This window comes from uncultured Aliivibrio sp., assembly GCF_946479765.1.
In the GTDB taxonomy this organism is placed as follows: domain Bacteria; phylum Pseudomonadota; class Gammaproteobacteria; order Enterobacterales; family Vibrionaceae; genus Aliivibrio.
Genome location: NZ_CAMLHO010000011.1, coordinates 1 through 81,976 on the forward strand (window position 1 = coordinate 1; position 81,976 = coordinate 81,976).

The following is an 81,976-nucleotide window of genomic DNA, read 5'->3' on the forward strand; positions in this document are numbered from 1 at the left end:
ACATAATAGCGCCGATGGTAGTGTGGGGTCTCCCCATGTGAGAGTAGGACATCGCTAGACTCAAATTTTAAAAGGCTTCCCATTGGGAAGCCTTTTTTCGTTTCTAGTCTTTAAATAAATATGTTTTCTGCTACTTGCCATAAAGCTTGTATTACAGAGTCATTAAGTTTTGATTTTTTACAGCATAAGCCTAGTTTAAATGGAGTAATAGGTGCAGTGTTCAAGCGTTGAACTTTATCTTTTACTGGGCTGTTATTAATAACCACATCTGGCGCGATGCCTATTCCGCAACCTAATGCAACCATACTTACAATGGCTTCATGGCCTGATACTTGAGCGTAAATTGTTGGTTTTATCTTTTGTTCTTTAAACCATTGATTTGCTCTATTCCTTGCTGTGCCTGATTCTGGAAGAATAAAAGGTAATGAACCCCAATTTGTATTTTGTTTATTTATTTCGCCAATGAATTGATTATTACCTACGGGAGCGATAACAGATAAGGGTATTTCACTGATAATTTCAAAAGCTAACTTGCTTGATATTTTCTCAGGGATAGCAGATATAGCAATATCAACCTCAGAGCTTTCGATCTTATCGATTGCTTGTGCGGGATCGCCTGTCGATAGCTTAATGTCAATATGAGGGTAATTCACTTTAAAATCATTTAATAATTTAGGTAAGTGGCTATAGCTAGCAGTCACAGAGCAAAATAATTTCAATTGCCCCTTTAATGCATTATTCACAACATTTGAATTTGCCTTATAGCTTGTCCATTCTGCGCATATATTCATTGCTACAGGGATTAATTGCTTTGCGGCACTGGTTAATTCTACACTTCTGTTATCTCTTATAAATAAAGGGTGACCTACATCATCTTCAAGTTTTTGAATTTGTCGACTTAAAGCGGAAGGGCTTAGATGCATTGCCTTAGACGTATAGGTGAAGCTATGGCTCTCACATAGATGTAAAAAATTTTGTAATAATTTTATATTCATGGTGTTGTCATTTTTGCAATCATGTGTTGCTAATATATCACTTTTGACAATGTTAATCTTTCGTTATTATCTTGGTGTACACAGAATTATCCTAATGGATTAAATGATATTTATGGAGTTTTATCATGTCTAACTACTTTAATACACTGAACTTACGTGAGCAATTGGATCAACTTGGTCGTTGTCGCTTTATGGACCGCACAGAGTTTGCAACTGAAGCTGATTACTTAAAAGGTAAGAAGATAGTAATTGTTGGTTGTGGTGCTCAAGGGCTTAACCAAGGCCTTAATATGCGAGATTCAGGCTTAGATGTTGCTTATGCATTACGTCAAGTTGCTATTGATGAACAACGTCAATCATATAAAAATGCGAAAGAAAATGGTTTTGAAGTTGCTAGCTATGAAAAATTAATCCCTAAGGCAGATCTTGTTGTTAACTTAACTCCAGATAAGCAACATACAAATGTTGTTGAAACTGTAATGCCATTAATGAAAGAAGGTGCAGCATTAGGTTATTCTCACGGGTTTAATGTTGTTGAAGAAGGCATGCAGATCCGCAAAGATATCACTGTTGTTATGGTTGCACCTAAGTGTCCTGGTACAGAGGTTCGTGAAGAATATAAGCGTGGTTTTGGTGTGCCTACACTGATTGCTGTTCACCCTGAAAATGATCCAAAAGGTGAAGGTTGGGATATTGCAAAAGCATGGGCTGCTGGCACTGGTGGCCATAGAGCTGGCTGTCTTGAATCTTCTTTTGTTGCAGAAGTTAAATCTGATTTAATGGGCGAGCAAACAATTTTGTGTGGCATGCTACAAGCGGGTTCAATTGTATCTTATGAGAAAATGATTGCTGATGGCATTGAACCTGGTTACGCAGGTAAATTGCTACAGTTTGGTTGGGAAACGATCACCGAAGCACTTAAGTTCGGTGGTGTTACTCACATGATGGACCGTCTATCTAATCCTGCAAAAGTGAAGGCATTCGAACTATCTGAAGAACTAAAAGAGTTAATGCGTCCTCTATATAACAAACATATGGATGACATTATACAAGGTGAGTTTTCTCGCACAATGATGGCTGATTGGGCCAATGATGATGTGAATCTATTAGGCTGGCGTGAAGAGACTGGCCAAACTGCATTTGAAAATTACCCTGAGTCAGACGTAGAGATTTCAGAGCAAGAATATTTTGATAACGGTATTCTACTTGTAGCAATGGTTCGTGCTGGTGTTGAACTAGCGTTTGAAGCAATGACAGCATCAGGTATTGTTGATGAGTCCGCCTACTATGAATCACTACATGAACTACCATTAATTGCAAATACAGTTGCTCGTAAGCGTCTATATGAAATGAATGTAGTAATTTCAGACACCGCTGAGTACGGTAATTACTTATTTGCCAATGTAGCAACACCATTACTTCGTGAAAAGTTTATGCCATCAGTTGAGACTAATGTTATCGGTCGTGGATTGGGTGAGACATCAAATCAAGTAGATAATGCAACGCTAATAGCTGTTAATGAGGCAATTCGTAATCATCCAGTAGAATACGTTGGTGAAGAGTTACGTAGCTACATGAGTGATATGAAGCGTATCGCTGTTGGTGGTTAATTTATACTAGATATAAAAAATGGCTTAATCAGTGATGATTAAGCCATTTTTGTATGTGAGATTTAAACTTTCAATTATTTAGTTGAAAGCTTTTCTTCTAGTTCTGCTAGTTTTTGTTCCATTGCTGTTAGTTTCTGACGAGTACGAAGTAATACTTGAGTTTGAACATCGAACTCTTCTCTTCCTACAACATCAAGCTTATTCAATTGACCTTGAATTACTTGACGAACTTTCTGTTCAACATCGCTTCCTAGCTCTTTTACTGGTTGTGGCATTGAGTCATGAATTTGTTTTGCTATTTGCTCTAATTTTTTTGGATCAAACATCATTTACCCTTAATTGAATATTTTCTTTATTTTAAGTAAAGCCTTGTCAATTGTCGTTATTCAAATAGAAAAAAGGCCACCGAAGTAGCCTTAATTTTATTTTACCATTAAGATTCTTTAATCTCTCTACCTTCTTCAAAAACAGGTAGTGGCTTATGTTCACTTGCTAAGTAGCTGTAAATTACCGGCAGTACAAATAAAGTAAACAAGGTACCAATCGCAAGGCCAGCAACGATTACGATACCAATACTGAAACGTTGGGCTGCACCTGCACCACTTGCATACAGTAATGGAATTAGACCAGCGATCATGGCTGCGGTTGTCATTAGGATTGGACGAAGACGAACTTTAGCTGCCTCTGTCACTGCTTCCATACGATTCTTAAGGTGATGAAGCTGTTCTTCTTTTGCCACTTCACAAATAAGAATACCATGTTTAGTAATCAAGCCGACAAGTGTGATCAAACCAACTTGAGAGTAGATATTCATAGTTGCTGCACCCCAAGCAAGCGCGATTAAAGCACCACAAATTGCTAGTGGAACAGAAACCATGATTACTAATGGATCTCGAACTGACTCAAATTGAATCGCAAGAACCAAAAAGATGATTGCCAGTGCTAAACCAAACGTAGCATATAGAGCGCTACCTTCAGTTACGTATTGGCGAGCTTCACCCATATAGTCATGTCTATAGCCACTTGGTAAGGTGCTAGTTGCTAAATCTTCAAACCATATGATTGCATCACCCATAGCAACACCTGGTGATGGTACTGCACCAATAGTCGCTGAGTTCAATTGGTTGAAGTGAGGCAGTGATCTAGGTTCAGCAACAACATCAATCGATATTAGGCTTCCTAGAGGAACCGCTTCACCACTGGTAGAACGAACGTAATAGTGATTCATTGATTCAGGATTTAAACGGAACTTACGTTCTACTTGAGGGATAACCTCATATGAACGACCACTTAAATCGATACGGTTAACATAGCCATCAGCCATCATTGTACTTAATGTGATACCAATATCTTGCATGGTAATACCGTAAGCACCCGCTTTATCTTTATCTATATTGATTTTCATTGTTGCTGAATCAAAATTCAAATCAAGATCAGAATAGACAAACAGTGGGCTACCGCTAACACTAGTCAGTACTTCAGTTGCTATTTGGAACAAGCTTTCAAAACTATTTGGTGTAGTAATAACAAATTGAATTGGAAGACCAGAGCCTGCACCTGGAAGTTCAGGCATTTGGAAAGCCGTCACTGCCATACCTGGAATATCTTTAACTAGTTCACCAACACGTTTAGCTACTTCAGCTTGGCTTGTATCACGCTGACTCCAAGGAACCATTGAAGCAATACCAAATGCTTGGTTTGCATTTGGAATCCCAGTGAATACTTGGGCAAAAGCAACTTCTGGCTGACTTGAGAGGATCTTATTCACGTCATTCATCGTATTTTGCATGTAATCAAGGTTGGCGGTAGATGGGGCTGTACCCATCAACATGATTACGCCTTTATCTTCCGATGGTGCAAGTTCGCTTGGAATGAATTTAAATAACAATGGAAGAATAGCAAAAACAATTACAGAGAAACCAATAACAACAGGGCGACGCGTCATGATGACATTCAATATGCGCTCATAACTATTACTCATATTATCTAAAATATGATGTACTTTTTTCTCAAAGCGATTTGGTTCTTCATTTGCAATAAGCATTTTAGAACACATCATCGGTGATAACGTTAATGCTACGATACCAGAAACAAATACCGCTCCTGCGAGAGTTAATGCGAACTCTTTAAATAGAGAGCCAGTAATACCACCCATCATTGCAATCGGAGCATATACAGCACCAAGTGTTAGAGTCATAGCAATAACTGGGACTGCAATTTCTCGTGTACCAATAATGGCGGCTCGGAATGGAGTTTCTCCTAACTTGATGTGACGGTCCACGTTTTCAAGAACAACAATGGCGTCATCAACAACTAAGCCAATAGCAAGAACCATTGCCAATAGTGTCATCAAGTTCCATGAAAAACCCATCGCTTGCATAACCATTGCCACACCAACAAGTGATAATGGAATAGTAACTATTGGAATGATTACCGCTCTGAATGAACCCAAGAATAAGGTAATTACTACAAGTACGATTAATGCTGCTTCGATAATGGTTTTAATTACTTCATGTATAGATTCATTGATAGCAATCGTAGAGTCATACATGATGTTCATCTTGATATTAGTTGGTAAGTTTTTCTCTAATTGAGGAAGTATTTTTAGAACATCAGCGGCAATATTAATTGGGTTAGCACTTGGTGCAGCATTGATGGCTGCAACAACGGCTTCTTGTCCATTAGCACTTGCTCGATAGACATCATGGCTTTTTTCAAGAGAAACTTTCGCAATGTCACTTAAGCGAATAATTTCCCCATTCGTGGTTCTGATAACAAGGTTTTCTAGTTCTTCAACATTAGAAACTTGAGTATTAGCACTGCCGTTATAAAGAACAAACTCACCGGTAGCTTGACCTGCTGCTGATTGGAAGTTATTCGCACTAAGAACCCCCATAACATCAGTTGCTGTCATATCAATAGCAGCCATACGTGCTGGATCTAACCAGATACGTAACGCGTACTTCATACCACCGAAAAGATCTACTTTTGAAACACCATTAACAGTGAATAGCTGAGGATTAACCACTCGCTCTAAGTAATCGGTAATTTGGCTTGATACTAATTCATCACTGGTAAAACCAATATAAAGTACCGCGGTTGTTGAGCCTGTAGACATGGTTACTGTTGGATCTTCAGATTCTTTTGGTAACTGAGAGCGAACAGAGTTTGTCTTAGCCAAGATATCAGACAAGGCTGCATTTGGATCGGTATTTAACTTCATCGTCACAGTAATGGTTGATTTACCCATTACAGATTGTGAGGTCATAAAGTCAATATTATCGGCTTGAGCCACCGCTTGCTCTAAAGGTTGAGTAATGAAACCTTGGATCAGGTCTGCACTCGCTCCATAGTAGCTAGTTGTTACCGTTACAACGGTATTCGTCATTTCAGGGTATTCACGAACCTGCATTTTGAAAATAGCTTGGATACCAAGCAAAGCAATCAAAAAGCTGATCGATACCGCTAAAACTGGACGTTTAATAAAAACATCAGTAAAGCGCATAGTTCCTCCGATTACAGCATTGGTGTTTCAGCAGGTGGTGTTGTTGCATCGCTTTCCACAATGCGAACTTTCGCATCATTACTTAGACGAACCTGACCTGTGGTTACAACCACATCGCCAGCTTTAACACCTTCAAGGATATGAGCAATAGCTTCTGAACGCTCACCTACTTTTACAACATGTTGTTGAACACGTTTTACACCATCTTTTTCTGTTACAAGATAAACATTATCACCATAAAGAGTATAGGTGATTGATGTTTGAGGAATAACAACTTGGTTTTCTAATGTGGGTAGAATGATTTCAGCACGAGCGAACATGCCGCTACGTAATTTGCCACCATTATTAGGGATATCAGCTTGAACCTCGATTAAGCCACTTTGGATGTTTACAGCAGGTTCAATAGCGCTAATCGATCCTTTGAAGACATCAGCAGGGTAAGAATCAATTGAGATATCGATCTCTTGTCCAATATTGATGCGCGAGATGTCAGTTTGAGGAACAGTAAAGCGTAAGCGCATAACACTTGTGTCTTCTAGACGAACGATATCAGTGCTTGGTTGTAGGTATTGACCTAGATAAACATTACGAATACCGATAACACCAGAGAATGGCGCCTTGATTTCACGACGATCGATTGATGCTTTCATGCCTTCAATATCAGCAGAAAGAGAGAAAAAATTTGCTTCTGCCTCGTCATATGCTTCTTTTGAAATAGATCCTTTTTTATATAGGCCTTTATAGCGTTTATACTTTGCTTCAGCAGCAGGTAGGCGAGCTTGAGTACTCTTTAAGTTTGCCTTTTCGACTTTAGAATCAAGTGAAAGTAATAGTTGGCCTTTCTTAACTTGGCTACCAGAATCAAATGAAATGTTATCAATGATGCCGTTCACTTCAGTTGTTAACGTGACACCTTGGTTAGGTTCAATAAAACCAATGGCTTGGATTGTTGGAGTCCAATGAGATGAAGAAATAGTTTCAACCGTAACAGGGAACTCAGGTTCTGGTCGGTTAGCCATATATTCAGCGATTTTTTGTTGTTTAAACATGTTAAAACCAATCACACTACCGAAAAGAAGTAGTGCAAGAAGCAACATAAAGAAAGTCCACTTTTTCATTCTGATTAGAACTCCAAATTAGTGTTTAATAATAGCGTCCCAACTGGCTTCAATTGCCGCATTGAGATCATCGTTAGTTAAAGTAAAAAAACCTTGAGCATGTTTTCGAGCTAAGCAAACGCTCGCTTCCAAACTAAGGCCGGTTAGAATTTCTACACTGAGAGGTTTAAATACATCTTGCTCAAGTCCATCAATAAAGAGTTGATTTACTTGGGCAAACATTTCTTTTTCTAGTTCCCTAAATTTTGCTAAATCACCAGAAGGTAAAGATTCGTATTGATTACGATTCAAAAAAGTATTCTTTTCTGAAATAGCAAAGTGCCAAATATTTAACCACATAGTACGAAATCGAACTTTGATTGGATCTGAATCTTGTATATTTTCTTGAATGGCAAATGCAACACGTTGCATGACATTCAGTTTTATTTCTTGGATTAAGGCTTCTTTATCATCAAAGTAGCGATATATTGTGCCGGCAGCAACACCCGCTTGATTTGCTACTTTTTGCATAGATAAGCCACGAAATCCATCGGTAGCTAATAATTGCTCAGCAGATTCAAGAATGAGCTGACGCTTTTCTTTCATAAATTGGTCCTTATGAAATGAATGAACGTTCATTCATTATTTTAGGCTACGATGAATAAAATGTAATCTATTTTTGTGTCAAGAAACGTAAAGATCATATTTTTTGATTGATTGTTTACGTGGTATTCCCAAGTCGACCGCTTTATTATAGACACAAATAATTCATTATCGATTTTATAGGTGATTCATGAGACTTAATCCACAGCAAGATGAGGCAGTAAAATTTGTCTCTGGGCCATGTTTAGTATTGGCTGGCGCAGGGTCAGGTAAAACCCGTGTAATCACAAGTAAGATAGCTTACCTGGTTCAGCAGTGTGGTTATAAAGCGAGAAATATCGCAGCAGTTACATTTACCAATAAAGCCGCGCGTGAAATGAAAGAGCGTGTGGGGCAGACGTTAGGTAAGCAAGAATCTCGTGGGTTAATGGTCTCTACTTTTCATTCATTAGGTTTAGATATTATTCGTCGAGAATATAAAATTTTAGGCTTAAAAGCAGGTTTCTCTTTATTTGATGACCAAGACCAACTGGCTCTATTAAAAGAGCTAACAGAAAAACAAATTGATGGTGATAAAGATTTATTGCGTCAATTGTTAAGCTGTATTTCGAATTGGAAAAATGACATGCTGACGCCAGCACAAGTCAAAGGCATCGTTCGTTCAGAACAAGAGCAGTTATTTGCATTTTGTTATGAGATGTACCTCAATCAAATGAAAGCCTATAACGCATTAGATTTTGATGACTTAATTTCATTACCTGTTTTACTGCTTCGAACTAATCAAGAAGTGCGCGAACGCTGGCAAATGAAGCTTCGTTATTTATTAGTGGATGAGTATCAAGATACTAATACCAGTCAATACGAGTTGGTTAAATTGTTGGTTGGTGAAAGAGGTCGATTAACCGTTGTGGGTGATGATGATCAATCCATCTATTCATGGCGTGGTGCAAAACCTCAAAACTTGGTGTTGTTAAATGAAGACTATCCAAATTTGCGAGTGATTAAACTAGAACAAAACTATCGATCAACCAGTCGAATTTTACGCGCAGCAAATATTTTAATTGCTAACAACCCTCACGTCTTTGAAAAACGCCTTTTTTCAGAGATCCCTGATGGCGAGCAGATTAAGATCCTGACTGCAAAAGATGATGAGCACGAAGCAGAAAGAGTGGTGGGCGAAATTATTGGTCATCGTTTCTTAAATAGAACCGATTATAAAGACTATGCCGTGCTATACCGTGGTAATCATCAATCACGTTTGATCGAAAAATCTTTAATGCAAAACCGAGTGCCCTATAAAATATCAGGGGGAACCTCTTTTTTCTCTCGAGCTGAGATCAAAGATATCATGGCTTATTTACGCCTGCTGACGAACCCTGATGATGATAATGCATTTTTACGTGTTGTTAATACGCCTCGTCGTGAAATTGGTCCTGTAACATTAGAAAAGCTCGGTACCTATGCGAATATGCGTGGTAAAAGTCTGTTTGAAGCCAGTTTTGAAATGGGGTTAGAGCAAACACTATCAGGACGAGGGTTAGAATCATTACGTCGTTTTAGTCACTGGGTTGTTTCTATCTCTGAAAATGCAGAGCGTGGTAATACTGTGGATGCCGTTCGTTCTTTAGTGAAAGATATTCATTACGAAGATTGGTTGTATGAAACATCTACCAGTGCAAAAGCCGCTGAGATGAGGATGAAGAATGTCTCTGATCTATATTCATGGATTGTTGCTGATTTAGAAGGGGATAATTATGATAAGGAAGAAAAGACCTTAAAAGAAGTCGTTCAACGTCTAACCTTACGTGACATGATGGAACGTGGTGAAGATGAGGAAGGTGCAGATCAAGTTCAATTAATGACTTTACATGCCTCAAAGGGGCTGGAATTTCCTTATGTATTCTTAATTGGTGCAGAAGAAGGTATTTTACCTCACCAAGTGAGTATTGATGAAGATAATGTCGATGAAGAACGTCGTTTAGCTTATGTAGGGATAACAAGAGCCCAGAAAGAGCTAACATTTACTTTATGTAAAGAACGTCGTCAGTATGGTGAATTGATCCGCCCAGAGCCTAGCCGCTTTCTTGAAGAATTACCTCATGATGATTTAGATTGGGAAATGAAAAAACCAAAACCCACTCAAGAAGAAAGAATGGAGAAAGGGAAGAATAACATTGCCCATCTCAGAGCAATGCTTAAAAAATAAATAAAAATGCCCACTGTATAAATCAGTGGGCATTTTTTATGATTGCGTTAAATTAGAGAGTGATGCTATTACAACCCTTTAATTAAGTGCTCAACGGCTGCAATGACTTCATCATCAGAACAGTTCATACAAGTACCACGAGCAGGCATTGCATTAAATCCATTGATAGCATGATCTTTAAGTACATCCATGCCTTTCGCTATACGAGGGGCCCAGTCAGCTGCATTTTGTGTTTTTGGTGCACCAGCTGCGCCAGTTGAATGGCATGCAATACAGAAAGTATTATAAACTTGCTCTCCAGAGAGAGGTCCTGTTGGTTCTGCAACAACAGGGACATCACTTGCTAGATAAACTTGACCAACTGGCTTAATTCGTTCAGCAATTGCATCGTCAGAGTCACTTGCTGCAAAAGAAGTAGTTGAAAAAGTTAATGCAGCGACTGTTGCGATAATGATGTTACGAATCGATTTTTCCATAAAGCCCACTTTATACTCCCAGTTATTATTATCGGCCTAAGGCCATTTTATAGTATTTATCGATTTTAAAACGTGCTTTGAAATACAGCTGAGTTAATTTCGTGTAAATATTGAGTGAGTATATCTGCTTAAATTGTTGCAATAAACCACTAGGCCCAAAGAAAATGAGGATAAATAGCAAGGAATTGTCGAAAAAGAGACCAAACGATAAAAAAAGTAAAAAAAACACTAGACGGAGGTGGCTCATATCCGTATTATTCTTCTCCGCCGATAGGGTATACGCCCGTAGCTCAGTTGGATAGAGCGTTGGCCTCCGGAGCCAAAGGTCGAAGGTTCGAATCCTTTCGGGCGTGCCATCCGGAATAGAAATTAAAGGCACAGAAAAACGTAATAAAGTAGTGGTGGCTATAGCTCAGTTGGTAGAGCCCTGGATTGTGATTCCGGTGGTCGCGAGTTCGAATCTCGTTAGCCACCCCATTAATTTTAAGGTAACTTAGTAAATAAGGTTCCCTTTTTTGATTCAAGTAACATCCCAAGAATCAAATAAAAAACTCGGTGAATAGCGCAGCTTGGTAGCGCATCTGGTTTGGGACCAGAGGGTCGGGGGTTCGAATCCCTCTTCACCGACCACTATTTCAATAATCGCAATAGCGGTTATATAAAAAGTTAGTGGTGGCTATAGCTCAGTTGGTAGAGCCCTGGATTGTGATTCCGGTGGTCGCGAGTTCGAATCTCGTTAGCCACCCCATTAATTTTAAGGTAACTTAGTAAATAAGGTTCCCTTTTTTGATTCAAGTAACATCCCAAGAATCAAATAAAAAACTCGGTGAATAGCGCAGCTTGGTAGCGCATCTGGTTTGGGACCAGAGGGTCGGGGGTTCGAATCCCTCTTCACCGACCACCTTTAAAAGCCTCGTCAGAAATGACGAGGCTTTTTTCATTTCTGCGTTATATTATTCTAACCTTCATCACAGAATCGCTATTTTACGTTGTGATTTATTCCAGAATTCAACGCCACTTCTACAAGTCCCTATGACTTAGTTTTACGCTTCTTTTGATAGCTTATACTGGTTATTAATTAATTTGCTGTTATAAAACTCTGAGGTTAATCACATACTCCAATTAATGCATTACTTCAAATGTTAAAATAAGTTATGTCTATTTATCTAAAGTACCTGATATTTTAGATTGATATGTTATTTATTAAATTATTAGTAACTCTATGTTTTATTTTAATTTTATATTCTTATCTAATAGTAGAATATATTAATTGATGTTGCTCTAAGTGACTTTTTATTCAATTTAATTACATATATTAGTTTTATACTCTTTGATTGTTGCTTTTTTGTGAATAATTGACTACATTGGTGTCCTAATCAGGTTACAGTATTTATCGCTGTTTCGAATGGAATCAATATACAGACAGGGCAGGATGCTGCCGAGTAGTCGGAGTCTGATAATGTCACTTTTAGAAGTTAAAAATTTACGTATCGAGTATCCATCTCGTCATGGGGTACATGCCGCAGTTAAATCATTGTCGTTTTCGATAGAGCGCGGTGAGATTGTCGGTGTTGTTGGTGAATCTGGTGCTGGCAAGTCAACCGTCGGTAATGCGGTGATTGATTTATTAAGCCCCCCTGGTGTTATTGCTGGTGGTGAGGTTTTTCTTGATGGAGAGAAAGTATCAGGTCTAACCGCAGAGGAGATGCGTAAAGTTAGAGGTTCTAAAATTGGTTTTATTTTTCAAGATCCAATGACCTCGTTAAACCCTTTATTTACAGTTGAACAACAGTTAACAGAAACCATTCATGCTAACTTAAAAATGTCATCTCAAGAGGCCTACGATCGAGCATTGTCTTTGATGGAGCAAGTAGGTATTCCGCAACCAGAAAACCGCTTAAAACAATACCCACACCAATTTTCAGGCGGTATGAGGCAGCGTGTTGTTATTGCTATTGCATTAGCAGGTGAACCTGACCTTATTATTGCCGATGAGCCAACAACAGCGCTTGATGTTTCAATTCAAGATCAAATCTTAAGTCTTATTCGAGATCTTTGCGTTAAGAAAAACGTAGGGTGCATGCTTGTTACTCATGATATGGGTGTGGTATCGAACGTAACGGACAAAGTTGCCGTGATGTATCGTGGTGATTTGGTTGAGTTTGGTAAAACAGAGAAAGTGTTAGGCGACCCAGACCATTCATACACACGTAGCTTAATCTCAGCCGTTCCACGCTCAGACATTAAATTAGATCGCTTCCCATTAGTGAGTTATATCGAAGAAGCGGTTCAGCATGAGCCGATTGATGTAAAAAATCACTGGTTAGGCCAAAGCCAAGATCAACGAGAATATTCAGGTCCTTTATTAAAAGTAGATAATGTAAGCCTCCGCTTTGTGACCAAAGATTCAATGTTTGAAAGTCGTAGAGAGTATGTTCAGGCTTCAGATAATGTGAACTTTGAAATACATGAAGGGGAAACATTTGGTCTGGTAGGTGAGTCAGGCTCTGGTAAATCAACCATTGCTCGAATTATCACAGGGCTATACCCGCCGGATTCAGGCTCAATCACTTTTGAAGGTATTGATCTTACAGCACTTAAATCTGAAAAAGAACGTCGTCCGATGCGTCGTCAAATGCAAATGGTTTTCCAGAATCCATATACATCAATGAATCCACGCATGAAAATCTTCGATATTATTGCAGAGCCGATCCGTTTTCATAAATTAACGCGCTCAGAATCAGAAACGCAACAGATCGTTAATGATCTTTTGGATCATGTCGGTTTAGGCAGAATGGCCGCATTGAAATACCCTCATGAGTTTTCTGGTGGTCAGCGTCAGCGTATTTCAATTGCTCGTGCATTGGCAACACGTCCACGTCTATTAATTTGTGATGAGCCAACCTCTGCATTGGATGTGTCAGTTCAAGCACAAATCCTGAATCTATTGAAAGATTTACAAGATGAGTTAAATCTAACCATGTTGTTTATTAGTCACGATTTACCGGTTATTCGTCAAATGTGTGATCGTGTTGGTGTAATGAAGATGGGTCAATTATTAGAAGTCGCCCCTACAGAAAATCTGTATACCAACCCACAGCATGAATACAGCCAGAAATTAATTTCGCTTATGCCTGAATTTAAAGGCTTGAGAGATCACCTAACAGCGGTATAAACCGTCTAATAATAAATAAAATCCAACAAACTAGGGATTGATTCCCGCATAAGGAGTTATGCAATGAAAACCATAAAGACCAAATTGGCTATCGCGCTTATGGCTGCCGGCCTAAGTTTTAGTGCAGCAGCAGCTGACATTACCGTTGCTTATGATGCCGATCCAGTATCGCTTGATCCACATGAGCAATTGTCTGGCGGTACACTACAACTTTCTCATATGGTGTTTGATCCCCTAGTGCGTTATACGCAAGAGTTCGATTTTGAACCACGTCTTGCGGAAAAGTGGGAACGTATTGATGAAAAAACATTCCGTTTTAATTTACGTAAAGGCGTTAAATTTCATTCAGGTAATGAAATGACGGCTGACGATGTGGTTTGGACATTTGATCGCCTAAAAGACTCACCTGATTTTAAAGCGATTTTCGAACCGTATGAAAAACTAGTAAAAATTGATGATTACACAGTAGAACTTATCTCTAAAGGCGCTTATCCGCTTGTACTACAAACAGCAACATACCTTTTCCCAATGGACAGTAAGTTCTATTCTGGCAAAACGGAAGATGGCAAAAATAAATCTGAAATCGTAAAACACGGTAATTCATTCGCTTCAACGCACATCTCAGGTACTGGTCCATTTGTTGTTAAATCTCGTGAACAAGGCGTAAAAGTTGTTTTTGATCGCTTTGATGGTTACTGGGATAAAAATTCTCCAGGTAACGTCGATGAACTAACTCTTGTTCCAATTAAAGAAAATGCGACACGTGTTGCTGCACTTCTTTCTGGTGATGTAGATGTTATCGCTCCAGTGGCACCAAATGACCATAAGCGAGTGAAAAACACCAAAGGTATCGATTTAGTAACGCTACCAGGTACTCGTTTAATTTCGTTCCAAATGAATCAAACAAGTAACGAAGCATTGAAAGATGTTCGTGTTCGCCAAGCGATTGTTCATGCAATTAATAACGAAGGTATCGTTAAAAAAATCATGAAGGGTTTTGCTACAGCAGCTGGTCAACAAGGGCCGTCTGGCTATGCTGGTTATGATGCTGACTTAGTACCGCGTTACGATCTTAAGAAAGCAAAAGAGCTGATGAAAGAAGCGGGTTACGAGAATGGTTTCAAACTTAGCATGATGGCGCCAAACAACCGTTATGTAAATGATGCGAAGATTGCTCAAGCCGCCGCCGCAATGCTATCTAAAATCGGCATTAAAGTGGACCTGAAAACATTACCAAAAGCGCAATACTGGCCTGAGTTTGATCTGTGTTCAGCAGACATGATGATGATTGGTTGGCACTCAGATACAGAAGATTCAGCAAACTTCTCTGAGTTCCTAACAATGACTCGTAATGAAGAGACAGGTAAAGGTCAGTACAACTGTGGTCACTACTCAAACCCAGAAGTTGACCGTTTAGTAGAAGCGGCAAATGTAGAAACAGATCCTGCTAAACGTAGTCAAATGCTAAAAACAGTAGAAGACACGCTGTATAACGACGCGGCGTTTGTTCCACTGCATTGGCAAAACCTCGCATGGGGCGCGAAATCTAACATTGATATCAAACCAATCGTAAATGCAATGGAATACCCATACTTTGGCGATCTAGTTGTTAAGTAACTGTCTGTAAAAAGGTTGTCCTGACATTCAGGGCAACCTTGTATTTGTCATAAGAGCTCCATTGATAAAAAAGTAATACCAACAATTTGTTAGATATGGATATATTTTCTATATCATTTTTAGGATTAAGAGGGGACAAGGAATGTTTACGTTTCTGGTCAAGCGCCTGTTTCAGGCTCTGATAGTGATGTTTGTGATCAGTCTGGTTGCGTTTTCCATTCAAGATAACTTGGGTGACCCGTTACGTGAATTGGTTGGACAATCAGTGTCAGAAGCAGAGCGTCAAGCTCTGAGAGATGATTTAGGGTTAAATGACCCATTTGTCACAAAGTATACTCGTTTTATTACTAATGCGGTTCAAGGTGACTTGGGTACGTCTTATTTCTTTAAAAAACCAGCGGTTGAGGTCATTCTTGATAAGCTCGTTGCCACACTTGAATTGGTGTTGGGCTCAGCAATTATCATTATATTTCTCTCGATCCCTCTTGGCGTATATTCAGCGATTCATCCAAAAAGTTTTTTTACTAAAGCAATTATGGCGTTCAGCAGTATTGGTATTTCAATACCTGTCTTTTTAACAGCAATAATGCTGATGTATGTGTTTTCTATTGAGTTAAATTGGTTACCGTCTTATGGGCGAGGAGAGACCTATAATTTACTTGGTTGGGAATCTGGATTCTTTACTCTTGATGGCTTGGCGCATTTAGTATTGCCATGTGTTTCTCTTGCCTCAATTATGCTGCCTTTATTTATTCGTTTGGTTCGCTCAGAAATGATTGAAGTTTTGAGCTCTGAATACATTAAGTTTGCAAAAGCGAAAGGAATATCAAGCAATAAAATTTATTATCAACACGCGTTAAAAAATACAATGTTACCTGTTCTAACGGTAGGTGGGGTGCAGATTGGTACTATGGTCGCTTATACGATTTTGACTGAAACGGTATTCCAATGGCCGGGTACTGGTTTCTTATTTTTAGAAGCGATTAACCGTGTGGATACACCATTGATTACGGCTTACGTTATTTTTGTGGGATTGATTTTCGTTGTGACTAACACCATTGTCGATTTGTTATATGGATTAATTAACCCAACAGTAGATATAACAGGGAAAGGAGCGTAATCATGAATACTACAACTAACCACGTTCCAACACGTTGGGAGCGATTTAAGTCATCGGATTTTCTGTACTATTTTTTACGTGATAAAGTCGCAATGTTTAGCTTTGCTGTCTTTATGGTGTTTGTCTTAGGTGCGTTTTTATCACCAGTATTGGCACCAAGCAATCCATACGATTTAAGTGCTATTGATATTATGGATTCAGAGCTACCTCCATCTTGGATGGAAGAGGGCGATGAACGTTTTCTATTAGGTACAGATGACCAAGGACGTGATGTATTGTCGACCATTCTTTATGGTTCTCGTTTATCACTGACGATTGGTTTCTTAGCGGTGGCTGTACAGCTTACATTAGGTATCGTTATTGGTTTATCAGCGGGCTACTTTGGTGGTCGAATTGATAGTTTCTTAATGCGATTTGCCGATGTTCAATTATCTTTCTCTACCATGATGGTGGCGATTATTGTCTCTGCGATTTTTAAAGCCAGTTTTGGTACTGAGTTTTTTAGTCAGTACGCCGTTATCATGCTTGTGGTTATTATCGGGGTTGCAGAATGGCCACAGTATGCTCGTACTATTCGAGCTTCCGTATTAGCTGAGAAGCAGAAGGAGTATGTAGAAGCTGCAAAAGTGATGGGTTTCCGTTCACCACGTATTATGTTTCGTCATATTCTTCCTAATTGCTTATCGCCGATTTTGGTTATCTCAACGGTACAGATTGCGAATGCGATCATGTCAGAAGCTGCATTGTCTTTCTTAGGTTTAGGCCTACCGGTAGACCAACCTTCATTAGGGTCGTTAATCAGTATCGGGTTTAATTATATTTTCTCTGGTTCGTGGTGGATTACCGCATTCCCTGGGCTAGTTTTGGTTACTTTAGTCTTGGTAATTAATTTACTTGGTGATTGGTTAAGAGATGTATTTAATCCTAAAATCTATAAAGGTTAACCATAGCTAATTAATAAAAAGCGATGATTTAGTCATCGCTTTTTTTTCACCTGTGAAACATGAACAATGTCTTACAAAGGCGAGTATTTAGCTTGTTTTGTTGTTTTATGGGCTAATTTACTGCTTTTACTGCTTTTACTGCTTTTACTGCTTTTACTGCTTTTACTGCTTTTACTGCTTTTACTGGTAATAATTTGCTCAGTTGTTAGGATCATAGGGTGTGTTTAAATATTTTAAAGTGAGTATTTGAATTAAACCAAAACAGAGAGCTAAGGCTCGAAGTGAGGAATAATGAGTAGAAATAAGGACAAGTACAGTATAGATAACACCGATTATACTGTTGGACAGGATAACGTTCAAAAATGGGGATTGGATATTCATAATACCGTATTTGGTATTAGTGCTGGTTTAATTGCACTCTTCTTAATAGCGGTAGCAGTGACAGATCCAGAAACTGCGAAAACAGTGTTAAATGGTTTAAAATCACAAATTATCAATGCATTTGATGGTTTGTTTATGTGGTCTGCGAATATCTTTGTGATTTTCTGCTTAGCATTGATAGTGTCTCCATTTGGTAAGATCCGCCTTGGTGGTGATAAGGCAAAACCAGATTATTCTATGATCTCTTGGATTGCGATGCTATTTGCCGCAGGCATGGGTATCGGTCTTATGTTCTGGGGTGTAGCTGAACCGGTTGCTTACTTTACTGGTTGGTTTGGAACGCCATTAGGGGTTGAAGCTTATACTCCAGAAGCAAGACAACTGGCACTTGGTGCGACCATGTTCCACTGGGGTATTCATCCGTGGGCTATTTATGGTGTCGTCGCTTTATCTCTGGCCTTCTTTTCTTACAATAAAGGCTTACCGCTTTCTATGCGTTCAATCTTCTATCCAATTTTAGGGGATCGTACATGGGGGTGGCCTGGTCACATTGTTGATATTCTTGCCGTTCTTGCTACCTTATTTGGTCTTGCGACTTCTTTAGGTCTTGGTGCTCAACAAGCAGCAAGTGGTTTCCAGCATGTGTTTGGTATTGAAGGTGGCTTAGGTTTACAAGTCGCGATTATTTTCATTGTTACGTTACTTGCTGTTGTTTCGGTAATGCGTGGTATTGATGGTGGTGTAAAAATCATCAGTAATATTAATATGATCATTGCGATAGTGTTGGTTGCTTTTGTTGCTTTAGTTACCTTTGCGGTTTCTATGGGTACGATTCCAACAACGATCATCGGTTATATTGAAAATATTATTCCACTGAGTAATCCAAGTGGTCGTGATGATGAAGCGTGGATGCACGGTTGGACAGTGACTTACTGGGCGTGGTGGATTTCATGGTCTCCATTTGTCGGTATGTTCATTGCTCGTGTATCCCGTGGACGTACAGTTCGTGAATTCTTGATTGCGGTATTAGTCGTACCAACCGTCTTTACTGTGCTGTGGATGTCTACTTTTGGTGGCGTTGCGATTGATCAAATTATCAATAATGTTGGCACATTAGGGACTGATGGATTAACCGACGTCTCTCTTGCGATGTTCCAAATGTTTGATGCGCTTCCTATGGGCAACATTTTATCTATGATTGCTGTTGTTCTGGTGTTGGTGTTTTTTATTACCTCATCGGATTCAGGCTCGCTGGTTATCGATAGTATTACCGCTGGTGGTAAAGTTGATGCGCCAATTCCACAACGTGTTTTTTGGGCGTTTATGGAAGGGGCGATTGCCGTTGCTTTATTATGGGTTGGTGGAACACAAGCGGTTGAAGCGCTTCAGGCGGGTGCAATTTCTACCGCCCTGCCGTTTACTATTATTCTATTAGTGATGTGCGTCAGCTTGTTGATGGGCATGAGAACAGAGAAACATAATCGTTCTTAATGTTTGAGTCACTGATAAATAAAAAGCCGATGAGGATTATTATCTTCATCGGCTTTTTTATTGATTGCGGTTTGTATGCTTAATTATTGCCAGATTTTTCTGATCGGGTCATTTTCAGAGAAATGGTAGCTGATCTGAGCTTGAAACAGTTCAGCAGTTGCTATGGCATCGGTTAACGCATGGTGAGGAGCGTATGCCGGTAAACCATAGCGTAATCGACAGTTAGCTAATCGAATTGACTCTGGACGCTTTCCTTTAAGCCAGTTAATTATTCCTTTGGATTGCTCTTGTTGATAATCGCCTTCGATTTGCATGGTATCGACAACAGGAAAAACAATCCCCTCACCAATTAAGTTACGTAAGTTAGTATCAAAAAAATCGCGTTCTATTTTACGATAATGTACCACCACCACTTTTCCAGCTAAGGCATCGAGTACTCTTTCTAAGATACGACGTAGATCTGGTGCGCCTTGTAAATCAGAGTGAGTAATGCCGTGAATAACCACTGAATTTTCTTCTAAGTTGTCTTGCGCCTTCACAAACCAATGTTGTGATTCACGACAGCGAATACGTTGTAAAGTAAACGGCACTAAACCGATACTAATAATGCTGTTTTGATTGGCATCTAACCCTGTTGTTTCAAAATCCAGAGCAACAAATTCGATATCTTTGAGAGGCGTTTCTTCTTCGTAAGTCCCTGTTTGGTAAAATTTTCTAAGTCGCTTATCTTTACTATTTTCAAATTTATGAGTAAAGAAAGCAGGCCAATTTAAAATCTCTTGATGAGTGTTCGAAATCATCATTCACTCCTAAAATTTGTTGGCACTATAACGGAACTTAAGAAAGTTCTGTGCATTACTTAATACTTGAAACGCATCTTTTAGATTTCGACGTTCAAAATCAGACATATTCTCTGGTTCGATATTGTTATCCGGTTCAACGCCTGCTTCTACATCTAACGCTTGGTGGCGAAGACGTACTAATGAAATGAGCTCCATAGCATGATGTAAATCACGGCCTTTCGATTTAGGTAAAATACCCGCTTCAATAATGTCATCTAAACGTTCAAATGAATTCTGTGCTTGAGAGCCAATCGCCAAAGCGTGAACACGGATAAGATCGGCAAGTGGTGCTGTGCCGCGACGTTTTAGGTTAATCGAATTATTGTGTCGACCATCTTTTTCCATCACGAAATCTTTAAAGAAACCAAGTGGTGGGGTTCGGCGTAAGCCATTTCGAGCAAGACAAGCAAGAAAGCGATTATTTTTCTTTGCACGACGAACAATGAAACCATTTAATTGTTCAGCCCATTTAGTTCGGCCATACACCCCATTCAAATCAAAGAAAATAGAGCTATTTAGTAACGCTTGAGGCTCAGGATTATCTATCCAATCAGCAAAACATTCTTCCCATTCTGATTGAGTTTTACGCCACTCAGGATTGGTTGCCATGATGTCACCGGTACAATAAGTGTAACCACATGCCGCTAAGCCATCACAAACAAAAGCAGATAAGGCCTTAAAGTATTCACCATGATCTTGTTCGTTGTAGTCATTATCTAAAATAATTGCGTTGTCTTGGTCGGTAACAATTAATTGCTCATCACGAGCCATAGATCCCAGAGCTAAGAAGCAGTAAGGCACAGGTGGAGCCCCGAGTTCTTCTTCTGCTAATTCTAATAAGCGCTGCTTAAAGCTTCGGCCAATCTCAGACATTGCGCTGCCGACCATGTGTGAATTTGCATCTTCATTCACCATTCGGATAAAGCAATCTTTCAATTGAGTCGATAGAACAACTAAGTCTTCAATCGTTTGTTGTTGGAAAATACTGCTTACAAATAACAGGCTATTTTGAGACTCATAACGAACAATATCGGAGACTTCAAGGACACCAATTGGCTGCTTATTTCGCAATACTGGAAGGTGGTGGACGTTGTAGCGTAGCATCATCAGCATCGCTTCAAAGACATAAGCGTTGTGGTCTAATGAAATGAGTTCTGTTGACATGACTTCAGACACGGGAGTCTCAAAATCTAATCCGCAAGCAAGAACCTTAGTACATAAATCACGGTCAGTAATAATACCAACAAAGTTATTATCTTCTTCATCGGTGTCTATTTCAGGATCAGTAATTAAAACGGCGGAGACATTTTCTTCTGCCATCGTTTTTGCCGCAGATTGAATGGTTTCATATTTACTTATCATCACCGCTTCGCGCGTCAGTAATGTTTTTACTTTTGATGTGGTTAAATCATTCGCATCATCATGCTTACTTTCGACGGCTTGTTTTAATCGAGTGGTGTCTTCCACTTCAACAAAATCTGAAAATTCATCATAACGTTCACAGAAATCATCAAATACCGACTCAGGGATACAATACAATAGCGAATCGTTAAGAGCTTTTGCTGGGAAACGAACTTTATTGTTCATTAGTAGGCCCATTTGACCAAAGATACAGCCTTCATCAACTCGGTTGTACAGCTCACCATTACGACGGTAGATTTCAATAATCCCACTACGAACCATATAGAGATCTTTAATTTCATCGCCAAACCCAATCACCATGCTTTCTGCTCGGTAATAAGAAATTTCAACGCTTTGGGCCGCTTTTTTTATTTCCTCTTCAGGTAATAAATTAAACGGAGGATATTGCGATAAAAAGTGTTGGATCTCTAACAGTTCAACTTCCATGTGCCACTCGACATAAATATAAGGAGGATAAGTAATAATTTTAGTTTATCGCCTTAGGGATAGCCATTTTATTCTCTGAATTAGACTAATATAGAAACATTGAAAATAAGACGTCGGATAGGAAACCGCTCTTTTGCTATGCTAATAATAGAGATGAATTTGATTACTAAAGAGCAATGGCAAATGTTGGTTGATTCAACGATAATGACAAAAAGATAAATGGCTAATGCAACAGCCTTATTGGGGGGCTGATAATGTAGGGCTCTTTAAAGACGGTGCAATAAGACAATTAAAAAATGCATCCATACTAAATGTGATGTGTACGAAAAAAGCAGAGGATAAAATCGTTGGAAATCCAATTTAAAGGTCGTTGGGACAGTAAGTCTCTGGCAGAGAATTTACAAGAAGCATTAGAAACCCTAGAAGAAGAGTTTGGTGTAAAAGCGCTTTCAAACATCACGCTGAATATCTGTTTAGAAGATGAACATAAAGAAGAGTTAGCGTTATTAAGCCCAACGGGAAGATCGTTGGATTTTTTGGTTATTAATAATCCAAAAGATGTGAATGACGGTGAGAAGGCTCCGGTACTGGAGTTTAAGCCTCGTGGGTAGTTTTTAAATGTTCTAATGATATAAATCCTAACATTTAGTGTTGGGATTTTTTTAATGAAAACTTCATTATTACACTCACGTAATAGTCATTTTCTTTTTACTAGGATAGTTATTTTTCTGATACCGATTACACTTATCTCATCAAATTGAGCTAAAAATCACAAAGGTAATCATTATGGCTGAACACAACACTCCGCAATTTCAAGTTGGACAAACGTTTACAGATCACCCATTTCAAGAGGGTGATGGTGCAATGCTTGAGTTGTTCCGTAATGATTTACCAAATATGCTTTATATCGGCCTTGGTAATATCACTGCTGATGAACAAGCTATTTTAGGTCAAACTGGCGCGCAACTTGGTGTGATTACCTCTGACAATGGTGGCTGTTTAGTGGTGGTAAGTTTTGGTGATTTAGCGTTTGAAATGCAGTTGAACTCTGCGGCTATTCCTGAGGATTATTTCACACTAACAGAAGAGGAAATGCTGTCTGTTTCTATGATTGCAGTAGATACCACGACCAATTTATTATGCGCGATTTGTGAATTTACGTTACCAGAAGCGTTAAGCCGTCAGTTTATTGAAGTGGTTAATGTGCAGCGTGAGTTGAGTAATGTGGATGCGGTGAATATGGAAAATATGCAGTTAATAAACTCGTTAACGCCAGAAGCCCTGCAAGAAAAAATGGAGTTTCACCCTCTACAAAGTGTGATCGCTGCACCAATATGTGGTTGCGGTCATAACCATCACCATGATCACTCGCATTAAGTTTTAAGACGAAATAGAGAGCAAACAAAAACGCCGCCAATATTAACTATTGGCGGCGTTTTTTATAGTCAAAATAGTCTAAAAATAGACTATCTCATGGTGACAAATTCTTCAGAACCTGTTGGGTGGATAGCAACAACTGCATCGAAATCAGCCTTAGTTGCGCCCATCTTCATTGCTACTGCAAAACCTTGGATCATTTCATCAACCGTAAAACCGATACCGTGTAGGCCAACGACTTTTTCGTTTTCACCAGCGCAAACCAGTTTCATCTTACAAGGTTGACGGTGCTTAGTAACGGCTGTGTACATAGCGGTGAAGCCTGATGTGTACACTTTTACGTTGTCTTTGCCGTATTGCTCGTCTGCTTCTTGTTCAGTTAGACCAATCGTACCAATCGGTGGGTGGCTAAACACAACAGTAGGAACTAATGTGTAGTCCATTTTTGCGTTTGTTTGACCGTTGAATAAACGCTCAGACAGTAAACGACCCGCTTTAACTGCGATAGGAGTTAACTCAATGCCGCCTTCCATGATATCGCCAACACAGTAAATGCCTTTTACGTTTGTTGATTGGTATTCATCAACTTTGATGTAACCACGATCGTTAATCGCAACGCCCGTTTTCTCTAAGTTGATTGCGTCAGTCGCAGGGTGACGACCAATTGCCCAAATTAGCGTATCAACGTTTTGGCTTTCCCCGTTTTCTAGGTGAAGCGTTAGGCTACCATCGGCTTCTTTTACTACTTCTGTTGGTACAGAATGAGTATGAAGGGTTGGGCCTTCTGTGTTCATCACTTCAACTAGCGTATCGATGATCATTGGATCAAAGCTACGAAGTGGAGATTCTTTACGAACGAATAAATGAGTCTCTGTGCCTAGAGAGTGAAGTACACCTGCAATTTCTACTGCAATGTAACCTGCACCAATAATTGCAACGCGTTTTGGCTGTTCAGTGATCTCAAAGAAACCATTTGAATCAATACCGTGCTCTGCGCCTGGGATATTAGGGATCGTTGGACGACCACCAACAGCAATAAGGATATGATCCGCAGTGTAGTGTTCGCCATTGACTTCAACGGTGTTTGCATCGATAAACTTAGCGAAGCCTTTGATCACGTTTATTTTGTTGTTACCAAGAACGCGGTCGTAAGATTCGTGAATACGACCAATGTAAGCTTGGCGATTTTCAACCATTTTGCTCCAGTTGAATTTTTTCAGTTCAACATCAAAGCCATAATCTTCTGCGTATAAATTAATGGCTTCGGCAACTTGTGCACCATGCCACATCACTTTTTTAGGTACGCAGCCTACGTTTACACAGGTGCCACCAAGTTCTTGAGCTTCGATAAGAGCGACTTTTGCGCCATGCATAGCAGCACGATTTGCTGATGCAATACCACCAGAACCACCGCCGATACAGATATAATCAAAATGCGTAGCCATTGTTACTTCTCCATTTCATTGAGCAGAGTGAGCACACTCTGCTACTTAGTATTTATGCTTCTTTATTAGACGAGGCTAAATAGAAAAAGACGAATTTATTCAGGAACAATCCATTCCACTTTACAGTGACCTGTTGCAGGTGCAATCGCTTCTTTCAAGAAAGGCAAAATAGTGTTCATTTGGCTTTCTAGTTTCCAAGGTGGGTTGATAACTATCATGCCAGATGCCGTCATTCCACGCTCGTTAGTATCAGGGGATACACCTAATTCAATTTGAAGAATGTTACGGATATCTAATTTTTTAAGGCCTTTGATCATATCGTCGATGTCACAACGATTAACCACTGGGTACCAAATAGCATAAATACCGGTTGCCCAACGTTTGTGGCTTTGGCCAATTGCGTTTACGACATCATAATATTCTTTTGCAAGCTCATAAGGTGGGTCGATTAAGACTAATCCTCTGCGCTCTGGTGGCGGCAAGCTTGCTTTTAATCGAGCAAAACCGTCTTCTTTATAGATAGAGACTTGGCGATCGCTGTGGAATTCTTGCTCAAGCAATGGGTAATCTGATGGGTGAAGTTCAGTTAATACCATGCGGTCATAACAGCGTATATGCGCACGACCAACACAAGGAGACCCTGGGTAATAACGTAATTCACCGTCTTCATTTAATGCTTTTACGGCATCAAGGTAACTTGTGATTTCTTCTGGGATGTCTGTTTTATCCCAAATACGTTCGATACCTTGTTTGTATTCACCTGTTTTTTCAGACCATTCATGCGTTAAATCGTAACGACCAACCCCTGAGTGGGTGTCGTGATAAACAAATGGCTTATCTTTTTGAGTTAATGAATTAAGGATAAGGCTTTGTACAATGTGTTTAACTACGTCGGCATGGTTGCCTGCATGAAAACTGTGACGATAACTTAGCATGAATGAACTCTCACTATTTGAATGGGAATATTATACCCAAGTTTATAACGCAATGTGCACACTCTTGCATCACCCATTGAAATTTAATCCATTAAGCACCATCTTAAGTAGATAGCGACATCAAATCGAATAAGAAATAAAAAAGGAATGAATATGTCTAATCCGTTACTTACCTTTACTGACTTGCCTCTTTTTTCTCAAATTAAGCCAGAACACATTCAACCGGCAGTAGAACAAGCGATTGCAGATTGCCGAGCTAAAATAGAAGACGTATTGGCGTCTGATGCCGTACCAAGCTGGAACAGCATTATTGTTCCTCTTGCTGAAACGGATGATCGTCTAAGCCGTATTTGGTCACCAGTGAGCCATTTGAATTCAGTGCAAAACAGTGAGGCCCTGCGTGAAGCGTATGAAGCGTGTTTACCTGTGTTATCTGAATACGGAACTTGGGTTGGGCAGAACAAAGCGCTCTATCACGCCTATAAAGAGATTAAAGCGAGTGTAGATTTTGCTACGCTTTCTCAAGCTCAACAAAAAACCATTATTGATGAATTGCGTGATTTTGAATTATCAGGTATTGGTTTATCGGCAGATCAACAAAAGCGTTACGGTGATATCAGTAAGCGCACGTCAGAATTAAGCTCAAATTTCAGCAACAATGTGCTTGATGCAACGATGGGTTGGTCAAAACATATTACTGATGAAACTGAATTGTCAGGGTTACCTGAATCGGCGATGTCAGCGGCGAAAGCGGCGGCAGAAGCAAAAGAGTTAGACGGTTGGTTGCTGACATTAGAAATGCCATCGTACATTCCAATCATGACTTATTGTGACAACAAACCACTGCGTCGTGAAATTTATGAAGCGTTTGTCACTCGTGCATCGGATCGTGGTCCAAACGCAGGTAAGTGGGATAACAGCGATTTAATCTCTGAAACTCTACAGCTTCGTCATGAAGTATCTCGTTTGTTAGGCTTTGCTTCTTACAGTGAAAAATCACTAGCTACGAAAATGGCAGAAAGTCCAACTCAAGTATTGGGTTTTTTAAATGACTTAGCGGCTAAAGCGAAGCCACAAGGTGAACGTGAAGTTGAAGAGCTAAAAGCATTTGTAAAAGAAGAGTTTGATATTGATGAGTTGGATCTATGGGATGTAACTTATTACTCTGAAAAGCTAAAACAAAAACTGTACCAAATATCTGATGAAGAGCTACGTCCTTATTTCCCTGAATCAAAAGCCGTATCTGGCCTATTTGAAGTATTAAACCGTTTGTTTGGTATGACAGTGGTTGAGCGAGAAGGCGTTGATGTATGGCATGAATCAGTGCGTTTCTTCGATATCTTTGATTCTACTAATACATTGCGTGGTAGTTTCTACCTAGATTTATACGCGCGTGAGCACAAGCGTGGTGGCGCATGGATGGACGAGTGTCGTGTTCGTCGTGTTACTGAAAATGGTGAACTGCAAACGCCGGTGGCGTACCTAACATGTAACTTTAGTAAGCCTGTTGGTGGTAAGCCTGCGTTATTTACTCATGATGAAGTGGTGACGTTATTTCACGAATTTGGTCATGGTATCCACCACATGCTAACGCAAATTGATGTCGCGTCAGTGTCGGGTATAAATGGTGTTCCTTGGGATGCGGTTGAGCTACCAAGTCAGTTTCTAGAAAACTGGTGTTATGAAGAAGAGGCGTTGGCGTTTATTTCTGGTCACTATGAAACGGGTGAGCCTTTACCAAAAGAAATGCTAGATAAAATGTTAGCGGCGAAAAACTTCCAATCAGGGATGTTTATTTTGCGTCAGTTAGAATTTGGTATGTTCGATTTTACACTGCACACAAATTACGATCCTGATCTAGGTGCAAAAGTATTAGAAACCCTAGCAGAAGTAAAAGCGAAAGTAGCCGTATTACCAAGTGTTGAGTGGAACCGTTTCTCTCACAGTTTTAGTCATATTTTCGCGGGTGGTTACGGTGCTGGTTATTACAGTTACCTATGGGCTGAAGTATTATCGGCAGATGCGTTCTCGCGTTTTGAAGACGAAGGCATTTTCAATACGGAGACAGGCCAAAGTTTCTTGAATAATATTTTGGAAATGGGTGGCAGTGAAGAGCCAATGGAGTTATTCAAACGCTTCCGTGGTCGTGAGCCACAAGTGGATGCAATGTTACGTCATGCGGGAATTGGTAAATAAAGCTATACGCTGGCGCTAGCTAGAAACTAGACGCTTCGCTTCTATAAGAGCAGAAATTGCGGGTATGGATAAATAATTTATCAAGTTACCGTATTTTTGCTCTTATAGTTTCTAGACGCGAAGCGTTATAGTTAGCGATAGCGTATCGTAGATTTAAACCCACTCAATCTCTTCATCTGCGTGCTTTTGGCACTCTTCTTTTACCATTTCGATAAATTCCATGCCTGTTTTAGAACATGTCCATTTCTCATCAGTATAAGCAAAGTGGAAACCACCTGATTTTGACGCTAGCCAGATTTCGTGCATTGGTTCTTGTTTATTAATCACGATTTGGCTGCGGTTTTCAAATTCTAATGTCAGTACGTTACCCGTGATTATTGGCTCAATATCTGCACCAGAATCGTCAATCATATCTTCGAGTAATTGCAGTTTTGCATCAACTAATTCGTGAAATTCAGTGTTATTCATCTTATTTATCCTATTGCTTTTCTTGGCTGTGGTGCGATTATAGAGAGCATAACCAGATATTAACACTAATGGTAAAATCTTATGCAAAAAAGAGTGATGGCACTACTGTTATTAAGTGTCTTGGCACTGGCAGGTTGTGGTCAAACAGGATCGCTGTACATGCCTGGTGATGAGCAACCAAAAACAGAAACTGCTGAATAGTTTATTTGTAGCTAACTATTCATGTACTGAAATCTATAAAATAGAATAACTGAAAACTAGACAAGGAAGACGACATTGGATTATTTCAATTATAAGGATGATGGGCAGCTTTGGGCTGAAGACCTACCTGTAGCACAATTGGCGGAACAATATGGTACCCCATTGTATGTGTATTCTCGTGCGACATTAGAACGTCATTGGAATGCATTTGATAGCTCGGTAGGTGAGCACCCTCATCTTGTGTGTTACGCCGTTAAAGCAAATTCAAACATCGGAGTATTGAACGCACTTGCTCGTCTAGGTTCAGGTTTTGATATTGTTTCTCAAGGTGAACTGGAACGTGTTGTTGCAGCCGGTGGAGATCCAACAAAAGTGGTATTTTCTGGTGTTGGTAAAACAGCCGTTGAAATGCGTCGAGCATTAGAGCTAAAAATTAAATGTTTTAATGTTGAATCGGAGCCAGAGCTTGAGCGCTTAAATACCGTCGCTGCTGAAATGGGGGTGATTGCGCCAATTTCATTGCGAATTAACCCAGATGTTGATGCTAAAACACACCCATATATCTCGACAGGATTACGTGATAATAAATTTGGTATTGCGTTTGATCGCGCTCCTGAAGTGTATAAGTTTGCACAAACACTATCGAATTTAGACATCCAAGGTATCGATTGTCATATTGGTTCTCAGTTAACCGATCTTACACCATTTATTGATGCTACTGATCGTCTTCTTGCTTTGATAGATGATTTAAAAGCACAAGGTGTAAATATTCGACATCTTGATGTTGGTGGTGGTTTAGGGGTGGTTTATCGTGATGAATTACCGCCACAACCATCAGAATATGCGACTGCTTTATTAAGTCGTTTAGCGGGTTATGAAGAGCTTGAATTGATTTTCGAACCGGGCCGTGCGATTGCAGCGAATGCCGGTATTTTAGTAACGAAAGTAGAGTTTTTAAAACACACAGAACACAAAAACTTTGCCATTATTGATGCGGCGATGAACGATTTAATGCGTCCTGCGTTATATCAAGCATGGCAAGATATCGTGCCTGTAGCACCCCGTGAAGGCGAAGCTCAAAGCTATGATTTAGTTGGTCCTATTTGCGAAACGGGTGATTTCTTGGGTAAAGATCGTGATTTAGTTCTCGAAGCTGATGACTTGCTTGCAGTTCGTTCGTCTGGAGCCTATGGTTTTGTGATGTCATCAAACTATAATACGCGTACTCGCGCCGCAGAAATAATGGTTGATGGGGACCAAGTTCATCTCGTTCGTAAGCGAGAAGAGTTAAGTTCTTTATGGGAACTAGAATCCATCCTACCAAACTAACTTAAATTAAAGAGCAAGGATCTTAAGGTTACTTGCTCTTTTGGTCTTCAACCTAAAAATATAAAAAAGAAGAACAACTATGCACTTTCATTTTTCTAAAATGCACGGGCTTGGCAATGACTTTATGGTGGTTGACTGCTTAACTCAAAATATTTTCTTTTCACCGGATTTAATCCGTCGTTTAGCCGATCGTAACCGTGGGATTGGTTTTGATCAGCTATTGGTGGTTGAAGCCCCCTATGATCCTGAAACTGATTTTCACTACCGTATTTTTAATTCTGATGGCACAGAAGTAGAGCAATGTGGTAATGGCGCTCGTTGTTTTGCTCGTTTCGTACGAATGAAAGGTCTGACCAATAAAATCAGTATTTCGGTTAGTACCAAAAAAGGCAAAATGACATTAAAAGTGGAAGATGATGATCAAATTACGGTAAACATGGGTGAGCCAGTATTTGAACCAAATAAAATTCCATTTAAAGCAACCCAAGCTGAGAAAACCTATTTACTGCGTGCAGAAGATAGAACGCTTTTCTGTGGTGCGGTAAGTATGGGTAATCCACACTGTGTCACCGTGGTTGATGATATTGATAATTATGACGTTGATAAATACGGACCGTTAGTTGAGGGCCATGAACGTTTCCCTGAGCGTGTGAATGCAGGCTTTATGGAAATCGTATCGCCAAATGAAGTGAAATTACGTGTTTATGAACGTGGTGCTGGCGAAACTCAAGCGTGTGGCAGTGGTGCGTGTGGTGCGGTTGCTATTGGTATCATGCAAGAATTATTAGGTGAAGACGTAAAAGTCTATCTACCTGGTGGTGATTTACAGATTTCATGGAAAGGCCCTGGCTATCCGTTGTTTATGACTGGCCCTGCTACCCATGTTTATGATGGTCAATTATCAATATGAATGACGTAACACCAATCGAGCCGCTACCCACTCAGCTTACTGAAGACGTAGTTGCTCAATTTTTAATGGATCATCCTGATTTTTTTCAGCAGTATCCAGAACTACTTGGACGAATTAAAGTCGACACGCCTGAGCGAGGCGTGATTTCTTTAGTTGAAGTGCAGGTCAGTAAATTACGTGATCGTATCGGTGACTTAGAAGAGGAAATCACTCAACTCATGTCACTTGCAGCAAAGAATGATCGCCTATTTCATGATTTTGCTAATGTACAAAAACAATTGCTCGCGTGTGAGGGCTTTTCTCAAGCGGCAAAAATCATTGAGCAGAAAGCGCTTTCTCTAGATTTAACCGCACATATTAAAATCATTGATCATTCTCACCCTAAGTATCATGTAGATAAAACCGTACTCGATAATTTTATTAAAAAGTTTTTGAATGGACATTCTGCTTATTTAGGACGCTTGCGTAAAGCTGAGCGTGATAGCTTATTGGCCTATGGTGGGCTCGACCATTCAAGTGCAGAATTAGGCTCGTTTGCTATTCTTCCATTAGGTCAATCTCAACCTATCGGGGTTATGGCTTTTGCTAGCCGTGATGGTCGGCATTTTGAACCGAATATGGATACCTTATTTTTAGAACAGCTGGTTAGTGTGTTCCATTATTTATTAATGCAATGGTCGAAATTTTCTCATGAGTGATGTGCTTCCTCTTCAATATTCAAAACACCTTGATGCCTTTTATGAATTCTTACGTAATGAAAAAGGCTTAAGTATTTATACTCAACGCAGTTATAAACGCCAATTAACAACGATTGCAGAGCAATTGGTTGAGCTAGGTGTTGAGTCTTGGCAAGACGTAGATGCAGGCTGGGTGCGACAAATTACCAGTAAAGGTATGCGTTCAGGGTTGAAAGCGAGTAGCTTATCGACTCGATTATCCTCACTGCGCAGTTTTTTTGATTTTCTTGTATTACGTAATATATTAGCAGCAAATCCTGCTAAAGGCGTTTCTGCCCCTCGTAAATCTCGCCCATTACCAAAAAATATCGATGTGGATGAGATGGGGCAGTTATTAGAAATAAATGGAGATGATCCATTATCGATTCGAGACCGAGCGATGATGGAGTTGATGTACGGTGCGGGTTTGCGTTTGGCTGAATTAGTGGGCATTGATGTTCGTGATATTCAATTACGTCAGGGTGAACTACGAGTCATTGGTAAGGGCGATAAAGAACGTAAAGTCCCTTTTTCTGGCCAAGCCAAAGAATGGCTAGGGCATTGGCTACAAGTACGAAATCAATTAGCAAAACCAGAAGAGAAAGGATTGTTTGTTTCTAAACTTGGTGTTCGTATTTCTCACCGTAATGTGCAAAAACGAATGACAGAGTGGGGAATGAAACAGGGGGTAAATAGTCATATTAGCCCGCATAAATTACGTCACTCATTTGCAACGCATATGCTTGAATCAAGTGGTAATCTACGAGCAGTACAAGAGTTGTTAGGACATCAAAATATTTCAACGACGCAAATCTACACTCACTTAGATTTTCAACATCTTGCTCAAGCGTATGATAAAGCCCATCCAAGAGCGAAGAAAAAATAACAAAGTGATCGGATGGAAATAGAAAAAGCCAGATGAGTAAAATTACGCATCTGGCTTTTTTATGCCTGCTTACTTTTAATTTGATTTTTATGTTAACTACTTGTTTTTAAATAGTGGTTAACCAGTTGGCCTATGATAGGCCAACTAGTCGGTAAGCTTATTTTAACAATAGATCTTCTAAGTAATGAGCAACCGCTTCATCTGCAGATGAGCCGATAACTTCATTATTTGGCAGTGCTTTTTTTACTTTCTCATGCGATGTCCCCATCACAATCCCTTTGCCTGCCATGCTCAACATTTCATAGTCATTCATGCCATCACCAAAAGCGATGCAGTTCTCTAAGGTCTTACCTAATAATTTAGCAACGGCTTCTAATGCTGCGCCTTTTGATACTTCAGATGCCATTACTTCTAAACACCAAGGTGTAGAAAATGCCACCATGAGTTGGTCACCAAATTGCGCTTTTAATTGTGTTTCATATTGAACTAAATAGTCATGCTCTGGCATAGTCACAAAGATTTTTGCCATGTTTTCAACAGGTGGGTTTTCAACATCAAATAAAGTATAAGTAAAACCACTGTCATGGAATTTTTTTAATTCTTCGTCTTCTTTATGGATAAACCATTTATCATCTGAGTACATATGAATAGATAACAATTCATCATGTTTTAGTAGGTCCAATACTTGTGGAACTAAATTTTCAGGTAGGTTTTTGCTGTAAATAAGGGTGTCATCTGCATCATGAACACGCGCGCCATTAGAAGTGATCATGTAAGCAGGAATACCCACGTCATTACGAATATTGCCAACATCAATATGATGACGGCCAGTTGCAAAAATAAACGTGAATCCTTGTTGATGAAGTTTATTGAGTGTCTTTTTTGTGAAGTCAGCAATTTTGTGTTCTGGAGTAAGCAGGGTGCCGTCAAGATCAGATGCAACGATAGTAATCATAAAGCCTCAGGAATAAAGAATAGATTTAAAAATAACTGAGTTCAGTTTACGTCACTTTATAAAGAAAAAAGAGGGTAAAGATAACAATATTGCTTTTCCTCTTTTTACTTTAGTAAGGCATCACATTTCTGATGGTGAACTATGATGTTGGAAAAAATTGATGATTTCAGAGAGAGCTTGATTACGACAACTATCGGATTCAAACAGAATTTCATGCTTCGCATTTTTAATCGTGATGAGCTGGCAATTGGGCGCTTTTTTTTGAAAAGCGACATGAGCATTATTATCGACGATACGGTCATTATCTCCCTGTAATAATAGGGTTGGAATAACACAAGATGCCGCTTGCTCAATACAGCGCTTTGATCCTTTTAGCGCTTGAGCCACCCAATGATTACTCGGGCCACCAATTTGCAGTTCTGGTCTTGAAGCGTATAGATCTCTAAACCATTGATAACGGGTCTCACTAGTGGTAAGCGTATTATTTAGGAAAGGCTTCGCATGGTAAGGTTCTTGCCCTAATGCGTAAGTAGGCTGTGAAGCCCAACGACTTAAGTAGTGGCTTACAGTCCCTGCTATCGGCTTTAACCAAGGTTCAATATAAATGCCATGCATTGGAGCACTTAACGCTAATGCTGAATATGGATGCGAGTGAGTTTCTACGTATTGAGTGGCAATGGCTCCGCCCATGGAGTGGCCGAGTAAATAGCAATCTTGATAATTTTCAGGCGTAATGAGGTGTTGAGTCATGTTATTTAGATCCAACACATAATCATTAAAATCGTCGATATGACCAATATCGCGGTTTTCTGTTAATCGGTCAGATAAGCCTTGTCCACGATGATCAAATGAATAAATATCATAACCTTGGCAAAAAAGATCATAAAACAGTTCTTGGTATTTATAAACACTCTCTATACGCCCGTTAACAACCATAATGGCTTTATGATTAGTAGGACGAGTAAAAGAAACCCAATGAAGCTGAGTCTCTTTTTTACCTTGATAAAACCCATGTTGGCGTCTTTCCCAAAAAGGAGTAACGTGATTTTTCATTGTTTCAAAATAATGAGATTCTTGAGTAAAAATATTCTCTTTCATTGGGCTCACAACATGGCAATAAATAGTTGGTTAATATCAATTATATACTCAACCAACCATAAGATGCAGGTTTCAATCTTTATCGACTTACAGACAGACAGAATACATTGATTGTCCTTTTTCGGTTATTTGTCTGGAGTAATGGTATATCCTGAGGTTTTCTTGCGTGATAATTAACCAAATGTATATTTTTTTTTAGGTGATTCGATTATCATGCGTATAAATAAACTTACCATTTGCCGTTCTTTTCTTTAGGTGTAGGCGTTCATGCCGATATGGTTATAATGACACTTGTTCCTTTAACAGGATATCGCTTTTAAGTTATGTATGCATACGTTGCCCGACAACCGATACTTAATCGGAAAAAACAGACGATAGGGTATGAGTTACTTTTTCGTGATGGTGAGACTAATGCGTTTCCTAATATGGAAGCGAATCAGGCCACGTGCCGATTATTAGTTGAAAACTTTATGTCGGCGGGCAGTAATCCTGCATTAGAATCTCCTCGTAGTTTTATAAACTTCCCCCAAGAGTCTTTGATTTCTCTTATCCCTACGGCTTTTCCTAAGGGTAAAATTGTCGTTGAAGTATTAGAAAGCTGTATTCCTAATGATGAGCTTTTTAGTGCTATTAAGCACCTTCATCGAATGGGCTATATTATTGCTCTGGATGATTTTAGTTTGGATTCGGAGTGGGATCGTTTTTTACCTTATTCGCATATTATTAAATTAGATATTATGCAATTGGGAATAGACACTGCGTGTGAGTACGTTAAAACGCATAAGCAGCAAGGTTGTAAACGCCATTATTTAGCCGAGCGTGTTGAGACCAACGAAGAATTTCAGCAAGTATTTGAGGCGGGTTTTTATTTTTTCCAAGGTTACTTTTTTAGTAAGCCTGAGATAATTAAAAATCGCGTGGTAAAATCTGAAGAATTGCTAACGATGCAACTGTACCAGGAAGTGTGTCGCGAAGAGGTCAATTTTACTCGCATAGAGCAACTGATCTCTCAAGATGTTTCTTTGTCATATCAACTTCTTAAGTTTGTAAATACCGCTTCAGTTCGACTTGAACAGCCGATTTCGTCATTTAAACAAGCATTGGTGTATCTTGGTGAAGAACAGATAACAATATTTGTTACTTTAGTCGCGACAGCGCACGCTGCGATTAATAAACCTAAAGAGCTTTATAAGCAGTCTTTAATTAAAGGCCGCTTCTGTGAGTTAATGATCTGCCGTTGCCAAAATGGAACCCCAGGGCAACAAGCTTTTATTGTCGGATTATTTTCACTACTTGATGCGTTATTGGACCAAAAGCTTGATGACGTGTTAGAACACTTATCATTAACAAAAGAAATCGAACAAGCCATTTTACTTAGGCTCGGCTTGTTAGGCTCGATGTTGGAATTGTATGAAAGCATTGATACCGGTAATTGGGATAAGATAGATCAAATTAGCAGATTACTTGGTTTTTCACCTAAAACAGTAGAGAAAACGTATCAAGATGCAGAGCGGTGGTATCAAACTATTTTTAGCTAAGTCGCGATATTAATTTTAGTCGTTATCTGAAAAAGCCCCATCAATATTATGTTGTCAGAGACAGAATTGATGGGGCTTTTTTATTTTATCAAGGCCGTTTTTTACTACTGACAATAATTAATGATGGTCACTTCTTCTGAAAATAGTTTTTGCACTAATTGGTGGCACTCTTGAGTTATCGAGGTGATCGTTTTTGCGTCTCCAGGATTTACTAAGTCGTAATCACCTTCAACGTTGTAGTTAAAACCTTTCCCTGTCATCGTTATTGGCTGAATGGAAATACGTCCACGATTCGCGGTAATAGTAATAGGGTCGATATGTATTGGATATTGGGCCGCAGGGATTTTTTCTTGATCCTCATCTGGGATTAATCCCAGTTTATATTGCCATAACTCTTGAGCTGTCTTTGTGGTTATCATGTCTCTAGTATTGATGTTCAATTCGCCATTAAAGCTGTAATTAAAACTGTCTCTATTAGCGGCAAGGCCATTTGCATTAAGGGTGAATTCAGCTACACCATCGAGAGGTATGGTATTTGGGAAGAAGGTTGTCAGATAACTGATAGGCAATCCGTCTCCATAGGCTTCTAATTGCCAAGGCTGGCTGTCTTGAGTTAAATGAATGTTACCATTTAATCCGACAAGTCCTTCAGCCAAGGGAAATAGTGCGCGATCTATTGTCCATAATCCGTTTTCAGCGTTCATTTCTATCAATAGTTGCTGACTTAATAGGTAATTAAAACTGGCACTAGAGGCACTAAGAGATAACTTCCCATCCCACAGACCCCATTGATAATAACGCAATAAGTCGAGGTCATGACCTTCTGAATTTATTCCTGAAACTTGATAAGGGTGTTCATTATCCAGCTGAATCAGTTGGATGTTATTAACGTCAAGTTCCGCTATTTTAACTTGCTGAAGTTGCTTGATGTATTTTTGGATTGCAGCAACTTCTGTCTCATTAAGTAACCATTTTATTTGGCTTAACGTTAGTGATGTTAGATTAATCGCTGTCGGTGAAATTTTACCTGCAAGTTGAATATTGCCATCAAAAATATCAAAAGAAAGCGTTGAAATATTGGCCTCTTTACCATTCAATATTAGGTTAAATATAGGCATTTCAATAACGTGTTCATTCCAGACTAAGCTATCGGCATTGAAAGAAATATTAGCGTTACTTTGTTGCCATAAATGATAAGGCAGCAGTACGTTTTCAGCAGATAGACTTAAATTGTTTACTGAGAATTGAGGAAGTTCAACATTGATATCTAATAGATCAATTCGTTCAAATTGATAAGTAAAATGTTGTTGAGATAACCACGCTAATGGTTTGCCAATGATGTCGGCATTATCAGATTCTAAATTAAATTTACGCAAGGTAAATTGAGGGATAACCCATAACTTATTTTCTTTTAGTTCAGCTTGAGCGGTGATGGTGCTATCTCTCCATGTGAGAGAAATACCATGTAGTGCAGTGTAATCTTCACTGTAATAACCATCAATTAATACATCATCAAGCGCTTCGCCTTGCCAATATAATTGTTGAGTTGAGAACTGGAAATCACCTTCAAATGGTAATGTTTTTTCTTTCTCAATTGACCAATTAGTTAGCTGAGCCTGTGCGTCACGAATCACCAAATCGTCATTGGCAAAATCTAAATTAGAAATACTCAGTTGAGCGATTGAAATCCAATCGGCACGTTGTGTGTTTGGTAATCCATTTTGTAGGCTTAGGCCATCAATTTTGATGCTATCAAACGCCAACTTACCTTGTTGTATAGGGTGCTGAGAAAGCCAAAAATCAACGCGCTGTATTATTAATTCATTGTCAGTGTGAATGGTGATCTCTGAAATTGTGAGGTGCAGAGGATCTTGAATGGAGTAGTTTAGCTCCCCAAAAGATATTTTTTGGTCTGATAATTTTTCAACAAGTGGATTTAATAGTGGTTGAGCATAAGGTGTATGCAAAAGGGATAAAAATGTGACCACAGAGAGTAGACAGAAAGTGATAAGCCAGCCTAGGCTTTTCAGCGTGGTGTACATTGTTAACTCCAAAAAATAAATAGGAATAGAAAGAGTGGAGTAAAAGTGAGATGCAATCAAGCTATTGTGGTGGTTTACTCAGTAATAATCACTGTTTCTTTCTGACTTTCATTGAAAATATGGAGGGGTAATGAAAAAGCCCTACTGAAAAGTAAGGCTTAAATCTATCGATGGATTAACTTGGGCTAGTTAAGTTGAGGGCCTGCTTTTACTAAGGCCTTACCTTCATCGTTATCTGTGTATTGAGCAAAGTTTTTGATAAAACGCTGTGCAAGATCTTCGGCTTTGCTGTCCCATTGTAGGGGGTCAGTGTAAGTATCACGCGGATCTAAGATTGAGGTATCAACACCCGGTAGTGATGTTGGAACTTCAAGGTTAAATACTGGGATGTTTTTGGTTTCAGCATGGTCAATTGACCCATCTAAAATTGCATCAATGATTGCGCGAGTATCTTGGATTGAGATACGTTTACCTGTGCCATTCCAGCCAGTATTGATGATGTAAGCTTCTGCGCCTGCTGCTTCCATACGTTTAACTAATACTTCAGCGTATTGTGTTGGGTGCAGAGTTAGGAATGCTGCACCAAAAGCCGCAGAGAAGGTTGGTGTTGGTTCAGTAATCCCTCGTTCAGTACCAGCAAGTTTTGCAGTAAATCCTGAGAGGAAGTGATATTTCGTTTGTTCTGGCGTTAGTTTTGCTACAGGAGGTAGAACACCAAATGCATCTGCTGTTAAGAAAATAACTTTATTCGCATGGCCTGCTTTTGATACTGGCTTAACGATATTATCAATGTGATAAATAGGGTAAGAAACACGAGTGTTTTCTGTTTTTGAACTGTCATCAAAATCAATCGTGCCATCGTTACGAACGGTTACGTTCTCTAACAGCGCATCACGACGAATTGCGTTATAAATATCAGGTTCAGCTTCTTTTGATAGGCGAATTGTTTTAGCGTAACAGCCTCCTTCAAAGTTAAAGATGCCATCATCATCCCAGCCATGCTCATCATCACCAATTAGTTGGCGTTTTGGATCGGTTGATAGTGTGGTTTTACCTGTACCAGATAAACCAAAGAATACCGCTACATCCCCTTCTTTACCCACGTTTGCAGAGCAGTGCATTGAAGCAATGCCTTTGAGTGGAAGAAGGTAGTTCATCATTGCGAACATGCCTTTTTTCATTTCACCGCCGTACCAAGTACCACCGATGATTTGTACGCGCTCTGTTAAGTTGAACGCAACAAAGTTTTCTGAATTTAATCCATGCTCTACGTAATTCGGATTAGTGACTTTAGCACCGTTCATCACGACAAAATCAGGTTCAAAAGTAGCAAGTTCTTCTTCTGTTGGTCGAATGAACATGTTTTTTACAAAGTGAGCTTGCCATGCAACTTCAGTAATCACTCGAACACTCAAGCGAGTATCAGGGTTTGCACCACAATAACCATCAATGACAAACAGACGTTTACCTGATAGTTGTTCTGTTACTAAGGCTTTTAGATCATCCCAAACGGCTGGAGTGATGGCTTTATTGTCGTTTTTACCTTGATCAGACCACCAAAGTGTATTTTTAGTCGTGTCATCTTTAACAATGTATTTATCTTTTGGGGAGCGACCAGTAAAGATCCCTGTATCTACCGAAACCGAGCCAAGCTCTGTCATTACACCACGCTCATAGCCTTCTAGGTCTGGACGTGTTTCTTCTTCAAACAGTTGTTCATAACTTGGATTACGCAGTACGTCAGTAACACCAGTTAGACCATGTTTAGTCAGATCAAGCTGCGTCGCTTTTTTGTGTTCCATAACAGTCATAGGAGCTCCTTAAAGGAATTTTGTAGGGATTTTAATATTTTTAATATTTTTTAATTATTTATGTTCTGCTAAACATGCTAACAATGGGGTAAATTGAAAACAGCGAGATGAATCATAAAATAACCATAAAGTAGTAATGGTTGTTTAATCATCATCACAAAATAGCAATAGCCCTATTCTACTCTTAAAGAAATCGTTTGCGCTAGATGTAATTGATTATTATTTAAACAAAATTAAGTGTGGATAAGTGGAATAAAAAACGTGGTTTATATCAAATTTAGTTATAAAAAAAACCAACCTAATGGCTGGCTTTTGCAGTAAATAATTAACTTATTCTATGCGGCAAATTAATGAACGGTGTCATTACCTGTTGTTGCTTCTTCAAAAATATGAGCAACATCGATACTGTCAAAGTCGTAGCTGGTACCACAGTAGTCACAATGAAGAGAGACCTTACCTTCGGTTTTGACGATGTCATCAACCTCAGCTCTTTCAATGGTCACAATTGCACCGGCACTGCGTTCACGAGAACAGCCACAGAAGAACTCAACATGTTGAGGTTCAAACAACTGTACTTTATCTTGGTTGTATAAACGGTACAGTACGTCTTCGCCTTCTAGGCCAAACAGTTCTTCGTTTTTAATGGTATCTGTCAGTTGTTCTAAGTGCTCGAAGTCATCAGCAGAACCAGTACCGTCTGGCATAACTTGTAGCAACATACCTGCTGCATGAGGTTTGCCTTCAAATTCACCTAGGCGTAACCATAAGCGAGTTTTCAATTGTTCTGAACGCTCGAAATAACCTTCAAAACATGCCGCTAAATCTTTACCGTCAAGTGCAACAACACCTTGGTAACGCTCACCATCTTTTGGTGCGATAGTAATAACTAGGTAACCTTTACCCATTAACTGGTGCAGTGTGGCATCATCAGAAATTTCGCCATCAAAGCGAGCGACACCACGAACTTTTTGATCGTTATCGCCATTAATTACCACAAGAGAAACAGGACCGTCACCTTGAAGTTGAAGGGTAATCGAGCCTTCAAATTTTAATGTTGCAGTTAATAGTGTGGTTGCAACTAATAGCTCACCCAAAAGATTTTGTACTGCTTTTGGGTATTCCTTGCTAGAAATAATTTGTTGGTAAGCATCATCTAATTGAACCAATTCACCACGAACAGATAAATCTTCAAATAGGTAGCGATGCAATGTGTTATTTGCCATGAATACTCCAGCAATTGTATTAGAGGGGTTGTCGTTGTTTATAGTATAGCGAAGACAACCAATATAAATAAGGGATGAAACAGAAAGAGCGAGCTTACTGCTGCTTAAATCTCATAATATCACGTCGTTGTTTCTTATCTGGACGTTTATCTGGATGTGGGCTGCCTAGTGAATTGAGTTTGCGTAATTTTGCATTTTCTTCACGCTGTTTAATGCTGCTTTGTGTTTCTTTGTAAAGTGTTTGTGCAACTGGGGCACCACGGCGTTGATCAGACATAATCTCGATGATCACAATGATTTCTTCATTGTTGCCTTGACGAAGTTTTATTTCGGCTCCGACTTCAATCAATTTACTCGGTTTAGAACGTTGACCATTGTATTGAACTTTACCGCCATCAACCATATTGCGAGCAATGGAGCGGGTCTTATAAAAACGAGCTGCCCAGAGCCATTTATCGAGTCTTATTCCGTCGCTAGTATTGGATTTGGTACTCATTGTGTACACCTATTGTCCTATCTCTGTTTATTTAATGGTGTCTGGAATTTTTTTTTCAATCTTTTGGGGGGAATTAATCAAAATTCATATTCAACGAGAGTCATTAATGATAAATAGTGCTCTAATATAAATTTTTTTCAAATTACGTGATATGGCTACGAGTAATTTAATAAAGTTGCGCTATTTGCAGTAATAATACTGCGCTAACTTATAATAAATAGAGACATCAATTATCCTGTAAGTATTAAATACTTTAAGGAAAAAGAGGAAGATTAGGACTTAATGATAGCTAATATGAAAATCGATAAAATCCCTCAATATTGGTCAGTATATCAATCTACTATATCGAAAGGCCTAACCGTCGCTTTAGTGGCTTGCTTTGCATGGCTCTGTGGTTCTCTTTTTTGGTCGATATTAGCGCCACAGACCTCGGTATCCCAATGGTCACCAAAGGTTGTTGTTGTTAATTCATCAGCAAAGAAAAACAGTGATAATTCTTTATCTCCGTTATTAAACGGCCAAGTGTTCGGTCGTTTTAATGCTAAAAAAACAGTAGAACAACCAAAAGTTGTTGAAGTAAAAGAGGCACCTAAAACAAGATTGAATTTAACGTTGTCTGGTGTGGTGGCGAGTTCTAATCCTGCTTTAAGTTTGGCAGTTATTGGCAATCGAGGTAAGCAAAACACATACGGTATTGATGAAACCATTGATGATACAAGAGCAATGGTAAAGGCGATAAGTGCTGATCGTATTATTATTTCAAATAATGGTCGTGATGAAACCTTGATGCTTGAAGGGCTTGAGTACACCAAAGTATCGACTGAGAAAAATGCAACAGGCGGTTCAGGAACGGTCTTAGGGAATAATCGCCAAAATTCAAATCAAGATGAGTTAGATAAAATTCGAAAAGAAATGGCTGAAAACCCACAATCAGTATTGAAGTATATTCGCCTTTCTCAGGTGAGTAATGATGGGAAGGTTGAAGGCTACCGAGTTAATCCTGGTAAAGACAGGAAATTATTTGACTCAGTAGGTTTAAAACCTGGTGATATTGCAACAAGTTTAAATGGGATCGATTTAACCGATCCAGCAGCAATGAGTGCATTGTGGAAGAATATGTCAGAAATGACAGAGCTTAATTTAACCGTTCAACGTGACGGACAACTACATGACATCTTTATCGGTTTATAACGGGTAGATGAGAAAATGAATAAGGGTATATTGTGAAAAAGTGGACAGGCAAAGGAGCCTTATTACTTGCGGGTAGCATGATGTGGACATCGGCTATCGCAAATGACTTTAGTGCCAGCTTTAAAGGAACGGATATTCAAGAGTTCATCAATATTGTTGGTCGAAATCTAGAAAAGACCATCATTGTTGATCCATCAGTTCGAGGTAAAGTTGATGTTCGTAGTTATGATCTTTTAAATGAAGAGCAATATTACCAATTTTTTCTTAGCGTTTTAGAAGTCTATGGGTATGCCGTTGTAGAAATGGACAATGGCATTCTTAAAGTGATTAAAGATAAAGATGCAAAAACATCTGCGATTCCTGTGCTTGGCGCGAAAGACAATGTAACGGGTGACGCTGTGATCACGCGTGTTATTGCGGTTCGTAACGTCTCTGTTCGTGAACTTTCTCCTTTATTACGTCAACTTAATGATAATGCGGGTGCGGGTAACGTGGTTCATTATGATCCTGCCAATATCATCATGATCACAGGTCGCGCAGCGGTTGTTAATCGCTTGGCTGAAATTATTGAACGTGTTGACCAAGCGGGAGATAAAGGCGTTGAGGTGGTGGAACTGAAAAATGCTTCTGCCGCAGAAATGGTGCGTATTGTTGATGCGTTAAATAAAACTACCGACGCTAAAAATACCCCTGCTTTTTTACAACCTAAATTAGTGGCTGATGAGCGTACTAACTCTATTTTGATTTCGGGTGATCCAAAAGTTCGTAATCATCTTAAAAAATTAATTAAACAGCTTGATGTTGAAATGGCAACGAAAGGTAATAACCAAGTTGTCTATTTACGTTACGCCAAAGCCGAAGAGTTAGTCGATGTATTAAAAGGGGTTTCTGATAACCTAACCGCAGGCAAGGGGGGATCTCAAGGCGGAAGTTCAAGTAACCGTAGTGATGTGATGATCTCAGCTCACGTCGATACCAATGCGTTAGTAATCACTGCGCCGCCAGATGTTATGCGTGCAGTAAAAGACGTGATTGCTCAGCTAGACATTCGTCGTGCTCAAGTGCTGATAGAGGCGTTGATCGTTGAATTAGCAGAAGGCGATGGCGTAAACCTTGGTGTGCAATGGGGTAACCTAGAAACGGGTGCGATGGTCCAATACAGCAATACGGGCGCATCCATTGGTGCCACCATGGTAGGTTTGGAAGAAGCGAAGGATCAACAGAAAGTAGAGTATAAATTAGATAGTAATAATAATCCGGTGCCAGTCCAAACAACAACCGAAGGTGATTATACTGCACTTGCTTCGGCGTTAGGCGGCGTTCAAGGTGCTGCTGTTAGTATTATGATGGGCGATTGGGCGGCGTTGGTTACAGCGGTGTCTACTGATTCAAATTCAAACATTCTGTCGTCTCCAAGCATTACTGTAATGGATAACGGCGAAGCGTCATTTATTGTGGGTGAAGAAGTGCCAGTACTAACTGGCTCAACTTCTGGCGCAAATAATGACAACCCATTTCAAACCGTTGATCGTAAAGAAGTGGGTATCAAACTTAAAGTAGTACCACAAATTAACGAAGGTAACTCGGTTCGTTTAGATATCGAACAAGAAGTTTCTAACGTATTGGGTGCCAATGGTGCAGTTGATGTACGCTTTGCTAAGCGTCAGTTAAATACATCAGTCATGGTTGAAGACGGAAAAATGCTGGTACTTGGTGGTCTAATTGATGAACGTGCAATGGAAAGTGAATCGAAAGTCCCTTTCCTAGGTGATATTCCAATTTTAGGTTACTTATTCAAATCAACCAGTACTCAAGTTGAGAAGAAAAACCTAATGATATTCATCAAGCCAACCATTATTCGTGATGGCATGACGGCAGATGGTATTACTCAACGTAAATATAACTATATTCGTGCAGAGCAATTGTATAATGCAGAGAAAGGCTTGAAGTTAATGGATGATGCACATATTCCTGTACTTCCTAAGCTTGGAAAGGACATTCAACACCCTGCTGAGATCCAAGCTTTTTTTGAACAGTTTGATGATGAAGGTAAGGATAAGTAATGGCGAATCTGCTATTTCCTGACTCTACCGCTATCTTGCGTTTGCCTTTTACGTTTGCAAAAAGGCATTCCGTTGTTATTGAAGCCTGCGCTACGGGATGGGTGTTGTATTATGCAATTACCCCATCACCAATGGTGTTGTGTGAAATTCGTCGAGTATGTAAGGCGAGTTTTTCATTAATTCAGCTAACTAAAGATGAGTTTGATACTAAGGTGACCCAGGTGTATCAGCGTAATTCATCTGAAGCTCAGCAGTTGATGGAAGATATTGGTGCCGATAACGATGACTTCTTTTCTTTAGCGGAAGAGTTACCAGATAATGATGATTTATTAGAATCAGAAGACGATGCGCCTATTATTAAATTGATCAATGCCATGCTGGGTGAAGCGATCAAAGAAGGGGCGTCGGATATTCATATTGAGACGTTTGAAAAAGTATTGTCGATCCGCTTCCGAGTTGATGGTGTATTACGTGAGGTTATCAGCCCAAGTCGTAAATTAGCGCCACTATTGGTGTCACGTGTAAAAGTGATGTCAAAATTAGACATCGCGGAAAAACGTGTCCCACAAGATGGTCGTATTTCATTACGCATTGGTGGTCGAGCGGTCGATGTTCGTGTTTCCACCATGCCTTCTTCTCATGGTGAGCGTGTGGTAATGCGTTTATTGGATAAGAACGCGACACGCCTAGACTTAAACAGTTTAGGGATGGAAGCTAAGAACCATCAAAACTTTCAACATATTATTAAACGACCTCACGGTATTATTTTGGTTACTGGACCTACAGGTTCGGGTAAATCAACGACCTTATATGCGGGATTAGGGGAATTAGACAGTACTCAATCCAATATTTTAACGGTTGAGGACCCAATCGAATTTGATATTGATGGCATTGGGCAAACGCAAGTAAACCCAAAAGTAGACATGACATTTGCTCGTGGGTTACGTGCCATTCTTCGTCAAGATCCCGATGTGGTAATGATTGGTGAGATCCGTGATTTAGAAACCGCAGCAATTGCAGTTCAAGCCTCCTTAACGGGTCACTTAGTAATGTCGACACTTCACACCAATACTGCGGTTGGTGCGATAACTCGTCTTCGTGATATGGGAATTGAGCCTTTCTTAATTTCCTCTTCTTTATTGGGTGTTCTTGCTCAACGTCTGGTTCGTACCTTATGTAAGGAGTGTAAAACCCCTTCTCAAGCCGATGACGAGCAGAAAAAACTCTTTTCTTTATCACCATCCGATGATCTCGTGCTCTATAAACCAGTGGGTTGTGAACACTGTAATGGCAAAGGTTATCGTGGGCGTACCGGCATTCATGAATTACTGGTTGTCACTGAAAAAGTACAAGAACTAATTCATAAAGAAGCAGGCGAACAAGAGATCGAAAAAGAAGTGCGTAAGAATACGCGTGGTATTCAGCAAGATGGTTTATTAAAAGTACAACAAGGTATCACTACGTTAGAAGAGGTGATGCGAGTCACTCGGGAGGGATAAATGGCAGCATTTGAATACAAAGCCCTCGAAAAAAACGGCAAACAAAAAAAAGGCGTGATGGAAGGTGATAATGCTCGCCAAGTTCGTCAGCGTCTAAAAGAGCAAGGCCTTATTCCTGTTGAGGTGATTGAAACTAAATCTAAACAAAAGAAAAATGCATCTCAAGGGCTGAGCTTTAATCGTGGCATTAGCGTGAATGATTTATCGTTAATTACACGCCAATTAGCAACCTTAGTTCAAGCTGGTATGCCATTAGAAGAGTGTTTAAAAGCGGTCGCAGAGCAAGGCGAAAAAGCACACATTCGTAATATGATGATGGGCGTTCGTTCAAAAGTGATAGAAGGTTATCCATTAGCTGAAAGCTTTGGTGAATACCCTCATGTGTTTGATGATTTGTTTTGTTCCATGGTTGCTGCGGGTGAAAAATCGGGTCATTTGGATACGGTATTAAACCGCTTAGCTGATTACGCAGAGAACCGTCAAAAGATGCGCAGTAAATTACAACAAGCGATGATTTATCCAATCATGCTGACATTAATTGCGATAGCGGTTATCTCCTTTTTGCTTGCTACTGTGGTTCCTAAAATTGTCGATCAGTTTGTGAAAATGGGACAAGGGCTACCAACGGTGACTGAAATATTACTGGCTGCCAGTAATTTTGTTGTTCATTGGGGGCTTTTGGTTGTCGTTGCTGTTGTGCTGGTGATTGTTGGGGTGAAGTGGTTACTGACTAAGCCGCACTTACGTTTAGCGTGGGATAAAAAAGTATTACGACTTCCTGTTATTGGTAAAGTGGTTCGTGGTTTAAATACGTCTCGTTTTGCACGTACGCTATCGATCTGTACTTCTAGTGCCATTCCATTATTGGATGGCATGAAAGTCGCAGCAGACGTAATGAGTAATAAATATTTTAAACAGCAAGTGTTAGAAGCGGCCGATAATGTTCGTGAAGGGGCGAGTTTGCGAATTTCGCTTGAGCAAACAAAGTTGTTTCCACCAATGATGCTGCATATGATTGCCAGTGGTGAACAAAGTGGTGAGTTAGAGCAAATGTTAACGCGCTCGGCAGATAATCAAGATCGTGATTTTGAATCGTTAGTGAACATGGCTCTAGGTATTTTTGAACCATTGCTTATTGTTTTTATGGCTGGGATCGTTCTCTTCATTGTTGTTGCGACACTGATGCCAATTATCGAATTAAACAATTTAGTTGGGTAGCATTTGCTGCTATCTATTTTTGCTTTTATTTATATAGAATTTTTAACGTTAGGAGTTATTCCATGCAAGTCAATTCAGCTCACCGTAAACAAGGCGGCTTTACTCTTTTAGAAGTTATGGTTGTTATCGTTATTCTTGGTGTGTTAGCGAGCTTAGTTGTTCCAAACTTACTGGGTAACAAAGAGAAGGCCGATCAACAAAAAGCGGTCACCGATATAGTGGCACTAGAGAACTCATTAGATATGTACAAGCTAGATAACAGTGTGTACCCATCAACAGATCAAGGTTTAGATGCGTTAGTATCGAAACCATCAGCAACACCTGAGCCTCGTAATTACCGTGCTGATGGTTACATTCGTCGTTTACCAAATGATCCGTGGGACAACGAATACCAATATCTAAGTCCTGGCGATAACGGCACTATTGATATTTTCTCTCTAGGTGCTGATGGTCAAGAAGGCGGTGAAGGTGTAAATGCAGATATTGGCAACTGGAACATGCAAGACTTTTAATAAGTCGTAAGCTTATATTTAGATAAGAATAGTGATGAAAATAAAACGTGAGGTTGGGTTTACCCTAATCGAAATTATGTTGGTGTTGGTGCTGCTGTCGGTGAGTTCGATGGCGGTCATCATGAGTTTACCTGAAAGTAGTGACGATCAACTCGAAGAACAAGCCTCACGTTTTTATCAGTTAGTACAGCTTCTCAATGAGGATGCTTTACTCAACGGGATGGATTACGGCATCTATTTTAATCAAGAGCGACAAGAATATCGCTTTATGACATTGAAATCAGATGGTTGGCAGCCTCTTGAGGAAAGTCGCTTTTTTACCGAAGTGAAAATGGAAGATGAGATTACCTTTGAAATGGAACTCGGCGGCTCTGCATGGGCAGATGATGACCGCTTATTTGAACCTGGCTCTTTGTTTGATGAAGAGATGTTCGCTGATGTTGAAGAAAAGAAAAAACCTAAACCACCCCAAGTAATGGTGTTATCGAGCGGAGAGGTCACGCCATTTTTTATTCGTTTTTTACCTGCTAATGAGCGTGGCAATGTAGATGATAAAACGTGGTTAATTAAAGTAGATGAATCCGGTGTGATTACTCTGATCAAGCCAGGGGAAGAGATTGATGAGTAATCGTTCTTATCGTTCATTAAATAAGGGTATGACTCTACTTGAGGTGTTGGTTGCTCTGGCTATCTTTGCTACGGCTGCATTGAGCGTACTTCGCTCTGTAACTCAACACATTAATACCCTAAGTTATCTAGAAGAGAAGACCTTTGCTTCTATGGTGATTGACAATCAAATGGCACTAATGATGTTAGATAAGCCACCAACCTCGACTAAAAAAGGGGAAACCGAATTAGCGGGTCAAACATGGTATTGGACTATTGCACCAGTGAAAACGACCTCCGATATTTTAAAGTCGGTTGATGTGTCTGTTGCGACAACCAAAGATCAACAATCGCCCTTATTAACGGTAAGAACCTATGTTGCGCCGTAGTTCTAATTATCAGAAGTCACGAGGCTTCACGCTTATTGAAGTGATGGTCGCGATCTCAGTATTTGCCACCTTAAGTTTTTCTGCCTATCAAGTGCTAAACCAAGTGCAGCGCAGTAATGAGCAATCATTAGAGAAAAGTGAGCGGATTAAAGCCTTACAACGCAGTTTGGTTTTTTTAGACAATGATTTTCGTCAAATAGTCGCGCGACAATTTAGAACCAATGGAGAAAAAGCGGATGGCAAATTGGTGTCAGCTGATGAGTACTTATTGGATTCAGAATCGCAAGGCATTTTATTTGTTCGTTTGGGATGGAAAAACCCCCAGCAAGCGTTCCCTCGCGGTGAAATTACCAAAGTAGGTTATCGAGTTGTTGAAAATCAACTTGAACGATTATGGTGGCGCTATCCAGATACGCCAGTAGGACAAAAGCCAGTAGTGACGCCATTAATTGATGGTGTTGATGAGCTAAAGTTTGAGTTCTATGATGGTAAAAGCTGGCAAAAAAAATGGCAAATTAAAGATCAATTACCGCAAGCAACTAAGGTGATTGTGACGTTTAAAGATTATGGCGACATTGAACGAATTTATCTTACCTCTGGTTATAAACTGGATCAAAGTACTCAGAATAGTGATGACGTAGAGGGTGATGGTTGAGTATGAAAATCAACACTAAAATACAGAAACAGAAAGGTGTCGCATTAATCGTCGTCTTAATGTTGTTAGCCATAATGGCGACTATTGCAGCGCAAATGTCAGAGCGTTTATTTATTCAGTTTCACCGTGCCGAAAATCAGATAAATCATCAACAAGCCTATTGGTACACTATTGGTGTTGAAGCGTTAGCAAAAGCAGGAATAGAAGAAGCATACAAAGATGGTAACACCATCAATCTTAGCCAAATGTGGGCAACAGAAGAAACGACTTACCCACTTGATTATGGTGAAGCACTAGGTAGCGTTAAAGATAAGCAAGCTTGTTTTAATTTAAATGCACTGAGTAACATAGAGCCAGAGACTGATCCTTCTCAACGTCCATTTTTGGTCAAGGTTTGGATGAATTTATTAGAGTCTGTGGAGGTGGATAATTATTTAGCTGAAGTGATTGCCGATTCTAGTTGGGAGTTCATGGATAAAGATGATGTCGTCCGTTCAACGACAGGTGTTGAAGACAGTACTTATCAATCGTTTAAACCTGCGTATTTAGCACCAAATGGTTGGATTGCTGATGTCAGCGAATTACGAGCTATTAACGGGGTGACGGCGGATGTATTTACTGCCGTTTCGTCATTGGTATGTGCAATCCCAAGCGCAAATTGGTATTTGAATGTAAATACGTTACAGCCAGAGCAAGCAAAAATATTGGTGGCTTTATTCTCTCCTAATTTGAGTGACAGTGATGCACAAGAAGTATTAGAGAATCGGCCTTTTGATGGTTGGGCAAGTGTGGATGATTTTTTAGCAGAATCTGCGATCAGCCAAGTGGATGAAAAAACAATAAAAGAAGCTAAACCGTATTTATCAATAGATAGTCAGTTTTTTGAGTTAGATGCTCAAGTATTAGTAGAAGATTCGCGCGTACGTGTGCGTTCTTTATTGCATAGTAGTGATAAAAAAGTGGTGAACGTTATCCGTCGCCAATATGGAGGAATGAATGAGCGAACATCTGATAATAAGGCTGAATAATCAGTCGTCAGATCCCATTCAATGGATAGTCTGGTCACCAGAAAATAAAGCAGTGATTGCATCGGGAGAGTTGAGCTCTTCTGAAACGTTAGGGTCATTAACTCAGTACAGTGTGCAACGTAGTGTGTTAGTACTGTTACCAAGTAGCGATATATTATTGCGTGAAGTAACGATACCAGAAGGTGCTGCTCGACAGTTTCAGTCTATGTTGCCTTTTATTATTGAAGATGACTTAGCGCAAGATGTCGATGACTTACACATCGTTATTTTAAAGAAAGATAACAAAACAGCTCAAGTAGCGATTGTTGAACATCAAAAAATGGCGAAGTGGATCTCTTTGCTAGCAGATGCAGGTATTCACACTAAACGGTTACTTCCTGATGTATTGTCGCTGCCTTTTCACCAAGATGGTGTCGCAATGGTTGAACTTAATCAGCAATGGCTATTACGTTATGGTGAATATCAAGGTGCTATCGCGGAACCTGAATGGCTATCAATGCTCTTAGATGGTTTGGTGGCGCATGCTGTTCAAACGGCTGATGGCATTGTTGTTAAAGAAGAGAAGGAACAAGAAGAAAATGATGAGGTCGATGATGTGTCATGTTATGCACTTCATAGCTACTCTCCTTGCTCGATTGAAATTGAAAATACAAAGCATGTTCAAGAGACACCAGAGCTGGTTATGCAGCTGCTTGCAGAGGGGGCGTTAACGTCTAAAATTAACTTGCTAAATGGTCGCTATCGTCCTCAGTCTTCATGGCGTAAGCATTGGAGAATTTGGCAGAAAGTAATTTTAGCCTTTGGTTTAGTCATGATCGCTTTTGTTGCTCAACACGTTTCAGAAGTACAAAAGTTGGAACAACATAGCCTTGCGTTACGCGCTGAAAGTGAGCGTATTTTTAGAGATGTTTTTCCTGGTAAGCGTAAGATCCCAACGATGAGTTATTTAAAATCTCAAATGAAAAATGAAGAAGCACGCTTACAAGGTGGGTCTGGTGGAGATGATTTATTAGCATGGATGTCGGAGTTGACGCCATATTTAGTAAAAGTACCTCAAGTGAAATTGCAGAGCTTAAAATTTGATGGCAAACGCGATGAATTACGCCTACAAGCCAGTGCGTCAGATTTTCCATATTTTGAGCAATTAACGTCAGAGTTAAATACTAAGTTTGATGTTGAACAAGGGCAATTAAATAAAAATCAAGACCAAGTGTTTGGTGCGATTATTATTAGGAGAAAATAATGAAAGCCTTAATGACCTGGTGGCAAAGTATCTCACCGCGTGAGCGAGCATTAGTTGGTGGTGGCAGTACAGCATTAGTTATTGCTGCATTATATTGGGGGGGGATTAAGCCGTTAAATGATCGTGCTGAGATTGCCGAGAACCGAATTAATAGTGAACGAAGCTTGTTAACGTGGGTACAAAAGAAAGCCAATACGATAGTGACATTAAGAGGGGGGACTTCATCGACCTCGCAAGTGGCAATTCAACCAATGAATCAGGTGATCCCAAGCAGCACTCGTCAATTTAGAATTGAATTGATCCGCATGCAGCCTCGTGGTGAACAAATGCAAGTGTGGGTTAAACCACTGCCGTTTAATACCTTGGTAAATTGGTTAGCTTACTTACGTGATTCTCAAGGTATTAATGTTCAATTTTTAGATTTAAATAAAACCGACACTGAAGGAATGGTGGAAGTGAACCGTCTGCAATTAAGTCGAGAGGCATCATGAAGTTTAAATTATTGATCGCGACGGTATTCTCTACCTTCTTTACCTTTAGCTCTTTATTACACATTCCTATTCAATGGGTAGTGGATCAAGTACCGACAGTAAGAGGTTTAGAGTTAACGGGATTATCAGGAACACCGTGGAAAGGGCAAGTAGATTCTCTTTCTTGGCAACGAGTAAATTATGGCCAAGTTCAGTGGCAAATTGATCCATTGGCTATTCTAAAAGGACACGCTGTATTTTCTGTGCGTTTTGGTCGTGGCAGTGAATTGGAATTACGTGGAAAAGGGATCGTTGGCTACAGTGTTTCAATGGGAGCCTACGCTGAAGATATGGTGGTTTCTTTTCCTGTATCTAATGTGATGAATCGATTACCAATGGCATTGCCAGTGTCTTTACAAGGACAAGCTGAAGTCAGTATTACGTCTTTCCAACAAGGTCAACCATGGTGTAAGCAAGCGAGTGGTGAAGTAGTTTGGTCTGGTGGGAAAATTGTTTCACCATTAGGTAATATTGATCCTAAAACCGTGATTGCTGAAGTCACTTGTGTTGATAACAAAGTTACATTAAGCAGTAAGCAATCATCAGAAGATGTCGTTAGCCAGTTTGATGTAGTATTGAATCCTAACCGCTCTTATCAAGTAAATGGGTGGATCAAACCTGAGGCAAACTTTCCTTCTAGCTTGAGAAGTCAGCTTAAATGGCTAGGCAAGCCGGATGCAAAAGGGCAATATAAAGTAACTTATTCAGGACGTCTGTAAGGAAATACAATGGCTAAAAAACAATTGCCGACAATTTTAGATAAACGCGTTGAAGCACAATCAAAGTTGTTTTGTATTGAATCGGTAGATTTACGCTTTTCTAATGGGGTTGAACGCACCTACGAAAGAATGAAACCGAGTGGACGTCACGCCGTGATGATGGTGCCAGTGACTGAGCAAGGTGATTTATTGCTCGTTCGAGAGTACGCGGTAGGAACTGAAAGTTATGAACTGGGTTTTCCTAAGGGATTAATCGATCCAGGTGAGACACCTTTAGAGGCCGCAAGTCGAGAATTGAAAGAAGAAATTGGTTTTGGTGCAGAGACATTAACACCACTAAAAGAGTTGGTGTTAGCGCCATCATATTTCTCAAGTAAGATGACGTTATTTGTCGCTCAAGGTTTATATCCTGAACAGCTTGAGGGGGATGAACCTGAGCCGTTAGATATTGTTCGTTGGCCTTTAACGCAAGCGTCAGAGTTATTGCATCATCTTGATTTTTCAGAAGCAAGAAGCATCAGTGCGTTATTACTTGCTCAACAATTTTTAGCAAAGGAGTAATATTGATGAACTCTACACTTTCGCACCTACTTCCTGAGGTAATCAATATTGCGCGAGCGTCAGGTCAGCTTATTCTCGATATTTATGAGAAAGGTGATTTTGAAGAGTTTACCAAATCGGATGATACGCCTGTTACTAGTGCCGATTTAGCAGCTCATAAATTAATTATGGAAAAGTTATCTCAACTAACCCCCGACATTCCAATTTTATCAGAAGAAGATGCTGACATCGCACTAGAACAGCGAGAGAAATGGGATCGTTATTGGTTAGTTGATCCATTGGACGGCACACAAGAGTTTATCGCTCGCAGTGGTGATTTTGCGACGATTATTGCGCTGGTTGAAAATAATCGTCCTGTCATGGGGGTCGTTTATGGGCCAGTTTCTGGGGTGACGTATTACGCTTATGAAGGCAAAGGTGCATGGAAAATTCCAGATATGGATGACAGTATTCGTATCAGCACCTTGAAGCATGAAGAAGAAAAACAGCCAATTTCGATAGCAATAAGCCGTCGTCAGGATATCAATAATATTACACGTTGCATGAGCGCTGAATGGAATTATGATTTAGTTCCGCTAGGGTCCGCGGCATTAAAAGCCTGTCTTGTTGCAGAAGGTGCGGTGGATTGTTATTTACGTTTAGGCCCAACGGGTGAGTGGGATACAGCGGCAACACAATGTATTGTTCAAGAAGCGGGTGGTCGTATTTTATCAACGGAGCTTAAACCGCTGTCTTACAATGAAAGAGAGTCATTAGAAAATCCTAATTTTATTGTATTAGGTGATGAAAATTTACCGTGGAATAAAATCCTAACGTGCAAATGAGACCAACCAAAACAATTACTCATTCAAGTTCGTATAATTCGATCCAATCTTGATAAATAGATTATTAAAATTGCTATAATTTGAGGGTGGCACTCGAAAAAAATCATTTTTCAGAGTACAATCCTTAATCATACTAATTTAGTCAGGTATTACTTGTGTCTTCAATCAATATTACTGAAAGTGCCCAAGAGCATTTTGCAAAACTTCTAGTACAACAGCCAGAAGGGACAAACATTCGTATCTTCGTGGTTAACCCTGGGACTCAAAACGCAGAGTGTGGTGTATCTTATTGCCCACCAGAAGCAATCGAAGCGAATGATACTGAGCTGAAATTTGAAAAATTATCAGCGTATGTTGATGAGTTAAGCTTACCTTTCCTTGAAGATGCTGACATTGATTATGTTACTGACAAAATGGGTTCTCAATTAACATTGAAAGCGCCAAACGCAAAAATGCGTAAAGTAAACGATGATGCACCTTTGTTTGAACGTGTGGAATACGCAATTCAAACTCAAGTTAACCCACAACTTGCTGGTCACGGTGGCCACGTTAGTTTAATGGAAATCACTGAAGCAGGCATTGCGATTGTTCAGTTCGGTGGTGGTTGTAATGGTTGTTCAATGGTAGATGTGACTTTAAAAGAAGGCATCGAAAAAGAACTACTTGTTCAATTTGAAGGTGAACTAACAGCGGTTAAAGATTTAACTGAGCATGACCGTGGTGAGCACTCTTACTACTAAGAGTCTAATACCAATCAATGCATTAAAAAAAGGTGAGTAAGTGCTCACCTTTTTTGTATCTGCTATTTATGATGATAATGGTAGCTATTTACGCATTTGAATAAATATCTCGATCCCCTAACCAACGTAAAATAATGGCTTTCGCATTATCAGGGTAGTTGTCATGTAAATGACGAGCAATACGTTGAACTTCTGGGATTAAGCGTTGATCTCGCACTAAATCTGCAATTTTGAAATCAGTTAATCCGGTTTGTTTTGTCCCTAATAGTTCTCCGGGACCGCGAATTTCTAAATCTCGCTGAGCAATCACGAACCCATCATTACTTTCACGCAATACACTTAAACGCTTTTGTGCTGTCTTTGATAGCGGGGAATGATAGAGCAGAACACAGTGACTGGCGACAGAGCCTCGACCCACTCGACCACGTAATTGGTGTAATTGAGCTAAGCCTAAACGCTCAGGGTTCTCTATGATCATTAAACTAGAGTTGGGTACGTCAACGCCCACTTCAATAACGGTAGTCGCCACTAACAAGTGAAGTTTACCTTCCTTAAATTCTTGCATAATCTGTTGTTTTTCTTTTGATTTCATTCGACCATGAATCAAACCAATATTCAGTTCAGGCAGTTGTAAGCGTAATGCGTCAGTAGTATCTGAGGCCGCTTGTGCCTCAAGAACCTCGGAATCATCGATTAGAGTACAAACCCAGTACGCTTGTCGTCCATCATTAACACAGGCGCTTCTTACTTTATTTACGATTTCATCGCGTCTTGTATCAGGCAATGCAATCGTTTGAATTGGCGTTCGACCCGGAGGAAGTTCATCAATTATTGATGTTTCTAGATCTGCATACGCGGTCATTGCTAAGGTTCTTGGAATAGGGGTTGCGGTCATGATTAACTGATGTGGGTAACTACCGTCTTTCTTGCCTTTTTCACGTAGTTCTAAGCGTTGATCAACCCCAAAGCGATGCTGCTCATCAATAATAACTAAAGCAAGGTGATGAAACTCAACGTGTTGCTGAAAGAGTGCGTGAGTACCCACTATCATTCTTGCTTCACCACTGGCAATGCGAGCTAATTCTTTTTCTTTTGCTTTTCCTGTCAATTTACCTGCTAACCAACCAATGGGTATGCCCATGCTTTCAAACCAATTACCAAAGTTTGCAGCGTGTTGCTCTGCTAATAACTCGGTTGGTGCCATTAAGACGACTTGATAGCCATGTTCAATCGCTTGTACTGCTGCTAATGCGGCAACTAAGGTTTTACCTGAGCCAACATCACCTTGAACTAAACGCATCATTGGGTGTGGTTTTGTTAAGTCTTGTTCTATCTCTGCCACAACACGTTGTTGAGCATCGGTAGGAGTGAAAGGCAGTTGAGCTAATAATTTTTGTTTTAAATTCGTTACTGTTGCCAGGGGTAATGCTTTTTCTTGCTGGCCTTTACTGCGTACTGAAAGCATTGAAAGATTCTGAGCCAGCAATTCTTCCATAATTAAACGTTGTTGCGCTGGGTGCTTTCCTTCATCAAACGCATCAAGGTTAATTGAGGGGTCAGGACGATGAATAATATGCAGTGCTTGGTTTAGTGTGATTTGGTTGTTATACAAACCTTGAGGCAATAACTCAGCAACGGCTGCTTTATCTAGTAGCTCTAACGCTTGGTCGGTCAAACTGCGTAGTGTGTTTTGACGCAGACCATCAGTTGTTGGATAGATAGGCGTTAATGTGGCTTCTATGTCTAAAGGTTTAGAGGGAGTATGGAATTGATATTCAGGATGAACGATCTCTAAACCACTTCCGCCACGCTTAATTTCACCATAGGCATGAACCAGTTTTCCTTCATCGAAGCTGTTTTTCATTCCTGCATTGAAATTAAAAAAGCGTAAGGTGATGGTTCCGTTGCCGTCGCTAATTTTGACCAACAGCATTTTTCGTTTGCCAAATTGCATATCACAAGACATTACGTTGCCTTGAACCGCTGCAAATAAACCAGAGTGAACTCGTGCCATTGGGTAAACACGAGTTCTGTCTTCATAACGGAGAGGAAGGTGAAACAATAAGTCTTGAATAGTGAACAACCCAATTTTTTGGAGCTTTTCTGCTACTTTGGCTCCAACACCAGAAAGAGAGGTTAATGGAATAGCAGAAAGCATTGCGTTGGTCATAGTGAATTTCCTAGAGTTAATCTCGCTTTAAAGCAAAGTGATGAAATTTTCGCCCTTGATAGGTCATTATACCTTTATCTCCAGGATTTAGAGCATGAAAATAGTGAACGCCGATTTCAAATTCTCTTTTTGGTCCGAATTTTCCTTTCTGCACGTATATCCAAAACTCTTGGTCTTCTTCTCCGGGTTGTGTATCTGGGATTTCTATTATTTGCTTATCTAGAATTGTTACTTTCGCTTTCATTTCCGGTGCGTTATCACCCAAAATAAATTTAGTTTGAAATCGCTGAAATAATATCGCAGCAATTAAAATAAATACGAGCAAAAGAATGATGTAAGTAACTGGCATGATTTTCCTTAAACTTGCGAGTATGTGTATATTAACTTGGTTATTCTAACGTTTATAAATTTATAGATAAGGCGTATTTGTTCTGTTTGTGCGAGTTTTCAGATTATTGTATCGATATTTTTTTGTGATAGAAAAAATCAAGTGTGAACTGGGATCTGGCTCGAATACTGTTAATACATTATCCTCTATTATTTTATGGAGTAACTTAAAGAATCTTAAGGATCAGAAAGAGAAATAGACGATAGAGTGGTATAAAATAGGAGGAGACATTTAAGGCTAAAGATTAGGAGAGTGATATGTCTGATATTGATCTTGTTGTAAAACAAAGTCGAAAAATTGAAGCTTTATTAAAGGCACATTATCACGCTGAAGGAAAAGGACTTCACCAACTTATTACCAGTTGTGAGGAGCGCTTGCCTCATGAGGTAATCGGTAAATTGCGTTTTATTGCAACTATGAGAAATAAGGTAGTGCATGAGGATGGGTATAAGCTGGAAGATAAGTCGGCTTTCAAAGCAACATGTAATGAAATGACCGATATTTTGACTCCGAGGGCAAGCCGCTTTCTATGGAAGCTAGTTGGAGGGATCGTTCTAATATCCACCTTACTATCTATCGCTATGTATTTGATTCATTGGGATAATATAAAGGATTTGTTCTAGAGTGTTATTTCAAGCATAAAAAAACGGACGCTAATGCGTCCGTTTTTTCATATAAACTTATTTGAATGTATATCAGTACATCATTGGCAGAGTCATTAGTCCAACAACTACGGCGATCATCATAAGTCCTTGTTTTTGCGATGAAGTAATCATTATTATGCTCCTTTAATGTCTTCAATCATTGCTTGATAAATAGAATAACATCGTTTTTGGTTGTTGATCAAGTGTAGAGTGCTCAAAAGCTTAAAAAAATAACTTTTCTATGACAAAAGTAGCAGTTTGGTAGTTGGTTAAGGTGTCTTTTTATCTGTTGGTATTGTGGTTTATTGTGTGTTCTTTATGTTAACTCGGTTTAAGTTGTTGATAGGTAAGTGTTTATATTGATTTTTTATGGTTTAATAATTGAACGTATAGTTTGTTGATTGTTTTGTGCCTTACCCTCTCTCTGGTCTTATACTTAGGTTTTTATGTTTTTTATGAACGGTATGGCCCGGTATTTATAACTGTGTATTATGTTATTAAGGGAAGTATTAGTATTAATTTTATCAAAACTTTAAATTTTAAAGCGATTTTTTTCTTATGTTTTCTTGTGAAATTAACAATAAAGGTTTTAACTGTTTGTTTTTAATGTAATTTATTGTCACTTCTTGGTGTTTAATATGTAAGCAATATTTTGTGTAGGCCCGCTTTCATGCTTTTGAGTCTATCTGAGTGGCTAACTGGACTTTACTGCGGAGGGGGTGAAATATCGAAATGAATGAGATCGATCAGGTAAGAGAGAATATTTTTTGTTATGCTATGAATTCGTTTGTTTAAAAAAGAATGAATATATGAAGCAAGATATCCATGGTCACGTAGTTCTAAATCTCTTATTGGAGGCTCCTGAGCCCCTTTCTCGTTTAGTGCTAGAAGAGAAAATAGAAACAGAGTTTGGTAGTGATGTATGTTTTCATACTTGCAGCCAGCAAGATTTAAGCTTAAATGAATTGCTTGAGTTTCTTTTATCGAAAAGAAAGGTTGTGGAAGTTGATGCGGGGTTAACTGCAAATCCTGACCGTATGTGTAATCATTAATATAGATATAAAAAAAGGTCGCATGAATACGACCTTTTTCATGTAGCCAAGGCTTATACGTGTGTAAAGTAGCTCGTAATTCCATCTAGGAACATTTGTACTGAAATCATAAGTAACAACATCCCCATTAGTCTTTCTATTGCTGCTAGGCCCTTTTCTCCCACAATGCGTTGGAATAACTCTGAGAACATTAAAATGACAGTAGTTAAAGACCAAGCACCTAATAACGCTAAACTCCAATCAACCATGCGATCTGGTTCTTGGTGAGCAAGCAATAGTAAAGTGGCTAGAATTGAAGGCCCTGCAATCATAGGGATAGCTAAAGGGACGATTAAAGGTTCATCACCTGCACCTAAGCTAGCACCTAATCCACCTTCTGGTGGAAAAATCATTTTCAAGCCAATCAAAAACAAAATAATCGCGCCAGAAATAGAAACTGCTTCCTTTTTCAAACTTAGGAAATTGAGTATCTGTTCTCCCATAAAAAGAAACGCCATCATAATAGCCAGAGCGATAAGAAGTTCTCGAATTAAAATAATACGTCTTCTTTTCTTTTCGACATGTTTAAGGATAGAAGTAAAAACAGGTAAGTTACCCATTGGGTCCATGATCAGAAAAAGCATGACCGCGGCAGAAAGTGTTTCCATAAATGAGTACCACAATTAAAATCGTAAAAATAGGCCGGGATCATAACATAGATAGTTAATTGAAATTGATGGGAAGAATGAGGTCAGGAGGAAAAAAAGGAGCAATACATGCTCCTTAATTTAATTGCTTGATAGGATGTTATTTATCCATCATGTGCTTTTTTCTGATATCGAGTAAAGCAAAAACCCCAAAGATAAGAATCGACCATTTTTCCCATCGGCTCATTGATATCTTATCGCCAAATGCCCCAATGAAGATAAGCATTTGCAGGCCGTGCATCATGAATAAAAAAGCAGTCAGGATATAAAGTGCGATTGCGCCTTTTCCTGGAAATGGCATAAATAGGTTAAGTAATAATATTAACCAAACACCTCCTAGAGCGATTTTGGTTAGAATGATCAATCCTTTCATCTATTCCTCTCTTTCATATAATTTAAACGTGACCTGTCCAGCCGTTTTATCTCGGTGTAAGCGCCAATGAGCAGGAACGGGTAATGAGCTGAGTTCTTTTTCTGCTTCAATATATATCATGGCGTTTGCCGCTAACCATCCATTATTTTCTAATTTTGTTAGCGTTACTTCTAATAAATCTTTTCTAAATGGAGGATCAATAAAAACAACATCAAATGGTGTTGCTACTTTATCTAAAAAAGTAAGTGCGTCAATATGGTGTAGTTCAATATTATCGGCTTTTAAGCTTTCGGCATTTTGTTTTAATTGACCATGTGCTTGCTTGTTTAATTCCAACATAACGACGTTTTCAGCGCCACGTGAAGCGGCTTCAAACCCTAAACTACCGCTACCTGAAAAAAGGTCTAAACAGCGGGCACGAGGAATATCTTGAGCTAACCAGTTAAAAACCGTTTCTTTTACTCGGTCTGTTGTTGGTCTTAATCCTTCTACATCATGCACAGGAAGTTTGCGTCCACGCCAGCGTCCGCTGATAATACGAATGCTTCCAGAGCGCCCATTTGTGCCAGAAGTGCGAGATGAATGTTGTTTACGTTTAAGCATAGATTTTTTGACCGCTCAGAAAGTGATAGTATACGAGAAAATTGTACCAATTTAATTCTAGGATTTCCCAATGACAGGCAAAAAGAAACGCGGATTATTGTCTTGGTTAGGTTTTGGTGATGAAGAAAAAGCCGAACAACCAACCGTAGACCAACAATCAGTAGAAAATACCGATACTCTTTCTCAAGCACCATCTTTAGAAGACAGTGCTGCTGAGAGTGTAGTGGAAGATGCTGAACTTGAACAGTGTAAAGCGAATGAAGAGTCAACAGAAAGCAACGATACTGTTGTCGATGATGTTTCTGAAGAAGGCGCTGAGAAAGTAGAACAACAAGTTGAAGAACCGCTTGTTGAATTGAATACAGAGTCTGTAATAGAAGAAGTACAAGAAAAACCAACAGAAAGCTTTTTTGCTCGATTAAAACGCAGTTTACAACGCACTAAAGAAAATATTGGTGCAGGTTTCTTTGGTTTATTTAGTGGTAAAAAAATCGATGACGATCTATTTGAAGAATTAGAAGAGCAGTTATTGATTGCTGATGTGGGTATGGATACCACGATTAAAATCATTAATAGCTTAACGGAAAAAGCAAGCAAACGTGATTTGAAAGATGGTGAAGCTTTATACAGTCTACTAAAAGAAGAAATGGCTGAGATTTTAGTTAAAGTGGAACAACCGTTAAAAATCGATGGAACGAATATGCCTCACGTTATTTTAATGGTTGGGGTAAATGGGGTTGGTAAAACAACAACAATTGGTAAGTTAGCAAAGCAGTTCCAGAATGATGGTAAATCGGTCATTTTAGCGGCAGGTGATACCTTCCGTGCGGCGGCGGTTGAGCAACTTCAAGTATGGGGTCAACGTAACGACGTTCCTGTGATTGCACAACACACAGGAGCAGACAGTGCTTCGGTGATTTATGATGCTATTGAAGCCGCAAAAGCACGAAAAGTAGATATTGTTATTGCAGATACTGCGGGTCGTCTCCAAAATAAGAGTCATTTAATGGAAGAATTGCGTAAAATCGTCCGTGTAATGCAGAAGATTGACCCAACAGCACCGCATGAAGTGATGCTAACGCTTGATGCCGGTACGGGACAAAATGCCATTAGCCAAGCCAAATTATTTAGTGATGTTGCGCCAGTTACTGGTATTACGTTAACTAAATTAGACGGTACTGCAAAAGGTGGGGTTATCTTTTCTATTGCCGATCAATTTCAGATCCCAATTCGTTATATTGGTGTTGGTGAAGGTATTGATGATTTACGTCCGTTTGTGGCGCAAGATTTTATTGATGCATTGTTTAGTCGTGAGGAATAACGCGTGATTCGATTTCAGCAAGTGTCGAAAGCCTACCGAGGTGGGCGTCCAGCATTACAAAAAGTAAATTTTCACCTTAATAGAGGTGAGATGGCTTTTTTAAGTGGTCATTCAGGTGCAGGTAAAAGTACCTTGCTGAAATTGATCTGTGCTATTGAGCGCCCAAGTGATGGCAAGATTTTATTTAATGGCCATGACATTACTAAGATCTCTAACCAAGACATTCCTTTTTTACGTCGTAATATCGGGATTGTATTTCAAGATCATAAATTATTAATGAATCGAACCGTGTTTGATAATGTAGCATTACCAATGCGTGTTGAGTCGGTTCGAGAAAATGATATTAAACGTCGTGTTTCGGCTGCTTTGGATAAAACTGGCCTGTTAGATAAAGCCAAAAGTTACCCAATGCAATTGTCTGGTGGTGAACAACAGCGTGTCGGTATTGCGCGAGCAGTGGTAAATAAACCAATGTTATTGTTAGCCGATGAGCCAACAGGTAATTTAGATCCTCAGTTATCTCGCCAAGTATTTAATTTGTTTGCTGAGTTTAACCGAGTTGGAGTGAGTGTATTAATGGCGTCGCATGATTTGTCGTTAATTGGTGGTAATAAATACCGTCGTTTTGATTTACACCAAGGTTGTTTACGTGAGGTTTCTGATCATGGCTAAGCGTAAACCGAAAAATACCCAAGGGGCATCAAACGATGGGTTTTGGGCTACTCATAAGAAACAAGCAAAACTGTCTTTTCAAGAGTTGTTACGTCGTCCTCTAGGTAATTTACTGACATTAGCCGTTATTGCTATGTCATTAACCTTGCCATCAAGCATGTATTTAGTCGGTAAGAACCTAACAATTGTTGCTTCAAAATGGCAGGCGTCTTCACAGATGAGTTTGTATTTACAGCAAGAAGTGACTGAATCTAAAGTTCAAGCGTTGAAATCAGATCTTGAAGATTGGAAAGAAATAGATGTGGTTCAATACATCTCTCCGCAAGAGGGGTTAAAAGAACTGAGCGAGCATTCAGGCTTTGAACAGGCATTAACGCTGTTAGATAGTAACCCTCTACCAGCAGTATTAATTGTCTCGCCAAAAACAGAATGGCAGAGTACAGAACAAATAAATCAACTAGTTAGTCGTTTGAAACAACAGTCTTATGTGAATGAAGTTCGTTTAGATGATGATTGGCTAGCTAGATTAGATGCGATTAAGCATGTTGCGGTTGTAGTCGCAACGACGCTTGCGATTCTAATGTTTGTGGCGGTCTTTTTAATTATCGGTAATACATTACGCTTTAATGTATTAGAGCAAAAAGATGAAATTCAAGTCATGAAGTTAGTTGGCGCAACGAATACCTTTATTTTACGTCCATATTTATATACCGGTATGTGGTTTGGATTACTGGGGGGGGTGTCTGCTTGGTTATTTACAGCGCTAATCACAGTGACGTTAAATGGTGCGGTTGATAATGTAGCGGTACTTTATGACAGTGTATTTAGATTGGTTGGGCTAACGTGGGATGAAAGCTTACTATTATTGATGTTGTCGTCATTCTTAGGTTTACTTGCCGCTCGTATTTCGGTATTGCGCCATCTAAAAGAGATTGAGCCAGTTTAAGTTATAAAGATCATTTTTACCTAATAAGATCTTATGAACCGTTAATTTATTGAATTAGCGGTTTTTTTGTATTTTTTTTGTTAAAAAGTGAACTTAGTTAACAGAAATTAGTCCATAAAGTGTGGATAATTCTCCGCCTTTCACTTGCAGTCTGTTTGCTTTAAGTACATCATTGCAAGGTTAAGTTAAGTTACACCTAGATATAAATGGGGATTTGAATGTCGAAAGAGATGTATTCAATGGCTGCTATTTCACAAGATAGTGTAGACAGCTATTTGCGTTCTGTTAATACTTATCCGATGCTAACGGTAGCGGAAGAGCGTGAACTGGCTGAGCGTTTACACTACAAAGAAGAAATAGAAGCTGCGAAAGAGCTAATTTTATCTCATCTTCGCTTCGTCGTGCATGTTGCTCGTGGTTATTCTGGTTATGGCCTACCTTTAGCGGATCTTATCCAAGAAGGTAACGTTGGCTTAATGAAAGCAGTAAAACGTTTTAACCCTGAAGTGGGTGTGCGTTTGGTTTCTTTTGCTGTGCATTGGATTAAAGCTGAAATTCATGAATACGTATTAAGAAATTGGCGTATTGTGAAAGTAGCAACGACGAAAGCACAACGTAAACTGTTTTTTAATTTAAGAAAGAATAAAAAACGTCTTGGTTGGTTTAATAACGGCGAAGTCGAAGCGGTAGCTAAAGATCTTGGTGTTGCGCCCTCAGAAGTTAGAGAGATGGAATCCCGTCTTGCTGCACAAGATTCTACCTTTGAAGCTCCAGCGGAAGATGATGACCGTGATATGGCCTTTACGGCACCAGTTTACTACTTAGAAGATAAGCAATCAGATATTGCTCATTCTCTAGAAGAAGATAACTGGGAAGATTACACCAATAATCGTTTAGCGAATGCAATTGCAACCCTAGATGACCGTAGTCAACATATTGTACAATCTCGCTGGCTAACTGATCAAAAAGTAACGTTACAAGAATTGGCAGATACTTATCAAGTATCTGCAGAGCGTATTCGTCAACTTGAAAAAAATGCCATGAAAAAGCTGAAAGATGCTGTTGGCGATGTGTTGTAGTTAAATAAATTTTAATGAAAGGCTGACTTCGAAAGAGGTCAGCCTTTTTTTTGTTTTAAATAATGGATCACCTATTTTTGAATAGGCAGAAAATATCTTGTGTATAAGTAGGCTAGTTATCTGTTTAGATCTTGTATTTATTAGGGGAAATCTAGGTGATATAAAGGGTTAGGTGTAAAATTACTATCCACAAATTAAAAAGGATCTTTACTACATGTAGTGGATCGATTTCTATAAAAACACTTTATCAACGTAATCCACAAGCTTTTCCACAGACGGTTAAAAAACAAGCAAATAAATTGATGGGTAAAAAGTATGTGGATAACAAGTCTGTGCATAACTTTTATTAATCCCTACGTACTCTGTGTTTTTCTTGTGGTTAATCAGGAGTACAATAAATAAAAAATAGAGAGAAAAGGCCTAAAATGGAACAGTTTCAACATATCTCAGTCGTAGATGCTCAAGAAAAGCTAAATCATCAAGATCTTAATGCGGTAATCGTAGACACTAGGGATCCTCAATCTTTCGTTCGAGGGCATGCTCCTGGGGCATTTCATTTAACCAATGATACGATTGTGGAATTAATGAATACCGTTGATTTTGAACAACCAGTATTAGTGATGTGTTATCACGGCAACAGTAGCCAAGGTGCGGCGCAATATCTCATTAATCAAGGTTATGATGAAGTGTATAGTGTAGATGGTGGATTTGAAGGTTGGCATAAAGCAGGATTACCTGTGGAGAAATAAAATTATATGCAGAGACTAATTACATTATCTAACCCAAGAGCAGGGCAGGCGTTTATTGATTATATGGCTGCACGCCAGATTGATATTAGAATGATGCCAGAGGGAGAAGGTCAGTTTGCTCTATGGGTGGTGTCTGATGATACTTATTTATTGGAGGTAGAATCAGAATTGCAGGCTTTTTTAAGTAATCCTAACGATACTAAATATCAGTCTGCATCATGGGAGATGGCGGAGTCCCGAACCGCTAAATTTACTTATGGATCTCCTGATTTTATTAAGATGATCAAAGCGAAAGCTGGGGTGTTTACTTTAGTGATCATGGTTGTTTGTATTGTGATTTTCATATTACAACAATTGGGTTGGAATAATGTGATTTTTCAAGCGTTGCATTTTCCTGCTAACCAAACGCAAAGTATCGAAATATGGCGTTGGTTTAGCCATGCACTGCTTCACTTCTCTGCAATGCACATCATTTTTAATTTATTATGGTGGTGGCAACTGGGTGGTGATATTGAATTACGATTGGGTAGAACAAAGCTCGTTCAATTGTTTCTGTTTTCTGCGCTGTTTTCTGGGTTGGGACAATACTGGATAGAAGGGGCCAATTTTGGTGGGTTATCTGGGGTTGTATATGCTCTGCTAGGTTACTCATGGTTTATCGGTTGGTTAGCACCAGAGAAAGGCATTTCAGTCTCTAAGCCTATTGTAGGGTTTATGCTGGTATGGATTATCTTAGGTTATGCTCAACCTTTTATGGCTATCGCTAATACAGCGCATCTTGCAGGATTAATTACTGGGTGTGTTATTGCATTCATAGACAGTAAATTGAAAAAAACATAGTTATTGCATCATCTATATAAAATGAGCGAGGTAGAAATACATCGCTCATTTTTTCATGTCTAACTCTAGTCTTTTATTGATAAATATATTTAGTGAAAAGTAAATCTACCGCTAAGGTTTTTCCTGTTTCAGTCAATAGAACTTCATTGATTGCTGTTAAGCATTCTTTTCGGATCTCTTCTCGACCAGCTAGTGATTTAATACGTTGTTCTGGTTGTTGACCAAGTACTTCGACCAGGGCATTTCGAATTTGTGGATTATGGTGCTCTAAGTTTGGTAACTCACGGTTATCTGCCACTAGAATATCAACTCGAACTTGAATGTAGCCGAGCTTTTTTCCTTTTGTGACAAAGTTGGTTGTTAAGTCTGGTGCTAAAGTAAAGTAGCCCATTTGAGGTGCTCCCCCTTCCTCTGCCAAAACAGCAGGAGAAAAAAGTTGGCTAATAATTAGCAGCAACCCTAAAAATAATGATTTCTTTGTCATTTTCTAATCCATTCGTCAGTCAATTTATTATATTACTTGCTACAATAGTCGGCCGTTGTGAGAAAAAATTAACCGTTATCTCTAAATATAATCAATATATGTGAGAGATGTTATAGAGAATATGTCAGATATCAATTTTTGGTGTGCTTCTGTGCTTAAAAAAGTGCAATGGCAAGAGGCCGATACCTTTGAGTGTCATAATGAATGGCAGCAATACTGGCTGCTTGGATTAGATTCATTATCACGCCGTTTAGAACAACATTGCCAATTGTTGTCTGTATCGGTATTAGATAATACACACGTGAACCCAGAAACATTAACCGAAACGGAATTAGACCTTCTTGGTAATGAAGTGTGTTTGCGTCGAAAAGTTATTCTAAAGGGAGATCAAAAGTCATGGGTATATGGTAGAACGTTAATCCCGTTATCATCGCTTCAAGACCAGCTGCACGATTTAACTCGTCAAGGTCATGTGCCATTAGGTATTACCGTGTTTAGTGCCCAAAGTGCACACAGAGATAAGCTACAGGTCGGCAAAATTGAAACAGAACAAGGAATGTTATTTGCTCGACGTTCTCGATTATGGATGAATGAAAAGCCTATGTTGGTGGCGGAATTGTTTTTACCTAACGCGCCTATTTACTCAAAGGAAATTGAATAATGACCACGTCAAAAGCACAAGCGTTTTGGCAATTAACTCGAATGAATCGTCCTATTGGTTCTTTATTGCTTTTATGGCCAACGTTGTGGGCATTGTTTTTAGCAGCAGATGGATTACCTGATTGGCATGTACTGATTGTATTTGTATTGGGTGTTTTATTTATGCGCTCTGCTGGGTGTGTGATTAATGATTTTGCTGATCGTAAAGTGGATGGTCATGTAAAGCGTACCGCTAATCGTCCATTACCTTCTGGATTAATTTCATCAAAAGAAGCATTAATTCTTTTTGCCGTTTTAGTGTTGTGTTCATTTTTACTCGTGTTAACCATGAACACGTTAACGATTATGCTTTCGGGGATTGGTATCGTTCTCGCGGTTGCTTATCCTTTTATGAAACGAGTAACTTACTTGCCTCAATTTGTTCTTGGATTAGCATTTAGTTGGGCTATCCCAATGGCATACGCAGCAGAATCTAATCAAGTACCACCAGAAGCTTGGTTGTTGTTTGTGATTAACGCATTATGGACCATTGCTTATGATACCCAGTATGCGATGGTGGATAGGGATGATGATCTTAAGATTGGTATTAAATCGACAGCGATATTGTTTGGTCGGTTCGATAAGCTCATCATAGGCCTACTGCAATTAAGCGTCTTGACGTTATTGATTATTCTTGGTACTCAGTTAGCTCTTTCAAGTGTGTATTATTGGGGAGTGTTAGCGGCGGCTGGTTTTTTTGTTTATCAACAATGGTTGATTAAAGGTCGTGAAAGAGATGCATGCTTTAAAGCGTTTTTAAATAATAATTATGTGGGTGGCTTGGTATTTATTGCTATCAGTGCAAGTGTTCTGATTTAAATTATCCTCATTTATTAAAAAGAAAAGCCAGTAGGATACTTTCAATAAGAAATGTCATACTGGCTTTTTTGTATCTAAAGAAAATTAATCTTCTTTGTTCATAACCGCTTGGATTGTTAACTTAATCTCTGGAGTTAATAATTTCGAGATATCGTGCGCGAATGGTGCAACTTTCTCAAGTACAGCATTCCCATTGCTATCCAGGTAGCCTTCTGTTTTTAAACTATTAAACAAGATACCAAAAACGCCTTTGTCAAAGAACTCTGGGGCATTGATACCATGTAGACGACTTAGACGCTGAGCCATGATTTGGCTTTGTTCTTCTAATTCGCTTTTATCTAATTCAGGAGACGCTTGCAGGTGCGTAAGGGCAATTGCGTAGCGCTGTAGTGTTTCTGAAATAGTATGAGCTAGTAGATGAAGCTTCCGAATATTGGTTGAGTTAAGTTGTAAAAGCCCATCTTTTTGTACAATCAACTTCTGACGAATGAGTTCTTCAATATGTTGATTTACCACATCGTTTAATCCATCTTCTTCATAATGCAAAAATAATTCAGCTTTGAGAAATGGATAGATTTGTTGAATTTGCTGTTGGATATCATCCACAGAAATAGAACGATGTTGAACAATTAATTTTGCAATCAATGAAGGTAATGCAAATAGATGGATAATGTTGTTACGGTAATACGTCATCAGGATAGATTGGTTTCTATCTAATGAAATAATTTCACCTAACGTATCTTTCTCTATTACGAATTTATCTAAAGCGATAGCGTGCTCTAAGAGTGCTTCTGCACTTTCTGTCGGTACCGTTGCTGTGCCTGAATAAGGGATATTACGTAGTAGCTGTAAATAACAATCCAGTTGTTCAGTCAGGTCTTCTTTGCTTAACGCACGTTGACGAGCGGCCAATAAAGCCGTAGCACATAAGGTTAATGCATTGGCAGCAGCAGCATCATTAATGTGCGTCATCATCTTATTAGCAATGCCATTAACGACAGGTGTCATCCATTCTGGTTTTTGTGGCTCAATTGGATTAATTGATTCAGACCAGTTCGGCGCATGCTCATTTAAATAATGATTTAAAGAGATTGGCTCACCAAAGTTTACATAGCCTTGGCCAAAGTTACGTAGTTTTCTAAGCGTACGTAGAACTTGTCCTGCATTTTCTTTTTCTTTGCGCTTACCTTGCAGCTCTTTGGCGTAGGTTGTTACTTCCATAACGTGTTCATAGCCAATGTATACCGGTACGAGTGTTACTGGGCGATTTAAGCCGCGTAACATTGCTTGTACTGTCATCGCTAACATACCGGTTTTTGCTTCCAATAAGCGACCTGTACGAGAACGCCCACCTTCACTGAAATATTCCACTGAATAGCCTTTAGCAAAAAGCTCTGCTAAATATTCACGGAAAATAGTTGAATAAAGACGATTGCCTTTGAAGCTACGACGAATAAAGAAAGCACCGCCACGACGGAAAATTGGTCCAGCAGGGAAGAAGTTTAAGTTAATACCTGCGGCAATGTGTGGTGGCACTAATCCTTCATGGTAAAGCACATAAGAAAGTAATAGGTAATCCATGTGGCTACGATGACAAGGAACGTAAACAATCTCGTGGCCTTCTTGTGCTAATTTACGCACAGTAGCCGCGTTATTGATGTTTAAACCTTGGTATAAACGATTCCATAGCCATTTGAGTAGGCGGTTACCATTCTTGATGAGTGAATAAGAAAAATTAGTAGCGATCTCTTCCATGATCCCCATGGCTTCTTTACGTACTTTTTCTACGTCTACATTGCGTATTTTTGCTTCTTCTAAGATGACTTTCTCTATCGCTTGAGATTTTAATAAGCGATTAAAGAGTGCTTGGCGATTAGGAAGATTAGGCCCTGATGCCGCTAGTTTTTGGCGAGAGAAGTGAATTTTGGCCACTCGAGCTAGCTTATGAGCAATTGCTTCATCCGCACCGTGATTGTCTGCCATGTAGCGTAAAGAGACCACAGGGCTAATACGAACGGTTGAATCACGACCGGCTTTAATTAGTGTGATAAATTTTTGAGGCGCGTTAAGTGGCATTAAGTGAGGTTTACTTGTGCCTTCTTTGCCTGGTCTTCTTCCCCATAAAATAGAGGTCGGAATTAATTGGAAGTCTGCATTTGGATTGTCTGCATGGTATTTCAATACGATTTTAAATAAATCAAGAGACTCTTGTGGCAAATCATCATCTGTTTCAAATATTTTTGGACCAACAGAGGTGAAGACGTAACGAGGGTATTCAACTCCATCCATTTCAAGTGGAGAAAGAGGATCGGGTAGCCCTAACTCTAATGCGCTTTTTTGTAGGGTTAGTAAATCAACATGCGAGCGAAATGGCAGTGCATAAATGATTGGACGCTCAAGATCGATCTTAAGGTCTTCAATTGGATTCGATGGAATCGAGCTGCTTTTCACCATTACCGATAGTGGTAATTTTAGCAAAGAGTGATAAATAGTTTGTCCTGTAGACATAATGACAATAACGCCTTAGTTATGTACCGAGCAGTCGGTTATATATAGATGCTTACAATTTGTTGGCAAGAATAGCAGAACTGGTCAAACCTTTTAATAAAAATGAACACATAATCCCCAATAGCACGACTAATATGTCAGAAAAGAGGCTTAGTTTGACTTATTTTTAATCAGTAGGTCTTTCCAAGCATAGCACAGCTGTATATACTCACAGTTAACTGTATAAACAAACAGGTGAGTTATGAAGCCACTAACGGCAAGACAGCAAGAAGTTTTTGAGCTAATCAAAGCAAAAATTGATGACTCTGGAATGCCACCTACACGTGCAGAGATTGCTCGTGAGTTGGGGTTTCGTTCAGCTAATGCAGCAGAAGAGCATTTAAAAGCGCTTGCTCGTAAGCAGGTTATTGAAATTATTCCTGGTGCCTCTCGAGGTATCCGTATTCTTTTACAAGAAGCTGAAAGTGAAGATCTTGGTATTCCTCTAATTGGTCAAGTTGCAGCGGGTGAACCTATCCTTGCTCAAGAGCACGTAGAGAGCCATTACCAAGTCGATCCTAGTATGTTTAAACCACAAGCTGATTTCTTGTTGCGAGTAAACGGCGAAAGCATGAAGAACATCGGGATTATGGACGGTGATTTACTCGCGGTACATAAAACACAAGATGTTCGTGATGGGCAAGTGGTTGTTGCTAGAGTCGATGATGATGTAACGGTAAAACGTTTAGAGCGAAAAGGCTCTATGGTTTTTCTTCATGCTGAGAACGAAGAATTCTCTCCAATTGAAGTTGATTTAACATCACAAAGTTTAAGTATTGAAGGTCTGGCTGTCGGTGTTATTCGCAGCACGACGTGGATGTAATATAAAATCAAGATAATTGGCTGAGTTACTACTTAGGAAGTTATTATTAAATTGTCATTATCGCTTGTTGAGATGAAATAGCGCTTTACAAGTGGTAATGATAGTTATTATCATCTAGTCTATTTTATAGGAGATGATAATGACACAGCGCGGCCATAAAATCCCTTCTCGTTTACTTCAGCCTCTTTGGTTGAGAAGTCGCGAAAGTATGATCGACAATGGATTGATTTATGATCCTATCGCTGCTGCAGCATGTCGACATTGTCACCTTTCTTTAGAGTGCCTCTCTGGAGATATCGATCAAAAACAATTACTACACGCCACGCTTACTGTTCAATGTGACCAACAAGTATCACAATTTCTTAAACGCCACCCTTCTGGTTGGGTCATTAATGTTGGTGCTGGATTAGATACTCGATTTTATCGTTTGGATAATGGTCGATGTCATTGGCTTGAATTAGATATCAATGAAAACCTTCTTTGGCGTCAAAAGTTGTTTCATACTAACGAGCGTTATTATTTACGCTGTGGTTCTGCGATGGAAGACGGTTGGGTAGATAATCTCCCCGTACCTAATGAGGTGCCTTTAATGATTGTCTGCGAGCATGCCTTATTAGAATGTAACGAAATACAATTAGCTAAATTTATTCAATTATTAGGTCGCCGTTTCCATCATGCTGAAGCGTTATTCGTGGTGGCGGGTGATCGTTGTAATACTATGATGGGCAAAAAGCTCGGTAGCATTGAGTATAAGCATGGATTGTATCAACCAAAAAAACATTTTATTGGTTGGCTGCCTTGGATAGATAATTTATCAGTAAAATCACCTATTGAGCATGATTGCGGAAGATGGAAAGCATGGCAGCGATGGTTGGTTAAATTCCCATTATTTAAACATCGTGTTACTCCGTTGCTAATCCATATGAATTGGTAATTGTACGATACAGTGTGGCTAGGCAATACATTCAATTAAGCGATTACCTTTTCTATTTAATGTAAAAAGCATTTTTCCTATCATAGGCCAAATGCTCTATTCGTTTGATAGTTAAATAAAAAAGGATTAAGTTATGCTTAATTCTTGTTGTCATTTAAAAGAGTCGGTTTAACCCATTTAAAGCGGCAACACGATAGGCTTCAGCCATTGTTGGATAGTTGAATGTAGTATTGACAAAGTACTCAATACTATTTGCGTCGCCTTTTTGTTCCATAATAGCCTGACCGATATGAATGATTTCTGCTGCACGTTCACCAAAGCAATGTATCCCTAAAATTTCTTTGGTTTCGCGATGGAAAAGAATTTTCAAACTACCAATATCCATTCCTGCAATTTGAGCGCGAGCTAAATGTTTGAAAGATGCTCTTCCTACTTCATAAGGTACTTTCGCTGCTGTTAATTCTTGTTCTGTTTTACCTACGGAACTGATTTCAGGAATGGTATAAATACCAGTAGGGATATGATCAATTAGTTGAGCTTCTGCTTTTCCTTTAGTAATCGCTTGAGCGGTAAAGCGGCCTTGATCATAAGCGGCACTTGCAAGGCTAGGATAACCAATAACATCACCAACGGCATAAATGTGATCAACTAGGGTTTGATAGCTACCATTTACCTTAAGCTGTCCACGAGAATCCGCTTCAAGATCAACTGCTGATAGGTTTAATTTGTCGGTATTCCCCGTTCTGCCATTAGCAAATAAGATACAGTCGGCTTTCATTTTTTTACCAGATTCAAGGTGCATGACAATACCGTCATCACTGGCTTCAATCTTTTCAAAAGTTTCATCATTACGAGTAACGATACCACTATTCCAGAAATGGTAAGAGAGCGCGTCGGACATTTCATTGTCTAAGAATGAAAGTAAGCGATCACGAGTATTTACAAGGTCAACTTTAACGCCTAATCCTCTAAAAATAGAGGCGTACTCACTGCCAATTACGCCTGCACCATAAATAATGATATGACGAGGGTCATGTTGCAGAGAAAGGATAGAGTCGCTATCGTAAACTCTGCTATGGTTGAAGTTCACACCTTCTGGGCGGTAAGGGCGAGAACCTGTCGCGATAATAAATTTATCCGCGGTATAAGTTTCAATAGAGCCATCTTTTGCTGTTACAGCAATGGTATTTTTTTCTACAAAACTGGCTTCCCCAAAAATTAATGAACATTGGTTACGATCATAAAATCCTTGTCGCATTCTCGTCTGTTTATCGATAACACTTTTCGCATGACCTAAAATATCCGAAAAAGTGGAGTGAATACTGGTATTATTTTTACAGTAAAGAGGGTTTGAGTTAAATTCAATAATACGGCTAACCGCGTGACGCAGTGCTTTGGATGGTATGGTTCCCCAGTGAGTGCAACCACCGCCAACGCTTGGTTCTCTTTCAATAATAGCAACATTTAAGTTTGCTTTGGTGAGACCCATCGCTGCGCCTTCTCCCCCTGGGCCACTGCCTATTACAATGGCATCAAAATGGGTTGAGTGTGTAGGGCTCGAGTTAGTCATTATTATTAGCGCCTTATTATTATCAATCTCGCAACATTGCTAGTAAGTTATTTTAACCTTTTCATTCGTTTGGTAAATCAAGTGAGTAAGATAGAGTGGAGAGGATCACGTTGTTTATGAAAATCTAGTTGTTTATGAATTTCATTATTTACATCGTTCAATAGACATCGATAATGTGAACTAGCGAAAAGTTTGTGATACTCATCTAATTAAATTGTGCAATATACGGTAAATAATATGTATCCTGAATTTGAAGCTGATGATCTCAATGAAGTATCAGAAGTGAAGCGACCAGTAAGCACCAAAGGTGTAAGAGCACAGCAAAAAGAGAGAACGCGTCGAACGATTATTGATGCTGCTTTTTGCCTATTATGTGCCGAAAGAGGGTTTACGAGTTTAAGTCTACGTGAAGTGACGAGAGAAGCGGGTATTGCTCCGACTTCTTTTTATCGTCACTTTAAAGATATGGACGAACTAGGATTAACCTTAGTAGATGAAGGTGGTTTGATTCTTCGTCAGCTAATGCGACAAGCTCGTCAACGAATTGTGGTTGAAGGTAGTGTGATCCGAACGTCAGTTGAAACCTTTATGGAATTTATTGAAGGTAGCCCAAACGTATTCCGGCTGTTATTACGTGAGCGTTCAGGTACGTCGCCTGCATTTAGAGCAGCTGTAGCAAGAGAGATCCAACATTTTGTTGCGGAACTAACGGAGTATTTGATTGCCACAACAGGTGTTGCTCGTGAAGAAGCGTCTGTTCAAGCTGAAGCATCAGTCACGCTAGTATTTAGCTCTGGAGCAGAAGCGTTAGATCTTGACAATCCTCATAGAGAAGAGCTTTCGCGACGATTGATATTTCAATTACGCATGTTATCTAAAGGTGCTTATTGGTATCGGAAAGAAAATGAAAAATAGAATTTAGATGCATTGATCACAGTGAATCAATGTCTATACGAGGTAATGAACATGACACATGAAAATAGTAGAAATGAACGAAAAACATTAGCGCTATCCGTGGTGACAGGTCTTTGTTTGAATGCTGTGTGGGTTGGTTTTACGGTAACAGAAGTCGCATTTTCAATTTTTCCAATTATAGCATTGGTTCTAGCGGCTCAAGGTTTATACCAAGAATATTTACGTCAGCCGGAAAGTGAAGAGACGTCTTTGGTTGCTATTGCGTGTTTTTTTGTTGGCTTATTTGGACATTCAGCCTTCGTAAAAGCCCAGTATCCTGAAATAGGCTCAAATTTATTCTCAATTATGGTGGCATTAGGATTATTACTTTGGATTGGCGTAAAAATGGATTTGTTGAAGAAGAAAAAAGAAACGACAGAAGTGTAGTGATTCATGTGTAAAATTAATATAGAAAATAATTAGCTTTCGTTTTCAACAGAGAAAGGCTCAGAGTTTAATATTCTGAGCCTTTTTAGTCTGTTTTTTAGCTATTATTTTCTTTCTAAGAAAACGCCAGTTTCCATATGGTGTGTATATGGAAATTGGTCAAAAAGAGCAAAACGAGTAATGTTATGCGTTTTACCTAAAATTTCTAAGTTTTCTTTTAGTGTTTCAGGATTACAAGAAATATACATAATACGTTCATAGCCTTGCACCATTTTACAAGTACCTTCATCCATTCCTGAACGAGGTGGATCGACAAAAATGGTATTACAGTTATAACTCTTCAAATCTACATTTTGATCTTTTAAACGTCTAAATTCTCGTTTACCTTCCATTGCATCAGTAAAGTCTTCAGCGGACATGCGAACAATTTGTACATTATCGATATTATTTACAGCAATATTATATTGAGCTGATTCTACAGAAGGCTTTGCAAGTTCAGTCGCTAAGACACGATCAAAGTTTTTAGCTAACGCTAAAGAGAAATTACCATTACCACAGTAAAGCTCTAGTAAATCCCCTTGGCTGTTTTGAGTACAATCTACAGCCCATTCCAACATTTTTTGAGCAACAATACCGTTAGGTTGTGTAAAGCTGTTTTCAACTTGCTTATAAGTCAAAATATCATCATTTACTTTCATTTTTTCAATAACAAATTCTTGGTCTAGAACAATCTTCATTTTACGAGCGCGACCAATAAGGTTTAAATTAAACCCTTCATTATTCAAACGTTGTTTTAACGCTGCGGCCTCTTCTTTCCAAGCATCATCTAATTGACGGTGATAAAGCATTGAAACTAAGATCTCACCACTTAATGTTGATAAGAAATCTACTTGGAACATTTTATAACGCAGCGTTTTACTTTCTTTAACTGCTTCTGCAAGTAGTGGCATTAAGTCGTTAATAAGACGAGTTGCAGGTAAGAAGTAATCTACACGGTATTTCTCTTTTGTTTTTTGATCGAACATGACGTAATACATATCGTCACCTTCATGCCAAATTCGAAACTCTGCACGCATACGATAGTTTTCAGCAGGAGAAGAAAAAACTTCCAATTCTGGAACGTCAAATTCAGAAAATAAAGCAGACAGTGTTTCTGCTTTTTCATCTAACTGTACTTGATAATTTTCTGGGTTCATGACGGATTGTGTCATTGTTTTGCCTCACGCTGCTCAAAATAAGAGCGCCGATTTTATGCGATAGAGATCTGTTGTCCAGTATTTGTGTGTGATTGGTCGAAACTAATTGGATTTGTGCTGTGATATTAAGCGCATAAACCTAGACAAATATAATGTACGCCATTACTATTCCGGCCATGTTGGTGCGCTATTTTCATATTTGATAATAGCCTGAAAAGGGAATCTGGTGAAAATCCAGAACTGACGCGCAGCGGTAAGAGAGAACGAAGGTACAGCATTATTCACACTGTTGTTTTTCTATATGGATCTATATAGATATAAATGATGGGAAGTGAGTACCGTAGGCTAACTGCTCTCAAGTCCGAATACCTGCCAGCAATAAGTAATGCATCACGCATTGCTATATGGACTTAACGCGATTTTAGGAAACAATGGAAATGAAAAAAACTGCCCTTGCGACTGCAATAGTGTCGCTGCTTTCTCACGCCTATACTTCCCCTGTATTTGCACAAAACACCACAACTGAAACTGATGAGACTATGGTTGTCACTGCTAATCGATTTGAGCAGTCGGAGTCATCAATATTAGCATCCGTTAGTGTTGTAACAAAAGAAGAAATTGAACTACTTCAAGCAAAAACGTTAACTGAGGTTCTTAGATATATCCCGGGAATTCAGGTTGGAGAAAGCGGAGGCCCCGCGAATACGACATCTGTTTTTTTGCGCGGTAGTGAAAGCAACCATACATTAGTACTTCTTAATGGTATGAAAATTAATAATGCATCTTCGGGAGGTTTTGATTTCTCTATTATTCCTATAGAGACAATTGAGCAAGTTGAAGTAATCAGAGGTCCTAGAGCTGCGGTTTATGGTGCGGATGCTATTGGTGGCGTAATTAATTTAATCACAAAAACTGAAAGTAAAGAAAGTTTCCATCAAATAAAAACAACTGTAGGTAGCGACGCATACTATCAAACGTCTTGGCAGTCCAAAGGGCAACTTAATGATGATACGTATGGTAGCTTTTTAGTTAATTATAAAGAAAGTGATGGATATAATATAAAAGAGGGTACTAGCTCTGACTCTGATAGTGAGTATGGTTATGAATCAAAAGACTTTATAGCATCTATTGATCATAGGTTTACAGATGTTTTATCTATAAATTTTGATGTGTTTTATGTAGATAGCCTAAGTGATTATGATAAATATGGATCTTTTTCAAAGCAAGATTCAGAATTTTTCCAATTTAATACAGAACTAAATTATATTAATGATAATTATTCAAGTGTGGTTAATTTAGCTAAATCTATACAAGAGAATAATTCATACCCAGAAAGTAATTCATCTTTAAACTCTATTTTTAAAACAGATAGATCTACCTTTAATTGGTTAAATAGCTACCAATATACGAGTAACTTGGTGATCAATGCAGGTTTAGATTTTACTAATGAAGATGTATCAAGTGGTACGACTGATTACACAAAGAAAGATAGAACAAATAAAGCTGTTTTTGTTACTACAACTGCTGATATTAATGATTTTACTCTTGATGGTAGTTTCCGTTTTGATAAAGATAGTGGGTTTGGAGATTTTACTACATGGTCAGCAGCGCTAGCTTATGCGTTCAATAATCATTTGAAAACGTATGCTAGCTATGGAACAGCTTTTAAAGCCCCTTCATTTTATGATTTATATGATCCTAATAGGGGTAATCCTGAGTTAGACGCAGAGGAATCAAATTCAGCAGAAATTGGACTAATCGGTCAATTCGATGTGATGAATTGGCGCTTGAGTATATTTAACTCTGATATTAAAGATATGATTGTTTATTATGAGCATTTGAACTGGGCTCCAATAAATACTGATGCAGAGATCAAAGGTGTTGAATTTGAGGGTGATTTTACTACGTGGTTCATTGACCATCATATTAGCTTAGCTCTAATGGATCCTAAAGATTCAGAGGGAAAACAGCTTGCACGTCGCGCAAAAGAGACGGGTTCTTGGATAGGCACTTTGGTTCAAGATGAGTGGGATACTTCATTGGGAATGACTTATCAAGGTGATCGTTATTCTGACTATAGTAACAATGATAAATTAGATGCTTATATGTTGTGGAACCTATCTGCAAATTATTATGTAACATCAAAGATGACAATATCAGGAAAAGTAAATAATTTATTTAATGAAGAATATCAAACGGCTTTGGATTACGTAACTCAAGAGCGTAGTTATTATTTAAGTGCTTCATATATTTTTTAATTTTATCCAAACCGCCATTATCGGCGGTTTTTTCTTTTCTGAGGTTTACATGAAAAAGAAAGTCATCATCAGTTGGTCTTCTGGTAAAGATTCAACACTCACTCTTATCCGTCTACTTCAAAATCCTGATTATGAGGTTGTTGCTTTATACACCACACACGTAGCCAATGAAGTCCCTTTTCAAGTTACTCCTATTTCTGTAGTCCACATGCAAGCTGACTTGGCTGGGCTGCCTTTAATTACGATTGAATTGCCTACCGTGTTCCCTGCCAATAATGAATACCAAAATTTAGTCGTAACTGGTTTAAAGGTATGTGGAATTGAGTTTGATGCAGTAGCCTTTGGCGATATGTTTTGTAATGGCATTGTCGAATACCGTAAAAGCTATATAGAAGCAGCCGGTTGGGAGTGTGTTTTTCCATTGGTAGGACAATCAAGTCGTGAGCTAGCAGAAGAAATCATTAGCTGTGGAATTAAAACCATCCTTGTTACAACGGATGGAACTCAGTTAGATAATCAATTCTGTGGTCAAGAATACACAATGCAGCTGCTTTCTGAGTTACCAGTGCAAGTTGATCCATGCGGAGAAGATGGGGAGTTTCATACATTAGTAATAGAGGCTCCTTGTTTTCGTGGCTCTATAGCGTTATCTGATATAAGAGTTGATGAACAAGAGCGATTTACTCATTTGCGCTATCAGGCTTCTGTTTTACAAAAATAGCATTAACGGTATGATTAGAACCTCAATCTTCATATCGACTTTAAAGAGTCTGTGGTTTCAGTTATGCCAAAACATATTTTAATTTTTGATTCAGGTATCGGTGGGTTATCTGTATATAAAGAGATTCAATACCAACTACCTTTAGTAAAGTACATTTATGCTTTTGATAATGCAGGGTTCCCGTATGGCGAACTTACTGAATCGGTATTAATAGAACGTACTACACATATCATTTCTCAGATTTGTGCAAAATTTACGATTGATATAGTTGTGATAGCTTGTAATACCGCCAGTACTATTGTGTTACCAACGCTTAGAGATAAATTATCAATTCCTGTTGTTGGTGTTGTTCCTGCTATAAAACCTGCAGCTCTTGTGTCAACTAAAATTGGTCTTCTTGCTACTCCTGCAACTGTAAAACGAAGCTACACTTATGATTTGATTAAATCATTTGCTCCAATTTCTGACGTTCAGTTATTAGGGTCTACGAGATTAGTTGAAATGGCAGAAGAGAAAATGATAGGTATAGATGTCGACCTTGAAGAGTTAAAAGCTATTCTAGCTCCTTGGCACAGTAAGGTTGATACGATTGTTCTTGGTTGTACTCATTTTCCATTTTTGAGAAATGAAATTAAAAAAGTACTAAGTGATGATGTTTTACTTATTGATTCAGGGGAAGCGATAGCAAGAAGAGTAAAACAATTATTAGGAGATTATAAAGAGGAAGGAAAAGATATGATAAAAGGAGAGGTGTTTTGTAGTGCCTCAACAAAAAATGAAGAGGCACTTAATAAAACATTTCAAGAACTAGGATTTAGTCCTCTTCAATATTTGGGTTACCCGAAGTTTTAGGATCATTCGCAATACGCACTTTAAGTGTACGCTGATCAAATTCGTTATTGTTTAAGTTTTCGATAACGTTATCCGTATCTTTGCTTGCAACAACAACAAAACCAAAGCCTCTTCTTTTACCTGTTCGCTTATCTTTCATTAGGCGAACGGCAAATACATCACCGAATTCAGCAAATAAGTCCTTTACATCTGATTCATTTGCACGGTAAGGCAGATTACCAACATAAAGAGTTGTACTTGCTTGATCTGTAGTTTGAGTATCATCAACAGAAGTATTAGTACTTGTCTTAGTTGGTGCTTTATTAATAGTTAATAGTGTAAAACCTGTAATTACTGCGCCGAAAGCGAAAGCAAAAGCGGGAGATACCGGAAAGAACGAGATTGCACCTGCACCTAGTGCAGCAATAGCAACGATAATTATATTTGAGTTAGTAGATTTCATGATTAGTAATGTCTAATAAAATAAATGGAAAATGATGAGTTAACAATAAAATCACATTGATACTACTTATATTATTTATCAATTGCCAACTAATTAAGTCATTGTTCATTTCTTGTAGGGGTTTTGTGTGAAAAAAAGTGATCTGTGTAGAAAATAATCACTTGGATTATATTGTTTAAAAAATGCTTGCGAATAACTTTGATAGCCCTATAATGCGCCTCGTTCCCAAGAGAAAGCGAAAGCAAAAACGATTGAGAACTTAAGTTTTGAAGTGTTTGAATTAATTTCAAATAAGACTTGACTTAAAAGTCTGGCTCGGTATTATACGCAGCCTGAAACGACGAAGCTGAGAAGCTAAGTAGTTGAAAGACAACGCTCTTTAACAATTTAACCAAATCAATCTGTGTGGGCACTTGTGAGTTGATAATCACTAGTTTGCATTTACTTTTCGGA

General features: G+C 39.1%; 75 protein-coding genes, 5 tRNA genes and 1 riboswitch. Of the genes, 53 read left to right on the top strand and 27 right to left on the bottom strand.

The window, feature by feature from the left end:
- Positions 1 to 110: 110 nt before the first annotated feature.
- Positions 111 to 995 (bottom strand): HTH-type transcriptional activator IlvY, encoded by an 885-nt coding sequence (ilvY, locus tag Q1K78_RS06145; protein WP_300175504.1) that lies wholly within the window; start codon positions 993 to 995, stop codon positions 111 to 113.
- Between the two features lie 125 nt (positions 996 to 1,120).
- Between ilvY and ilvC the strand changes: the two genes are divergently transcribed.
- A complete protein-coding gene (ilvC, locus tag Q1K78_RS06150) occupies positions 1,121 to 2,605 on the top strand; it encodes a ketol-acid reductoisomerase (RefSeq protein WP_300175506.1) in 1,485 nt (494 codons plus the stop codon).
- A 74-nt stretch (positions 2,606 to 2,679) separates the two neighbouring features.
- On the opposite strand, the gene Q1K78_RS06155 is transcribed toward ilvC, so the two are convergent.
- The 4 genes from Q1K78_RS06155 to Q1K78_RS06170 form a co-directional block, all read right to left on the bottom strand.
- Positions 2,680 to 2,931 (bottom strand): accessory factor UbiK family protein, encoded by a 252-nt coding sequence (locus Q1K78_RS06155; RefSeq protein WP_300175508.1) that lies wholly within the window; start codon positions 2,929 to 2,931, stop codon positions 2,680 to 2,682.
- A 107-nt stretch (positions 2,932 to 3,038) separates the two neighbouring features.
- Entirely contained in the window at positions 3,039 to 6,110 is a 3,072-nt protein-coding gene (locus tag Q1K78_RS06160; protein WP_300175510.1) for a multidrug efflux RND transporter permease subunit, read from the bottom strand.
- Between the two features lie 11 nt (positions 6,111 to 6,121).
- Positions 6,122 to 7,228: an efflux RND transporter periplasmic adaptor subunit gene (locus Q1K78_RS06165; RefSeq protein WP_300175512.1), complete on the bottom strand. Its 1,107-nt coding sequence runs from the start codon at positions 7,226 to 7,228 to the stop codon at positions 6,122 to 6,124.
- A gap of 18 nt (positions 7,229 to 7,246) precedes the next feature.
- A complete protein-coding gene (locus tag Q1K78_RS06170) occupies positions 7,247 to 7,813 on the bottom strand; it encodes a TetR/AcrR family transcriptional regulator (RefSeq protein ID WP_300175514.1) in 567 nt (188 codons plus the stop codon).
- Positions 7,814 to 8,000: 187 nt separating this feature from the next.
- Here Q1K78_RS06170 and rep point away from each other — a divergent pair, with 187 nt between their 5' ends.
- On the top strand, positions 8,001 to 10,016 hold the full coding sequence (rep, locus tag Q1K78_RS06175) for a DNA helicase Rep (protein ID WP_300175516.1): 2,016 nt from the start codon (positions 8,001 to 8,003) through the stop codon (positions 10,014 to 10,016).
- 68 nt (positions 10,017 to 10,084) lie between these two features.
- Here the strand turns inward: rep and Q1K78_RS06180 are convergent, their stop codons facing one another.
- Entirely contained in the window at positions 10,085 to 10,492 is a 408-nt protein-coding gene (locus tag Q1K78_RS06180) for a cytochrome c5 family protein (protein WP_300175518.1), read from the bottom strand.
- A gap of 279 nt (positions 10,493 to 10,771) precedes the next feature.
- Between Q1K78_RS06180 and Q1K78_RS06185 the strand changes: the two genes are divergently transcribed.
- The 10 genes from Q1K78_RS06185 to Q1K78_RS06230 all read left to right on the top strand — a co-directional run bounded on the left by Q1K78_RS06185 (position 10,772) and on the right by Q1K78_RS06230 (position 19,220).
- A tRNA-Arg gene (locus tag Q1K78_RS06185) sits at positions 10,772 to 10,848 on the top strand.
- 45 nt (positions 10,849 to 10,893) lie between these two features.
- Positions 10,894 to 10,969, top strand: a tRNA-His gene (locus tag Q1K78_RS06190).
- Positions 10,970 to 11,045: 76 nt separating this feature from the next.
- Positions 11,046 to 11,122, top strand: a tRNA-Pro gene (locus Q1K78_RS06195).
- A gap of 42 nt (positions 11,123 to 11,164) precedes the next feature.
- Positions 11,165 to 11,240, top strand: a tRNA-His gene (locus Q1K78_RS06200).
- 76 nt (positions 11,241 to 11,316) lie between these two features.
- Positions 11,317 to 11,393, top strand: a tRNA-Pro gene (locus Q1K78_RS06205).
- Between the two features lie 558 nt (positions 11,394 to 11,951).
- On the top strand, positions 11,952 to 13,667 hold the full coding sequence (locus tag Q1K78_RS06210; protein WP_300175520.1) for an ABC transporter ATP-binding protein: 1,716 nt from the start codon (positions 11,952 to 11,954) through the stop codon (positions 13,665 to 13,667).
- Positions 13,668 to 13,730: 63 nt separating this feature from the next.
- The gene (locus Q1K78_RS06215) at positions 13,731 to 15,284 is read left to right on the top strand and encodes an ABC transporter substrate-binding protein (RefSeq protein ID WP_300175522.1); all 1,554 of its coding nucleotides are present in this window, start codon (positions 13,731 to 13,733) and stop codon (positions 15,282 to 15,284) included.
- Between the two features lie 142 nt (positions 15,285 to 15,426).
- Positions 15,427 to 16,404: an ABC transporter permease gene (locus Q1K78_RS06220; protein WP_300175524.1), complete on the top strand. Its 978-nt coding sequence runs from the start codon at positions 15,427 to 15,429 to the stop codon at positions 16,402 to 16,404.
- Between the two features lie 2 nt (positions 16,405 to 16,406).
- Positions 16,407 to 17,348 carry an ABC transporter permease gene (locus Q1K78_RS06225; protein ID WP_300175526.1) on the top strand — a complete coding sequence of 314 codons (942 nt, stop codon included), beginning with the start codon at positions 16,407 to 16,409 and terminating at the stop codon, positions 17,346 to 17,348.
- A 291-nt stretch (positions 17,349 to 17,639) separates the two neighbouring features.
- Positions 17,640 to 19,220 (top strand): BCCT family transporter, encoded by a 1,581-nt coding sequence (locus Q1K78_RS06230; protein WP_065611949.1) that lies wholly within the window; start codon positions 17,640 to 17,642, stop codon positions 19,218 to 19,220.
- Between the two features lie 83 nt (positions 19,221 to 19,303).
- On the opposite strand, the gene Q1K78_RS06235 is transcribed toward Q1K78_RS06230, so the two are convergent.
- Together Q1K78_RS06235 and Q1K78_RS06240 are read right to left on the bottom strand one after the other, a co-directional pair.
- Positions 19,304 to 20,020 (bottom strand): 3'-5' exonuclease, encoded by a 717-nt coding sequence (locus Q1K78_RS06235; protein WP_300175653.1) that lies wholly within the window; start codon positions 20,018 to 20,020, stop codon positions 19,304 to 19,306.
- Between the two features lie 9 nt (positions 20,021 to 20,029).
- Positions 20,030 to 21,910 carry a DUF294 nucleotidyltransferase-like domain-containing protein gene (locus Q1K78_RS06240; RefSeq protein WP_300175530.1) on the bottom strand — a complete coding sequence of 627 codons (1,881 nt, stop codon included), beginning with the start codon at positions 21,908 to 21,910 and terminating at the stop codon, positions 20,030 to 20,032.
- A 347-nt stretch (positions 21,911 to 22,257) separates the two neighbouring features.
- Between Q1K78_RS06240 and Q1K78_RS06245 the strand changes: the two genes are divergently transcribed.
- Together Q1K78_RS06245 and Q1K78_RS06250 are read left to right on the top strand one after the other, a co-directional pair.
- Complete coding sequence (locus Q1K78_RS06245; RefSeq protein WP_300175532.1) at positions 22,258 to 22,521, top strand: hypothetical protein; 264 nt, start codon at positions 22,258 to 22,260, stop codon at positions 22,519 to 22,521.
- A gap of 175 nt (positions 22,522 to 22,696) precedes the next feature.
- Positions 22,697 to 23,287, top strand: coding sequence for a hypothetical protein (locus Q1K78_RS06250; RefSeq protein WP_300175534.1), 591 nt, complete (start codon positions 22,697 to 22,699; stop codon positions 23,285 to 23,287).
- An 89-nt stretch (positions 23,288 to 23,376) separates the two neighbouring features.
- Here Q1K78_RS06250 and gorA read toward each other — a convergent pair whose 3' ends face one another.
- Together gorA and Q1K78_RS06260 are read right to left on the bottom strand one after the other, a co-directional pair.
- Positions 23,377 to 24,732, bottom strand: a complete 1,356-nt coding sequence (gorA, locus tag Q1K78_RS06255; protein WP_300175536.1) for a glutathione-disulfide reductase — start codon at positions 24,730 to 24,732, stop codon at positions 23,377 to 23,379.
- A 95-nt stretch (positions 24,733 to 24,827) separates the two neighbouring features.
- A complete protein-coding gene (locus tag Q1K78_RS06260; protein ID WP_300175538.1) occupies positions 24,828 to 25,667 on the bottom strand; it encodes a 23S rRNA (adenine(2030)-N(6))-methyltransferase RlmJ in 840 nt (279 codons plus the stop codon).
- Between the two features lie 153 nt (positions 25,668 to 25,820).
- On the opposite strand from Q1K78_RS06260, the gene prlC reads away from it, so the two are divergent.
- Complete coding sequence (gene prlC, locus Q1K78_RS06265) at positions 25,821 to 27,863, top strand: oligopeptidase A (RefSeq protein ID WP_300175540.1); 2,043 nt, start codon at positions 25,821 to 25,823, stop codon at positions 27,861 to 27,863.
- A gap of 153 nt (positions 27,864 to 28,016) precedes the next feature.
- Here the strand turns inward: prlC and cyaY are convergent, their stop codons facing one another.
- Complete coding sequence (gene cyaY / locus Q1K78_RS06270; RefSeq protein ID WP_300175542.1) at positions 28,017 to 28,331, bottom strand: iron donor protein CyaY; 315 nt, start codon at positions 28,329 to 28,331, stop codon at positions 28,017 to 28,019.
- A gap of 81 nt (positions 28,332 to 28,412) precedes the next feature.
- On the opposite strand from cyaY, the gene Q1K78_RS06275 reads away from it, so the two are divergent.
- The 5 genes from Q1K78_RS06275 to xerC all read left to right on the top strand — a co-directional run bounded on the left by Q1K78_RS06275 (position 28,413) and on the right by xerC (position 32,373).
- Positions 28,413 to 28,532, top strand: coding sequence for a lipoprotein (locus Q1K78_RS06275; RefSeq protein ID WP_300175544.1), 120 nt, complete (start codon positions 28,413 to 28,415; stop codon positions 28,530 to 28,532).
- Positions 28,533 to 28,607: 75 nt separating this feature from the next.
- A complete protein-coding gene (gene lysA, locus Q1K78_RS06280) occupies positions 28,608 to 29,861 on the top strand; it encodes a diaminopimelate decarboxylase (protein ID WP_300175546.1) in 1,254 nt (417 codons plus the stop codon).
- Positions 29,862 to 29,940: 79 nt separating this feature from the next.
- Complete coding sequence (gene dapF, locus Q1K78_RS06285) at positions 29,941 to 30,771, top strand: diaminopimelate epimerase (RefSeq protein ID WP_300175548.1); 831 nt, start codon at positions 29,941 to 29,943, stop codon at positions 30,769 to 30,771.
- Positions 30,768 to 31,469 carry a DUF484 family protein gene (locus Q1K78_RS06290; RefSeq protein WP_300175550.1) on the top strand — a complete coding sequence of 234 codons (702 nt, stop codon included), beginning with the start codon at positions 30,768 to 30,770 and terminating at the stop codon, positions 31,467 to 31,469. The genes dapF and Q1K78_RS06290 overlap by 4 nt, the downstream gene beginning before the upstream one ends.
- A complete protein-coding gene (gene xerC / locus Q1K78_RS06295; RefSeq protein WP_300175552.1) occupies positions 31,462 to 32,373 on the top strand; it encodes a tyrosine recombinase XerC in 912 nt (303 codons plus the stop codon). Before Q1K78_RS06290 ends, xerC begins: the two co-directional genes overlap by 8 nt.
- 157 nt (positions 32,374 to 32,530) lie before the next feature.
- Here the strand turns inward: xerC and Q1K78_RS06300 are convergent, their stop codons facing one another.
- Both Q1K78_RS06300 and Q1K78_RS06305 read right to left on the bottom strand, forming a co-directional pair.
- A complete protein-coding gene (locus Q1K78_RS06300) occupies positions 32,531 to 33,328 on the bottom strand; it encodes a Cof-type HAD-IIB family hydrolase (protein WP_300175554.1) in 798 nt (265 codons plus the stop codon).
- Between the two features lie 120 nt (positions 33,329 to 33,448).
- A complete protein-coding gene (locus Q1K78_RS06305) occupies positions 33,449 to 34,426 on the bottom strand; it encodes an alpha/beta fold hydrolase (protein ID WP_300175556.1) in 978 nt (325 codons plus the stop codon).
- Between the two features lie 323 nt (positions 34,427 to 34,749).
- Here Q1K78_RS06305 and Q1K78_RS06310 point away from each other — a divergent pair, with 323 nt between their 5' ends.
- Positions 34,750 to 35,964: an HDOD domain-containing protein gene (locus tag Q1K78_RS06310; protein WP_300175558.1), complete on the top strand. Its 1,215-nt coding sequence runs from the start codon at positions 34,750 to 34,752 to the stop codon at positions 35,962 to 35,964.
- A gap of 104 nt (positions 35,965 to 36,068) precedes the next feature.
- Here the strand turns inward: Q1K78_RS06310 and Q1K78_RS06315 are convergent, their stop codons facing one another.
- The 4 genes from Q1K78_RS06315 to hslR form a co-directional block, all read right to left on the bottom strand.
- Positions 36,069 to 38,006, bottom strand: a complete 1,938-nt coding sequence (locus Q1K78_RS06315) for an AsmA family protein (protein WP_300175560.1) — start codon at positions 38,004 to 38,006, stop codon at positions 36,069 to 36,071.
- A 185-nt stretch (positions 38,007 to 38,191) separates the two neighbouring features.
- Complete coding sequence (gene pckA, locus Q1K78_RS06320) at positions 38,192 to 39,817, bottom strand: phosphoenolpyruvate carboxykinase (ATP) (protein WP_300175562.1); 1,626 nt, start codon at positions 39,815 to 39,817, stop codon at positions 38,192 to 38,194.
- Between the two features lie 347 nt (positions 39,818 to 40,164).
- Positions 40,165 to 41,040 carry an Hsp33 family molecular chaperone HslO gene (gene hslO / locus Q1K78_RS06325; protein ID WP_300175564.1) on the bottom strand — a complete coding sequence of 292 codons (876 nt, stop codon included), beginning with the start codon at positions 41,038 to 41,040 and terminating at the stop codon, positions 40,165 to 40,167.
- Between the two features lie 94 nt (positions 41,041 to 41,134).
- The gene (gene hslR, locus Q1K78_RS06330) at positions 41,135 to 41,536 is read right to left on the bottom strand and encodes a ribosome-associated heat shock protein Hsp15 (RefSeq protein ID WP_300175566.1); all 402 of its coding nucleotides are present in this window, start codon (positions 41,534 to 41,536) and stop codon (positions 41,135 to 41,137) included.
- A gap of 294 nt (positions 41,537 to 41,830) precedes the next feature.
- Here hslR and gspC point away from each other — a divergent pair, with 294 nt between their 5' ends.
- The 15 genes from gspC to nfuA all read left to right on the top strand — a co-directional run bounded on the left by gspC (position 41,831) and on the right by nfuA (position 55,314).
- Positions 41,831 to 42,727, top strand: a complete 897-nt coding sequence (gene gspC, locus Q1K78_RS06335) for a type II secretion system protein GspC (RefSeq protein WP_300175568.1) — start codon at positions 41,831 to 41,833, stop codon at positions 42,725 to 42,727.
- 32 nt (positions 42,728 to 42,759) lie between these two features.
- Positions 42,760 to 44,790, top strand: a complete 2,031-nt coding sequence (gspD, locus tag Q1K78_RS06340; RefSeq protein ID WP_300175570.1) for a type II secretion system secretin GspD — start codon at positions 42,760 to 42,762, stop codon at positions 44,788 to 44,790.
- Entirely contained in the window at positions 44,790 to 46,289 is a 1,500-nt protein-coding gene (gene gspE / locus Q1K78_RS06345; protein WP_300175572.1) for a type II secretion system ATPase GspE, read from the top strand. The genes gspD and gspE overlap by 1 nt, the downstream gene beginning before the upstream one ends.
- The gene (gene gspF, locus Q1K78_RS06350; protein ID WP_300175574.1) at positions 46,290 to 47,507 is read left to right on the top strand and encodes a type II secretion system inner membrane protein GspF; all 1,218 of its coding nucleotides are present in this window, start codon (positions 46,290 to 46,292) and stop codon (positions 47,505 to 47,507) included.
- Positions 47,508 to 47,569: 62 nt separating this feature from the next.
- A complete protein-coding gene (gene gspG, locus Q1K78_RS06355; protein ID WP_300175576.1) occupies positions 47,570 to 48,019 on the top strand; it encodes a type II secretion system major pseudopilin GspG in 450 nt (149 codons plus the stop codon).
- A 34-nt stretch (positions 48,020 to 48,053) separates the two neighbouring features.
- Positions 48,054 to 48,647, top strand: a complete 594-nt coding sequence (gene gspH / locus Q1K78_RS06360) for a type II secretion system minor pseudopilin GspH (protein ID WP_300175578.1) — start codon at positions 48,054 to 48,056, stop codon at positions 48,645 to 48,647.
- Positions 48,640 to 49,014: a type II secretion system minor pseudopilin GspI gene (gene gspI / locus Q1K78_RS06365; RefSeq protein WP_300175580.1), complete on the top strand. Its 375-nt coding sequence runs from the start codon at positions 48,640 to 48,642 to the stop codon at positions 49,012 to 49,014. The genes gspH and gspI overlap by 8 nt, the downstream gene beginning before the upstream one ends.
- On the top strand, positions 49,001 to 49,669 hold the full coding sequence (gene gspJ / locus Q1K78_RS06370; RefSeq protein WP_300175583.1) for a type II secretion system minor pseudopilin GspJ: 669 nt from the start codon (positions 49,001 to 49,003) through the stop codon (positions 49,667 to 49,669). Before gspI ends, gspJ begins: the two co-directional genes overlap by 14 nt.
- A gap of 2 nt (positions 49,670 to 49,671) precedes the next feature.
- Positions 49,672 to 50,697: a type II secretion system minor pseudopilin GspK gene (gene gspK / locus Q1K78_RS06375; protein ID WP_300175585.1), complete on the top strand. Its 1,026-nt coding sequence runs from the start codon at positions 49,672 to 49,674 to the stop codon at positions 50,695 to 50,697.
- Complete coding sequence (gspL, locus tag Q1K78_RS06380; RefSeq protein ID WP_300175587.1) at positions 50,666 to 51,940, top strand: type II secretion system protein GspL; 1,275 nt, start codon at positions 50,666 to 50,668, stop codon at positions 51,938 to 51,940. The genes gspK and gspL overlap by 32 nt, the downstream gene beginning before the upstream one ends.
- Positions 51,940 to 52,431 carry a type II secretion system protein M gene (locus Q1K78_RS06385; protein ID WP_300175589.1) on the top strand — a complete coding sequence of 164 codons (492 nt, stop codon included), beginning with the start codon at positions 51,940 to 51,942 and terminating at the stop codon, positions 52,429 to 52,431. The genes gspL and Q1K78_RS06385 overlap by 1 nt, the downstream gene beginning before the upstream one ends.
- Entirely contained in the window at positions 52,428 to 53,189 is a 762-nt protein-coding gene (locus Q1K78_RS06390) for a type II secretion system protein N (protein WP_300175591.1), read from the top strand. The genes Q1K78_RS06385 and Q1K78_RS06390 overlap by 4 nt, the downstream gene beginning before the upstream one ends.
- A gap of 9 nt (positions 53,190 to 53,198) precedes the next feature.
- Positions 53,199 to 53,750 carry an ADP compounds hydrolase NudE gene (gene nudE, locus Q1K78_RS06395; protein ID WP_300175593.1) on the top strand — a complete coding sequence of 184 codons (552 nt, stop codon included), beginning with the start codon at positions 53,199 to 53,201 and terminating at the stop codon, positions 53,748 to 53,750.
- A gap of 5 nt (positions 53,751 to 53,755) precedes the next feature.
- Positions 53,756 to 54,574, top strand: coding sequence for a 3'(2'),5'-bisphosphate nucleotidase CysQ (cysQ, locus tag Q1K78_RS06400; protein ID WP_300175595.1), 819 nt, complete (start codon positions 53,756 to 53,758; stop codon positions 54,572 to 54,574).
- A gap of 155 nt (positions 54,575 to 54,729) precedes the next feature.
- Positions 54,730 to 55,314 (top strand): Fe-S biogenesis protein NfuA, encoded by a 585-nt coding sequence (gene nfuA, locus Q1K78_RS06405; protein WP_300175597.1) that lies wholly within the window; start codon positions 54,730 to 54,732, stop codon positions 55,312 to 55,314.
- An 88-nt stretch (positions 55,315 to 55,402) separates the two neighbouring features.
- Here the strand turns inward: nfuA and recG are convergent, their stop codons facing one another.
- Both recG and Q1K78_RS06415 read right to left on the bottom strand, forming a co-directional pair.
- A complete protein-coding gene (gene recG / locus Q1K78_RS06410; protein WP_300175599.1) occupies positions 55,403 to 57,484 on the bottom strand; it encodes an ATP-dependent DNA helicase RecG in 2,082 nt (693 codons plus the stop codon).
- 16 nt (positions 57,485 to 57,500) lie between these two features.
- On the bottom strand, positions 57,501 to 57,833 hold the full coding sequence (locus Q1K78_RS06415; protein ID WP_300175601.1) for a DUF2500 domain-containing protein: 333 nt from the start codon (positions 57,831 to 57,833) through the stop codon (positions 57,501 to 57,503).
- Positions 57,834 to 58,129: 296 nt separating this feature from the next.
- On the opposite strand from Q1K78_RS06415, the gene Q1K78_RS06420 reads away from it, so the two are divergent.
- Together Q1K78_RS06420 and Q1K78_RS06425 are read left to right on the top strand one after the other, a co-directional pair.
- Entirely contained in the window at positions 58,130 to 58,495 is a 366-nt protein-coding gene (locus tag Q1K78_RS06420; RefSeq protein ID WP_300175603.1) for a DUF4145 domain-containing protein, read from the top strand.
- Positions 58,496 to 59,325: 830 nt separating this feature from the next.
- On the top strand, positions 59,326 to 59,568 hold the full coding sequence (locus Q1K78_RS06425; protein WP_300175605.1) for a YecH family metal-binding protein: 243 nt from the start codon (positions 59,326 to 59,328) through the stop codon (positions 59,566 to 59,568).
- Positions 59,569 to 59,621: 53 nt separating this feature from the next.
- Here the strand turns inward: Q1K78_RS06425 and Q1K78_RS06430 are convergent, their stop codons facing one another.
- The 3 genes from Q1K78_RS06430 to rsmD all read right to left on the bottom strand — a co-directional run bounded on the left by Q1K78_RS06430 (position 59,622) and on the right by rsmD (position 61,230).
- Positions 59,622 to 60,215, bottom strand: coding sequence for a YhgN family NAAT transporter (locus tag Q1K78_RS06430; RefSeq protein WP_300175606.1), 594 nt, complete (start codon positions 60,213 to 60,215; stop codon positions 59,622 to 59,624).
- Between the two features lie 139 nt (positions 60,216 to 60,354).
- Positions 60,355 to 60,627, bottom strand: a complete 273-nt coding sequence (locus tag Q1K78_RS06435) for a DUF1145 domain-containing protein (protein ID WP_105056957.1) — start codon at positions 60,625 to 60,627, stop codon at positions 60,355 to 60,357.
- The gene (gene rsmD / locus Q1K78_RS06440) at positions 60,628 to 61,230 is read right to left on the bottom strand and encodes a 16S rRNA (guanine(966)-N(2))-methyltransferase RsmD (RefSeq protein WP_300175611.1); all 603 of its coding nucleotides are present in this window, start codon (positions 61,228 to 61,230) and stop codon (positions 60,628 to 60,630) included.
- Between the two features lie 70 nt (positions 61,231 to 61,300).
- Between rsmD and ftsY the strand changes: the two genes are divergently transcribed.
- The 6 genes from ftsY (at position 61,301) to glpG (ending at position 66,837) form a co-directional block, all read left to right on the top strand.
- Positions 61,301 to 62,551: a signal recognition particle-docking protein FtsY gene (gene ftsY / locus Q1K78_RS06445; RefSeq protein ID WP_300175613.1), complete on the top strand. Its 1,251-nt coding sequence runs from the start codon at positions 61,301 to 61,303 to the stop codon at positions 62,549 to 62,551.
- Positions 62,552 to 62,554: 3 nt separating this feature from the next.
- Entirely contained in the window at positions 62,555 to 63,223 is a 669-nt protein-coding gene (ftsE, locus tag Q1K78_RS06450; protein WP_060993993.1) for a cell division ATP-binding protein FtsE, read from the top strand.
- A complete protein-coding gene (gene ftsX / locus Q1K78_RS06455) occupies positions 63,216 to 64,169 on the top strand; it encodes a permease-like cell division protein FtsX (RefSeq protein ID WP_300175617.1) in 954 nt (317 codons plus the stop codon). Before ftsE ends, ftsX begins: the two co-directional genes overlap by 8 nt.
- 218 nt (positions 64,170 to 64,387) lie before the next feature.
- Positions 64,388 to 65,248 carry an RNA polymerase sigma factor RpoH gene (gene rpoH, locus Q1K78_RS06460; RefSeq protein ID WP_300175619.1) on the top strand — a complete coding sequence of 287 codons (861 nt, stop codon included), beginning with the start codon at positions 64,388 to 64,390 and terminating at the stop codon, positions 65,246 to 65,248.
- Positions 65,249 to 65,673: 425 nt separating this feature from the next.
- Positions 65,674 to 65,997, top strand: a complete 324-nt coding sequence (glpE, locus tag Q1K78_RS06465; protein ID WP_300175621.1) for a thiosulfate sulfurtransferase GlpE — start codon at positions 65,674 to 65,676, stop codon at positions 65,995 to 65,997.
- Positions 65,998 to 66,003: 6 nt separating this feature from the next.
- Positions 66,004 to 66,837 (top strand): rhomboid family intramembrane serine protease GlpG, encoded by an 834-nt coding sequence (glpG, locus tag Q1K78_RS06470; RefSeq protein WP_300175623.1) that lies wholly within the window; start codon positions 66,004 to 66,006, stop codon positions 66,835 to 66,837.
- 73 nt (positions 66,838 to 66,910) lie between these two features.
- On the opposite strand, the gene Q1K78_RS06475 is transcribed toward glpG, so the two are convergent.
- The gene (locus tag Q1K78_RS06475; protein ID WP_300175625.1) at positions 66,911 to 67,321 is read right to left on the bottom strand and encodes a flagellar basal body-associated protein FliL; all 411 of its coding nucleotides are present in this window, start codon (positions 67,319 to 67,321) and stop codon (positions 66,911 to 66,913) included.
- 121 nt (positions 67,322 to 67,442) lie between these two features.
- Between Q1K78_RS06475 and Q1K78_RS06480 the strand changes: the two genes are divergently transcribed.
- Both Q1K78_RS06480 and ubiA read left to right on the top strand, forming a co-directional pair.
- Positions 67,443 to 67,982: a chorismate lyase gene (locus Q1K78_RS06480; RefSeq protein ID WP_300175627.1), complete on the top strand. Its 540-nt coding sequence runs from the start codon at positions 67,443 to 67,445 to the stop codon at positions 67,980 to 67,982.
- Positions 67,982 to 68,839 (top strand): 4-hydroxybenzoate octaprenyltransferase, encoded by an 858-nt coding sequence (gene ubiA, locus Q1K78_RS06485; RefSeq protein ID WP_300175629.1) that lies wholly within the window; start codon positions 67,982 to 67,984, stop codon positions 68,837 to 68,839. The genes Q1K78_RS06480 and ubiA overlap by 1 nt, the downstream gene beginning before the upstream one ends.
- An 84-nt stretch (positions 68,840 to 68,923) precedes the next feature.
- Here ubiA and plsB read toward each other — a convergent pair whose 3' ends face one another.
- The gene (gene plsB, locus Q1K78_RS06490; protein WP_300175631.1) at positions 68,924 to 71,347 is read right to left on the bottom strand and encodes a glycerol-3-phosphate 1-O-acyltransferase PlsB; all 2,424 of its coding nucleotides are present in this window, start codon (positions 71,345 to 71,347) and stop codon (positions 68,924 to 68,926) included.
- A gap of 241 nt (positions 71,348 to 71,588) precedes the next feature.
- Here plsB and lexA point away from each other — a divergent pair, with 241 nt between their 5' ends.
- Both lexA and Q1K78_RS06500 read left to right on the top strand, forming a co-directional pair.
- A complete protein-coding gene (lexA, locus tag Q1K78_RS06495) occupies positions 71,589 to 72,209 on the top strand; it encodes a transcriptional repressor LexA (protein WP_300175633.1) in 621 nt (206 codons plus the stop codon).
- Between the two features lie 139 nt (positions 72,210 to 72,348).
- A complete protein-coding gene (locus Q1K78_RS06500) occupies positions 72,349 to 73,143 on the top strand; it encodes a class I SAM-dependent methyltransferase (protein WP_300175635.1) in 795 nt (264 codons plus the stop codon).
- Positions 73,144 to 73,297: 154 nt separating this feature from the next.
- Here Q1K78_RS06500 and sthA read toward each other — a convergent pair whose 3' ends face one another.
- Positions 73,298 to 74,713 (bottom strand): Si-specific NAD(P)(+) transhydrogenase, encoded by a 1,416-nt coding sequence (gene sthA / locus Q1K78_RS06505; RefSeq protein WP_300175637.1) that lies wholly within the window; start codon positions 74,711 to 74,713, stop codon positions 73,298 to 73,300.
- Positions 74,714 to 74,950: 237 nt separating this feature from the next.
- On the opposite strand from sthA, the gene fabR reads away from it, so the two are divergent.
- Positions 74,951 to 75,628, top strand: a complete 678-nt coding sequence (gene fabR / locus Q1K78_RS06510) for an HTH-type transcriptional repressor FabR (protein WP_300175639.1) — start codon at positions 74,951 to 74,953, stop codon at positions 75,626 to 75,628.
- A gap of 51 nt (positions 75,629 to 75,679) precedes the next feature.
- On the top strand, positions 75,680 to 76,054 hold the full coding sequence (locus Q1K78_RS06515) for a YijD family membrane protein (RefSeq protein ID WP_300175641.1): 375 nt from the start codon (positions 75,680 to 75,682) through the stop codon (positions 76,052 to 76,054).
- A gap of 104 nt (positions 76,055 to 76,158) precedes the next feature.
- Here the strand turns inward: Q1K78_RS06515 and trmA are convergent, their stop codons facing one another.
- On the bottom strand, positions 76,159 to 77,265 hold the full coding sequence (gene trmA / locus Q1K78_RS06520) for a tRNA (uridine(54)-C5)-methyltransferase TrmA (protein ID WP_300175643.1): 1,107 nt from the start codon (positions 77,263 to 77,265) through the stop codon (positions 76,159 to 76,161).
- Positions 77,266 to 77,413: 148 nt separating this feature from the next.
- A riboswitch (cobalamin riboswitch) is annotated at positions 77,414 to 77,642 on the top strand.
- 45 nt (positions 77,643 to 77,687) lie between these two features.
- Between trmA and Q1K78_RS06525 the strand changes: the two genes are divergently transcribed.
- From Q1K78_RS06525 to murI, 3 genes are all read left to right on the top strand, one after another.
- Positions 77,688 to 79,508 carry a TonB-dependent receptor gene (locus Q1K78_RS06525; RefSeq protein ID WP_300175645.1) on the top strand — a complete coding sequence of 607 codons (1,821 nt, stop codon included), beginning with the start codon at positions 77,688 to 77,690 and terminating at the stop codon, positions 79,506 to 79,508.
- 49 nt (positions 79,509 to 79,557) lie between these two features.
- Complete coding sequence (locus tag Q1K78_RS06530; protein WP_300175647.1) at positions 79,558 to 80,229, top strand: ATPase; 672 nt, start codon at positions 79,558 to 79,560, stop codon at positions 80,227 to 80,229.
- Positions 80,230 to 80,292: 63 nt separating this feature from the next.
- On the top strand, positions 80,293 to 81,081 hold the full coding sequence (gene murI, locus Q1K78_RS06535; RefSeq protein WP_300175649.1) for a glutamate racemase: 789 nt from the start codon (positions 80,293 to 80,295) through the stop codon (positions 81,079 to 81,081).
- Here murI and Q1K78_RS06540 read toward each other — a convergent pair.
- On the bottom strand, positions 81,044 to 81,523 hold the full coding sequence (locus tag Q1K78_RS06540; RefSeq protein ID WP_300175651.1) for an RNA-binding protein: 480 nt from the start codon (positions 81,521 to 81,523) through the stop codon (positions 81,044 to 81,046). The genes murI and Q1K78_RS06540 overlap by 38 nt on opposite strands.
- Between the last annotated feature and the right edge of the window lie 453 nt (positions 81,524 to 81,976).

Bases quoted from the DNA above. Each gene is read 5' to 3' on its own strand.
- ilvY (WP_300175504.1), bottom strand. From the start codon at position 995: ATGAATATAAAATTATTACAAAATTTTTTACATCTATGTGAGAGCCAT.
- ilvC (WP_300175506.1), top strand. From the start codon at position 1,121: ATGTCTAACTACTTTAATACACTGAACTTACGTGAGCAATTGGATCAA.
- Q1K78_RS06155 (WP_300175508.1), bottom strand. From the start codon at position 2,931: ATGTTTGATCCAAAAAAATTAGAGCAAATAGCAAAACAAATTCATGAC.
- Q1K78_RS06160 (WP_300175510.1), bottom strand. From the start codon at position 6,110: ATGCGCTTTACTGATGTTTTTATTAAACGTCCAGTTTTAGCGGTATCG.
- Q1K78_RS06165 (WP_300175512.1), bottom strand. From the start codon at position 7,228: ATGAAAAAGTGGACTTTCTTTATGTTGCTTCTTGCACTACTTCTTTTC.
- Q1K78_RS06170 (WP_300175514.1), bottom strand. From the start codon at position 7,813: ATGAAAGAAAAGCGTCAGCTCATTCTTGAATCTGCTGAGCAATTATTA.
- rep (WP_300175516.1), top strand. From the start codon at position 8,001: ATGAGACTTAATCCACAGCAAGATGAGGCAGTAAAATTTGTCTCTGGG.
- Q1K78_RS06180 (WP_300175518.1), bottom strand. From the start codon at position 10,492: ATGGAAAAATCGATTCGTAACATCATTATCGCAACAGTCGCTGCATTA.
- Q1K78_RS06210 (WP_300175520.1), top strand. From the start codon at position 11,952: ATGTCACTTTTAGAAGTTAAAAATTTACGTATCGAGTATCCATCTCGT.
- Q1K78_RS06215 (WP_300175522.1), top strand. From the start codon at position 13,731: ATGAAAACCATAAAGACCAAATTGGCTATCGCGCTTATGGCTGCCGGC.
- Q1K78_RS06220 (WP_300175524.1), top strand. From the start codon at position 15,427: ATGTTTACGTTTCTGGTCAAGCGCCTGTTTCAGGCTCTGATAGTGATG.
- Q1K78_RS06225 (WP_300175526.1), top strand. From the start codon at position 16,407: ATGAATACTACAACTAACCACGTTCCAACACGTTGGGAGCGATTTAAG.
- Q1K78_RS06230 (WP_065611949.1), top strand. From the start codon at position 17,640: ATGAGTAGAAATAAGGACAAGTACAGTATAGATAACACCGATTATACT.
- Q1K78_RS06235 (WP_300175653.1), bottom strand. From the start codon at position 20,020: ATGATTTCGAACACTCATCAAGAGATTTTAAATTGGCCTGCTTTCTTT.
- Q1K78_RS06240 (WP_300175530.1), bottom strand. From the start codon at position 21,910: ATGGAAGTTGAACTGTTAGAGATCCAACACTTTTTATCGCAATATCCT.
- Q1K78_RS06250 (WP_300175534.1), top strand. From the start codon at position 22,697: ATGGCTGAACACAACACTCCGCAATTTCAAGTTGGACAAACGTTTACA.
- gorA (WP_300175536.1), bottom strand. From the start codon at position 24,732: ATGGCTACGCATTTTGATTATATCTGTATCGGCGGTGGTTCTGGTGGT.
- Q1K78_RS06260 (WP_300175538.1), bottom strand. From the start codon at position 25,667: ATGCTAAGTTATCGTCACAGTTTTCATGCAGGCAACCATGCCGACGTA.
- prlC (WP_300175540.1), top strand. From the start codon at position 25,821: ATGTCTAATCCGTTACTTACCTTTACTGACTTGCCTCTTTTTTCTCAA.
- cyaY (WP_300175542.1), bottom strand. From the start codon at position 28,331: ATGAATAACACTGAATTTCACGAATTAGTTGATGCAAAACTGCAATTA.
- Q1K78_RS06275 (WP_300175544.1), top strand. From the start codon at position 28,413: ATGCAAAAAAGAGTGATGGCACTACTGTTATTAAGTGTCTTGGCACTG.
- dapF (WP_300175548.1), top strand. From the start codon at position 29,941: ATGCACTTTCATTTTTCTAAAATGCACGGGCTTGGCAATGACTTTATG.
- Q1K78_RS06290 (WP_300175550.1), top strand. From the start codon at position 30,768: ATGAATGACGTAACACCAATCGAGCCGCTACCCACTCAGCTTACTGAA.
- xerC (WP_300175552.1), top strand. From the start codon at position 31,462: ATGAGTGATGTGCTTCCTCTTCAATATTCAAAACACCTTGATGCCTTT.
- Q1K78_RS06300 (WP_300175554.1), bottom strand. From the start codon at position 33,328: ATGATTACTATCGTTGCATCTGATCTTGACGGCACCCTGCTTACTCCA.
- Q1K78_RS06305 (WP_300175556.1), bottom strand. From the start codon at position 34,426: ATGAAAGAGAATATTTTTACTCAAGAATCTCATTATTTTGAAACAATG.
- Q1K78_RS06310 (WP_300175558.1), top strand. From the start codon at position 34,750: ATGTATGCATACGTTGCCCGACAACCGATACTTAATCGGAAAAAACAG.
- Q1K78_RS06315 (WP_300175560.1), bottom strand. From the start codon at position 38,006: ATGTACACCACGCTGAAAAGCCTAGGCTGGCTTATCACTTTCTGTCTA.
- pckA (WP_300175562.1), bottom strand. From the start codon at position 39,817: ATGACTGTTATGGAACACAAAAAAGCGACGCAGCTTGATCTGACTAAA.
- hslO (WP_300175564.1), bottom strand. From the start codon at position 41,040: ATGGCAAATAACACATTGCATCGCTACCTATTTGAAGATTTATCTGTT.
- hslR (WP_300175566.1), bottom strand. From the start codon at position 41,536: ATGAGTACCAAATCCAATACTAGCGACGGAATAAGACTCGATAAATGG.
- gspC (WP_300175568.1), top strand. From the start codon at position 41,831: ATGAAAATCGATAAAATCCCTCAATATTGGTCAGTATATCAATCTACT.
- gspE (WP_300175572.1), top strand. From the start codon at position 44,790: ATGGCGAATCTGCTATTTCCTGACTCTACCGCTATCTTGCGTTTGCCT.
- gspF (WP_300175574.1), top strand. From the start codon at position 46,290: ATGGCAGCATTTGAATACAAAGCCCTCGAAAAAAACGGCAAACAAAAA.
- gspG (WP_300175576.1), top strand. From the start codon at position 47,570: ATGCAAGTCAATTCAGCTCACCGTAAACAAGGCGGCTTTACTCTTTTA.
- gspH (WP_300175578.1), top strand. From the start codon at position 48,054: ATGAAAATAAAACGTGAGGTTGGGTTTACCCTAATCGAAATTATGTTG.
- gspI (WP_300175580.1), top strand. From the start codon at position 48,640: ATGAGTAATCGTTCTTATCGTTCATTAAATAAGGGTATGACTCTACTT.
- gspJ (WP_300175583.1), top strand. From the start codon at position 49,001: ATGTTGCGCCGTAGTTCTAATTATCAGAAGTCACGAGGCTTCACGCTT.
- gspK (WP_300175585.1), top strand. From the start codon at position 49,672: ATGAAAATCAACACTAAAATACAGAAACAGAAAGGTGTCGCATTAATC.
- gspL (WP_300175587.1), top strand. From the start codon at position 50,666: ATGAGCGAACATCTGATAATAAGGCTGAATAATCAGTCGTCAGATCCC.
- Q1K78_RS06385 (WP_300175589.1), top strand. From the start codon at position 51,940: ATGAAAGCCTTAATGACCTGGTGGCAAAGTATCTCACCGCGTGAGCGA.
- Q1K78_RS06390 (WP_300175591.1), top strand. From the start codon at position 52,428: ATGAAGTTTAAATTATTGATCGCGACGGTATTCTCTACCTTCTTTACC.
- nudE (WP_300175593.1), top strand. From the start codon at position 53,199: ATGGCTAAAAAACAATTGCCGACAATTTTAGATAAACGCGTTGAAGCA.
- cysQ (WP_300175595.1), top strand. From the start codon at position 53,756: ATGAACTCTACACTTTCGCACCTACTTCCTGAGGTAATCAATATTGCG.
- recG (WP_300175599.1), bottom strand. From the start codon at position 57,484: ATGACCAACGCAATGCTTTCTGCTATTCCATTAACCTCTCTTTCTGGT.
- Q1K78_RS06415 (WP_300175601.1), bottom strand. From the start codon at position 57,833: ATGCCAGTTACTTACATCATTCTTTTGCTCGTATTTATTTTAATTGCT.
- Q1K78_RS06420 (WP_300175603.1), top strand. From the start codon at position 58,130: ATGTCTGATATTGATCTTGTTGTAAAACAAAGTCGAAAAATTGAAGCT.
- Q1K78_RS06425 (WP_300175605.1), top strand. From the start codon at position 59,326: ATGAAGCAAGATATCCATGGTCACGTAGTTCTAAATCTCTTATTGGAG.
- Q1K78_RS06430 (WP_300175606.1), bottom strand. From the start codon at position 60,215: ATGGAAACACTTTCTGCCGCGGTCATGCTTTTTCTGATCATGGACCCA.
- Q1K78_RS06435 (WP_105056957.1), bottom strand. From the start codon at position 60,627: ATGAAAGGATTGATCATTCTAACCAAAATCGCTCTAGGAGGTGTTTGG.
- rsmD (WP_300175611.1), bottom strand. From the start codon at position 61,230: ATGCTTAAACGTAAACAACATTCATCTCGCACTTCTGGCACAAATGGG.
- ftsY (WP_300175613.1), top strand. From the start codon at position 61,301: ATGACAGGCAAAAAGAAACGCGGATTATTGTCTTGGTTAGGTTTTGGT.
- ftsX (WP_300175617.1), top strand. From the start codon at position 63,216: ATGGCTAAGCGTAAACCGAAAAATACCCAAGGGGCATCAAACGATGGG.
- rpoH (WP_300175619.1), top strand. From the start codon at position 64,388: ATGTCGAAAGAGATGTATTCAATGGCTGCTATTTCACAAGATAGTGTA.
- glpE (WP_300175621.1), top strand. From the start codon at position 65,674: ATGGAACAGTTTCAACATATCTCAGTCGTAGATGCTCAAGAAAAGCTA.
- glpG (WP_300175623.1), top strand. From the start codon at position 66,004: ATGCAGAGACTAATTACATTATCTAACCCAAGAGCAGGGCAGGCGTTT.
- Q1K78_RS06475 (WP_300175625.1), bottom strand. From the start codon at position 67,321: ATGACAAAGAAATCATTATTTTTAGGGTTGCTGCTAATTATTAGCCAA.
- Q1K78_RS06480 (WP_300175627.1), top strand. From the start codon at position 67,443: ATGTCAGATATCAATTTTTGGTGTGCTTCTGTGCTTAAAAAAGTGCAA.
- ubiA (WP_300175629.1), top strand. From the start codon at position 67,982: ATGACCACGTCAAAAGCACAAGCGTTTTGGCAATTAACTCGAATGAAT.
- plsB (WP_300175631.1), bottom strand. From the start codon at position 71,347: ATGTCTACAGGACAAACTATTTATCACTCTTTGCTAAAATTACCACTA.
- lexA (WP_300175633.1), top strand. From the start codon at position 71,589: ATGAAGCCACTAACGGCAAGACAGCAAGAAGTTTTTGAGCTAATCAAA.
- Q1K78_RS06500 (WP_300175635.1), top strand. From the start codon at position 72,349: ATGACACAGCGCGGCCATAAAATCCCTTCTCGTTTACTTCAGCCTCTT.
- sthA (WP_300175637.1), bottom strand. From the start codon at position 74,713: ATGACTAACTCGAGCCCTACACACTCAACCCATTTTGATGCCATTGTA.
- fabR (WP_300175639.1), top strand. From the start codon at position 74,951: ATGTATCCTGAATTTGAAGCTGATGATCTCAATGAAGTATCAGAAGTG.
- Q1K78_RS06515 (WP_300175641.1), top strand. From the start codon at position 75,680: ATGACACATGAAAATAGTAGAAATGAACGAAAAACATTAGCGCTATCC.
- trmA (WP_300175643.1), bottom strand. From the start codon at position 77,265: ATGACACAATCCGTCATGAACCCAGAAAATTATCAAGTACAGTTAGAT.
- Q1K78_RS06525 (WP_300175645.1), top strand. From the start codon at position 77,688: ATGAAAAAAACTGCCCTTGCGACTGCAATAGTGTCGCTGCTTTCTCAC.
- Q1K78_RS06530 (WP_300175647.1), top strand. From the start codon at position 79,558: ATGAAAAAGAAAGTCATCATCAGTTGGTCTTCTGGTAAAGATTCAACA.
- murI (WP_300175649.1), top strand. From the start codon at position 80,293: ATGCCAAAACATATTTTAATTTTTGATTCAGGTATCGGTGGGTTATCT.
- Q1K78_RS06540 (WP_300175651.1), bottom strand. From the start codon at position 81,523: ATGAAATCTACTAACTCAAATATAATTATCGTTGCTATTGCTGCACTA.